This window comes from Streptomyces lienomycini (assembly GCF_027947595.1).
Classification (GTDB): Bacteria; Actinomycetota; Actinomycetes; order Streptomycetales; family Streptomycetaceae; genus Streptomyces; species Streptomyces lienomycini.
The window spans coordinates 3,527,990-3,643,332 of record NZ_CP116257.1 but is presented as its reverse complement, the minus strand read 5'-3'; the positions used below and the strand labels follow the sequence as shown (position 1 = coordinate 3,643,332).

Annotated in this window: 91 protein-coding genes and 2 pseudogenes (2 of these 93 running past the window's edge); 45 read left to right on the top strand and 48 right to left on the bottom strand. The window is 73.1% G+C overall.

Annotation, left to right across the window (positions count from 1 at the left end):
* Nucleotides 1-885: the 5' portion of a ferritin-like domain-containing protein gene (locus BJ961_RS16480; RefSeq protein ID WP_271413587.1), read on the bottom strand. 189 nt of this gene lie to the left of the window's left edge; 885 of the gene's 1,074 nt are visible here — the first part of the coding sequence; it begins with the start codon at nt 883-885; its stop codon lies off the left edge, out of view.
* Nucleotides 886-1,079: 194 nt separating this feature from the next.
* Nucleotides 1,080-1,901 carry an inositol monophosphatase family protein gene (locus BJ961_RS16475; protein WP_271413586.1) on the bottom strand — a complete coding sequence of 274 codons (822 nt, stop codon included), beginning with the start codon at nt 1,899-1,901 and terminating at the stop codon, nt 1,080-1,082.
* Between the two features lie 97 nt (nt 1,902-1,998).
* Here BJ961_RS16475 and BJ961_RS16470 point away from each other — a divergent pair, with 97 nt between their 5' ends.
* A complete protein-coding gene (locus tag BJ961_RS16470) occupies nt 1,999-2,496 on the top strand; it encodes a MarR family winged helix-turn-helix transcriptional regulator (RefSeq protein ID WP_271413585.1) in 498 nt (165 codons plus the stop codon).
* Between the two features lie 8 nt (nt 2,497-2,504).
* On the opposite strand, the gene BJ961_RS16465 is transcribed toward BJ961_RS16470, so the two are convergent.
* On the bottom strand, nt 2,505-3,260 hold the full coding sequence (locus tag BJ961_RS16465; RefSeq protein WP_271413584.1) for an SDR family NAD(P)-dependent oxidoreductase: 756 nt from the start codon (nt 3,258-3,260) through the stop codon (nt 2,505-2,507).
* A 370-nt stretch (nt 3,261-3,630) separates the two neighbouring features.
* On the opposite strand from BJ961_RS16465, the gene BJ961_RS16460 reads away from it, so the two are divergent.
* Nucleotides 3,631-4,149, top strand: coding sequence for a lytic polysaccharide monooxygenase auxiliary activity family 9 protein (locus tag BJ961_RS16460; RefSeq protein ID WP_271413583.1), 519 nt, complete (start codon nt 3,631-3,633; stop codon nt 4,147-4,149).
* A 115-nt stretch (nt 4,150-4,264) separates the two neighbouring features.
* Complete coding sequence (locus tag BJ961_RS16455; protein WP_271413582.1) at nt 4,265-4,999, top strand: chitinase; 735 nt, start codon at nt 4,265-4,267, stop codon at nt 4,997-4,999.
* Between the two features lie 128 nt (nt 5,000-5,127).
* Here BJ961_RS16455 and BJ961_RS16450 read toward each other — a convergent pair whose 3' ends face one another.
* The gene (locus BJ961_RS16450; RefSeq protein WP_271413581.1) at nt 5,128-6,312 is read right to left on the bottom strand and encodes an FAD-dependent oxidoreductase; all 1,185 of its coding nucleotides are present in this window, start codon (nt 6,310-6,312) and stop codon (nt 5,128-5,130) included.
* Nucleotides 6,313-6,478: 166 nt separating this feature from the next.
* Here BJ961_RS16450 and BJ961_RS16445 point away from each other — a divergent pair, with 166 nt between their 5' ends.
* Nucleotides 6,479-7,096, top strand: a complete 618-nt coding sequence (locus BJ961_RS16445; RefSeq protein WP_271413580.1) for a TetR/AcrR family transcriptional regulator — start codon at nt 6,479-6,481, stop codon at nt 7,094-7,096.
* Nucleotides 7,097-7,388: 292 nt separating this feature from the next.
* Here BJ961_RS16445 and BJ961_RS16435 read toward each other — a convergent pair whose 3' ends face one another.
* Entirely contained in the window at nt 7,389-8,108 is a 720-nt protein-coding gene (locus BJ961_RS16435) for a DinB family protein (protein ID WP_271413579.1), read from the bottom strand.
* Nucleotides 8,109-8,225: 117 nt separating this feature from the next.
* On the bottom strand, nt 8,226-8,438 hold the full coding sequence (locus tag BJ961_RS16430; protein ID WP_271413578.1) for an MbtH family protein: 213 nt from the start codon (nt 8,436-8,438) through the stop codon (nt 8,226-8,228).
* Between the two features lie 88 nt (nt 8,439-8,526).
* On the opposite strand from BJ961_RS16430, the gene BJ961_RS16425 reads away from it, so the two are divergent.
* Nucleotides 8,527-9,618, top strand: a complete 1,092-nt coding sequence (locus BJ961_RS16425; RefSeq protein ID WP_271413577.1) for an alpha/beta hydrolase-fold protein — start codon at nt 8,527-8,529, stop codon at nt 9,616-9,618.
* 62 nt (nt 9,619-9,680) lie between these two features.
* Here BJ961_RS16425 and BJ961_RS16420 read toward each other — a convergent pair whose 3' ends face one another.
* The 8 genes from BJ961_RS16420 to BJ961_RS16385 form a co-directional block, all read right to left on the bottom strand.
* Nucleotides 9,681-11,381, bottom strand: coding sequence for an ABC transporter ATP-binding protein (locus BJ961_RS16420; RefSeq protein ID WP_271413576.1), 1,701 nt, complete (start codon nt 11,379-11,381; stop codon nt 9,681-9,683).
* Nucleotides 11,368-22,302 carry a non-ribosomal peptide synthetase gene (locus BJ961_RS16415; protein WP_271413575.1) on the bottom strand — a complete coding sequence of 3,645 codons (10,935 nt, stop codon included), beginning with the start codon at nt 22,300-22,302 and terminating at the stop codon, nt 11,368-11,370. The genes BJ961_RS16420 and BJ961_RS16415 overlap by 14 nt, the downstream gene beginning before the upstream one ends.
* 61 nt (nt 22,303-22,363) lie before the next feature.
* Nucleotides 22,364-24,160 (bottom strand): ABC transporter ATP-binding protein, encoded by a 1,797-nt coding sequence (locus tag BJ961_RS16410; RefSeq protein WP_271413574.1) that lies wholly within the window; start codon nt 24,158-24,160, stop codon nt 22,364-22,366.
* Complete coding sequence (locus tag BJ961_RS16405) at nt 24,157-25,215, bottom strand: iron-siderophore ABC transporter substrate-binding protein (protein WP_271413573.1); 1,059 nt, start codon at nt 25,213-25,215, stop codon at nt 24,157-24,159. Before BJ961_RS16405 ends, BJ961_RS16410 begins: the two co-directional genes overlap by 4 nt.
* Before the next feature lie 87 nt (nt 25,216-25,302).
* On the bottom strand, nt 25,303-26,166 hold the full coding sequence (locus BJ961_RS16400; protein ID WP_271413572.1) for an ABC transporter ATP-binding protein: 864 nt from the start codon (nt 26,164-26,166) through the stop codon (nt 25,303-25,305).
* A gap of 38 nt (nt 26,167-26,204) precedes the next feature.
* Nucleotides 26,205-27,296: a FecCD family ABC transporter permease gene (locus BJ961_RS16395; RefSeq protein WP_271417064.1), complete on the bottom strand. Its 1,092-nt coding sequence runs from the start codon at nt 27,294-27,296 to the stop codon at nt 26,205-26,207.
* 32 nt (nt 27,297-27,328) lie between these two features.
* Nucleotides 27,329-28,393 (bottom strand): FecCD family ABC transporter permease, encoded by a 1,065-nt coding sequence (locus BJ961_RS16390; RefSeq protein ID WP_271413571.1) that lies wholly within the window; start codon nt 28,391-28,393, stop codon nt 27,329-27,331.
* An 11-nt stretch (nt 28,394-28,404) separates the two neighbouring features.
* The gene (locus tag BJ961_RS16385) at nt 28,405-29,760 is read right to left on the bottom strand and encodes a lysine N(6)-hydroxylase/L-ornithine N(5)-oxygenase family protein (protein ID WP_271413570.1); all 1,356 of its coding nucleotides are present in this window, start codon (nt 29,758-29,760) and stop codon (nt 28,405-28,407) included.
* Nucleotides 29,761-29,935: 175 nt separating this feature from the next.
* Between BJ961_RS16385 and BJ961_RS16380 the strand changes: the two genes are divergently transcribed.
* Nucleotides 29,936-30,883: a methionyl-tRNA formyltransferase gene (locus BJ961_RS16380; protein ID WP_271413569.1), complete on the top strand. Its 948-nt coding sequence runs from the start codon at nt 29,936-29,938 to the stop codon at nt 30,881-30,883.
* A gap of 103 nt (nt 30,884-30,986) precedes the next feature.
* Here BJ961_RS16380 and BJ961_RS16375 read toward each other — a convergent pair whose 3' ends face one another.
* Both BJ961_RS16375 and BJ961_RS16370 read right to left on the bottom strand, forming a co-directional pair.
* Nucleotides 30,987-31,229, bottom strand: coding sequence for a DUF5302 domain-containing protein (locus BJ961_RS16375; RefSeq protein ID WP_271413568.1), 243 nt, complete (start codon nt 31,227-31,229; stop codon nt 30,987-30,989).
* Nucleotides 31,230-31,268: 39 nt separating this feature from the next.
* Nucleotides 31,269-33,134 (bottom strand): CocE/NonD family hydrolase, encoded by a 1,866-nt coding sequence (locus BJ961_RS16370; protein WP_271413567.1) that lies wholly within the window; start codon nt 33,132-33,134, stop codon nt 31,269-31,271.
* Nucleotides 33,135-33,408: 274 nt separating this feature from the next.
* Here BJ961_RS16370 and BJ961_RS16365 point away from each other — a divergent pair, with 274 nt between their 5' ends.
* From BJ961_RS16365 to BJ961_RS16325, 9 genes and pseudogenes are all read left to right on the top strand, one after another.
* Entirely contained in the window at nt 33,409-33,843 is a 435-nt protein-coding gene (locus BJ961_RS16365) for a PGPGW domain-containing protein (protein WP_328661579.1), read from the top strand.
* Nucleotides 33,844-34,024: 181 nt separating this feature from the next.
* Nucleotides 34,025-34,984, top strand: coding sequence for an alpha/beta hydrolase family protein (locus tag BJ961_RS16360; RefSeq protein WP_271413565.1), 960 nt, complete (start codon nt 34,025-34,027; stop codon nt 34,982-34,984).
* Between the two features lie 131 nt (nt 34,985-35,115).
* Nucleotides 35,116-36,435, top strand: a complete 1,320-nt coding sequence (locus BJ961_RS16355) for a DEAD/DEAH box helicase (RefSeq protein ID WP_271413564.1) — start codon at nt 35,116-35,118, stop codon at nt 36,433-36,435.
* Nucleotides 36,436-36,618: 183 nt separating this feature from the next.
* Nucleotides 36,619-39,636, top strand: a complete 3,018-nt coding sequence (locus BJ961_RS16350; protein WP_271413563.1) for a family 16 glycoside hydrolase — start codon at nt 36,619-36,621, stop codon at nt 39,634-39,636.
* A 101-nt stretch (nt 39,637-39,737) separates the two neighbouring features.
* Entirely contained in the window at nt 39,738-40,568 is an 831-nt protein-coding gene (nadE, locus tag BJ961_RS16345; RefSeq protein ID WP_271413562.1) for an ammonia-dependent NAD(+) synthetase, read from the top strand.
* 222 nt (nt 40,569-40,790) lie between these two features.
* Nucleotides 40,791-41,636: an MIP/aquaporin family protein gene (locus BJ961_RS16340; RefSeq protein WP_271413561.1), complete on the top strand. Its 846-nt coding sequence runs from the start codon at nt 40,791-40,793 to the stop codon at nt 41,634-41,636.
* Between the two features lie 25 nt (nt 41,637-41,661).
* Entirely contained in the window at nt 41,662-43,185 is a 1,524-nt protein-coding gene (gene glpK / locus BJ961_RS16335; RefSeq protein WP_271413560.1) for a glycerol kinase GlpK, read from the top strand.
* A 45-nt stretch (nt 43,186-43,230) separates the two neighbouring features.
* Nucleotides 43,231-43,353, top strand: a pseudogene (locus BJ961_RS16330) (maleylpyruvate isomerase N-terminal domain-containing protein); the annotation flags it as partial.
* A 317-nt stretch (nt 43,354-43,670) separates the two neighbouring features.
* The gene (locus BJ961_RS16325; RefSeq protein ID WP_271413559.1) at nt 43,671-44,129 is read left to right on the top strand and encodes a Crp/Fnr family transcriptional regulator; all 459 of its coding nucleotides are present in this window, start codon (nt 43,671-43,673) and stop codon (nt 44,127-44,129) included.
* Between the two features lie 49 nt (nt 44,130-44,178).
* Here the strand turns inward: BJ961_RS16325 and BJ961_RS16320 are convergent, their stop codons facing one another.
* Nucleotides 44,179-45,906 carry a GAF domain-containing sensor histidine kinase gene (locus BJ961_RS16320; RefSeq protein WP_271413558.1) on the bottom strand — a complete coding sequence of 576 codons (1,728 nt, stop codon included), beginning with the start codon at nt 45,904-45,906 and terminating at the stop codon, nt 44,179-44,181.
* 110 nt (nt 45,907-46,016) lie between these two features.
* Entirely contained in the window at nt 46,017-46,709 is a 693-nt protein-coding gene (locus tag BJ961_RS16315) for a response regulator (protein WP_271413557.1), read from the bottom strand.
* Between the two features lie 243 nt (nt 46,710-46,952).
* Here BJ961_RS16315 and BJ961_RS16310 point away from each other — a divergent pair, with 243 nt between their 5' ends.
* Both BJ961_RS16310 and BJ961_RS16305 read left to right on the top strand, forming a co-directional pair.
* Nucleotides 46,953-47,417, top strand: a complete 465-nt coding sequence (locus tag BJ961_RS16310; protein ID WP_271413556.1) for a pyridoxamine 5'-phosphate oxidase family protein — start codon at nt 46,953-46,955, stop codon at nt 47,415-47,417.
* A gap of 235 nt (nt 47,418-47,652) precedes the next feature.
* Entirely contained in the window at nt 47,653-48,900 is a 1,248-nt protein-coding gene (locus BJ961_RS16305) for a globin domain-containing protein (protein ID WP_271413555.1), read from the top strand.
* 25 nt (nt 48,901-48,925) lie between these two features.
* On the opposite strand, the gene BJ961_RS16300 is transcribed toward BJ961_RS16305, so the two are convergent.
* The 6 genes from BJ961_RS16300 to BJ961_RS16275 all read right to left on the bottom strand — a co-directional run bounded on the left by BJ961_RS16300 (nt 48,926) and on the right by BJ961_RS16275 (nt 56,398).
* The gene (locus BJ961_RS16300) at nt 48,926-49,399 is read right to left on the bottom strand and encodes a hemerythrin domain-containing protein (protein ID WP_271413554.1); all 474 of its coding nucleotides are present in this window, start codon (nt 49,397-49,399) and stop codon (nt 48,926-48,928) included.
* Between the two features lie 63 nt (nt 49,400-49,462).
* Entirely contained in the window at nt 49,463-50,719 is a 1,257-nt protein-coding gene (locus tag BJ961_RS16295) for an MFS transporter (protein ID WP_271413553.1), read from the bottom strand.
* 99 nt (nt 50,720-50,818) lie between these two features.
* Complete coding sequence (locus tag BJ961_RS16290) at nt 50,819-51,865, bottom strand: Acg family FMN-binding oxidoreductase (protein ID WP_271413552.1); 1,047 nt, start codon at nt 51,863-51,865, stop codon at nt 50,819-50,821.
* Nucleotides 51,866-52,003: 138 nt separating this feature from the next.
* Nucleotides 52,004-52,450, bottom strand: coding sequence for a hypothetical protein (locus tag BJ961_RS16285; RefSeq protein WP_271413551.1), 447 nt, complete (start codon nt 52,448-52,450; stop codon nt 52,004-52,006).
* The gene (locus BJ961_RS16280) at nt 52,450-55,053 is read right to left on the bottom strand and encodes a multicopper oxidase domain-containing protein (RefSeq protein ID WP_271413550.1); all 2,604 of its coding nucleotides are present in this window, start codon (nt 55,051-55,053) and stop codon (nt 52,450-52,452) included. Before BJ961_RS16280 ends, BJ961_RS16285 begins: the two co-directional genes overlap by 1 nt.
* 103 nt (nt 55,054-55,156) lie before the next feature.
* Nucleotides 55,157-56,398 carry a TIGR04053 family radical SAM/SPASM domain-containing protein gene (locus BJ961_RS16275; protein ID WP_271413549.1) on the bottom strand — a complete coding sequence of 414 codons (1,242 nt, stop codon included), beginning with the start codon at nt 56,396-56,398 and terminating at the stop codon, nt 55,157-55,159.
* Between the two features lie 383 nt (nt 56,399-56,781).
* Here BJ961_RS16275 and BJ961_RS16270 point away from each other — a divergent pair, with 383 nt between their 5' ends.
* The 4 genes from BJ961_RS16270 to narI are packed head-to-tail and all read left to right on the top strand — an operon-like array spanning nt 56,782 to nt 63,593.
* Nucleotides 56,782-60,480 (top strand): nitrate reductase subunit alpha, encoded by a 3,699-nt coding sequence (locus BJ961_RS16270; RefSeq protein ID WP_271413548.1) that lies wholly within the window; start codon nt 56,782-56,784, stop codon nt 60,478-60,480.
* A 1-nt stretch (nt 60,481) separates the two neighbouring features.
* Complete coding sequence (gene narH / locus BJ961_RS16265) at nt 60,482-62,005, top strand: nitrate reductase subunit beta (RefSeq protein WP_271413547.1); 1,524 nt, start codon at nt 60,482-60,484, stop codon at nt 62,003-62,005.
* Nucleotides 62,002-62,814, top strand: a complete 813-nt coding sequence (gene narJ / locus BJ961_RS16260; protein WP_271413546.1) for a nitrate reductase molybdenum cofactor assembly chaperone — start codon at nt 62,002-62,004, stop codon at nt 62,812-62,814. The genes narH and narJ overlap by 4 nt, the downstream gene beginning before the upstream one ends.
* On the top strand, nt 62,811-63,593 hold the full coding sequence (gene narI / locus BJ961_RS16255) for a respiratory nitrate reductase subunit gamma (protein WP_271413545.1): 783 nt from the start codon (nt 62,811-62,813) through the stop codon (nt 63,591-63,593). The genes narJ and narI overlap by 4 nt, the downstream gene beginning before the upstream one ends.
* Here the strand turns inward: narI and BJ961_RS16250 are convergent, their stop codons facing one another.
* Nucleotides 63,594-64,331: an SDR family oxidoreductase gene (locus BJ961_RS16250; protein WP_271413544.1), complete on the bottom strand. Its 738-nt coding sequence runs from the start codon at nt 64,329-64,331 to the stop codon at nt 63,594-63,596. It lies immediately after the preceding gene.
* A 135-nt stretch (nt 64,332-64,466) separates the two neighbouring features.
* Between BJ961_RS16250 and BJ961_RS16245 the strand changes: the two genes are divergently transcribed.
* Together BJ961_RS16245 and BJ961_RS16240 are read left to right on the top strand one after the other, a co-directional pair.
* Entirely contained in the window at nt 64,467-65,051 is a 585-nt protein-coding gene (locus BJ961_RS16245) for a TetR/AcrR family transcriptional regulator (protein WP_271413543.1), read from the top strand.
* A 30-nt stretch (nt 65,052-65,081) separates the two neighbouring features.
* Nucleotides 65,082-65,663, top strand: coding sequence for a TetR/AcrR family transcriptional regulator (locus tag BJ961_RS16240; protein ID WP_271413542.1), 582 nt, complete (start codon nt 65,082-65,084; stop codon nt 65,661-65,663).
* On the opposite strand, the gene BJ961_RS16235 is transcribed toward BJ961_RS16240, so the two are convergent.
* A complete protein-coding gene (locus BJ961_RS16235) occupies nt 65,660-66,505 on the bottom strand; it encodes a helix-turn-helix transcriptional regulator (RefSeq protein WP_271413541.1) in 846 nt (281 codons plus the stop codon). The genes BJ961_RS16240 and BJ961_RS16235 overlap by 4 nt on opposite strands.
* Before the next feature lie 146 nt (nt 66,506-66,651).
* On the opposite strand from BJ961_RS16235, the gene BJ961_RS16230 reads away from it, so the two are divergent.
* The 3 genes from BJ961_RS16230 (at nt 66,652) to BJ961_RS16220 (ending at nt 69,196) form a co-directional block, all read left to right on the top strand.
* Nucleotides 66,652-67,386, top strand: a complete 735-nt coding sequence (locus tag BJ961_RS16230) for an SDR family oxidoreductase (protein WP_271413540.1) — start codon at nt 66,652-66,654, stop codon at nt 67,384-67,386.
* Between the two features lie 121 nt (nt 67,387-67,507).
* Nucleotides 67,508-68,323 (top strand): SAM-dependent methyltransferase, encoded by an 816-nt coding sequence (locus BJ961_RS16225; RefSeq protein ID WP_271413539.1) that lies wholly within the window; start codon nt 67,508-67,510, stop codon nt 68,321-68,323.
* 39 nt (nt 68,324-68,362) lie between these two features.
* The gene (locus tag BJ961_RS16220; protein ID WP_271413538.1) at nt 68,363-69,196 is read left to right on the top strand and encodes an alpha/beta fold hydrolase; all 834 of its coding nucleotides are present in this window, start codon (nt 68,363-68,365) and stop codon (nt 69,194-69,196) included.
* Nucleotides 69,197-69,296: 100 nt separating this feature from the next.
* On the opposite strand, the gene BJ961_RS16215 is transcribed toward BJ961_RS16220, so the two are convergent.
* Nucleotides 69,297-69,500, bottom strand: coding sequence for a cold-shock protein (locus BJ961_RS16215; protein ID WP_003978336.1), 204 nt, complete (start codon nt 69,498-69,500; stop codon nt 69,297-69,299).
* Between the two features lie 330 nt (nt 69,501-69,830).
* Here BJ961_RS16215 and BJ961_RS16210 point away from each other — a divergent pair, with 330 nt between their 5' ends.
* On the top strand, nt 69,831-70,595 hold the full coding sequence (locus BJ961_RS16210) for a hypothetical protein (RefSeq protein WP_271413537.1): 765 nt from the start codon (nt 69,831-69,833) through the stop codon (nt 70,593-70,595).
* A gap of 115 nt (nt 70,596-70,710) precedes the next feature.
* Here BJ961_RS16210 and BJ961_RS16205 read toward each other — a convergent pair whose 3' ends face one another.
* The gene (locus BJ961_RS16205; RefSeq protein WP_271413536.1) at nt 70,711-72,132 is read right to left on the bottom strand and encodes a Gfo/Idh/MocA family protein; all 1,422 of its coding nucleotides are present in this window, start codon (nt 72,130-72,132) and stop codon (nt 70,711-70,713) included.
* Nucleotides 72,133-72,367: 235 nt separating this feature from the next.
* On the opposite strand from BJ961_RS16205, the gene BJ961_RS16200 reads away from it, so the two are divergent.
* The gene (locus tag BJ961_RS16200) at nt 72,368-72,490 is read left to right on the top strand and encodes a hypothetical protein (protein ID WP_271417280.1); all 123 of its coding nucleotides are present in this window, start codon (nt 72,368-72,370) and stop codon (nt 72,488-72,490) included.
* A 211-nt stretch (nt 72,491-72,701) separates the two neighbouring features.
* Here the strand turns inward: BJ961_RS16200 and BJ961_RS16195 are convergent, their stop codons facing one another.
* Nucleotides 72,702-72,923, bottom strand: a complete 222-nt coding sequence (locus BJ961_RS16195) for a hypothetical protein (protein WP_271413535.1) — start codon at nt 72,921-72,923, stop codon at nt 72,702-72,704.
* Nucleotides 72,924-73,295: 372 nt separating this feature from the next.
* Between BJ961_RS16195 and BJ961_RS16190 the strand changes: the two genes are divergently transcribed.
* From BJ961_RS16190 to BJ961_RS16155, 8 genes are all read left to right on the top strand, one after another.
* Nucleotides 73,296-74,123, top strand: coding sequence for an endo alpha-1,4 polygalactosaminidase (locus BJ961_RS16190; RefSeq protein ID WP_271413534.1), 828 nt, complete (start codon nt 73,296-73,298; stop codon nt 74,121-74,123).
* Between the two features lie 37 nt (nt 74,124-74,160).
* Nucleotides 74,161-75,489: an ABC transporter substrate-binding protein gene (locus BJ961_RS16185; protein ID WP_271413533.1), complete on the top strand. Its 1,329-nt coding sequence runs from the start codon at nt 74,161-74,163 to the stop codon at nt 75,487-75,489.
* Between the two features lie 14 nt (nt 75,490-75,503).
* Nucleotides 75,504-76,454, top strand: a complete 951-nt coding sequence (locus tag BJ961_RS16180; RefSeq protein WP_271413532.1) for a carbohydrate ABC transporter permease — start codon at nt 75,504-75,506, stop codon at nt 76,452-76,454.
* Nucleotides 76,451-77,341, top strand: a complete 891-nt coding sequence (locus BJ961_RS16175; RefSeq protein WP_271413531.1) for a carbohydrate ABC transporter permease — start codon at nt 76,451-76,453, stop codon at nt 77,339-77,341. The genes BJ961_RS16180 and BJ961_RS16175 overlap by 4 nt, the downstream gene beginning before the upstream one ends.
* 55 nt (nt 77,342-77,396) lie before the next feature.
* A complete protein-coding gene (locus BJ961_RS16170) occupies nt 77,397-78,353 on the top strand; it encodes a carbohydrate kinase family protein (protein WP_271413530.1) in 957 nt (318 codons plus the stop codon).
* A complete protein-coding gene (gene melA / locus BJ961_RS16165; protein WP_271413529.1) occupies nt 78,350-79,675 on the top strand; it encodes an alpha-glucosidase/alpha-galactosidase in 1,326 nt (441 codons plus the stop codon). Before BJ961_RS16170 ends, melA begins: the two co-directional genes overlap by 4 nt.
* Before the next feature lie 435 nt (nt 79,676-80,110).
* Complete coding sequence (locus tag BJ961_RS16160) at nt 80,111-81,253, top strand: M23 family metallopeptidase (protein ID WP_271413528.1); 1,143 nt, start codon at nt 80,111-80,113, stop codon at nt 81,251-81,253.
* Nucleotides 81,254-81,319: 66 nt separating this feature from the next.
* Nucleotides 81,320-82,846, top strand: coding sequence for a CYTH and CHAD domain-containing protein (locus BJ961_RS16155; protein WP_271413527.1), 1,527 nt, complete (start codon nt 81,320-81,322; stop codon nt 82,844-82,846).
* Nucleotides 82,847-82,924: 78 nt separating this feature from the next.
* Here BJ961_RS16155 and BJ961_RS16150 read toward each other — a convergent pair whose 3' ends face one another.
* A complete protein-coding gene (locus BJ961_RS16150; RefSeq protein ID WP_271413526.1) occupies nt 82,925-83,287 on the bottom strand; it encodes a hypothetical protein in 363 nt (120 codons plus the stop codon).
* A gap of 210 nt (nt 83,288-83,497) precedes the next feature.
* On the opposite strand from BJ961_RS16150, the gene BJ961_RS16145 reads away from it, so the two are divergent.
* Nucleotides 83,498-86,044 carry a discoidin domain-containing protein gene (locus BJ961_RS16145; RefSeq protein WP_271413525.1) on the top strand — a complete coding sequence of 849 codons (2,547 nt, stop codon included), beginning with the start codon at nt 83,498-83,500 and terminating at the stop codon, nt 86,042-86,044.
* A 62-nt stretch (nt 86,045-86,106) separates the two neighbouring features.
* Here the strand turns inward: BJ961_RS16145 and BJ961_RS16140 are convergent, their stop codons facing one another.
* The 4 genes from BJ961_RS16140 to BJ961_RS16125 form a co-directional block, all read right to left on the bottom strand.
* On the bottom strand, nt 86,107-89,481 hold the full coding sequence (locus tag BJ961_RS16140; protein WP_271417063.1) for a pyruvate carboxylase: 3,375 nt from the start codon (nt 89,479-89,481) through the stop codon (nt 86,107-86,109).
* A gap of 129 nt (nt 89,482-89,610) precedes the next feature.
* Nucleotides 89,611-90,612, bottom strand: coding sequence for an ACP S-malonyltransferase (locus BJ961_RS16135; protein ID WP_271413524.1), 1,002 nt, complete (start codon nt 90,610-90,612; stop codon nt 89,611-89,613).
* Entirely contained in the window at nt 90,609-91,925 is a 1,317-nt protein-coding gene (locus BJ961_RS16130; RefSeq protein ID WP_271413523.1) for a beta-ketoacyl-[acyl-carrier-protein] synthase family protein, read from the bottom strand. The genes BJ961_RS16135 and BJ961_RS16130 overlap by 4 nt, the downstream gene beginning before the upstream one ends.
* Complete coding sequence (locus BJ961_RS16125; protein ID WP_271413522.1) at nt 91,922-92,200, bottom strand: acyl carrier protein; 279 nt, start codon at nt 92,198-92,200, stop codon at nt 91,922-91,924. The genes BJ961_RS16130 and BJ961_RS16125 overlap by 4 nt, the downstream gene beginning before the upstream one ends.
* A gap of 477 nt (nt 92,201-92,677) precedes the next feature.
* On the opposite strand from BJ961_RS16125, the gene BJ961_RS16120 reads away from it, so the two are divergent.
* Complete coding sequence (locus BJ961_RS16120) at nt 92,678-93,565, top strand: CAP domain-containing protein (protein ID WP_271413521.1); 888 nt, start codon at nt 92,678-92,680, stop codon at nt 93,563-93,565.
* Between the two features lie 6 nt (nt 93,566-93,571).
* Here BJ961_RS16120 and BJ961_RS16115 read toward each other — a convergent pair whose 3' ends face one another.
* From BJ961_RS16115 to BJ961_RS16105, 3 genes are read right to left on the bottom strand one after another with little or no spacing between them, the layout of a single operon-like run.
* Nucleotides 93,572-94,912, bottom strand: a complete 1,341-nt coding sequence (locus tag BJ961_RS16115; RefSeq protein ID WP_271413520.1) for a sensor histidine kinase — start codon at nt 94,910-94,912, stop codon at nt 93,572-93,574.
* Nucleotides 94,909-95,598, bottom strand: a complete 690-nt coding sequence (locus tag BJ961_RS16110) for a response regulator transcription factor (protein ID WP_271413519.1) — start codon at nt 95,596-95,598, stop codon at nt 94,909-94,911. The genes BJ961_RS16115 and BJ961_RS16110 overlap by 4 nt, the downstream gene beginning before the upstream one ends.
* A gap of 53 nt (nt 95,599-95,651) precedes the next feature.
* Nucleotides 95,652-95,996, bottom strand: coding sequence for a hypothetical protein (locus tag BJ961_RS16105; RefSeq protein ID WP_271413518.1), 345 nt, complete (start codon nt 95,994-95,996; stop codon nt 95,652-95,654).
* On the opposite strand from BJ961_RS16105, the gene BJ961_RS16100 reads away from it, so the two are divergent.
* Nucleotides 95,989-96,210: a hypothetical protein gene (locus tag BJ961_RS16100; protein ID WP_271413517.1), complete on the top strand. Its 222-nt coding sequence runs from the start codon at nt 95,989-95,991 to the stop codon at nt 96,208-96,210. The genes BJ961_RS16105 and BJ961_RS16100 overlap by 8 nt on opposite strands.
* Before the next feature lie 82 nt (nt 96,211-96,292).
* Here the strand turns inward: BJ961_RS16100 and BJ961_RS16095 are convergent, their stop codons facing one another.
* From BJ961_RS16095 to BJ961_RS16085, 3 genes are all read right to left on the bottom strand, one after another.
* On the bottom strand, nt 96,293-98,005 hold the full coding sequence (locus BJ961_RS16095) for a cellulase family glycosylhydrolase (RefSeq protein ID WP_271413516.1): 1,713 nt from the start codon (nt 98,003-98,005) through the stop codon (nt 96,293-96,295).
* A 196-nt stretch (nt 98,006-98,201) separates the two neighbouring features.
* Nucleotides 98,202-99,803 (bottom strand): sulfite oxidase, encoded by a 1,602-nt coding sequence (locus tag BJ961_RS16090; protein ID WP_271413515.1) that lies wholly within the window; start codon nt 99,801-99,803, stop codon nt 98,202-98,204.
* Entirely contained in the window at nt 99,796-101,424 is a 1,629-nt protein-coding gene (locus BJ961_RS16085) for an alpha/beta hydrolase (RefSeq protein ID WP_271413514.1), read from the bottom strand. Before BJ961_RS16085 ends, BJ961_RS16090 begins: the two co-directional genes overlap by 8 nt.
* 82 nt (nt 101,425-101,506) lie before the next feature.
* Here BJ961_RS16085 and BJ961_RS16080 point away from each other — a divergent pair.
* Nucleotides 101,507-102,525, top strand: a pseudogene (locus BJ961_RS16080) (helix-turn-helix domain-containing protein).
* Here BJ961_RS16080 and BJ961_RS16075 read toward each other — a convergent pair.
* From BJ961_RS16075 to BJ961_RS16060, 4 genes are all read right to left on the bottom strand, one after another.
* A complete protein-coding gene (locus tag BJ961_RS16075) occupies nt 102,468-102,734 on the bottom strand; it encodes a hypothetical protein (RefSeq protein ID WP_271413513.1) in 267 nt (88 codons plus the stop codon). The pseudogene BJ961_RS16080 and the gene BJ961_RS16075 overlap by 58 nt on opposite strands.
* A complete protein-coding gene (locus BJ961_RS16070) occupies nt 102,727-103,806 on the bottom strand; it encodes an aminoglycoside phosphotransferase family protein (RefSeq protein WP_271413512.1) in 1,080 nt (359 codons plus the stop codon). Before BJ961_RS16070 ends, BJ961_RS16075 begins: the two co-directional genes overlap by 8 nt.
* A 107-nt stretch (nt 103,807-103,913) precedes the next feature.
* Nucleotides 103,914-106,136 carry a catalase/peroxidase HPI gene (katG, locus tag BJ961_RS16065; RefSeq protein WP_271413511.1) on the bottom strand — a complete coding sequence of 741 codons (2,223 nt, stop codon included), beginning with the start codon at nt 106,134-106,136 and terminating at the stop codon, nt 103,914-103,916.
* 24 nt (nt 106,137-106,160) lie between these two features.
* Complete coding sequence (locus BJ961_RS16060; RefSeq protein WP_271413510.1) at nt 106,161-106,616, bottom strand: Fur family transcriptional regulator; 456 nt, start codon at nt 106,614-106,616, stop codon at nt 106,161-106,163.
* A 133-nt stretch (nt 106,617-106,749) separates the two neighbouring features.
* Here BJ961_RS16060 and BJ961_RS16055 point away from each other — a divergent pair, with 133 nt between their 5' ends.
* Nucleotides 106,750-107,850, top strand: a complete 1,101-nt coding sequence (locus tag BJ961_RS16055) for a DUF475 domain-containing protein (protein ID WP_271413509.1) — start codon at nt 106,750-106,752, stop codon at nt 107,848-107,850.
* Between the two features lie 40 nt (nt 107,851-107,890).
* Here BJ961_RS16055 and BJ961_RS16050 read toward each other — a convergent pair whose 3' ends face one another.
* The 4 genes from BJ961_RS16050 to BJ961_RS16035 form a co-directional block, all read right to left on the bottom strand.
* Entirely contained in the window at nt 107,891-109,324 is a 1,434-nt protein-coding gene (locus BJ961_RS16050) for a WGR domain-containing protein (protein ID WP_271413508.1), read from the bottom strand.
* A 126-nt stretch (nt 109,325-109,450) separates the two neighbouring features.
* Nucleotides 109,451-110,608 (bottom strand): oxygenase MpaB family protein, encoded by a 1,158-nt coding sequence (locus BJ961_RS16045; RefSeq protein ID WP_271417062.1) that lies wholly within the window; start codon nt 110,606-110,608, stop codon nt 109,451-109,453.
* A 26-nt stretch (nt 110,609-110,634) separates the two neighbouring features.
* A complete protein-coding gene (locus BJ961_RS16040; protein WP_271413507.1) occupies nt 110,635-111,693 on the bottom strand; it encodes a polyprenyl synthetase family protein in 1,059 nt (352 codons plus the stop codon).
* On the bottom strand, nt 111,686-111,970 hold the full coding sequence (locus tag BJ961_RS16035; protein ID WP_271413506.1) for a polyprenyl synthetase: 285 nt from the start codon (nt 111,968-111,970) through the stop codon (nt 111,686-111,688). The genes BJ961_RS16040 and BJ961_RS16035 overlap by 8 nt, the downstream gene beginning before the upstream one ends.
* Nucleotides 111,971-112,232: 262 nt before the next feature.
* Between BJ961_RS16035 and BJ961_RS16030 the strand changes: the two genes are divergently transcribed.
* From BJ961_RS16030 to BJ961_RS16015, 4 genes are all read left to right on the top strand, one after another.
* Nucleotides 112,233-112,535, top strand: a complete 303-nt coding sequence (locus BJ961_RS16030) for an urease subunit gamma (RefSeq protein ID WP_271413505.1) — start codon at nt 112,233-112,235, stop codon at nt 112,533-112,535.
* Between the two features lie 74 nt (nt 112,536-112,609).
* Nucleotides 112,610-112,954 carry an urease subunit beta gene (locus tag BJ961_RS16025; RefSeq protein ID WP_271417061.1) on the top strand — a complete coding sequence of 115 codons (345 nt, stop codon included), beginning with the start codon at nt 112,610-112,612 and terminating at the stop codon, nt 112,952-112,954.
* On the top strand, nt 112,947-114,656 hold the full coding sequence (locus tag BJ961_RS16020) for an urease subunit alpha (protein WP_271413504.1): 1,710 nt from the start codon (nt 112,947-112,949) through the stop codon (nt 114,654-114,656). The genes BJ961_RS16025 and BJ961_RS16020 overlap by 8 nt, the downstream gene beginning before the upstream one ends.
* A 62-nt stretch (nt 114,657-114,718) precedes the next feature.
* Nucleotides 114,719-115,343, top strand: the 5' portion of a protein-coding gene (locus BJ961_RS16015) for an urease accessory protein UreF (protein ID WP_271417060.1). Its footprint extends 92 nt past the window's final position; the window shows 625 of its 717 coding nt (coding positions 1-625); its start codon is at nt 114,719-114,721; its stop codon lies off the right edge, out of view.

Below are 115,343 nucleotides of genomic sequence, written 5' to 3'. Positions count from 1 at the left end.
CCGGTCGAGGAGGTCCTGGACCCGCTTCGGCGGATCGGGCCAGCCGCCGGCCGGGACCCGGGCCATGGGGCGTGCGTCGGGGAAGGGCACGGGGGCGCCGGTGAACCGCCAGCCGTCCTCCTCCTGGCGCAGTTGCCGGCCGTGGTAGATCTCCCCGAACGCGTAGTAGTGGGCCGGGTAGTCGTCGCCGAATGCGTCGTCGGGAGAACTGGTGGTGCCCTCGCCCTGTTCCTTGATGGTCTCGATCGCGCGTTCCACGCCGTCGAGGTCGGTCACGGGCTTCAGCACGTCGGAGCCGATGTGCTCGGACAGCTGCCCGCGGGCCGACAGTTCGGGAGCCGTGGACCTGAAGGCGGCCAGCAGATCGTCGTAGAAGCGGCCGATGCTGGGCGAGTTGCCGATGCCCCGGGCGAGGGGGGCCTCGGGGGCTTCGATCGCCATCATCACGTCGCGCACGAACGGCCGGTCGAGGCCGGAGAGGTAGACGTTCACCCCGTCGCGGACCCCGCCGGGCAACGGGCCGGGGTAGGCGAGGGCCGCGTCCGTGATCCGCGGCCGGCCGCCGACGGCGACCAGCAGGTTGCAGACGACGCCCATGTGGTACATCTCGTCGCCGATGATGCGCCGGATCAGCCGCGCGGCGTGGCCGGTGCGGTCCCCGACGGACCACCATCCGCACAGGTAGGGCGGGATCGTGGCGAGTTCGAGTGCCACGGCGACCTGCAGGGCCTCCCTCAGCCAGTCGGCACCGCGGCCGCCTTCGGGGACGGCGAGCAGCCGTGCCACGGACCGGCAGCCGGACACGGCGGCTTCCGGCCGCTCGGCCGCCCGGGCGGGGGCGGCGGCCGCGACGGGGGCGGCGGCCGTCAGGACGGCCGACGCCATGAAGGTCCTTCGCCCGAACGGGGCGCCCGTCCCCGACGGTTCCTCGCACACACCAGTCACCCGTACTCCTCCGCAAGCGACACCCGCCTCTGTCCGAGACGTCCGGATTCCTCCGACGGCTGGCGAAACTAGCAGCGCCGGCGGCGTTTCCCGGGCGGGCGGCTCCGCGTGGGGCGACCTCTACCCGGTCGGCCCTACCCGCGACCGTCCGGGGCCGCGCCGTGCCGCTCGCGGATCAGGGCGAGGAGCGTCGTGTGGGTCTCCGCGTCGGCCGCCGCCACCAGGCCGCGGCTCCCGGGGCCGACCGGGGTGCCGTCGGCCGCGGTGACGACGCACCCGGCGGCCCGGCACAGCGCGATGCCGGCCGCGGAGTGCACGCTCCCGGTCAGGTCGGCGCCGTCGGTCACGTAGGCGGCGCGCTTTCCGGCGGCGACCCAGGCCAGTGCCAGCGTCGTGGACACGACCCGCGGCCGGAACCGGCGTCCGAAGCCGGGGTGCGCGAGCAGGTCCACCGTGCGGAACGCGGGGGCGCTGGGGAACGGCGGATCGAGGTTCACGTCGACGAGCCCTGTGGCCGCGGTGGGGGTCAGCGGGGTGTCGTGGCCGTCGCGTCGGACCCGGGCGGTGTCGCCGTCGGTGAAGAAGACCTCGCCGCCGAAGGGGTCGGCCACCGCCGCGGGGCCGTCGCGCAACGCCACGTTGACGGCCACCAGCATGGTGCCGGCGGCGTAGTTGAGGGTGCCGCACAAGGGGTCCACCAGCCACTGCCGGGCCGCGCGGGCCTCCCCCCGCTGTCCGCCCTCCTCGCCGAGGACCGAGTCCCCGGGCCGGGCGGCGCGGATGACGTCGACGATCGCCTCCTCGGCGGCCACGTCGGCGTCGGTGGCGAAGTCGCCGTCGCCCTTGTCGAACCGGGCCAGCCGCCGTCCGTACCTGGCCCGCACGGCCTCCGCGCCGGCCTGTGCGGCGGCCGTCGCCACCGCGGTGTCGTCGGGGTTCGCAGACAAGTCGATCACGATGTGCAGGGTAGCGGCCGACAGGCGCCGCGCACCGACGTGATGTGTACCATACACATGGCACAAACGGGCAAGGGCGGCGGAACGGGACCGGGACATGAGCGAGCAGGAGCGCCGGCTGAGCGATCTGGAACGGGAACTCACCCTGCTCTCCCGGCATTTCGTCGCCTCGCGGGGTCCGCGCATCGGCCAGAGCCTGGAGCGCTCGGCGTACGTGCTGCTGACCCGGCTGGAGACCGGCGAGCCGCTCACGCTCAAGGAACTGGCGCACACCTTCCAGGTGGACGTCTCCACCATCAACCGCCAGGTCAGTGCCATGCTCCGCAACGGCCTGGTGGAGCGCATCGCGGACCCCGACGGCGGGATGGCGCGCAAGTTCCGGCCCACCTCGCTCGGCCTGGAGCGGCTGGAGGCGGACCGGGCCATCAGCCGCGCGGGGACCGCGCGGCTCGTCGAGGCGTCCGGGTGGGCGGGTCCGCGGACCCAGCAGTTCCTGGATCTGCTGATCGAACTGAACCAGGGCATCGAGCACCTGGAGGGACTCGCGTGGTCCCGCGAGGGCGGGGCCACGCCTCCCCCCGGCGCCGGCGACTGAGCGGCGGTTCAGCGCAGTTTGATCGCGCCGCCGTCGGCCATGACGGTCTGTCCGGTCATGTACTGGGCGTCGTCGCTCGCGAGGAAGGCGACGATCGGGGCGACATCGCGGTCCGGGTCGCCGAAGCGGCCCAGCGGCACCTTGGCCGCGGACTGCGCGTACTGCTCGGGCCGGGCCTCGGCCCACTGGGCCACGCCCGCCGTGAGCGCCATCGGGCACACCACGTTGACGCGGATGTTGTGCGGCGCCCACTCGTTCGCCACGACACGGCTCAGGCCGCGGATGGCCTCCTTCGTCGCCGCGTACGAGGCCTGGTTGGGCTGGCCGTCGAGCCCGGCACCGGAACCGAAGTTGACGACCGAGGCGTTGCCGGTCCTCTTCAGTTCCGGCAGCGCCGCGAGCATGAAGTTGCGCGTGGCGTACAGGCTGGTGTTCATGGCGAGGTCCCAGTCGTCGTCCGTCTGCTCCTCGAACGGCTTCTGACGCGACACGCTCGCGTTGTTCACCAGCACGTCGAGCTTCCCGAAGTGCTCGACGGCCGTCGTGACGGCGAGGTCGGCCACGGCCCGGTCGGAGACGTCGCCGTGCCGGAAGACCACCGACTCGCCCAGTTCACGGGCGAGGGCCTCGCCCGCCTCCTGCTGCAGGTCGACGACGACGACCCGGGCGCCGCGCGCGACGAACAGCCTGGTGATGGCCCCGCCGATGCCGGAGGCACCCCCGGTGACAATGGCCGACTTCCCCTGCAGGCCGAGTGAACTCATGGGCCGTCTCCTCTCGTGAGCGCCCGGGACACGGACCGCTCCGGTCCTCCGAGCCGTTCTGGCGCCGTGGTGACCACGCCATATGCACTATGCACTATATATGCATAGTACACATCTCCGGCGCGGGGGCGTCCAGCCCACACTCTTGACACGGTCACGTCGACCGCTTGTATGGTCTAGTCCAACAGAACTCGCCGCTCCGTTTGCGGAGTTGAGCCTTGCCGGGGTCCCACTCCCCTGCGAGGACGGCGAGTGCGCGTCACCTTCGCGCCTCCTGGCCCCACCCACGAGAGGCCGTACTCGGCGTGCCCGGTCACCCCCACATCTGACCGCGCGCGCCCCGGAACGGCCGGATGTGAAGGAGTTCCCCATGCACGCACGTCGGAAGACCGCTGCCCTGATCGGCGCGGTGCTCGCCCCCGTGGTCGCCGTGAGCCTTCCCGCCTCCTCGGCGAGCGCACACGGCTACATCTCCGACCCGCCCAGCCGCCAGGCCCAGTGCGCCGCGGGCACGGTGTCCTGCGGCGACATCACGTACGAGCCCCAGAGCGTCGAAGGCCCCAAGGGACTGACCAGTTGCAGCGGTGGCAACAGCCGCTTCGCCGAACTGGACGACGACAGCAGGGGCTGGACCGTCACCCCGGTGTCGAAGAACACGACGTTCTCGTGGCAGCTCACCGCGCAGCACGCCACCAGCACCTGGGAGTACTACGTCGGCGGTCAGCGGATCGCGCTGTTCGACGACGGCGGCGCGAAGCCGGGCGCGGTGGTGAACCACCAGGTCGACTTCGGCGGACTCACCGGGCAGCAGAAGGTCCTCGCCGTGTGGAACGTCGCCGACACGGACAACGCGTTCTACGCCTGTATCGACGTCAACGTCGGGGGCTGACGGCCCGGTCGGAGCGCAAGGGGTCGGTCGCGGGCCCGTCCGGGTGCCGCGGCCGCTCCTCTTCCGCTCCTTCCCTCTCCGCGCCCGTCCCTCCCACCGAGCAGGAGTCGATACCGTGCAGCACCGCAAACTCGCACTGCTGGCCGCCACCGGCGCGGCCGCCGTCCTGTGCACTCTGACCACGGCGCCGTCGGCCGTCGCCCAGAAACCCGGCACCCGTACCGTCGCCGCCGAGTTCGTCGTCGGCGAGGGCCAGTTCGACCAGATGTTCCCGAACAGGAACTCCTTCTACACCTACAGCGGTCTCACCGCGGCGCTCAGCGCCTACCCCGGCTTCTCCAACACCGGCAGCGACACGGTGAAGAAGCAGGAGGCCGCCGCCTTCCTGGCCAACGTCAGCCACGAGACCGGCGGTCTGGTCCACGTGGTCGAGCAGAACACCGCCAACTACCCGCACTACTGCGACGCCACCCAGCCGTACGGCTGTCCGGCCGGCAACGACAAGTACTACGGGCGCGGGCCGGTCCAGCTCAGCTGGAACTTCAACTACAAGGCGGCCGGAGACGCGCTCGGCATCGACCTGCTGGGCAACCCCGACCTGGTCCAGAACGACTCGGCCGTCGCCTGGAAGACGGGTCTGTGGTACTGGAACACCCAGAACGGGCCGGGCACCATGACCCCGCACGACGCCATGGTCAACGGCGCCGGATTCGGTGAGACCATCCGCGCCATCAACGGCAGCCTGGAGTGCGACGGGGGCAATCCCGCGCAGGTCCAGAGCCGGATCGACAGCTACGAGCGCTTCGCCGAGGTCCTGGGCGTCGAGCCCGGCGACAACCTGAGCTGCTAGCGCCCCGGCTCACACCACGGCCCCACCGCGGGCCCCCTCGTGCTCACCGGTTCCGCCGGTCGCGAGGGGGCCCGCGGCCGGTTCGGCGGCCGGATCACGAACGGTACGAGCGCGGCCACGGCACGAACCTACTGGCCGGGTATGCCCTGCTCCCCGTGCCCGGGGCCCCGCCCCGGCTCACCGAACCGCGCGAGTTCGCCGGCGTCCGGCTCCTCCAGCAGGAACCCGGCGCCGCCGTCGAGCATCTCGGCGTAGCGCGCCGAGCGCGGCAGCATCGTCTCCTCGTAGGTGCGCAGGGCGTCGTCGACGGTGGCGGAGCCGGCGAGGGCGAGCGCGAGTTCCGCGGCGTCGAGCATGGCGAGGTTGACGCCGACGCCGAGCGGGGGCATGAGATGTGCGGCGTCTCCCAGGAGGGTCACGCCGGGCGTGTGCTGCCAGGTGTGCGGCGCGGGCAGGGCGTAGAGGGGGCGGTCGACGTAGGGACCGTCGTTCTCGGTGATCATCCGGAGTGTCCGCGGTGACCAGGCCGCGTACTCGCCGAGGAGACGTGCGCGGATGCCGGCGGTGTCCTCCGGGCGAAGACCGCTCGCCGTCATCCAGTCGAGCGGGACCCGCCGCATGATGTAGACGCGCAGGTGACCGCCGCTGTTGCGCTGCGCGAAGAGACCCCGTTCGCCGTCGGCCACGTGGGCGCTGCCCCGGCCCACCAGTGCGGAGAGTTCCGGGTGTGCCGACTCCATGTCGTCGAACCACGCCTCGAGGAAGCCGACCCCGGTGTACCGCGGCACGGCGTCGGACACCGCCGGGCGGACGCGGGAGAAGGCGCCGTCCGCTCCGATCACCAGGTCCGTCTCCACGGTGCTCCCGTCGGCGAACGTCAGTGTCCGGGGTCCGTCGGCCGGCCCGCTCACCGACTCCAGGGTGTGCCCCCAGCGGACCGTCCCGGGGTCGAGCGAGCGCAGCAGGAGCTCCCGGAGCTGACCGCGGTCGATCTCGGGGCGGGCCGTCTCGCCCTCGCCCGGCAGCCGGTGGGCGAGGACGCGGCCCGCGGGGTCGATGCGGCGTTCCTCCTGGCTCTCGCACCTGGCCAGCTCGAAGAACTCCTCCAGCAGGCCCGCTTCGCCCAGCGCGAGCTGACCGTCCTCCTCGTGCAGGTCGAGCGAGCCGCCCTGATCGCGTGCGTCCGCGTCCGGGTCGCGGTCGTACACCGTCGCCGCGATGCCGTGCCGGTGCAGGACTCGCGCACAGGTGAGTCCTCCGGGGCCCGCGCCGATGATGCTGATCCGGGCGCCCGAGGGCGTGGGTGGGTTCACGGTGGCTTCCTTCCGTCGATGGGATCCCCCGCAGGACCCACCAAAGCAGAAGTGAGTGAGAAACTGCAACTGTTCCAGTTTCTGACTGACTCAGTCTTATGCGTGGCTCAGGTTTCTGCACGTTTACAGTTTCTGTGTCGTTCCAGCCGTGCGTTAGGGTGAGGCCATGCCCGACTCCCCCAGCCCCGGCCGCCGCGAGCGCAAGAAGGCGGCGACCAGGCAGGCCATCGCCGATGCCGCCCTGGAGCTCTTCCTCGAGCACGGATTCGACCGGGTCAGCGTCCGTGACGTCGCGGACAGGGCCGATGTGTCGACGACGACCCTCTTCGCGCACTTTCCGAGCAAGGAGGCGCTGGTCTTCGACCGTGAGGACGACGTCGACGCCGCACTGACCGCCGCCGTCCGGGAACGGCCCGAGGGGCTCGGTGTGGTCGAGGCGCTCCGGGCGCACGCCCTGGAGTCCTGGGTGCCGATCGCCACCGATCCGCGCCGGGAGCGATTCACCGCTCTGGTCAACGACACGCCGGCGCTCCGCGAGTACGGGGAGCGGATGTGGATGCGACACGCCGGCACCCTGAGCGCGGTCGTCGCGGCGGAGCTGGGTCGTGAGCCGGACGACCCGGCGTGCGCGGCGCTGGCGCGGTTCGCGCTGGAGGTACCCGCCCTCACCACGGGGCGGCACGATCCGCGGGCGACCGTGGAGACGGTGTTCGACCTGCTCCTGGACGGCTGGCGGGCCCAGGAGGGCGCTTCGGACACGGCGGCGGACGGTTCTCGCGGCTGAGGCCCGCGGCGGCCGCTCCACCGGGGCAGCCGCCCGGCGTCGCCAGGTGACGGTTCCGCACGTCACCCGACAGGTACAGGCGCCGGAGAAGCGCGGTCTCGTACGGCGAGTCGCCGACGCCCACGACCGCCGCGCGAGCGTCATCGCGCCGACCGAAGCGGGCAGGCCGACTGTCCGCGGCCGGACCGCGACGGCCTCACCCGCCTCCTCACCCGGCTCGCCGAAGACGTCATGGCGCGGCCGGGCCCGGTTCGACACCGAGGCACGAGAGGCGGGCGCGGGTCCGGCGGGCCTACCCGGCGGTGCCGGGGCGGGCCCGCCACAGGTCGCGCAGGAGCGCGATCTCGGCCATGTGGTGGATGAACTCGAGGTTGTCCCCGGCCACGACGCCGACGTAGGGGTCGTCGGGATCGGAGCCGTACGGGTACTGGGAGAAGCCGACGGTGTCGAGCTGCTCCTCGGTGACGGTGGCGACGTCCTCGCGCCAGCGGTCGATCAGCGCCCAGAACCGTTCGAGCGCCAGGGCGGCGGACGGAGTGAAGTCGACCAGTTCCCTCGGGTCGCGCCGCCGTTCACCGAAGGTCCACTCCCACTGGCCCGCGAAGCACGAGTGCAGGTGCGCCAGCCGCCAGGCGATGGTGGTGACCGGTGTCGCGTCGGGCTCCGGCGGACCGGTGTGGGCGAGGACCTCTTCGACCCGCTCGACGCCCACACTCCAGTCGTCGGCGATCTTGGCGACCGGCATTCCGCTCGCGGCCTGCCGGGCGACCTCCGCGTACTCGCTCGCCGGGATGTCCGGGGCGCCCTTGTCGATCACCCACTCGCCCGGCCCGTACGCCCTGGGCGTCACCGCTTCGCCCCGGCGCCGGATCGACCAGCACCCGGCCACCGGCTCCCACAGGAACTCCTCGTCACCCAGCCCCGCCAGGCGCACCTGGGCCATCTCCCTGGCCTGGTCGAACTGGTCCAGCAGCAGGCCCAACCGGTCGGTCCGCACGCCCTCGATCTCCATGCCCCGCTCCTTTCGCGGTGCGCCCGCAGCGCAGGGCACTCCGGCGCAGGCTAACGACTCGAGTCCCGCGAGCGCGACCGATTTCCCGCCCGTACGGCGGGCGTCGGGGTCCGGGGGTCAGGCGTCCGCGGATCCGGCCGGCGAACGCGGGCGCAGGTCGGTCCAGTTGGCCTCGACGTACGCCAGGCAGGCGTCCCGGGTGTTCTCCTCGAAGACGGTCGTCCATCCTCCGGGGACCGCTGCGAAGGACGGCCAGAGCGAGTGCTGTCCCTCGTCGTTCACCAGGACGAGGAACCGACCGTCGGCGTCGTCGAAGGGGTTGGTGCTCATACCCGATACCTCCCGATGGATTAGGTTAGGCTCGCCTAATGTGCGATGAGCTTAGCCTTCCGGATTTCCGCTCCACAAGGAGCCGTTCATGAGGCGGGCGGGGGCGGACACGTTCGCCGCGTTCGGACTGACCGGAGAGCCCGGCACCGACGCCTTCTGGGCCGCCGCGACGTCGCCCGTGCCGCTGCCCGACGGCGACGGGTGGACGACCCTGTTCCTGCGGCGCGGAGCGCGTGCGGCGAACATCGTCTTCGAGAGCTGGTCGGCACCGGTGCCGATGCGGCGGTGGGGCGACACGGACTGCTGGTACGCCGAGGTGAGCATGCCGGCACGCCTGCGGGTGACGTACCGGTTCCTCGTGGGCGACACGGCGTACGCCGACCCCCTCAACCCCGTCGGCGCGGGCGGCGACCTGTCCATCGCCGCCACCCCGGACGCCCCCGCCCAGCCGCACTGGCCCCCGGTCGACGCCGCCGACGTCCTGCCCCTGCCCCGTACCCGGCTGCGCTGGACGAGCGAGCGGCTCGGCGGGCGGCGCACCGTGCGGGTCCATCCGGTGGGCGGGGGCGGGCCGGTGGTCCTGCTGCTCGACGGGGACGACTGGCTGTACCTGCATCCGGCGACGGCCGCCTTCGACTCCGCCTTCGCGAGCGGCGAGGCGCCCGCGGTCACTCTCGTGTTCCTCCCCACCAGGGACCGGGAGGCGGAGTTCACGTGCCGGCCCGCGCTGTGGGAGGCGGTGCGCGACGAGTTGCTGCCGCTGGTGGCCCGGAGCGGGGTACGCGCCGAACCGGACCGGCTGGTGGTCGCGGGACAGAGCCTCGGCGGTCTGAGCGCGCTGTACGCGGCGCTGGAGTTCCCCGAGTGGGTGTCGCGCGTCGCCTGCCAGTCGGCCTCACTGTGGTGGACGCCCGACGCCGCGGACCCCGCGGACCCGCTGGGTGGCCCGGTCGGCGGTGCCCTCGCGGCACGCCTGCGCGCGCGTCCGGATCTGTCCGGCCTGCGGATCGCGTTCGACGTGGGGGAACACGAGACCCGGATGCTCCCCCACTGCGCCCTGGTGGAGACCCTGGTCGAACAGGCCGGTGCGACCGTGCGGGTCTCCAGGTCCGCGTCGGACCACGACCGGGCGGGGTGGCGGCAGGCACTGCTCCGGGACGTGGCCTGGGCCCTCGCATAGGCCCCGCCCCGCCACGCCCCGAGCGGTCCGCCCGGTGACCCTGATCGCACCCGGTCACCGGGTCACCGGGTCACCGCCAGGCAGTACTCCGCGTCGGTGGCGAGGAGGTTGCGGTGCGTGTCCTCGGCGGTGACGACTCCTTCGTCCAGGACGAGGACACGGTCGGCGGCGTCCAGGAGCGCGGGGCTGCTGGTGATCACCAGGGTGGTGCGGCCCCGGCGCAGCTCGGCGACGCCCCGTGCGATGAGCTGCTCGGTGACGGCGTCGACGGCGGTCGTCGGGTCGCGCAGCACGAGGACGTCGGTGTCGGCGGCCAGGGCGCGGGCCAGGGACAGCCGTTGGCGCTGGCCCCCGGAGAGGTTGGCGCCGCGGTCGCGGACGGCGTAGTCGAGTCCTTCCCGGTGCAGGGCGACGACGTCGGTCAGCATCGACGCCTCGACCGCTTCGGGGACGCTGCCGCTGGTGCCGGACGGGTCGATGTTGGAACGGAGGGTGCCCGCGAAGATCTCGCCGTCGTACGGGTTGACCAGCAGGTGCGCGCGGACGCCCTCGACCGCCAGGTCCGCGAGGTCCCGTCCGCCGACCCGCACCGTCCCCTCGTACGCGTCGGGCGGGACGGTCAGGGCGAGGATCGCCGCGAGGTCGGCCGCCGCACGCGGCTGGTAGGCGGCGACGGCCACGAACTCGCCCGCGGCCACCCGGAACCGCACCTTGCGCAGTTCCCCGTGGCGGACGCAGTCGACCTCCAGGTCGGCGCCGTCGGACGGCCGCTCCCGTCCCGGTGTCGTCACCGGCGGCGCGGTCAGGAGCAGGGCCATCCGCTCGGCCGAGGCCCGCGCGATCATCACGTACTTCGGCATCTCCGAGAACAGCTTCAGCGGTTCCATGATGAACTGCGCGAGGCCCACGGCCATGACCAGCTCGCCGATGGTGATCCGGCCCCGGAAGGCCAGCCAGCCCGCCGTGAGGGTCACCGCGGCGGCGAGCACCGCGTTGAGGGCCAGCGCCGTGCCCGCGTAGACGCCGTTGACCCGGGCGACGGTGACGGACTGGCGCCTGGCGTCCGTGCTGACCTCGCGGTAGGAGCGGAACGCCGCGTGGTTGCCGCCGAAGCCGTGCAGCGGGCGCAGGCCGATGATGAGGTCGGCGACCTTGGCGCCCGCCCGCGCCACCCGGGCCTGCTGCTCGCGGGTGCTGGAGCCGATGCGCCTGGACATCACGCTCAGCACGGACAGGATCGCGACGGTTCCCACGATGACCAGCAGCCCGAGCCTGATGTCGGCCAGGCCCAGCGCGACCGCCGCGATCACCACCGCCACCAGCGAGCTGATCAGCAGCGGCACCACCTCGATGATGTCGGCGGTCTGGTCGGCGTCCTCGGTGGCGATGGTCAGCACCTCGCCGGACTTCAGGTCGACGTCCGAGGCCACCGGCCGCAGTGCGCGGTCGGCGACCCGGACCCGCCAGCGGTGCGCCTCGGTCGTGTTGGCCTTCTGCAGGATCCGCATCCCGAACCGCCAGGACAGCGACACGGTCGTGATGATCACGGCCAGCGCCGCGAGGGAGAGGCCGAGCGCGTCGAGGCTCCGGTGGCGCATGGTGTGTTCGACGATCAGGCCGAGCGCGATGGGGAAGGCGGTCTCACCGGCCTGGTAGAGGCCCATGAGGACGGTCCCCCAGGCCATCGCGCCGACGTTGCGCCGAAGGGCGGTGCGGAGGATGTCGGACCCCGCGCGGGGCCGCTGGGTGTCAGGATTCGTCATCGAGGTGGCGGGCAATCGCTTCCGGGGTTCGCAGGGTGAACAGATCACGGATGGTGATCACAGGACCGTACTCGCGGCGGAGCAGGCCGGTCAGCCGCACCGCCAGCATGGAGTGTCCGCCGAGGGCCACGAAGTCGCTCACCGCGCTCACCTCGTCGTCGTCCAGGTCCAGTGCCTCGGCGAAGAGTTCGCACACCGTCGTCTCGGTCTCCGTCTGCGGTCCGCGCTCCCCCGCCGTGGTCAGCGCGCCCAGCGGCTTGGCCTCCGGGAGGGCCTTGGTGTCGGCCTTCCCGTTCACGGTCAGCGGGATGCGGTCGACCCGGGCGTAGTGGGTCGGGCGCAGGAAGTCCGGCAGCCCGGCGCCCGCTTCGGCGGCGACGGCGGCCAGGTCGGCGCCGTCCAGCACCAGGTAGGCGGCCAGCCGGTGGGCACCGTCGACCTGCGGGTCGGGCTGGGCGACGGCGGCGGCGAGGCGCACCGCCGGGTGCGCGGCGAAAGCGGCCTCGACCTCGCCGAGTTCGACCCGGTGGCCGCGGATCTTGACCTGCTGGTCGGTGCGGCCCAGATACATCAGGTTCCCGTCGGGCCGCCGCACCACCAGGTCCCCGGTGCGGTACATGCGCTCGCCGGGTGCGCCGAACGGGCAGGCGACGAAGCGGTGCGCGGTCTGGGCGGGTTGCCCGAGGTAGCCGCGAGCGATGCCGATCCCCGCGACGTACAGCTCGCCGGGGACGCCGTCGGGCAGCGGCCGCAGCCACGGGTCCAGCACGTACACGTCCGTGTTGTCGATCGCGACCCCCACCGCCGGGTCGGGGCACTCGAAGGTGCCGACGCCGAGGGTGTTGATGGTGTACTCGGTGGGTCCGTACAGGTTGTAGCCGACGGTGCCCTCGGTCTCGGCGAGCCGCCGCCACAGGGCCGGGGTGACGGCCTCGCCGCCGAGCAGCACCAGTGCGGGGCGGCGGGCCGGGTCGTCGAGCAGCCCCTCGGCGACCAGTTGCTGGGCGTAGGTCGGGGTGACGTTGACGACGTCGATCCCGTGCTCCAGGCAGTAGTCCACCAACCGGGGGGCGTCGCGGCGCAGTTCCTCGTCGCAGACGTGCACCTCGTGGCCGTCGGCGAGCCACAGCAGTTCCTCCCACGACATGTCGAACGCGAACGACACGGTGTGGGCGACGCGGAAGGTGCGGTGGCCGTGCTCCGCCAGGACCGGTTCGAAGATCCGGCGCTGGTGGTTGACCAGCATGTTGGTGAGTCCGGCGTACTCGGTCACGACGCCCTTGGGACGCCCGGTCGAGCCGGAGGTGTAGATGGTGTACGCGGGGTGCCGCAGCCGGTTCGGGTCGTCCGGAGCGAACGTCGCGAACGGCTCGGCCTCGGGCAGCGGCCGGTCCAGCTCGATCAGGTCGGCGCCGGCGGGCAGCCGGTGCGCCACCGTGCTCACCGTGAGCACGGCCTCCGGGCGGGCGTCCGCGACGATCGTCGCGATCCGCTCGTCCGGGTGGTCCAGCTCCAGCGGCACGTACGCGGCACCGGTGCGCAGTACGGCGAAGAGGGCGGTGATCGAGTCGAGGGAGCGCGGGATCGCGAGTCCCACCGTCGTCTCCGGGCCGATGCCGCGCCGGACGAGTACTCCCGCCACCGCCCGGCTGCGGTCGCGCAGTTCGGCGAAGGTCAGGGTCGAGCCGTGGGCGACGAGGGCCGTGCGGCCCGGCTCGCGGTCCGCCGCCCGGTCGAAGCGGTCGACGACGGTGTCCGTGCCGATGTCGGTGCGCGGGGTCGTCCCGGGTGCGGGCTCCAGGCCCGGGAGGGATCCGATCGGCCCGGTGGCTCCGGTGCGCGCGGCCAGGTCGTCGAGTACCCGTACGTAGTCGTCGAGGAGGCGCCGGGCCGCGGGGGTGTCGTGGTCCCGGTACTCCAGTTTGACGGTGAGCCGGTCGCCGGGGGTGACGACCCAGGTGAAGGGGTAGTGGGTGGAGTCGTCGGCCCGCACCGAAGTGATGCCGTGCCGGGCGTTCATCTCGGCGAAGGCGTCCAGGTCCAGGAAGTTCTGCAGGACGAACAGGTTGTCGAACAGGGTGTCGTGGCCGCCGGCCCGCTGGATCTCGCCGAGCCCGAGGTGCTCGTGCTCCATGGCCTCGACCCGGTCCGCCTGTACGGCCGTCAGGTAGCCGCGGACGCTGTCGTGCGGCCGTGCCCGCGTCCACAGGGGCACGGTGTTGAGCAGTACGCCGACGATGCCGGCCAGTCCCTCGCCCTCCCGGCCGGAGACGGTGACTCCGAACACGGCGTCGGCGCGTCCGGTGCGGGCACCGAGGAGGAGGCCGAACGCGCCGGTCAGCACGGTGTTCAGGGTGACGCCGTGCGCTTTGGCCGCGTCCCTGAGCGCGTTGGACCGTTCGGAGGTCAGCGTGTGCACGAGTGCGCTCGGCAGGTCGTCGGGCAGGGCGGGCGCCGGTCCGGCCAGCAGGGTCGGGCCGGGCAGGCCGGCCAGGTGCCGCACCCAGAAGCGTTCCGACGCGGCGGTGTCCCTGGCGGCGAGGGACCTGGCGTGGTCCTCGAAGCCCGGCGTGGCGGGCACCGGGTGGAGGGGCGCTCCCTCGCGGGCGGTCCGGTAGGCGTCGAACAGGTCGCGCAGCACGATCTCCCGCGACCAGCCGTCCCACAGCAGCAGGTGGTAGCTCAGCAGGAGTCCGTCGAGGTCGCCGGGCCGTCGCACCACGGTCAGCCGGATCAGCGGCGGCTCACCGGGGTCGAATCCCCGCTCCCGGTCGCGCAGCCGCAGCGCGTCGACCTCCGTGTCCGTCGCCGCCTCGACCGTGCGGACGTCGACGCGCCGGCCCGGGGCGAGGACCTGGACGGGGTTTCCCTCGTCGTCGGTGGCGAAGCCCGCTCCCACCACCGGGTGCCGTGCGATCACGTAAGCCATCGCTTCGGCCAGCGCGTCGGTGTCCAGGCGCTGTTCGAAGGTGAAGTAGCTCTGGGCCACGTAGTGCCCGGCCGGGCCCGTCAGTTGGGCCTGGAAGAACAGGCCCCGCTGGAGGGGGGTGACGGGTGCCGTGCGCTCGGCCGTCGCGGCGGCCCGCACGATCTGTTCGAGGGCGCGGTGCCAGTGCCCGGTGATCTCGTCGGGGATCCCCTCGGTGAGGGTGAAGGCCGCGTGCAGGCTGCCGGTGGCCGCGTCGGTCCACGCGTTGACCTCGACGGCGTACGGGCCGCCCGGGTCGCCGCCGGTGAGGCGCGGTGCCTCGGACTCGGCGCCCCGGCCCAGGTAGTTGAACAGCACCTGCGGGTGGGCGGCGTCGAGCAGCGGGGCGGTCTGCGGGTTGAGGTACCTGAGCCCGCCGTAGGCGATGTGCGCGCGCTCGTCCGGCTGGCGTTCGGCGACCTCGCGGGCCGCGGCGACGGGGTCGGTGTGCGGGGTGAGCCGGACGGGCGCGACGGAGGTGAACCAGCCGACCGTACGGGTGTAGTCGTGGTGGTCGAGGGCCGGGACCCTGCCGTGCCGTTCCAGGTCGATCGCCAGGTCGGTGGCCGTCGGCTGGACGCGGGTCAGCGCGACGCGCAGTGCGCCGCACAGCAGCTCGGTGAGGCCCAGGCCCAGTGCGGCGGGCGCGGTGCGGGTCAGCAGGTCGCTCACCTCGGGGGCGAGTACGACCGTCGTGTCGCGCGGGTTCCCGGCGGTGGGCAGCGGTGCGGGGGCGCCGAGCGTGGTGATCCAGTGGGCCAGGTCGTCGGTCGCGTGGGTGGACCGGCGGGTGAGTGCCTCCGCGTACTCGGCGTAGGACGTGGTCGGCGGTGCCACCGCCGCACCGCGCATCGCGCCGGCCAGGTCGTCCAGCAGGATCAGCCAGGACACGGCGTCGACGGCGAGGTGGTGGGCGGTGACGACGAGGGTCCGGCTCGTCTCCAGCCAGGTGAAGGCGATGACGTCGCCGGTCTCGGGATCGAGCCGGTCGGCCGCCGCGTCGGCCGCGCCCGCGGCGTCGGTTCCGGCCCGGCGGGCGACCGTCACCTCGCGGACCGCTTCGGTGCGCAGCGACCACGTCCCGTGGTCGACGCGCAGCCGCAGCCGCAGCGCCGGATGTGCGGCGACGACGGCGCGCGCGGCGCGCTCCGCGTCGGCGAATCCCGTGCCCTCGGGTGCCGCCAGCGTCCTGGCCTGGGCGAACCGGGCGAGGGATGCGCCCAGTCTCCGCTGCCGCAGGATGATCGGGGTGGGCGGCAGCGGGCCGTCGTCGTGGCGGGCGGGTGCGGGCGGCGCCTCGGGCCCCGCCGTGCGCGTCGGCAGGTGTTCGGCGAGCGCGCGGGGTGTCCGGAGCAGGAACACGTCGCGGGGCGTGATCGGCAGGCCGAGCGCCCTGGCCCGGTTGATCACGGTGATGGCGACGATGCTGTCGCCTCCGGCGCCGAAGAAGTCGGTGTCGGCGTCCGGCCGCGCACCGGGCAGGGCCTCGGCGAAGATGCCGACGAGTGCGGCGAGTACGGAGTCGTTCAGGCCGTCCGCCGTGTCCCGCGCGGGTGTCGACGCCGCGCGCGCGGTCAGCGCCGCGCGGTCCAGTTTGCCGTTGACCGTCAGCGGCAGGGCGTCCACGGGCACCACCCGGCCGGGCACCATGTGGGCGGGCAGCTTCGCCGACAGGAGGGCGGTGAGGTCCGCGGGCGCCCGGCCCACGACGTGCGCGATCAGGTGGTCCTCGCTGTCCGCCACGGTGACGGCGACGTCGGACACGCCGTCGACGGCGCGGATCGCGGACTCCACCTCGCCCAACTCGACGCGGAATCCCTTGAGCTGCACCTGGTCGTCGGCGCGGCCGGTGAACTCCAGCTCGCCGCCGAGGGTGCGGCGGGCGAGGTCGCCGGTGTGGTACATGCGGGAGCCGTCCGCCCGGAACGGGTCCGCCACGAACCGGCCCGCGGTGAGTCCCGGCCTGCCCAGGTAGCCGAGCGACACCTGGTCGCCGGCGACGTAGATGGCGCCGACCCGGCCCGGCGGCACCGGACGGAGCCGGTCGTCGAGCAGGTGGGTGACGAGGCCGGGGAGCGGACCGCCGATCGGGCTGGCGGTGGCGGCGCCGGGTGTGAAGTCGGCGCCGGTCAGTACCCGGTGGGTGACGTGGACGGTGGTCTCGGTGATGCCGTACATGTTGACCAGCTCGGGCGAGTCGGTGCCGTGCCGCCCGACCCAGTCGTGCAGCCGCCCGAGGTCGAGCGCCTCGCCGCCGAAGACGACGCGGCGCAGTGCGGGCAGCGGCCGGCCCGCGTGCCGGTCGGCCTCGGCGAACCGGTAGAAGGCCGACGGGGTCTGGTTGAGCACGGTCACCCCGCGCTCCCGAACCAGGCGGTGGAAGTCGACCGGGGAACGGGTCAGCGCGTACTCCGGCACCAGCAGCTCGCCGCCGTGCGCGAGCGCGCCCCACAGTTCCCAGACGGCGAAGTCGAAGGAGTAGGAGTGGAACTGGACCCACACGTCGTCCGGTCCGAAGGCCATGGCCGGCCGGGTACGGGCGAGGAGCGTCACCACGCTGGAGTGCGGGACGACGACGCCCTTGGGCCGGCCGGTCGATCCGGAGGTGTAGATGACGTACGCGGGGTCGTGCCGTTCGGGGCCGGTCGCGGGCTCCGCCGCGCTGGGGGGCGGCTCGTCGCCCGGGACGAGTACGCGGGCCACCACGCCGGCCCGGTCGAGCAGCCGCGTGAACCGGTCGCGCTGCTCCGGTCCCACGAGGACGACCTGCGGCGCGGAGTCGGCGAGGACGTACTCCAGGCGCTCGTCCGGGTACGCCAGGTCCAGCGGTACGTAGGCCCCGCCCGCCGCGACGACGGCGACCAGGGCGACGACCTGCTCGACGGAGCGCGGCACCGCCACGGCGACGCGCCTGCCGGGTCCGACACCGGCCGCGCGCAGGACGGCGGCCAACTCGTTCTTCGCCAGGTCCAGTTCGCGGTAGGTCAGCGAGCGGGTGCTCCCGTCGAGGGCGCACTGGGTGACGGCGGTGGCGCCGGGGTGGCGGTGTGCCGCGGTGTCGAACAGTTCGCCCAGGGTCGCCGGGCCGATCGGCTCGATCTCCCCGGCCGCCTCGGACGCCAGGTCGCCGACCGGGGTGTCCGGGCGGGTGAGCAGGCCGGTGAGGTTCCGGGTGAACATGCCGAGGATCTCCCGGGCGCCGGTCTCCCGGAGCAGCTCGGTGTCGTGGATGAGGTTGAAGCGCGGGCGGCCGTCGGGTGTGCGTTCCACCACCAGGGTCAGCGGGTAGTGCGGGGCGCCCTCGTTGGCGATGCCGGTGATGACGAGGGTGTCGCCGGGTCGCCGCAGGTCGTCCGTGTCGGTCGCCACGTCGAACACCACCAGGGTGTCGAAGAGGGCGCCGGCGCCGGCCCGGCGGGCGATCCCGGCGAGCGAGAGGTGCTGGTGCGGCAGTACCGCGCTCTGGTGTGCCCGCAGGGAGGCGAGCAGCTCGCCCCCGGTCGTGGTGGCGGCCCACCGGGCACGCAGGGGAACGGTGTTGATGAACAGGCCCACCATGTCCTCGATGCCGGGCACGTCGACGTCGCGTCCGGACACCGTGGAACCGAACACGACGTCGTCGCGGTGCAGCAGGCCGCCCAGGGTGAGGGCCCAGGCGCTGTGGACGGCCACGCTCAGCGGTACGCCGGCCGACCGGGCGGCGGCGTCGACGTCGGTCCCGGGCGTCACGGCGGTGTCCGCGAACCGGTCGGAGGGGGTGTGCCCCTCGGCGACCAGGGTGGGGCCGGGCAGTCCGGCCAACTGCTCCCGCCACACCCGCTCGCCCTCCTCGTCGTCGCGGCCGGCGAGCCGGCGGGCGTGGTCGGGGAACCCGCCGAGGGCGTGGCCGGACCCGGGCGCGTGGTACTCGGCCAGCAGGGTCCGCAGCATGGGCGGCACCGACCAGCCGTCGGCGATGATGTGGTGCACCGTCTGCACCAGGACGTGCCGGCCGGCTCCGGTGCGGATGAGGGTGTACCGGGTCAGCGGGCCGACGGACAGGTCGAATCCGGTGCGGCGGTCGTGCTCGGCGTGGGCGCGGATCTCGTCGTCGGTGATGCCGGGGCGGTCCAGTGTGGTGAAGGGCGCCTCGACCCCGCTCTCCAGTACGCAGACCACACGGCCGTCGGCCAGGGCCACGAAGCGTGCGGCCAGGTTCGGGTGGAGGGTGAGCAGGCGGGTGGCCGCCGTCGCGAGCCGGTCGGGGTCCACCTCGCCCTCCAGTGTCAGCAGTTGCTGCTCGACGTAGCTGCCGGTGGCGGCGTCGTCGTAGACCGAGTGGAAGTACAGGCCCTCCTGCAGCGGGGTCAGCGGAAGGATGTCCCGCAGCGCCGGGCCGTCGAGGGCGTCGACGTCCGCCTGGGTGAGCCGCAGCGGGCGGAAGTCGCTGGGCGAGTGGCCGCCCTGTTCGAGCGCGGCGAGGCCGGTGAGGGCTTCGCGGTAGTAGGTGCCGAGGGTCGTGATGTCCTCGTCGGTGAACATGCCGTCGGGCCAGGAGATGACGGTGGCCAGCTCGTATGCGCCGGTGGGGCCGGGTTCGGCGATCGCGTTGAACTCCAGGGCGCGGGGCAGGCGCATGCGCGGGTCGCGCCTCTCACCCAACTGGCCTGTCGTCCGTGCGAGTTGCCAGTCCTCCGGCGAGCCCGCGGCGAAGCGGCCCAGGTAGTTGAAGAGCACCTGGGGTGCGGGGGTGTCGAAGGCCGTGTGGGCCAGATGGCGCAGGGCGCCGTAGGAGACGCCGTTGTGCGGTACGCGTGCGAGGTCTTCCTTGACCGCCTTGAGGGCGGCGGCGAGGTAGTCGGGTGCGGTGGGGTCGGGGGCCGGACCGGGGTCGACGGTGGCCGGGAAGAGGGTGGTGAACCAGCCGACGGTCCGGGCGAGTTCGGGCTCGAACCCGGCGGACGGCGCGACGAAGCCGGGCTCGCGTCCGTGGCCCTCGAGTTCGAGGTGGGCGAAGGTCTGGTCCTGGCCGAGGGCGCGGCGCCATCGGGCGAGGGTGACGGCGAGGGCCGTCACGAGTACGTCGTTGACTCCCGCGTGGAACCTGGCGGGTGTTTCGCCGAGCAGTGCGGCCGTGGTCCGGGCGTCGACCGCGACGGTCCGTGTCCGCTCGTGGGCGACGGTGTCGGCCTCGGAGGGGGCGCGTCTGCCCAGCGGCTGGTCCGGGCCCGGCAGCGGGCGCCGGAAACAGGTGCTGTCCGCGTCGAACGCCGCGCGTTCGAGGAGCTGGGTCCAGCGTCTGAACGACGTGCCGACGACGGGGAGTTCGACCGGTGCGCCCGAGGTTAACAGCCGCCATGCCGTGGCCAGGTCCTCCGTCAGCACCCGCCAGGACACGCCGTCGATCACCACGTGGTGGACGACGACGACCAGTTGCCGTGCCGCGCGGCGCCAGACGGCGCGCAGCATGGCCCCGCCGGCCGGGTCGAGTCCCGCGGTGGCGAGGGCGACGCACGCGTCGATCGGCCGGTCGTCCTCCTGCCAGAGTGCCGCGGCCGACGTCGCGGCCGGGTCCGCCTCCGGAATGTCGAAGCTCCATCGCTCGCCGCGTACCAGCCTGGCCCGCAGCATGGCGTGCCGGCGGACGACGGCGGCGAGGACGGCGTCGAGTGCGTCGGCCGTCAGGCCGGCGGGGGTGCGCAGCACGACCGACTGGACGAAGCCGTCGATCGCGTCCGTGGTCTCGCCGAGCCACTGCACGACGGGCGACCCCACGACGGTGCCGGTCGGGACGTCGCGGTGGTCCGCGGTCGCGGTGTCCTCGTGGCTCGCCACCGCGGCCAGCGCGCCCAGCGTGCTGTGGGTGAAGATCTGCCGTGCCGTGACGTGGAGCCCGGCGTCGCGCAGCGCGCTCAGCAGGGAGATCGCCAGGATGCTGTCCCCGCCGAGCCGGAAGAAGTCCTGGTCGACGCCGACCCGGTCCCGTTGGAGGAGCGTCGCGACGGCCGTGCACACGGCGCGCTCGTCGTCGGTGGTGGGCGGGGTGACCTGGGCCGTGCCGAGATCGGGCTCGGGCAGCGCGTTCCGGTCGAGCTTGCCGTTCGCGGTGAGCGGGAACCGGGTCATGACGACGACGTGCGTGGGCACCATGTACGCGACCATGTGCTCGTCGGCCCAGGTCCTGACCGCGTCCGCGCGCAGGTCCTGGTGCCCGGCGGCCGGGATCACGTATCCGACGAGGTAGGTGCCGCCCGCCGCGTTCTTCCTGGCGACGACGCAGGTGTGGCGGACGCCGGGGTGCTCCGCGAGACCGGCCTCGACGTCCTCGATCTCCAGGCGCATGCCGCGGATCTTGATCTGGTTGTCCGCGCGGCCGAGGAAGTCGAGCGTGCCGTCGGGGGCGAAGCGTGCGAGGTCGCCGGTCCGGTACAGGCGGGAGCCGTCGTCGGCGAAGGGGTTGGCCACGAACCGGGAGGCGGTCAGGCCCGGGGCGTTCACGTACCCCCGGCCCAGCAGCAGTCCGCCCGCGTACAGTTCGCCGCCGACGCCGACCGGGACGGGGCGCAGTTCGTCGTCCAGGACGTAGAGCCGGGTGTTGGGGTTGGCCCGGCCGATCGACGTCGACAGGCGCTCCGCCGCTCCCCGGTAGACGACGTGCGAGACACCGATCGTCGTCTCGGCGGGACCGTAGCCGTGGTACAGGGGGATGTCGAGCCGGGTGCGGAAGCGCTCGTACAGCTCCGGCGTGAGCACCTCGCCGCCGCACCAGACGTGCCGGAGGCTGTCGAGGCGTCCGGAGTCGCCCGCCATCTCCAGCAGCACGTCCAGCATGGAGGAGACCAGGTACGTGAAGGTGACGCGCTGTTCGGCGATCACGCCCAGCAGGTGGTGCGGGTCGCGTTCGCCGCCGGGCCGCAGGATCACGAGCCGGCCGCCGCTGACGAGGGGCAGGAAGATCTCGTTGATGGAGATGTCGAAGGACAGGGGCGCCTTGAACAGGGACGCGTCGTCGTGGCCGAAGCCCAGGATCTCGTGGATCTGCCACAGCAGGCGTTCGCTGATCGCCTCGTGCCGGATCATGGCGCCCTTGGGCCGCCCGGTCGACCCGGAGGTGAAGATCACGTAGGCCAGGGCGTCGCCGGGGGCGGTGACGCCGGTGCCCTCGGTGGGGTGGGTGCCCAGCCGCCAGTCGCCGAGGTCCACGGCCACGGCTTCCGGTTCGTCCGGGGCGGGCTCGCCCGAGTGGTTGAGCTGGACGACGATCCCGGCGTCCTCGATGACGACGGCTCGGCGCTCGGCGGGCCAGTGCGGGTCGAGCGGGGCGAACGCGCCGCCCGCCTGGAGCACGCCGAGCAGCCCGATCACCATCTCCGCGGAGCGGTCCAGGGAGATGCCGACGACCTGTTCGGCGGTGAGCCCGCGTTCGATCAGGTGATGGGCCAGCTGGGCGGAGAGGTCCGCCGTCTGGCGGTAGGTCAGTGTCCGGTGCTCGTCGACGACGGCCACGGCGTCCGGCCGGGCGCGCACCTGAGCGCGGAACATCTCCACCAGGGTCGGGCGGACCCGGTCGGCGTCGGTGTCGTTCCACCCGGCGAGTTGCTCCAGCCGCTCGGCCGGGCCGGACGGGCCGACGGTGCCGAGCGGCCGGTCCGGGAAGCGGGCCAGGTCGTCGAGCGCGAGCTGCGCGTCCCTCGGTACGACGCCGGCCGGGACGGCGATGGTCCGGCCGTCCGCTCCGACGTCCCAACCGCCGGGTGCCGTGCCGCCGTTGCCTGCCCAGCCGAGGACATCGGTGAACAGGGTGCTCGGGGTGAGGTCGAGGCCGGCGGGTCCGTGGCCCGAGGCCCAGTAGGACAGTGCGATGGCGCACGCCTCGGCGATGGTCCGGTCGGGGAGGTCGCAGCCGGTCCGCCTGCGTATGTCGGTCGGGTGGCCGGGAGAAAGCCGTACGAGAGAAGCGGTCGGTTCCATCATCGAAGACTCAACGCCCCTTCCAAGGAATCAACGCAGGCTAACCTAACTTAGGCATACCTAACTACCCCGCCCGGCCGCCCTCGCGCCAGGCCCGCCACAGCCGGGCGTAGCGGCCGCCCAGAGCCACCAACTCGTCGTGCGTGCCCTCCTCGACGACTCGTCCGGCGTCCAGGACGGCGATCCGGTCCGCCGCCGTCGCCTGGGTCAGGCGGTGGGCCACGAACAGCGTGGTGCGGCCCGCGCAGGCGGCCAGCACGGCCCGCTCCAGCTCGGCGGCCCCCTCGCTGCCCGCCTCGGCGGTCGACTCGTCCAGCACCACCACCGGCGCCCGGCCGAGCACCAGCCGGGCCAGGGCGAGTTGGGCCACCTTGGTCACGTCGAGGCGCTCACCGCCCTCCCCGACCGGGGTGTCCAGTCCGTCGGGCAGGGCGTCGACCCACTGGCCGGCGCCCACGGTGCGCAGGGCGTCCAGGAGTTCGGCGTCGGTCGCCCCCGGCGCGGCCAGCCGGAGGTCGTCGGCGAGCGGCCCGGAGAACACGTGTGTCTCCTGGGTCAGCAGGCTCACCAGGGCCCGCGCCCCGGCCTCGTCCAGTCCGGCCAGGTCGGTCGGCCCGACGCACACCGTTCCCGAGTCGGGGGTACCGATGCCCGCGACCAGGGCGGCCAGGGTCGTCTTGCCCGCGCCCGTCGCTCCCACCAGGGCGAGCGAGCCGCCCGCCGGGATCGTCAGGTCCACGTCCCTGAGGACCGGCTCCTCGGCGCCCGGGTAGGTGAACGTCAGGCCCCGCACCCGTACCGGGTACGCCCCCGCCGCCGCCGACGCGACGGAGTCGTCGCCGACCAGCCGGGCCTCGGTGTCCTCGCCCAGCACGCCGACCAGGCGGGTGAGGCTCGCGCCCGACTTCTGCGCCTCGTCGAAGGTGAACATGATGGCGCCCAGCGGGGTGAAGAGCCGGTGGAAGAGCAGGGGCGCCGCCGACACCTCGCCCAGGGTGGCCGCGTCCGCCTCCAGCAGGGCGTACCCCACCAGGAGGATGAGGGACAGACCGATGAACTCGGCGCGGTTCTCCCTGCCGACGAACCGTCCGAAGAACCGGAACACCTCGATGCCGAGGTCGCGCACCCGCCACGACTCACGGGTGACCCGCTCGCGGAAGGCGTCCTCGAGGCGGTAGGCCCGGACCGTGTCGATGCCGTTCAGCCCGCTGATCAGGGCCTGCGCGCGGTCGGCCTGGGCCACCCGTTGCTTCCGGTACAGCGGCGCGGACCTCGGCAGGTACCAGCGCAGGGCCAGCGCGTACGCGGGCAGCGCCCCGGCGCCCGCCAGACCGAGCCGCCAGTCGAGGCCGAACATGCCGGCCGTGGCGATGGCGACGAGGACGCCCGCCGAGAACACCGTGGGCACGGCCGTGCGGATGCCCTTGGAGATCACGGCGACGTCGTCACCGACCCGGGACAGCACGTCCCCGCGGCCGACCTGCTCGACGCGTGCGCTGGGCATGCCCAGCACCGCGTGGACGGCGCCCTCCCGCAGCCGGGCGAGCAGGTCGGCGCCCAGCCGTCCGATCAGGTAGGTCGACACCGCGGTCGCCGCCGCGCCGAGCAGCGCGGCGGCGACCATCAGGGCCCCGATCGTGACCAGGATCGACTGCGACCGGCCTCCCGCCACCGCGTCGACCACCCGGCCCAGCAGCAGCACCGGCAGCACCTGGAGCGCCGCTCCGGCCACCGTGGTGAGCACCGTGGCCGCCGTCAGCCAGGGGACGTCGCGGCAGTGTTCCGCGACCCATCGGCCGGCCTCGCGGCCCGTCGCCGTACGCAGGGCGGCCGGGGCGGCGCGGGTGTCGGTGGCGCTCACCCCTGCCCGGCCGCCTTGACGAGTTCGTCGACGGCGTACGGCATGGACAGCAGGGTGCCCTGGGAGATGGCCGCGCCGACCGCCGGGCCCTCGCTGTCCAGCAGGTAGGACACCTTGCCGTTCTTGGCGGCGTCCAGGTTGGTGAACAGTGCGAACTTCTTCAGCGCCTCCTGGTCCGCCTTGTCGTTGATGACGAAGACGCGGTCCACGTCGACCAGGTCGACGCGCTCGGGCGAGAGCGTGGTGTAGAAGTCGCCGCCGGCGACCTTGTCGATCTCGGTCTGGTACGTGAAGCCGATGCCGGTCACGAGCCGTCCGCGCACGTCGGTGGAGGTGAAGGGGGCCACCGAGTCCTTGTACCAGGACAGGACGACCGCCCTCTGGTCCGCGAACTCGGGATGGGCCTGCTTGGCGGCGTCCAGCTTGCCCTGGATGCCGGCCACCATCTTCTTCCCGTCCTCGGCCCTGCCGAGCGCCTTGGCGATGTGCAGCGCGTTGTCCTGCCACGGAGCGCTGAAGGGCTCCTTCTCGCCCTTGGTGCGGCCCACCGTGGGCGCGATCCTGGAGAGCTTGTCGTAGGCGGCCCGGTCGATCTCGGAGTAGACCGCGATGATCAGGTCGGGGCGCAGCGCGGCGATCTTCTCGTAGTTGGGGCCCGTGTCCCCGTTCTTCATGATGACCTCGGGCTCGGTGTCACCCCACTTGTCCTTCACCCAGGGCCACTGGGTGTTGATGTCGGGGCTCTGTCCCGCCGGGTTCGGGTACTGGTCGACCATGCCGACGGGCTTGATGCCGAAGGCGAGGATCGTCTGGTCGTCGGTGTAGCCGACGGAGACGACCCGTTCGGGCGCCTTGTCGATCTCCGTCGTACCGAACGCGTGCTCCACGGTGACCGGGAAGGCTCCGGCAGCGGCCGGGGCGTCGCCGCCGGCCTTGTCCGCCGGTTCGTCCGAGTCGGAACCGCACCCCGCGAGGAGTCCGACGCCGAGCGCGGCCGCGGACAGGGCCGCCGCCAGTCGTCGCCAGGGCTTCATACGCGTCGTTCTGAGGAGCATCCGGAGATCCCTTTGCTGTCGCGCCGTCCACTGCGCCCCGTCTGAGGGCAGCAAACCTTATCGCGGCCGAGTGAGGTTAGCCTACCCTCACTGAGACAACTCCGGGACTGATCCGCCGAGTTCGCTGTGAGTGCGTCCGATCGGCACGATGAGCGGGCGGTCCCCCACCGGGTCGTCGATTACCTTGGCGCGCAGCCCGAAGGCCTCGTGCAGCAGGTCGGCGGTGATCACGTCGCGCGGGTGCCCCTGCGCCAGGATCACCCCCTCCCTCATGACGACGAGGTTGTCGCTGTAGCGCGTGGCCAGGTTGAGGTCGTGCAGCACCATGACCACGGTGCGCCCGGACTCGTGCAGGTCGTCGACCAGGTCGAGCACGTCGATCGCGTGGGCCAGGTCCAGGTAGGTGGTCGGCTCGTCCAGCAGGAGCAGGTCGGTGCCCTGCGCCAGGGCCATCGAGATCCACACGCGCTGGCGCTGTCCGCCGGACAGCGAGTCGACCGCACGGTCCGCGAGGTCCGCCACACCGGTCATGGCCAGTGCGTGCCGTACGACGTCGGCGTCGTCCGACGACCACTGCCGCAGCCAGCTCTGGTGCGGGTGGCGGCCCCTGGCGACCAGGTCGGACACCGTCAGCCCCTCCGGTGCCACCGGCGCCTGGGGCAGCAGGCCGAGCTTCTTCGCCACGTCCCGGGTCCGGAGCGCGGCGATGTCCTCGCCGTCCAGCACGACCGTGCCGCCGGTGGGCCTGAGCAGCCGGGACAGGGTGCGCAGCAGGGTCGACTTGCCGCAGCCGTTCGGTCCGATGACGGTGGTGATCACCCCGGGCGGGATCGTGACGTCGAGACCGTCGATGACGGACCGGGCTCCGTACCCGACGGTGATCCCCCGGGCCGCCAGCCGTGAGGCTCCGTCAACTCCCGTGCCGGTCGCGGTGATGGACTGAACGACCACGTGACCCCCTCGATTAGGCTCGCCTTACTTTGTACCAGCTATCTGCGGTTCGCCCGCACCAGCAGATAGACGAGGAAGGGGCCGCCGATCGCCGCGGTGACCACGCCGACCGGCAGCGAGACGGGCAGCGCGGTGCGCGCGACCAGGTCCGAGCCGGTCAGCAGCAGAGCCCCCACCAGGCCGGAGGCCACCAGTGGCGGCGTCGGGCACCTCGGCAGCCGCATCGCCACCTGCGGTGCCACCAGGGCGACGAACGGCACCGGGCCCGCCGCGCTCACCGCGACGCCGGCCAGCAGCACCGCGCACAGCAGCAGGACCGCGCGCACCGCCCCGTACCGGACACCGAGGCCGGCGGCGACCTCGTCGCCGAAGTGCAGCGGCTTGAACTGGAAGGCGACGCAGGCCACGACGACCAGCAGGACCAGCGTGCACCACAGGGCGACGTGGACCTCCTCCCACGACCGGTTGTCCAGCGAGCCGACCAGCCACGCCTGGGCCCGGGCCACGTCCCTGATGTCGGCGGTGACCAGCAGCCACGTCGTGGCCGCCTGCATCACGGCGTTCACCGAGATGCCGATGAGGATGAGCCGGAAGCCGTCGATCCCCCGGCGCCACGCCATGAAGTACACCAGCAGACCGGTGCCGAGGCCCCCGGCGAGCGCCGCCGCAGACAGGCCCACCGAGTCGACGACCGCCGTCGCGGCCCCGCCGGACACCGTCACCAGGAACACCGCGACCGCCCCGGCACCGCTGGTGATGCCGAGGACGTCCGGACTGGCCAGCGGATTGCGGGCGATGGACTGGGTGAGGGCGCCGGAGACCCCCAGCGCGACGCCCACGACCACCCCGGCGAGGGCGCGCGGCATCCGCAGATCCATGATCACGAACTGGTCGACCTGCTCGCCCCCGCCGAAGACGGTGGCGACGACCCGGGGCAGGGCGATGGGGAAGTCCCCGACCCCGATGGACAGACAGAAGACCAGGAAGGCCGCCGCGGCCAGCAGCAGCGTGACGCCCGCGATCCAGGGCCGCCACACGAACGACACGCCGCCGAACCGCACACCGGGCGCCACCGACGCCCGCACACCCGTTCTCCCGTCCGTTGCCGGTTCCGCCCCGTTGACCTGCATGTCCGTCCCGTCGCCCCTCATGTCCGCCCCGTTCACGCGTTCTTGAACTTGCCGCGCCACACCAGGACGGCGAAGAACGGTGCGCCCAGGAGCGAGACGACGACCCCCGCGTCCAACTCCCCCGGCCTCACGACCAGGCGCCCCACGATGTCGCAGACCAGCAGCACGACGGCCCCGAGCAGACCGGCGTACGGGACCAGCCAGCGGTAGTCCGGGCCGGTCAGGTACCGGGCCACGTGAGCCACCATGAGCCCGAGGAACGCGATGGGGCCGCAGGCCGCCGTCGCCGCCCCGGCCAGCAGGGTGATGGCGACGACGCCGACGGTTCGGGTCAGCGCGGTGTTCACCCCGAGCCCCCGCGCGACGTCGTCGCCCAGGTTGAGCAGGTTGACGGAGGGCAGCGTGGTCAGCGCCAGCAGCAGTCCGGCGGCGACGAAGGCGGACACGGGCCCGATGACGTCGAAGCCGACACCGGTCAGCGAGCCCGCGTTCCAGAACCGCAGGGCGTTCAGCGATGCCTTGTCCGTCAGCGCGACGGCCGTGGTCATCGCCGCGAGGAACACCGTGACGCCCTGACCGGCCAGCGCCAGCGTCAGCGGGTTGCCCGCGCCCCGGCCGATGCTGGAGAGTCCGAACACGACGACACCGGCGAGCGCCGCGCCCAGGAAGCCGAACCAGACGTACTGGAAGGGGCTGGTGAACCCGAAGGCGGCGATCCCCGACACCACGGCGAACGAGGCGCCGGAGTTCACCCCCAGCAGCCCCGTGTCGGCGATCGGATTGCGGGTGTACCCCTGGATCAGCGCCCCGCCGACGCCCAGGGCGACTCCGGCCACGACCGCGAGCACCGTGCGGGGCACCCGCACGGTCTGCACGATGAGGCGGATCTCGGTGAGCCGCTGGTCGGACTCGGGCGCGGCGAACAGCCCGTGCCAGACCTCGGCGGGGCTCAGCGCCCGCGCGCCGACGGCCAGCGACGCCGCCGCCGCGATCACGAGGAGCGCCGCGAGAATGCCCAGGCCGGCAACACGGCGCCTACGGGCATCCGTTGTGCCCCGTGGATCGGACGCGGGGCGCTCAACCGCAGTCGTGGTCATGGCGTCGTACACTAACGCGCGCTGCCGCCGGTTCCGTCGGCGACCGTACGGGCCTCGTCGGAAGCGGACTTGAGACCCCGGTCGAGGAGCGACTCCAGGATCTCGCCGACCCTGACGGCGGTGTTGGAGAGCAGCGAGGACGTGATGCCGTGCGTGTGCTCCGTGCCGCCCTGGAGGTAGATGCCGCAGCGCAGACCGGGGTCCGTCGCGATCCGGTAGTCGCGCTCGACGCGCACCCGGCCCTCGTCGTCGCGCAGGCAGCGGTCCGCGACCTCACCGAGCAGACCGAGGGGGTCGGCCTGCCCGTAGCCGGTCGCGAAGACCACGACGTCCGCGTCCAGGAGTGTCTCCTCGCCGGTGACCAGGGAGGTGACGGTGGCGCGTACCCGGTCCGGCGTCTCCTTGACGTCGGTGAGCCGGGACACGTTGAGGAAGCGCAGCCGCTCGGCGCCTAGGACCTTCTCCCGGTACATCTGGCGGTACAGGTCGTCGATCAGGTCGATGTCCACCACGGAGTAGTTGGTGTTGCCGTGGTAGTCCATCAGCCGGCGTTTGACGCTGCCTGGCGCGGTGAAGTACTCGTCGACGGCCGCCGGGTCGAAGATCCGGTTGGCGAAGGCGCTGTCGTCGGCCGGACTGTAGCCGTAGCGTGCGAAGACCGCGCAGACCTCGGCCCCGGGGAAGCGGCGATGCAGGTAGGCGACGTTCTCCGCGGCGCTCTGCCCGGCGCCGACGACGATGAACCGGGAGGGCGAGGTGCCCTCCAACGCGTCGACCCTGGCGAGCAGTTCGGAGTTGTGCCAGACCCGTTCGCCGCGTTCCACGCCCTCCGGCACCAGGGGACGCAGCCCGGTGCCGACGACGAGGTTGCGCGTGCGGTGGACCTCGAGCCCCTCCCCCGAGCGGACCGTCACCTCCAGGTGGTCCTCCGCTCCGTCACGCACCACGGGTGCGACGCCGACGACCTCGTGGCCGTAGGAGACCATGTCGTCGACCTTGGCGGCGGCCCACTCGAAGTAGTCGTGGAACTCCACCCGCAGCGGGAAGAGGTTCTTGTGGTTGATGAAGTCGATCAGCCGCCCCTTGCTCTGCAGGTAGCAGAGGAAGCTGTACTCACTGGCCGGATTGCGCAGTGTCACCAGGTCCTTGAGGAAGGACACCTGCATGGTCGCGTCGTCGATCAGCATGCCGCGGTGCCAGCCGAAGCGCGGTTGCTGCTCGAAGAAGCGGGCGTCGAGCGGTTCCCGCCCGCCGGGCCGTGCGTTGTGTTCGCGGATCGCGATCGCCATGGCGACATTGGACGGCCCGAAGCCGATGCCAATGAGGTCGTGGACCAGCGGTGCGTCAGCAGGAAGAACCTGTGACATGTCACTCCCATCGTGCGCCGGAAACTTAGGTGAGCCTAAGCTAATGAAATGCGACTGTCGATAGGGTGAACCGTGGGATGATTCCCGCCAACTTGACTGTCTTGCGCGGCTGTTGCGCACTAAGGTAAGCCTTGCTTAACTGCCTGGGTCATTCCCTGCCGCGAGGAGGAAGCCCATGCGGGTCGTCATGTTCGGTTACCAGACCTGGGGGCACCGCACCCTGCGAGCCCTCCTGGACTCCGAACACGACGTGGTCCTGGTGGTGACGCATCCCAGGAGCGAGCACGCCTACGAGAAGATCTGGAGCGACTCGGTCGCCGACCTCGCCGAGGAGCACGGCGTCCCGGTGCTGATCCGCAACCGCCCGGACGACGACGAACTGTTCGCGCGTCTGGAGGCCGCCGCCCCGGACATCATCGTGGCCAACAACTGGCGGACCTGGATTCCGCCGCGCATCTTCGGGCTGCCCCGTCACGGCACCCTCAACGTGCACGACTCGCTGCTGCCGAAGTACGCCGGGTTCTCCCCGCTGATCTGGGCGCTGATCAACGGCGAGACCGAAGTGGGCGTCACCGCGCACATGATGAACGACGAGCTGGACGCCGGTGACATCGTGCGTCAGGAGGCGGTGCCGGTCGGGCCGGCGGACACCGCCACGGACCTCTTCCACAAGACCGTCGACCTCATCGCACCCGTCACCATCGGCGCCCTCGGGCTGATCGCCGCCGGACAGACGGAGTTCACCCAGCAGGACCGCTCCCGGGCGAGCTTCTTCCACAAGCGGTCCGAGGAGGACATCCGCATCGACTGGAACTGGCCGGCCGAGGATCTGGAGCGCCTGGTGCGGGCCCAGTCCGAGCCGTACCCCAGCGCCTTCACGTTCCACCGGGGCAGGCGGCTCGAGATCCTCGCCGCCGTCGTCTCCGAGGGCCGCTACGGCGGTACGCCCGGACGGATCTTCTACCGCGAGGGCGAGGGCGTGGTGATCGTCGCCGGGGCCGGCGCACGGCGCGGCCGCGATCACGGCCTCGCCGTCACACGGGTACGGACCGAGGACGGACGGGAGTTGGCCGCGACGGACTACTTCACCTCCATGGGCGGCTATCTGACCGCCCGCCCCTGACCGCCGCTGATCGCTTCTGGTCGCCCCCGACCCGCCGACCGGGACGGGCGGGGCCCGGCCGTGCTGCCACGGCCGGGCCCCGCGTGGGACGTCGTGTGCGACCTCAGCCGCTCTTGCGCCGGAACGACCGCTGGCTGGCGGCCGGACCGTGGGTGCCTCGGATCTTCGCCACGTCGGCGCCCGCGGCGAGGGCCGCGGCCTCCGCCTGTTTGCCGCGCTTGCGCTCCAGCGCCTCGCGGAACTTGCCCTTCAGGTCGTACTGACCGTTCTCGTCGGGTGTCACGGCGGTGGTGTTCTCGTCCTTGGCCGGTTCCGAACCTGCCTGCGATGAAGACTCTTCAGTCATGGTGACCTCCTGGGGCTCGGACAACAGGAGCACAGCTTGTCACGACCGGCCACCCGGAACCACCGAGAACGTCCCGGGCCCGGCCGGCAGGCGCACCGTGTACTGGCGCAGGTACGTGTCCAGGTACGGCGACCGGTCGCCGGCGGTGGCGACGTCGTCGGCCGGGTCGTCCAGAGCGAGCCCGAGCCTGGCCCCCCTGACCTCGACGGTCTCGCCGGAGGGCGTGTCGCGCCAGGAGCCGGTCTGGATGGAGCCGATCTCCACGGCCAGGGCGTGTCCGGCGGCGAGGGTCCAGTCGGTCGCCTTCAGGTCGACGCCCATCCGGCCGGACTTCACCAGGGAGACCTGTTCGTCGAACATGACGGCGGTGCCGTCCGGGGCGACGTCGTACAGCTTGAGCATGACGTTGCCCTCGCCGCGGGCCGTCAGGGACAGCCGCGGGGTGCCGGTGACGCGGGTGGCCTTCTTCAGCGGCTTCGACCAGACGAAGAAGCTGGAGGCGACCTCGCCGGCTCGCTGACGCTTCGCCGCTTCCGCGGCCAGCCCGGCCGGGGCGGGCTGCTCGGTCGCGGGCGCGTTCTCCATGTCCCAGTTGCCGGTCGGCTGCGGCGTCGCCTTCGCCGCCGGGCCGCCGGACGCGGTCAGCCCGGCTCGGGCGGACGCTCCGCCGTCGTCCACGTAGGAGCCGCCGCCGAGCGGGAGGGTGACCGACCGTTCCGTGACGGGCCACGTGCGCTGGGCCCGCCAGGCACCGGTGGAGTCCTCGACGGCGTAGGCCGGGTAACGCACCGTCGGCCTGACGCCCTTCAGGTACTGGTCGTAGAAGGAGAGGGTCTCGTCGTACCAGCCCTCCCGGCCCATGGCCAGGCGTCCGTCGCCGACGCGGTCGCCGCCGCGCACGTGGTCCCACTGTCCGAGCCAGCCGCGCTCCGGGCCCCGGTGGTTGTCGAGGTACTCCTCCATCTCCTCGGGCTTGGTGTTGTTCTCGACGAAGCCCTGGGTGACGAAGAGCGGGGTGTCGCTGCCCCTGGCCATTCTCGCCAGGTCGCGGGAGGTCCAGTGCTCGTCCCGCTGGTCGGATATCCGGTAGCCGGCCGAGTTCTCCGTCAGGCACTCCGGGTGGCTCTCCTCGTACCGGGCGGCGGCCTGGTAGCGGGGATCGTCGTCCGCCATCGGGGGCATGGAGGCGATGGAGTTGTAGGCGCCCGCGGTACCGGTCACGTTGGGACGGGGCACGCCGTTGGAGTAGATGTACTGGTACATGTCCCACACCGGCTCCTGGGCGACGACGGCCCTGAGAGCCCGCTGGTCCAGGTTGTTGCCAATGAGGCCCGTGACGGCGTCGTACGACTTGCCGTACATGCCGACCGCGCCGGTGGACCACGGCTGCTTCGCGGCCCAGTCGATCGCGGCCTTCACGTCGGCCTGTTCGCCGGGTCCGCCCCAGTCCAGGCAGCCGGTGGAGCCGCCGAAGCCGCGCAGGTCCACCATGACGAAGGCGTAGCCCTGGTCGAACAGGTCGGTGCCCTCGATGAAGTCCTGGAAGCGGGCCGAGGGGCCGGTGCGGGTCCAGCCCTCGGGGCCGGTCTGGCCCGCGTGGGAGAAGTACGGGCCGACCGACAGGATGACCGGAACCTTCTCCTTGCGCTTCAGCCCCTCGGGCAGCAGGACGTCGGCGTGGAGCCGGGTGCCGGAGCGGTCGGAGGACGGGAAGTAGTGCTGGGTCCAGACCGACCCCTGGGGGACGCGGTCGTTCTCCTCGTGCGTGACGGGACCGGTCCCGGTGGCGGCCGGCCCCGCCTCCGCCCCCTCGGCCGCGACGGCCGGGCCGCCGAGACCGGCGGTCAGGGCGAGGGCGGCGACGAGCGCCGAAGCGGTCCGGACGACCGCGCGACGTGGTCTCACATGCTCCTCCTTGAACGGTGGGTGCAGGTGGTACGGGTGGTGCAGGTCTAGCAGCGAAGTCCACGCACGTCGATGGGGCGTCCGGGCAACTCCCCTCCCCACCGCGGGCATTGGCGGACAGGACGGGACGGACCGCCCCGCGCGCACCGTGCGGGACCGGGCCGGGGCCCGCTCGCCCGCCCTCCACCGGAATCGCCCGCCCGGTGATCCCTGCCTAAGGTGGGGCACACCTACCCGACAGGAGACCTTGCCGACCGCAGGAGAGTGGGGCGCCATGGCGCGGGGTGTCGAGTCCATCCGGCGCGTCGCCCTGGGCGTCGTGGGCGCCGTCCTGCTGGTGATCGGCGTCGCGCTGCTGGTGCTGCCCGGGCCGGGCCTGCTGCTCGTCTTCGCCGGGGTGGTGCTGCTGGCGCGCGCCGTCCCGGCGTTGGACCGGTTCGTCGCCCCCGTCCGCGTGCGGGCGATGCGGGCGGCCGAGGAGAGCGTCTCCTCCCGGTGGCGCATCGCGGGCTCGGTGCTGGTGGGGCTGTTCCTCTTCGCCGCCGGCCTGGCGTGGGGCCTGGTGTCCCTGCTGCCGTACTCCGGGTGGGCCGCCGGGGCGAGCCTGATCATCTCCTCCCTCGCGCTGTTCGCCCTGCTCGGGTGGAGTCACCGTCGCGTCCGGGCGACGCGGCGCGGCTCGCCGGAGGCCCCGGAGCGGACGCGTTGACCAAACGGGACAGCGTCCCGTATATTTAACCGGGACAGCGTCCCACTTTGTCGTGCTGACGCGCGCACCCTCAGAACGGCCTCGCCACGCCTGCGCCCGCACGAGCGACGCGGCGGCCGATCCAGCCCCAGAGCACCCGAGTCACCCGAGTCACCCGAGTCTTCGAACGGACATACACCTCATGAACGCACCCACTCCCGTACCCGACTTCGTCGTCCCGCCCGCGCCCGTCCTCTCCGTCGCCCCGGTCGTGCTGCCCGCGCCGGGACGGCCCGTGGAACTCCAGGTGCGGGTCTCCGCGCCCGTGACGGGCACCGACCTGCCGGTCATCCTGCTCTCGCACGGCCAGGGCTACTCGAACCACCTCTCCTCCCTGAACGGTTACGCCCCTCTCGCCGACTACTGGGCGGCACACGGCTTCGTCGTCGTCCAGCCGACCCACCTGAGTTCCAGGTCACTGGCGCTCGATCCCGCGACCCCGGGGGCGCCGCTGTTCTGGCGGTCGCGCGCCGAGGACATGACCCGCGTCCTCGACCGCTTCGACGCCCTGGAGCGGGCCGTCCCCCAACTCGCCGGCCGAGTGGACCGCAGCAGGGTCGCCGTCGCCGGGCACTCGATGGGCGGCCACACCGCGAGCCTGCTCCTGGGCGCCCGGCTCACCGATCCGGACGACGGCACGGAGGTGGACCTGACCGAGCCCCGCATCGGCGCGGGCGTCCTGCTCGCCGCGCCCGGCCGGGGTGGCGACGCCCTCAGCGCGTCCGCCGCCGAGAGCATGCCCTTCTTCCTGACCACGGACTTCTCCGCGATGAGGACGCCCGCGCTCGTCGTCGCCGGTGACAAGGACGACTCCGCCCACCTCACGGTGCGCGGACCCGGGTGGCACGCCGACCCGTACGCCCTCGCCCCCGGCCCCAAGGCCCTGCTCACCCTGTTCGGCGCGGAGCACGGGCTCGGCGGAGTCGCGGGGTACGACGTCGCGGAGACCACCGACGAGGACCCCGGCCGGGTGGCCGCGGTGCGGCGGCTCGCCTGGGCCTACCTGAGGTCCGAGCTGTACCCGGGGGACTCCGCGTGGCAGACGGCGCGGGACGCGCTGAACGCCGGACCGAACCCGGTCGGACGGATCGAGTCCAAGTAGACCCGGAACTGCGGGCCGCCGGACGCCTGGACGCCCGCTGGTAAAATGGGCCCACGCTTCGAAGCGCCCGGGTCCGTACCGAGGGGTACGGACCCGGACGCGTTCCGGGCGCCTGAACAGGAAGGTCCCCCATGAACGCGAAGCCGACCCCGTCCTTCGGCGACCTCGGGCTGCCGCCGGTGCTGGTGGAGACGATGACCGGCCTGGGGGTGACGGAACCCTTCCCCATCCAGGCGGCGACCCTGCCCGACGCCCTGGCCGGGCACGACATCCTCGGCCGCGCGCGGACCGGGTCCGGCAAGACGCTGGCCTTCGGGCTCGCCCTGCTCGCCAGGACCGCCGGCCGGCGCGCGGAGCCGAAGCGGCCACTGGCCCTCGTCCTGGTGTCGACCCGGGAACTCGCCCAGCAGGTGAGCGAGGCGCTGACGCCGTACGCGCGGGCGCTCGGCGTACGCCTGACGACGGTCGTCGGCGGACTGTCGATCAACCGGCAGACCCAGGCGCTGCGCGCCGGCGCCGACGTGGTCGTCGCGACGCCGGGACGCCTGGCCGATCTGGTGTCGCGCCGGGACTGCCACCTCGACCGGGTGCGGATCACCGTGCTGGACGAGGCGGACCAGATGTGCGACATGGGGTTCCTGCCGCAGGTCTCCGGCATCCTGGAGCAGGTGCCCTCGGACGGGCAGCGGCTCCTGTTCTCGGCCACGCTCGACCGCGACGTCGACCAGCTGGTGCGGGACCACCTCCACGACCCCGTACTCGCCTCGGTCGACCCGGCGTCGGCCGCGGTGACCACGATGGAACACCACGTCCTGACCATTCACCCCGCCGACAAGTACGCGACCGCGACCGAGATCGCCGCCCGGGACGGCCGGGTGCTGATGTTCCTGGACACCAAGGCGGGGGTCGACCGGTTCACCCGGCACCTGCGGGCCGCCGGCGTGCCCGCCGCCGCCCTGCACAGCGGGAAGTCGCAGCCGCAGCGCACCCACACCCTCGCCCGGTTCGTGGAGGGCGGGGTCACCGTGCTGGTGGCCACCAACGTCGCGGCGCGGGGCATCCACGTCGACGACCTCGACCTCGTCGTCAACGTCGATCCGCCGGCCGACGCCAAGGACTACCTGCACCGCGGCGGGCGTACGGCGCGCGCGGGCCGGGCGGGGAGCGTGGTCACCCTCGTCACACCCGCCCAGCGGCGCGAGGTGAACCGGATGATGTCCGAGGCCGGGATCCGGCCGACGGTGACCCCGGTGCGCTCGGGCGAGCAGCGGCTGACCACCCTCACCGGCGCCAGGCGCCCCCCGGAGGGACCGGGGAAGGAGAGCGGCAACGCCCCCTTCCGCGGGATGGGCACCCGGCCGGGCCGCGCCGCGAAGGGATCCCGCAAGGCCGTCGAGGCGCGCAAGGCGGCGGAAGCCCGCGCGGCGGCCCGGGTGCGCAGGGGGCGCTGACCCCCGAGGGCGTCTCCCGGTGCGCGGCCGGCGGTTCTGGGCACCAGGAACTTTGAACACAGCGATGACAAAGTATGGACATGCCAAGCGGAAGTCTCCTACCTTGGCGGCGGAACGTCCGTCATACCGCACGAGACCGGAGCGATATCCGGCACGGTCCGGTCCCCATCTTCCGGAGGACCAATGCGCCAACGGCTGTTATCGCGTGCTCGAAGACACCTCATCCTCCTGCTGGCGTCGGCCGTTTCGGCCGGTGGCGCCTGGGCCGCCCCGGCGGCCTCGGCCTCCTCGGCGGCCGCCGCCGACATCCCGCCGCAGGAACCCGGGGTCACGCTGCGCGTGTTCGACGTCCAGACGCCGCTGAACGAGCTGTGCACCCTCAAACCCGGCCAGACCCCCAACCACGACAAGCTGATGCCCACGGTCGACTGGTCCACCACCGAGGACTTCGGCGGCATCGCCGACAACTTCGTCTCCCAGGCATCCGGTTACCTCCAGGCCCCGCGCGACGGCACCTACGTGTTCCGGCTCGTCAGCGACGACGGCTCCCGGCTGGCCCTCGACGGCACCACCGTGATCGACCACGACGGACTGCACGGCGCGGAGCCCAAGGACGGCACCGTCGACCTCACCGCGGGAGCGCACCCGCTGCGCATCGAGCACTTCGACCGCGGCGGCGGTCAGCAGCTCCAGCTGTCCTGGATGCCGCCGGGCGAGAGCGAGTTCACCGTCGTACCCACCGAGGCGCTGAGCACCGACGCCGGGGTCGTCCGGGTGACGGCGCCGGGCCGCAAGGAGTGCGAGGCCGGGCGCGACACCCCGGGCGACGGTCTGCCCCTCACCTCCGTGCGCCCCGACCTCACCCTCACCGACCTGCGCCCCGACGGCTTCGAACCGCAGGTCACCGGCATGGACTGGCTGCCCGACGGACGGCTCGCGATCAGCACCTGGGGCGGCACCGACAACGTTGCCGGTGAGGTGTACCTCCTCGACAACGTCACCGGTGGGACCAGCCGCGACAAGGTCACCGTCGAGAAGGTGGCGAGCGGGCTGCGCGAGCCCATGGGCATCAAGTACGTGGACGGTTCGCTCTACGTCTCGCAGAAGCACGAGCTGACCCGGCTCGTCGACCGCGACGGCGACGACGTGACCGACGAGTACCGCACGGTCGCCACCTGGCCCTACGGCGGCAACTTCCACGAGTTCGCGTTCGGCCTGCTCTACCGCGACGGCTACTTCTACGTGAACCTCTCCGTCGCCATCGACCTCGGCGGCGCGACCACCACCCCCCAGCCCGCGCCGAACCGCGGGACGACGTACAAGGTCAGCAAGAGGACGGGGAAGATCAGCCCGATCGCGGGCGGGCTGCGCACGCCCAACGGCATCGGCTGGGGGCCGGGCGGCAGCCTGTTCGCCACCGACAACCAGGGCGGCTGGCTGCCCGCCTCGAAGCTCGTCCAGATCAAGCAGGACCGCTTCTTCAACCACCACACCGAGCCCGCGGGACCCTTCGAGGACTCCCCCGTCACCGAGCCGGTGCTGTGGCTGCCGCAGAACGAGATCGGCAACTCGCCCTCCACGCCGCTGTACCTGACCAAGGGCAGGTTCGCGGGCCAGATGCTGATCGGCGACGTCACCTACGGCGGCCTGCAGCGCGCCTACCTGGAGAAGGTGAAGGGCCAGTACCAGGGCGCCGTCTTCCGCTACACGCAGGGCCTGGAAGCGGGCGTCAACCGTGTCTCCATGGGCCCCGACGGGGCGATCTACACCGGCGGCCTGGGCGCCGACGGCAACTGGGGGCAGGAGGGCAAGCTCAAGTTCGGTCTGCAGAAGCTGACCCCCAACGGCGGCAACACCTTCGACATCCAGAAGATGCGGGCCGTGCCGGGCGGTTTCGACCTGACGTACACCCAGCCGGTCTCCGCCGAGACGGCCGCCGGCCTCGCGGCCGGCTACGAGGCCGAGCAGTGGCGCTACACGCCGACCTCCGACTACGGCGGCCCGAAGATCGCCGAGGAGGAGCTGGCCGTACGGTCGGCGACGCTCTCGGACGACGGCCGCACCGTCCGGCTGCGGCTGGACGGCCTCCGGCCCGACCGTGTCGTGCACCTGCGCTCCCCGCGGCCGTTCACCTCGGCCTCGGGTGAGACGCTGTGGAGCACCGAGGCCTGGTACACGCTGAACGAGATGCCCGGCAAGCAGCCGCCGGCGGCCACCCTGTACGAGGCGGAGGAGGCACGCCTCACCGGCAGGGCGGGCATCAACACCGACCACGTCGGCTACTCCGGCAGCGGGTTCGTCGACCGCTACGCCACCGAGGGCAGGGCCACGACCACGTTCGACGTGACCGTCCGCAAGCCGGGCACCTACGACGTGGGCCTGCGCTACTCCAACGGCCCGGACCCCTTCCAGGGCAGCAAGTCGCTCTCGCTGTACGCCAACGGGAAGAAGGTGCGCCAGACGCGGCTTCCCTCCACCGGGGACTGGGACACCTGGACCACCCGCACCGAGAGCGTGCGGCTGCGCGCCGGCCACAACACGCTCTCCTACCGGTACGACCCCGGCGACACCGGCCACGTCAACCTCGACCTGATCACCGTGCACCCGCACGGCGCGCGGGTCGCCCTGTTCGACGGCACCGCCGCCTCGCAGGAGCAGTGGCAGCACACGGACGGGCGGCAGGTGGCCTGGCCGCTGGCCGAGGAGAGGTCGATGGAGGTGTGCTGCGGCGACATCCGCACCAAGGACGCCTACCAGGACTTCAAGCTGCACGTGGAGTTCCGGGTGCCGCTGCTGGCGGACGACGTGACCGGCCAGGACCGCGGCAACAGCGGCATCTACCTCCAGGACCGCTACGAGCTGCAGATCCTCGACTCCTTCGGCGACACCACCCCGGACACCAACGAGGCGGGGGCGATCTATCTGAAGAAGGCACCCGACACCAACGCGGCGACGGCACCGGAGACCTGGCAGACGTACGACATCGTCTTCCACGCCGCGCGCTTCGACGACAGCGGCGCCAAGACCGCCGACGCGCGGGTGACGGTGGTGTGGAACGGCGAGACGGTCCACGACGACGTCGTCCTCGACGGCCCGACCGCGGCGGGGCGGGCCGAGACGCCGGCCGCCGGGGCGATCCGGCTGCAGGACCACGGCAACAAGGTCCGCTTCCGCAACATCCGGGTCGAACCGCTGACCTGACCCGCAGCCGTGCGGGGCGGACCTGACGGCCGCCCCGCACCTTGCGCTCCACTGGGTAGGGTGAAACGAGACATGCCCTGCCAGTCGAACAAGGAGCGGAATTGAGCGAGCCGGCGTCCATCGCCCTGCAGAAGGAGATCGCCCGGGAACTGGAGGTCGCCGAGACCTTCGACGCCGAACGGGAGATCGAGCGCCGGGTGGCCTTCCTCGCCGAGCGGCTGACCTCGACGGGTCTGCGCGCCCTGGTGCTCGGTATCAGCGGCGGGGTCGACTCGACCACCGCGGGCAGGCTGTGCCAGCTCGCCGTGGAGCGGGCCCGCGCCACAGGTCACGAGGCGCGCTTCTACGCGATGCGGCTGCCGCACGGGGTCCAGGCCGACGAGCACGACGCCCAGCAGGCGCTCTCCTTCATCGACCCCGACCAGGTGCTGACCGTCGACATCAAGCCCGCGAGCGACGCGGCGCTCGAGGCCCTGCTCGCCGCCGACGTGGCCTTCCGCGACGCCCACCACCAGGACTTCGTGTACGGCAACATCAAGGCCCGGCAGCGCATGATCGCGCAGTACGCCGTGGCCGGTGCGCACAACGGGCTGGTCGTGGGCACCGACCACGCGGCCGAGGCGGTCTCCGGGTTCTTCACCAAGTTCGGCGACGGCGCCGCCGACGTCGTACCGCTGACGGGCCTCACCAAGCGCCGGGTGCGCGCCGTCGCGGACGCGCTGGGTGCCCCCGCCGAGCTGGTGCGGAAGGTCCCGACGGCCGACCTGGAGACCCTCGACCCGGGCAAGGCCGACGAGGACGCCCTGGGAGTGACGTACGAGGAGATCGACGACTTCCTGGAGGGCGGGCCGGTGAACGAGCGGGCCTTCGAGACGATCGTCACCCGCTACCGGCGGACCGACCACAAGCGCCGGATGCCGATCGCTCCCTGACCGCCGGGTCCGCCCCCGCCCGGCGAGCGCCGATCACTCCGACGGAGCACCGCGGGTGGTGAGGCCGGTCCCCTGCGCCCGCTCCGCCCCGGGGCGGGGCGGCGCGGGCGACCCTTCACCACGGATGTCCCTTAAGTGCGGTTCGCCGGAAGTCACCTTAATCTGTCCGAGGAGATGCTCGAACAGTCGACGGCCGGTCAAGCCGGCGGAAGGTGAGCTTCCATGGCTGAGCGGCTCAAAAGATCCGGTCTGCTCGGCGAACTGTCCGCCGAGTTCGCCGGCACGCTGATCCTCATCCTCTTCGGCTGCGGCGTGGTGGCCCAGGTCATCGCGGGCGGCGCCCTCACGGACCCGCCGGGCGGCCTCGGGGACCACGACAGCATCGCCTGGGCGTGGGGCCTCGGTGTCACCCTGGGCGTCTATGTGGCGGCGCGGCTGAGCGGCGCGCACATCAATCCCGCGGTGACCCTCGCGCTGGCCGTGTTCAAGGGGTTCTCGTGGCGCAAGGTGATCCCCTACACGCTGGCCCAGACGGCGGGCGCGTTCGTGGCGGCCCTCCTGGTCCGCTGGAACTACACGGAAGCGCTGGCGAAGGCCGACCCCGGCCACACCCTCAAGACGCAGTTCGTGTTCTCCACGCTCCCCGCCAACGGCAACACCGGGCTGCCGGTCCACGAGTGGGGCGCCTTCCGCGACCAGGTCATCGGAACCGCCATCCTGCTGCTTCTGATCATGGCGCTCACGGACCTGCTCAACGACCCGCCGAAGGCCAACCTCGCCCCGTTCGTCATCGGTCTGGTCGTCGTCGCGATCGGTATGGCCTTCGGCACCAACGCGGGCTACGCCATCAACCCGGCCCGTGACTTCGGCCCCCGGCTGGCCAGCTTCATCACCGGGTACGACGACGCGTGGCGGGACCAGTACGGCAACTTCTACTTCTGGGTGCCGATCGTCGGCCCGCTGGTCGGCGGTGTGCTCGGCGCGGGACTGTACAAGGTGTTCATCGGCCGGTTCCTGCCGGCCGCTGAGCCCGAACCGCCGGGGCGCGTCCCGGCACCGGAAGAATGACACCGGCCGGAGAGGCGGAGCAACCATGGCGGACTTCATCGGCGCGGTCGACCAGGGAACCACCAGCACCCGATTCATGATCTTCGACCACGGCGGCAACGAGGTCGCGAAGCACCAGTTGGAGCACGAGCAGATCCTCCCCCGCTCCGGATGGGTGGAGCACGACCCGGTGGAGATCTGGGAACGCACCAACTCGGTGATGCAGAACGGCCTGCGCAACGGCGGTCTGTCGGGCACGGACCTGGCGGCCATCGGCATCACCAACCAGCGGGAGACCACGGTGGTCTGGGACCCGCGCACCGGGCGTCCCTACTACAACGCCATCGTGTGGCAGGACACCCGCACCGACGCCATCGCGGCGCACCTGGAGCGCTCGGGCCGGGGCGACGTCATCCGCCGCAAGGCCGGGCTGCCGCCCGCGACGTACTTCTCGGGCGGGAAGATCCAGTGGATCCTGGAGAACGTCGACGGCGTCCGCGAGGCGGCGGAGCGGGGGCACGCGGTGTTCGGCAACACCGACACCTGGGTCCTGTGGAACCTGACCGGCGGTCCCGACGGCGGCATCCACGCCACCGACGTGACCAACGCGAGCCGCACCATGCTGATGAACCTGGAGACGCTCGACTGGGACGACGAACTCCTGGGCTTCTTCGGCATCCCCCGCGGCATGCTGCCCACCATCAACCCCTCCTCGCACCGGGAGGCGTACGGCACGACCCGCACCTCCCGGCCGCTGCGCGCCGCCGTTCCCATCACCGGGGTGCTGGGCGACCAGCACGCGGCGACCGTCGGCCAGGTCTGCTTCTCGCCCGGCGAGGCCAAGAACACCTACGGCACCGGCAACTTCCTGCTCCTCAACACCGGTACGGAACTGGTCCGTTCGCAGCACGGTCTGCTGACCACCGTGGCCTACCAGTTCGGCGACAGCCCGCCGGTCTACGCGCTGGAGGGATCCATCGCGGTGACCGGGTCGGCCGTGCAGTGGCTGCGCGACCAGATGAAGATCATCAAGACCGCGGCGGAGAGCGAGGAACTCGCCCGTACCGTCGACGACAACGGAGGCATGTACTTCGTCCCCGCCTTCTCCGGCCTGTTCGCCCCGTACTGGCGCTCCGACGCCCGGGGCGCGATCGTGGGCCTCGCCAGGTACAACGACAACGCGCACCTGGCCCGGGCGACGCTGGAAGCCATCTGCTACCAGAGCCGCGACGTGGTCGAGGCCATGGAGCAGGACTCCTCGGTCCACCTCGACGTACTGAGGGTGGACGGCGGTGTGACCGCCAACGACCTGTGCATGCAGATCCAGGCGGACGTCCTCGGTGTCCCCGTCAGCCGCCCCGTCGTCGCGGAGACCACCGCCCTCGGCGCGGCCTACGCGGCGGGGCTGGCCACGGGCTTCTGGCGGGACACCGACGAACTGCGCACCCACTGGAGTGAGTCCAGGCGCTGGGAGCCCCAGTGGTCCGAGGACCGGCGGGCGCAGGGTTACGCGGGCTGGAAGATGGCCGTTCAGCGGACGCTCGACTGGGTCAAGGTCCCCGAGAGCTGACCCCGGCGGGTCGCCGGCCGCCGGCTGAAGATCGTCGCGGCGACGTTTCCCGCGTCGTTCACCGACCGGGACGCGCTGCTGGTCGGCACGGGGCGGCGGGCACCGACCGCGGCTCAGGCGGCGGCGCTGGGCGGGCCGGCGGCGCGGCTCCCCTTCCCGGTCGGCTGACCGGCGCGTCCGCCGGGGCGGCGGTCGTGCCCGGCCCCGGGCGCGGCGACGGCGGCCTGGGCCGAACGGCCCCCGGGCGGGTCCGGTCGGCCCCTGGTGCGATGCGCCGGCCGGCGGGACGCTGGTGGTGACCACAGACAGCGTGCTCCCGAAGGGAACGACGAGACGGGCCCCGCGGCCGGGCGAGCGGCGTTCTCGTGCCGCCCTCGCACCCCCTCCCCTCCTCGCGCCGTCCTCTCGGGCCACCGGACCGACCGCGGCGCCGAGCGGCTCCTTCGCCGTCCGTCCGCGGCGAGCGCGCGAAAGGAGCCGGAGCGATGACCTCAGCCACCACCCTGTCCGCCGCTCTCCCCGTCGACCACCGCGAGCGACTGATGCGGATCGCCCGGGAGGTCTCCGTCGCGGAGGGCACCCGACTGTTCGAGGAGGGACGGCGGGCCGACCGGTTCTGGATCGTCCGGACCGGCACGGTCAGTCTCGACCTGCGCGTCCCCGGCCGCCGGGCCGCCGTCATCGAAACGCTGGGCCACGGCGAACTCGTCGGCTGGTCCTGGCACTACCCGCCCTGCCTGTGGCAGTTGGGCGCCGAGGCCACGACCCCGGTACGGGCCTGGGAGTTCGACGCGGACGCCATGCGGGAGATGTGCGCCCGCGACCCGGAGTTCGGCCGGGCGGTCGCCGTCTGGGTCGGCCGGGTGGTCGCCCACCGGCTGCAGGCGGCCCGGGTCCGGCTGCTCGACCTGTACGCGCCGTACGGCAGCGGCGGCCTGCTCTGACCGGGGGCCCGCGCCGACCCGGGGCCCGCTCCGAGCGGCGCCTTCGCGATCAGCCCTCGTCCGGCACCGGTGCCCACCACTCCAGGGTGGTGCCTCCGTCCGCCGGGCCGGTGAGCCGCAGCTCGCCGCCCAGCTGCGCGGCCCGTTCCGCCATGTTGCGCAGCCCGCTGCGGCGGCCCCCGGACGGGACGCCCACGCCGTTGTCGGTGACGGTCAGCCGTACCTCGTGGCCGTCGGTCTCCAGGGCCACCGCCACCCGGTCGGCGCGTGCGTGCCGGGCGACGTTGGTCAGTGCCTCGGACAGCACCGCGACGACGTGCTCGGCGACCCGACCGGGGACCTCCGTGTCCAGCAGGCCCTCCATCCGCAGGCTCGGTGCGAAGCCCAGCACCGGGGCCGCCTCGCCCACGACCCGCACCGTACGGCCCCGCAGTCCCCCGCCGGCGGTGCCGCCGCGCGCGCGGAGACCGAAGATCGTCGACCTGATGATCTTGATGGTCTCGTCCAGGTCGTCCACCGCCCGCAGTACCCGCTCCGACGCGGAGCCGTTCTCGATCAGGCGACCCGCGCTCTGGAGCGTCATCCCGGTGGCGAACAGCCGCTGGATCGCCAGATCGTGCAGGTCCCGGGCGATCCGGTCCCGGTCCTGGAGCACGGCGATCTGCTCGGCGTCCCGGCGTCGCTCCGCCAGCTCCATCGCGAGGGCGGCCTGCGCGGCGAACCCCTGCAGCGGCTCGGTCTCCTTCGCGGAGAACACCGCCCGGCCCGCCTGCCGCACCAGCAGCACCACACCGCGTACGCCCTCGCCCGCGGCGCCGAAGGGCACGGCCACCGCGGGTCCGAGCCCGGTGAACCGGGGGGCCGCGGCGGACACCCGCGCGTCCTGCGTGATGTCCGGGCTGCGCACGGGCTCGGCGGTGGAGAACGCCAGGCCGGTGAGGCTGTCGTCGATGGGCAGCACCAGGCCGCGGTGGTCCTCGGCGCCCTGTCCAGTGGCCAGCTCCACCACCAGGGAGTCCGTGTCCGGCATGGGCATGGTGAGCACGGCCAGGGCCGCGCCGGTGATCTCCCGGGCGCGCTCCGCGATCAGGCCGAGTGCCGCGCCGCGCTCGCTGCCTGACATCAGGCTGTGGGTGATCTCCGCGTTCGCCTGCAGCCAGCGCTCGCGCAGCCGCGACTGCTCGTACAGCCGGGCGTTGTCGATCGCGACGCCGGCCGCGACGGCCAGTGTCGACAGGACCGACTCGTCCTCCTCGTCGAACTGCGCCCCGCCCCGCTTCTCGGTCAGGTACAGGTTGCCGAAGACCTGGTCGCGGACCCGGATGGGGACACCGAGGAACGTGTTCATCGGCGGGTGGTGCGGCGGGAAGCCGTACGACGCCGCGTGCTCGGAGAGGTCGGGCAGCCGCAGGGGCTCGGGGTGGCGGATCAGCTCGCCCAGGATGCCGTGGCCCTCGGGGTAGGCGCCGATGCGGGCGATCTGCTCCTCGCCGACCCCGACGGTGTGGAACGCCGAGAGCCGTTTGCCGTCCGGTCCGATCACGCCGAGAGCGGCGTACCGGGCGTCGACGAGGGCCGCCGCCGCCTCCACGATGCTGTGCAGCACATGCTCGAGGTCCAGCTCCCGGCCCACCGAGAGCACCGCCTCGAGCAGGCTGTGGACCCGGTCGCGGGTGCCGCGGGCGGCGTCGAGCCGGGCCTGGAGTTCCTCCAGCAGCTCGTCCAGCCGCAGCTGCGGCAGGCGTACCCGGGCTTCCGCCTGGTCAGGGCTCTCCACGGGTGATCCTCCAGGTCCCTGGGACGCGCCGGCAGCCGGCCGCCCCGGTCACCCACCAACGGTAGCGGTCCCCGCTCGGACGGGGCTCGGGAGGGGTTCGGGCGGCCGGCTCAGTGCCGGTCCTGCCGCAGCCGGTCCTGCGCCTGGGTGGCGATGACGGCGGCCTGGATGCGGCGCTCGACGCCGAGTTTGGCCAGCAGCCGGGAGATGTGGTTCTTCACCGTCTTCTCGGCGAGGTAGAGCCGCTGTCCGATCTGCCGGTTGGTCAGGCCCTCGCCGATGAGGGCGAGGATCTCCCGTTCGCGGTCGGTGAGGCCCGGCAGGGCGTCCGGCACCTCCTCCCGCGTCTGTTCGCCGCGCAGCCGCGCCATCAGCTTGGTCGCCGCGCTCGGGTCGAGCAGCGACTGCCCGGCGGAGACCGTGCGCACCGCGTTGACGAGGTCCGAGCCCTGGATCTGCTTGAGCACGTACCCGGCCGCGCCCGCCATGATCGAGTCCAGCAGGGCCTCCTCGTCGTCGAACGAGGTCAGCATCAGGCAGGCCAGCTCCGGCATGCGGGACCGCAGCTCGCGGCAGACGCCCACGCCGTCGCCGTCGGGCAGCCGTACGTCGAGCACCGCCACGTGGGGGCGCAGGGCGGGCACCCGGACCAGGGCCTGCTCGACCGTGCCCGCCTCGCCGACCACCGTGATGCCGGGCTCGTCGTCGAGCAGGTCGCGCACGCCGCGCCGTACGACCTCGTGGTCGTCCAGCAGGAAGACCCGGATCGGGTCCCCGGGGCCGGGCTGCTCGGTGTCCGCCATGCCAGTACTCCTCGTCTGCGCTCTCGTGGCGAGCCGCTGCCCCCGCGGGGACGACGGCTCCTCCTGCGGAGATCCTCCAGTGCCCGGGGCCGAAGGGCCAGGGCCGGTCGGCCCAGTCTTCCGCGGGCGGCCGGAGCCGAGCCGGGCGGACGCGTTCTGGGGGCCGAACGGCCCTAGCACACGGCTCGTCGGCGGGGCTCCAATGAAGCGACCGAAATCTGTGGACTCCGACGAAAGCATGCCATGACCTCCGAGTACGTCCCCTCGCCTCCGGTGGCCCCTCGCCGCAGCACCGAGCTGGGCGGCGAGGAGGCCCTCGCGCTGCTGGGCAGTGTCTCCCTGGGGCGGGTCGTCTTCACCAGGCAGGCGCTGCCGACGATCCGGCCGGTCAACCACGTCCTGGACGACGGGGACATCATCATCCGCACCCACGAGGGCGCGGCCCTGACCTCCCGTACGCAGAAGGCCGGCGATCCGGGTGTGGTGGTCGCCTACGAGGCCGACTCGATCGACCCGGACACACACCTGGGGTGGAGCGTCGTGGTGACGGGCTACGCCCAACCGGTGACCGATCCCGCGCAACTGGCCCGATACCGGGCGCTGTTGCGTCCCTGGGTCGACCGGTCCATGGACTACGCGATCCGGATCGTTCCCGACCTGATCACCGGCGTCCGGCTCACCGAGGCTCGGCGCTCCACCGTCGTGTGAGACGTCTTCGCGTCGCGGGGGCAGGGCCGGGGGGAGTCCTCTCCCGGGGACCTTGAGCCCCGGCCCGCAAGGCCCTGATGGGGACCAACGGCCCTGTTCGCCCGTCCGTTGGTCCCCGGTGGGGCGCCGAGGGCGCGACGGGGCCGAAACGCGGGCCGCCCCCTGGTACACAGGGACTCACCGCCGCATCCAGTGCCGCGGTCACCAACTCCCCCATCCCCTTACGGGAGGTCCCATGCTGTCCGCAGAGTCCGCGTCCGTGGTCCGGGCCACGCTGCCCGCCGTGACCGGAGCGCTCGACGAGATCGCCTCGCGCTTCTACGGCACGATGTTCCACGACCGGCCGGAACTGCTCGACGGGCTGTTCAACCGGGGCAACCAGGCGAGCGGCGCCCAGCGCAGGGCGCTGGCCGGTTCGATCGCCGCGTTCGCCGGCGCGCTGCTCGACCACCCGGACACCCGTCCGGACACCCTGCTGGAGCGCATCGCGCACAAGCACGTCTCCGTCGGCATCACCGACGACCAGTACACGATCGTCCACAAGTACCTCTTCGCGGCGATAGCCGACGTCCTGGGCGACGCGGTCACCGCGGAGGTGGCGGCCGCCTGGGACGAGGTGTACTGGCTGATGGCGGGTGCGCTGATCGGCATGGAGGCACGCCTCTACCACGAGGCGGGACTGCGGCCCGGCCACGTCTGGCGCCCGTGGACGGTGGTCGAGCGCCGCACGGAGACCCCGGACGTGGTGTCCTTCGTGTTGCGTCCGTCCGACGGCGGGCCGGCGCCGCGGGCCCGGGCCGGGCAGTACGTGAGTGTGCGGGTGGCGATGTCCGACGGCGTGCGGCAGTTGCGCCAGTACAGCCTGTCCGCGGACCCCGGCGGCGACCTGCGCCGGATCACCGTCAAACGGGTCGCCGGCGCGGACGGGTCGCCGGACGGCGAGGTCTCCAACCTGCTGTTCGGCGACGTGTGCCGCGGTGACGAACTGACCCTGTCGACGCCGGCCGGCGACATCGTCCTGGACGACGCGGAGGCGGCCGCTCCGCTCGTGCTGGTCTCGGCGGGCATCGGCTGTACTCCCCTCACCGGAATGCTGGCCCACCTCGCCGCGCTGGAGTCCACCCGTCCGGTGCTGGTGCTGCACGCCGACCGGTCTCCGGCCGAGCACGCCCTGCGTGCCGAGACGCGTCAGCTGGTCGATCGGCTGCCGGACGCCCGTGCCGTGTTCTGGTACGAGCGCCCGGGCCCGCAGGAGCCGGAGGCGCGCAGCGGCCTGATGGACCTGTCCGGCGTCGAACTGCCCGCGGGGGCAGCGGTGTTCATGTGCGGGTCGCTGCCGTTCATGCGGGATGTGCGCGCCCGGCTGATCGCCGCGGGTGTCCCGGCCCGCCGCATCCGCTACGAGGTGTTCGGCCCCGACCTGTGGCTGGCGGACAAGACGGACCGGGCAGGCCGGGAAGACACGGCGGACTCGGCTGCCTGACGGGGAGGCGGTGCCCTGCCCCCGGTCACGCGGCCGACGGGGGCAGGGCGCTGCCCGTCCGCGCCCGTACGGCCTCGACGGCCTCCCACTGCTCGGTGGTCAGGGTCGCCAGGGCGGCCGGGAACACGCCGTCCTGTTCCCTGAGGATGTGGTCGCGCAGTTGGGCGAGGACGTCCAGCAGCCGGTCCGGCCAGGCCGGGTCGGTCGGCACTCCGTGGGCCGCCTCGGCCAGTACCGCCTCGATCCGGCGGTGTTCGGCCTCCAGGGCGGCGATCTGGTCGGGGAACTCGTCGGCCATCGCGGGGAACAGGCCGTGCTCCTCCACCTGGGTGTGGGGCGCCAGGACGGCGGCGATGCGTCGGGCGAGACCGGCGGCGGCGACGGTGTCGCCCTGGTCGCGGGCCGTCCTGACCCGGCTGATGAGGGCCACCACCGCCTCGTGTTCGCGGGTGAGTTCGTCGATCGACGTCAGCGACTGGCAGCCGCAGTACTCGCACATGAGGGTCTCCGGAGGAGGTCGGGGGCGGGACGGGTGCCGGGCCCGGTGAAGGGCCCGGGCGCCTCAGTCGGCGGGCGCGGCCGTGGGCTCGTCCGTGACGGTCCGGCGCAGGCTGGTGGCGGTGTAGGCCAGCGCCGCCGCCGCGACCGCGCCGAGGAGGACCAGGCCGAGCGCGTACGAGCCGTACGTCCCGTAGAGGGAACCCATCACCAGGGGTGGCACGAATCCGCCGAGGCCGCCGGCGGCGCCCACCACGCCGGTGACCGACCCGAGTCTGTTCGCGGGGGCGAGCAGGGCCACCAGGGCGAACACCGCGCCGCTGCCCGCGCCGAGTGCCCCGGCCAGCGACAGGAACGCGGCGGTGCCGACCGGTGTCAGGGCCGGTGCCGAGGACTGGACGAGCGCCGCCGCCAGCACCACCACGAGCGTGCCGGTGACCACCCGGACCGGTCCGACGCGGTCGGACAGCCAGCCGCCGACGGGGCGCATCGCGACCGCGAGCAGGACGAACCCCGCCATGCGGTTCGCGGCGTCGGCCTGGGTGAGCCCGTAGCCGGTCTTGAGGTAGGTGGGCAGGTAGACGGAGAAGGCGACGTAGCCGCCGAAGGCCACCGCGTACAGCGCGGACGCCTGCCAGGTCGTGCCGAGGCGCAGGGTCGCGCCCAGCCTGCGGGCGAGCGGCTCGGTGGGCACGGCGTGCCCGGGGGCGTCCCTGAGCAGGAGTGCCGCCAGGACCGCGTAGGCCGCCAGGACCGCCGCCGTGATGAGGAACGGGGTGGCCATGCCGTGCGCGTCCACGAGCCTCACCGTGGTCAGGGCGCTGATCGCCGTACCGCCCATGCCCATGCCGAAGACGCCGATGGCCAGGCCGCGGCGCTCGGGCGGGAACCAGGCGTTGACGAGGGGCACGCCGACCGCGAACGACGTGCCGCCGACGCCGAGGAGGAACCCGCCCGCCAGCAGCGCGGTCAGCGAGGAGTGCCCGGCCAGGCCGAGGTAGAGCACCGGCACGACGGTGGCCGCCGACACGAGCGGGAACATGACCCGCCCGCCGAAGCGGTCCGTGAGCGCGCCGACCGGGATCCGGCCGAGGGAGCCGACCACCACGGGCACCGCCACCAGCAGCGACTGCTCGAACGAGGTCAGTCCCAGACTGTCCTTGAAGCGGGGGCCGAGCGGGCTCAGCAGCGCCCACGCCCAGAAGTTCACGGCGAAGCCGGCCGTGGCCAGAGCCAGCATCAGCCAGGCCCGGCCGGGCACGGACGCGCCCGCGGGGGCCGGCGGTGGAGTGTCCCGCTGCTCGCTCAACTGGTGGACCATGGTGTCCGTCCTCTTCCGTCACGGTGATCGGTCATGTGACCGGCGCGTCTCGACGCGGGCGTCCGCGGGCCCTGTCGGCCGTGCGCCGGACTCTCTTGATCACTTTCGCGTCGGCCGGCGTCCCGGCGGGATGGGCCGGGGGTCCCGGGCACCGGCCGGAGGGTCCCCGGGAAGAGGGCCGGGGGTCCCGGCGGCGCGCGGGGTGCGGCCGCCCTCCGGCCCGTAGCCGAACCGGATCAGCAGGTGCGGGCAGTGGCGCCGCCGGGGGCCGCTCATCGCCGCCCGCAGATCGGGCCACTCCATCGCCTGGTGCAGCATCGAGGTGCGCACCCCGTGCGCGGTCGCGGTGAGCAGCACGCGTTGCAGGGCCTGACCGGCGCGCAGCCAGTCCTGCCGCCGGTCGTGAGAGGTCCACAACAGGCCCACCTGGACGTGGCGTTCGAACCGCAGGGTCGGCCGGCCCAGCGTGGGCAGTGGGGCGGCGAAGTCCCGCATCGGTACGTGCCCGGAGCTGTCCCGGGGGCCCAGGGCGGTCGCGGGGATGCCGAAGGGGGTGCCGGTTCCGGGTGCGGTGAGCCAGGCACGGGTCTCCGCGGTGCGCTCGGCGCTGGCGGCGTTGCGGGCCTCGGCGGCCGCGGTCAGCCGCAGCAGCCGGCGGCCGGCGACGATGTCGGGGACTTCCAGGTAGGCCCCCTCGGCGCGGGCCGCGCCGGTCATGTCCGCCACGACGGGATCGGGCACCGGGCGGCCGGTGAAGGGCATCCGGCTGGTGTGGCGGCGCTCGACGGCTTCGTACAGGTCGGCGAGGGGCCGCGGCTCGCCGGTCCGCGGCGGCCCGGACAGCCGTACGGTGGCCAGCAGGCTCGGGTCGCCGGCGGGCGGGAGCAGTTCGACGACCGGGGTCCAGCCCAGGTGGTCGGCGGCCACCCGGAGGTTGAGGACGGCCGCGCCCACCGACAGGTGCTGTGCGCGCCGTTCGGGGTCGGCTGCCGTCAGCCACCGTGCGTGGTCGGCGCGTACCTCGACGGTCCGGCTGTCCGCCCGCAGGCCGAACCGCCAGGGCTGGGTGTTGTGCACGGACGGCGCCGCCACGGCCGCGGCGAGCAGCGTCTGGACGGCGGTGGCGTCGACTTCCCGGGTCTGCATGGCGGCTCCTTCGCGAAAGCTCTGCCTGTTCGCCTCAAGCCTGCGTCGTCGTCCTGTCCGGGGGGAGGGTTGAACGGCCCCTCGGTGGCGGGCCGGGTGGCCCCGCACCGGGGCCGCGCGGCGCGTTCCGGTGCCGGCTCAGGTCGCGGGCAGGGCGGTGGCCAGCAGGACGACTCCGAGCGAGGCGACGAGGGAGACCACGGCCAACGCGCGGGCCAGTGCGGCGCGGCCCTTGGCGTGGGCGACGCCGTGCCCGGCCGCGGCCAGCATCACCAGGGCGAACAGGCACAGTTTGGCCGCCAGGACACGCCCGTAGCCGGGCTCCGCGAGGGAGGCCCAGGTGACTCCCTTGTGCCAGGCGATGGCCCAGCCGGTGCCCACCTGGGCGGGCAGGAACATCGCCCCGGTGAGCAGTCCGAAGCGGCGGCCGACCTGTGCGCCGAAGCGGTCCTTGGCCTCCGGTGCGAGCAGGTGGCGGGCCAGCGGCAGGACGACGAGCGTCAGGGCCAGCTGGCCGCCGACCCACAGGGCGGCTCCGGCGACGTGCACGAACCGCACCACGGACCACCAGCCGACGAGGTCCACTACTCGCTCACCTCGATCGTGCCCAGGGCTCCGGCCTCGGCGTGCCGCATGTCGTGGTCGAGGAAGGAGTAGTGCCCCGCCTCGGGGAACACGGTCTCGACGTAACCGCCCTGCGCCGGGGCCAGGTCGAGCACCTGGGCGCCGCCCGGGTCGCCGGGCTTCAGCAACCGGACGCCCTCCTTGTACACGGTGTCGAAGACGGTGCCGACGATGTGGAAGGCGACTGTGTCGCCGGGCCCGGCGGCGATCACCCAGAACCGGGCCCGGTCGCCGGCCCGGACGCGCAGGGGCCGCTCGGTGTACTGGCCGGCGATGCCGTTGAACACCCAGGCGTCCGGTTCGTGCCGGCGCAGCTTGGCTACCTGTGCCGCGCTGCCGGGCGTGCCGAGGTACAGCTCGGAGGAGACCAGGACGTACTCGTGGTCGACCCGCGCCAGGCCGGGCGGGTCCACGACGACCGCGCCGTACATGCCGTTGGCCATGTGCTGGAGCATCGGCGCGGTGCTGCAGTGGTAGAGCCAGGCCCCGGCCCGCTCGGCACGGAAGCGGTACCGCAGGCGTTCGCCGGGTTCGAGGGTGCGCATGGCTCGGTCGGGCGCGAGGGAGCCGGCGTGGAAGTCGATGCCGTGGCCCATGGTGTCGTCGTTGACGAGGGTGATGTCGAAGACGTCGCCGACCCTGCCGCGCAGGGTGGGGCCGGGCGCGCTGCCGCCGAAGGTCCACATCTCCTGGGTGACACCGGGCGCCACCTCCACCCGGGTGCGCCCCGCGCGCAGTTCGGCCCGGTGGACCGTGCCGCCGGGGGCCGGGGCCAGGTCGGCGGTGCGGGGACGCCAGTCCGCGGAGAATCCGGCGGACAGGTCGAGGCCGCCCGCCGAGCCCGCGATGTGGCCGTCGTGCGCGTCGGCCTCCACGGTGGTCTCGTCGCCGTGTTCCGCGCCGGTGCGCTCGCCGACGTCGATGTCCAGGGTCATTCCGGCGGCCCTGTGCCCCGGCAGGGTGCAGTAGGCCGTGCGGTCCTCGCTGATCCTGCCGACGTCGAGGGTGTGGCTCTGCCCGGTGCCGAGCATGGGCGTGGCCGGGCCGCCGTCCACCTTCAGGTCGTGGCGCCGGCTGTCGGTGTTGGTCACCTCCAGCCGCAGGGCGGTGCCCGCGGCGACCTCGATCCGGGCGGGGCTGACGTTCATGTCCTCCAGGGTCACTGCGACGGTGCGGGTGACGGCGGTGCCCGCCGGGCCGTCCCCGGCGGCGGTGTCCTGCGGGCCCGGTCCTCCCCCGCTGTTGGCCGCGAGGACGCCCAGCAGCACGAGGGCCGTCCCCGCCGCGGTGCCCCACAGAACAGGCCGGCGCGCGGCCGCCCGTTCCCGGTGTTCCGTGTCCCGGGCCCGGTGTTCGGCGCGGCCCGCGTGGACGAGTACCGGTACGAGGACGGCGAGGAAGGCGATGCCCGCGGCGGCGACCGCGATCGCGCCCGCCAGGCGCAGCGGGGCGGGCAGCGGGAGGGCCCACACCGCCACTCCCGAGTTGAGCAGCACCGGCCGCCACAGCCGGCCCGACTCCAACCGGGCGCGCAGTGTGCCGCGTTCGGCGGGCCCGGTGGCCAGCACGACCGGCAGCAGGTACGTCAGCGCACCGATGAGGACCTGGGCCACGAACCCGACGAGCAGCACCGGCGTCAGGGCCGCCACGTCGTCCCTCACCTCGTCGAGCGGCCGTACGGCGAGCAGGACGAGGTCGGCCGCGACGGCGGCGCAGAGCCAGCCCAGGGCGGCGGCGAGCATCCACGCGGCCGCCGACGAGACCGGTGGCCGGGCCCGTACCGTCCGGGCGAACAGCGCGACGGCGACGGCCACCCCGGCGCCGTACACGGCGACGCCGGCGACGGCGGCCGGCCGCAGGCCCGCCACCAGTGCCGCGACCGCGACGAGCAGGCCCGACCCGGTCAGCGCCAGCACCCTGCGGGCCGCGCGGGTGGTGTGCTCGGGCATGCGTACGCCGAGCACGGTGGGCCAGAGCATGAACAGCGTGCCCAGCACGGGCAGTGCGATCCAGCCGAGCAGGGTGACGTGCACGTGGGCCAGCCGCAGCCCGGTGTACCACTGGGGTCCCGCCGCGCCGTCGACGAGCAGCAGGCCCAGTACCGCGCCCGCGGTCAGTGCCGGGGCGGCCGCGCGGTAGAAGCCGACGACAGGGGCGAGCCGTCCGCCGAGGGCGCCCCGTCCCAGCGCGACCAGGGTGACCAGGTGCGCTCCGATCGCCGTGACGAGCAGTACGCACGCGGCGCCGGTCAGCAGGGGCCGGTCCGCCCACACCCCGGTCAGGATCCCGGCGGCGGCGATGTTGACACCGGCCAGGCGTACGGCGCTGCCCCGCCCTCCGGGGGGACGGGCGTGCAGCAGGGCGACGGCGAAGTGCTCGCTCCAGACGACGATCGCGGTGGTGGCGGCGCCCAGCAGGAGGAGGTGGACGGCCAGCCAGCGCGCCACCGGCAGGTCGTGCTGGACGGCGGCGGCCACCACGGCCAGGAGCAGCCAGGCCGCGACCAGGGCGTGGGCGGCCAGGCGGCGGCCGCGCGGCCGGGACGCCCGGAACCTGCCGGACATCCGGACGGGAGCGGGGACGGGGGTGGGGGCGCGGAGGGGCGCGGGCGTGGGCACAGGCGCGGGCGCCGGGGCGGGCTCGGGTAGGGGCTCGGGCACGGGCTCGTCAGGAGTGTGCGGCACGGTGCTCCTCGCGGCGCGCGGCGTCTGCGGCTCCCGCTCCGGCCAGCAGTTCGGCGAGTTCCCGCTGGTGGGGAAAGGACCCGGGGACGTAGCCGCACCACGGCTCCTCGGCGTACGGGTCGCCGGTCGCGCCGTAGGCACGGGAGCGGGAGCCGCCGCAGACCCGGCGGAACTCGCACCGCCCGCAGCGACCGCCCAGCCGGTCGGGGTCGCGCAGCCCGGTGAAGAGTGCGGAGGTGCGGTAGATCTCGGTCAGCGGTGTCCGGCGGACGTTCCCGGCGCCCAGCGGCAGGAATCCGCTGGGGTGGACGGTGCCGGTGTGGGAGACGAAGACGAATCCCCGGCCGGCGTTGACGTCCAGCGGGGGGCGGCGCACGCGGCGATCGCCGTCGGCCAGACCCAGCTCCGCCGCGCGTTCGCTCAACTCCCGGTACAGCGGCCCGAGTCCGAGCGCGGTCGCGGGGTCTTCGCCGGTGCGTGCGAGGATCCGCCGTTGCAGGGCGACCCGGCGGAAGTGGTGGGCCTCCGTGGTCTTGGCGGGCACGGTGCGGCCCATGTCGTACACGAAGTTGAGTACGTCCTCGGTCTCGCCGGGGGTGAGCGGGCCGAGGTCGCGTCCGCGGCCGGTGGGGACGAGGAAGAAGGCGCTCCACAGCATCGCCCCGTGGTCGGCGACCCGGCGGACGATGTCCGGCAGGTCGTGCAGGTTGTGCCGGGCGACGGTGGTGTTGATCTGGACCTTCATGCCGAGGGCCCGCGCCGTGTCCCAGGCGTCGAGCGTCCAGTCGTACACGCCGGGGACGCCGCGGAAGGCGTCGTGCAGGGCGGGGGTGGACCCGTCCAGGCTGAGCGACAGGCCCACCGCGCCCGCGGCGTGCAGGGCCCGCAGCCGTTCGCCGGTGAGGGTGGGGGTGCCGGACGGCGACACGGCGACGCGGACTCCGGCCTCCCCGCCGTATGCGACGAGGTCCGTCAGGTCGGGCCGCTGGAAGGGGTCCCCGCCGGTGATGACGAACAGGGGCGCGGGCTGCCCGAACCCGGCGACCTGACGCAGCAGTTCCCGCGCGGCGGTCGTGTCCAGCTCCCCGGGGTCGCGGTCGGGCACGGCCTCGGCACGGCAGTGGCGGCAGGCCAGCGGGCAGGCCCGGGTGGACTCCCAGATGACGATGAACGGCCGCTGAGCCGCATCGTGCCGTTGGTGGCGGATCGCACGGGCGGTGCTCATCGCGCGCCTCTCCTGGTCGGGTGCTTGGTCGCGGGTGCTCGGTCGGGTGCTCGGTCGGTGCTCCCGTCGTGGGGGTCGCGTCCGGCCGTGGTGGACGGCCGGACGCGTGACCGTACGGGCGGGTGCCCCGACGTGCCCCTCGCCGCGGGCCGGGGACGGGGGATTCAGCGGCCTGCGGCGGTGGGTCGCGTCGGACCGATGGGCGCCGCTCGTTCGATCACCGCCAGCATGCACCCCGGGGCGTGCCCGGCTCGGCGCCGACCGACCCTGATCGCAGGGCCGTTGGTCCCTGTGCGGGGCGCGGGAAGGGGGCCGGTCGCCCGGCGGGCGGGGGCCGCGCGACCCCGGGTGTGCCGGGCCGGCGCGGCCTAGCGTTTCGAGTCATGGAGAACGATCGCGAGGGGCGGCGCCGGCAGTCGGGCGCCGCGGAGAACTGGCCGCTGGCCGCCCGCAGGCTGCTGACCCGCCGGGAGGTGTCGGCCGACGGCCGCGCCGTGTTCGGCGAGGGCGACGGGCGCTGGGAGGGCTTCTACCGCGACCGCTGGTCGCACGACAAGGTGGTGCGCTCCACGCACGGCGTCAACTGCACCGGGTCCTGCTCGTGGATGGTGTATGTCAAGGACGGCATCATCACCTGGGAGCACCAGGCCACGGACTACCCCTCGATCGGCGCCGACTGCCCCGAGTACGAGCCGCGCGGCTGTCCGCGCGGGGCGTCGTTCTCCTGGTACACCTACTCGCCGAGCCGGGTCCGTTACCCGTATGTCCGGGGCGTGCTGCTGAAGCTGTGGCGCGAGGCGCGGCGGCGCCTGGGCGACCCGGTGGCGGCCTGGGCGGAGATCACCGGCGACCCGGCGAAGGCCCGGGCGTACAAGCGGGCCCGCGGCAAGGGCGGTCTGGTGCGCGCGGACTGGGACGAGGTGAACGAGCTGATCGCCGCCGCCCATGTGCACACCGTCAAGGCGTACGGCCCGGACCGGGTGGCGGGCTTCTCGCCCATCCCGGCGATGTCGATGGCGTCGTACGCGGCCGGCTCGCGCTTCATGTCGCTGATCGGGGGCACGCTGCTGTCGTTCTACGACTGGTACGCGGACCTTCCGCCCGCCTCCCCGCAGGTCTTCGGCGACCAGACGGACGTGCCGGAGGCGGCGGACTGGTGGAACGCGGGCTATCTGGTGATGTGGGGCTCCAACATCCCCGTGACCCGCACCCCGGACGCGCACTTCCTCACCGAGACCCGCTACAACGGCACCAAGGTCGTCGCGGTCTCGCCGGACTACGCGGACAACGTGAAGTTCGCCGACGAGTGGCTGTCCCCCCATCCGGGCACCGACGGGGCGCTGGCGATGGCCATGGGGCACGTGATCCTGCGCGAGTTCCTCGTCGACCGCGAGGTGCCGTACTTCTGGGACTACCTGAGCACGTACACGGACGCACCGTTCCTGGTGACCCTGCGCGAGAGCGGTCACGGGCTCGTCCCGGACGGCTTCCTCACCGCGGCCGATCTCGGCGGCGAGGAGGAGCACGCGCGGTCCAAGACGGTGCTGCTGGACGGGGCCACCGGCGAGACGGTGGTCCCCGGTGGCTCGCTCGGCTTCCGGTGGGGGGAGGCCGGGCGGGGCCGCTGGAACCTCGACCTGGAGGGCGTCGAGCCCGAGTTGAGCCTCCTGGAGACGGCCGAGAACATGGTGGAGGTGGCGCTGCCCCGCTTCGACGAAGGCGCCACCGAGGGCGGTTCGGTCATGGTGCGCGGGGTGCCCGTGCGGCGGATCGGCGGCCGTACGGTCACCACGGTCTTCGACCTGATGCTGGCCCAGTACGGGGTGGCCCGGCCCGGTCTGCCGGGCAGCTGGCCCGCCTCGTACGACGACGCGGACCAGCCGTACACGCCGGCCTGGCAGGAGACGATGACCTCGGTGCCGGCCGCCCAGGCGGCGCGGATCGCCCGGGAGTTCGCCCGCAACGCCGAGCGGACCAACGGACGTTCGATGATCGCGATGGGCGCGGGCACCAACCACTGGTTCCACTCCGACACCATCTACCGGGCGTTTCTGGCGCTGACCACCATGACCGGCTGCCAGGGTGTGAACGGCGGCGGCTGGGCCCACTACGTCGGGCAGGAGAAGGTCCGCCCGCTGACCGGCTTCCAGCATCTGGCGTTCGCCTTCGACTGGCAGCGGCCGACGCGGCACATGGCGGGCACCTCGTACTGGTACCTCAACACCGACCAGTGGCGCTACGAGGCGTTCGGACCCGACGAGTTGGCCTCTCCGCTCGGTGCGGGCCGGTTCAGGGGCAAGGCGTTCGCGGACTGCCTGGCGCAGGCCGTCCGGCTGGGCTGGACGCCGGGGCACCCGGGCTTCGACCGCAATCCGCTGGACCTGGCCGACGAGGCGGCCGCCGCGGACCGCCCGGTGGCCGAGTACGTGGTGGACGAGCTGAAGGCCGGACGGCTGCGGTTCGCTGTCGAGGACCCGGACGACCCGGCCAACTTCCCGCGGGTGCTGACCGTGTGGCGGGCCAACCTGCTGGGTTCGTCGGGCAAGGGCAACGAGTACTTCCTGCGGCACCTGCTGGGCACCGACGCGGCCGTCCGCTCGGCCGAGACCCCGCCCCGGCAGCGGCCCGAGGAGGTGGTGTGGCACGAGGAGGCACCGGAGGGAAAGCTCGACCTGCTGGTCACCATGGACTTCCGGATGACCTCGACGGGGCTGCTGTCCGACGTGGTCCTGCCGGCGGCGACCTGGTACGAGAAGGACGACCTGTCCAGTACGGACATGCACCCCTTCGTGCACGCCTTCACCCCGGCCATCGCCCCGCCCTGGCAGTCGCGCACCGACTACGACACGTTCCTGGGGATCGCCGACCGGTTCAGCGAGCTGGCGGCGGAGCACCTGGGCACCCGCACCGACGTGCTCGCGGTGCCCTTGCAGCACGACACTCCGGACGAACTCGCGCAGCCGGGCGGCGTGGTGCGGGACTGGAGGGCCGGCGAGTGCGAGCCGGTGCCGGGGCGGACGATGCCGAGACTGGTCGTCGTCGAGCGGGACTACGCGGCCGTGGCACAGAAGATCCGCGCCGTCGGCCCGCTCCTGGACACCCTCGGCACGACGACGAAGGGCGTCACCGTCCACCCCGACCGGGAGGTCGAGGAGTTGCGGCACCGCTGCGGCACCGTGCGCGAAGGCGTCGGCGCCGGCCGCCCGTCGCTGGCCACGGCCTCCGACATGTGCGAGGCGATCCTCGCGCTGTCCGGTACCACCAACGGGCGCCTGGCGACCGAGGGCTTCCGGGAGCTGGAGCGGCAGACCGGCAGCGGGGGCCTGGTGGAGCTGTCCGCCGAGCGCGAGGCCGAGCGGATCACCTTCGCCGACACCCGCGCCCAGCCCCGGTCGGTGATCACGTCGTACGAGTGGTCGGGCTCGGAGACCGGCGGGCGCCGTTACTCCCCGTTCGTCATCAACGTCGAGCACAAGAAGCCCTGGCACACCCTCACCGGTCGCCAGCACTTCTTCGTCGAGCACGACTGGGTGGCCGAACTGGGTGAGCAACTTCCCGTGTACCGGCCGCCGTTGAACGCGATCCGGCACTACGGCGACGAGCATCTCCACGAGAGCGGCCGGGCCGAGGTCACGGTCCGCTACCTGACCCCGCACTCGAAGTGGTCCATCCACTCGAACTACCAGGACAACAAGTACATGCTGGACCTGTCCCGGGGCGGTCCGGCGATCTGGATGTCCACCGCGGACGCCGACAAGATCGGCGTCCGGGACAACGAGTGGATCGAGGCCTACAACCGCAACGGTGTGGTGGCGGCCCGTGCCGTGGTCACCCACCGGATGCCGGAGGGCACGGTGTACATGTACCACGCCCAGGACCGGACCGTGAACGTGCCGAAGACCGAGGTCGGCGGCGCGCGCGGCGGCATGCACAACTCGCTGACCCGGCTGCTGGTCAAACCGACCCATCTCGCGGGCGGCCACGCGCAGCTCACCTACGCCTTCAACTACTACGGACCGACCGGCAACCAGCGCGACGAGGTCACCGTCATCCGCCGCCGCGACCAGCGAGTGGAGTACTGACATGCGTGTCCTGGCTCAGATGGCCATGGTGATGAACCTCGACAAGTGCATCGGGTGCCACACCTGTTCGGTGACCTGCAAGCAGACGTGGACCAACCGGACCGGCGTCGAGTACGCCTGGTTCAACAACGTGGAGACCAAACCGGGCATCGGCTACCCGCGCCACTACGAGGACCAGGAGAAGTGGAAGGGCGGCTGGACCCTGGACCGCAGGGGCCGGCTGGTGCTGCGCTCGGGCGGCCGGGTCAGGCGGCTGCTGTCGCTGTTCTCCAACCCGGACCTGCCGGTCATCGAGGACTACTACGAGCCGGTGACCTACGACTACGACAACCTGGTGAGCGCCCCCGCCGGACCGGACCTGCCGGTGGCCCGGCCGCGCTCGGTGCTGACCGGGCGGCCCGCCGACATCACCTGGGGCGCCAACTGGGAGGACGGTCTGGGCGGTGCGCCCGAACACGCGGGCGGGGATCCGAATCTGAGCGGCGAGTGGGCGGAGAAGGTGAGGTTCGAGTTCGAGCAGACCTTCCTGTTCCATCTTCCCCGGCTGTGCGAGCACTGCCTCAACCCGGCCTGTGTGTCGGCCTGCCCGTCCGGTGCGATGTACAAGCGGGTCGAGGACGGCATCGTCCTGGTCGACCAGGACCGCTGCCGCGGCTGGCGGATGTGCGTGACGGCCTGCCCGTACAAGAAGGTGTACGTCAACCACGCCACCGGCAAGGCGGAGAAGTGCACGTTCTGCTTCCCGCGCATCGAGGCGGGGCAGCCGACGGTCTGCTCGGAGACGTGCGTCGGCCGGCTGCGCTACCTGGGCCTGCTGCTGTACGACGCCGACCGGGTGGGCGAGGCGGCGGCGACCCCGGACGAACGGGATCTGCTGGACGCCCAGCGCGGCGTCTTCCTGGACCCGCGCGATCCCGACGTGGTCGCGGCGGCGCGGGAGTCGGGCATCCCGGAGGACTGGCTGGAGGCGGCCCGCCGGTCGCCGGTGTACGACCTGGTCGCGCGGTACAGGGTGGCGCTGCCCCTGCATCCGGAGTACCGCACCCTGCCGATGGTCTGGTACGTGCCGCCGCTCTCCCCCGTCCTGGACGCCGTCACCGTGGCCGGCGGCGACCAGGACGACCCGGACCACGTGTTCGCCGCCGTCACCCGGCTGCGCATCCCGCTGGAGTACCTGGCGAGTCTGTTCACCGCCGGGGACACGGACGTGGTCGGCGGGGTGCTGATGAAACTGACCGCGCTGCGCTCGTACATGCGTGCCGTGACGCTCGGCGAGGAGGGCGACGAGGCGGCCCTGCGCGCGGTCGGGCTGTCCGCCGTCGAGGCCCGGGACCTGCACCGGCTGCTGGCGGTGGCGAAGTACGCCGACCGCTACGTCGTGCCGGCCGCGCACAGGGAGGACGCGGTGGCGCTGACCGCCGTGGAGAGCCGCTGCCCCGTGGAGTCCGCCGGGCAGACGCCCGGCGGCAAGGTCGCCCTCGGCCTGCCCACCCTGCGCCGTACGTCGTCGGAAGGTCCCGCATGAGCCCGCTGCCCGCCACCCTGCCCGCCATCGTCCGCACCCGCGTCCGCGCGGCCGTCCGGCGCCAACCGCCGATGTCCCCCCAGGAGGCGGAGGAACGTGCGCTGCTGCTGCGCCTGCTGTCGCTGCTGTCGCAGTACCCGGACGAGGAACTGTGCGCGCATCGGCCGCGGCTGGCGTCCGCCGTCGCGGCTCTGCCGGGGTCACCGGCCGCGCGTGAACTGAGCGCGTTCATGGACTGGTTCGCCGCCCGGGACCCCGACGCGCTCGCCCGCCACTACGTCGAGACGTTCGACCTGCGCCGCAGGAGCGGCCTGTACCTCACGTACTACCTGCACGGCGACACCCGGCGCCGGGGCATGGCCCTGCTCACCCTGGCCCGGCGCTACCGGGCCGCCGGGTGGGACACCGACGGCGGGGAGCTGCCCGACCACCTGCCGGTCGTGCTGGAGTTCGCGGCACTGGCGGGCCCCGGGGCGGGCGAGGCGCCGCTGCGTCTGCACCGGCGCGGGCTGGAGCTGATCCGGCACGCGCTGGCGGAGTGCGGCTCGCCGTACCGGCATGTGCTGTCGGCGCTGCTCGGTCTGCTGCCCCCGGCGACCGAGGCGGACCGGGCGGCCGTGGCGAGGCTCGCCGCGGAGGGGCCGCCCGACGAGGAGGTCGGGCTCGACCCCTACGGTGCCGGCCCCGGGCACGGGCCGTACGGGGAGGGCGAGTTCGCCCCGCCGTCCGCGTTCGTCCCACCGATGGCCGCCCCGCCGACCCGGGCCCCGCGCACGGCGGCCGGCCCCCGCACGGAAGGCCACTCATGAACACCGCGTCCGCTCCCCTCGCCGCCGCGTCGGCGAACGGCGCCGATCTGCTGCTGTGGGTCGCCGTCCCCTATGTCTGCCTCGCCGTGTTCCTGGCCGGACACGTGTGGCGCTACCGGCAGGACCAGTTCGGCTGGACGTCGCGCACCAGCCAGCTGCTGGAACACCGGTGGCTGCGCTGGGGCAGCCCCCTGTTCCACCTGGGCGCGTTCATGGTGATCGCCGGGCATGTGGTGGGGCTGGCCGTGCCCGCCTCGTGGACCGAGGCCCTGGGCGTCGACGAGCACATGTACCACACGGGTGCGGTGTGGGCGGGTTCGGTGGCGGGCGTGGCCATGGTCGCGGGGCTGGGCATGCTGTGCGCCCGGCGGCTGCTGACCCGGCGGATCCGGCTGGGCACCGACCGCAGCGACAAGGTGCTGTTCCCGTTGCTGTCCCTGACCGTGCTGGTGGGCATCACCGCCACCGCCGCGCACAACGTGTTCGGCGACGGGTACGACTACCGGGGCACGGTGTCGGTCTGGTTCCGCGGCCTGTTCACGCTCCGGCCCCGACCGGAGGCGATCGCCGACGCACCGCTGCTCTTCCAGTTGCACGCGCTGAGCGCCTGTCTGCTCTTCGCCGCCTGGCCGTTCACCCGGCTGGTGCACGTCTGGAGCGCACCGGTCGGCTACCTGGTCCGGCCCTACCTGGTCTACCGGCGGCGCGGCACCCCGGCACCGGCCTCCCCCGACCGGCCGAGGACGAGGACGAGGGCCGGGACCAGGACCAGGGTCTAGCTAGTCCTGCGCGGTGGGGCGGACCACGATGTCGCCCACGTCGACGCCGTCGGGCTGCTCGACGGCGAAGGCGACCGCGCGGGCCACGGCTCGCGGCGGGATCGCGATCCGGTCCCTGGTCTCCAGGGTCCGGGCCCTGGCCCCGGGGTCCGGGATGCCGTCCGCGAAGTCCGTGCGGACGAACCCGGGCGAGACCACGGTGACGCGCAGGCTGTCGCCGGCCTCCTGGCGCAGGCCCTCCGACACGGTGCGCACCGCGTTCTTCGTGCCGGCGTAGACCGACATGAGCGGGCTGATGCGCAGTCCGGCGGTGGACACGATGTTGACGAAGTGGCCCGAGCCCTGTTCCCGGAAGACGGGCAGGGCCTCGGCGATGCCGTAGAGGACGCCCTTCAGGTTGACGTCGATCATCCGCTCCCAGTCCGCGACGCGGAGTTCGTCCAGGGGCGAGATCAGGCCGACGCCGGCGTTGCTCACGAGGACGTCGAGCCTGCCGAAGCGTTCGCGTGCCAGGGCGACGAGCCCGGCGACGTCCTCGCGGCGTGTCACATCCGTGCGGACCCAGGCCGCCTCCCCTCCGTTCTTCTCGATGCGCAGGGCCAGGTCCTCGAGACGCTCCGGACGGCGCGCACCGAGCACGACCTTGGCTCCGCGCTCGGCGAGCAGGAGGGCGCTCGCCTCGCCGATGCCGCCGCCTGCGCCCGTGATCGCCACGACCTTGCCTTCGATTCCCGACATGCTGGGGTTCCTTCCGAACGGGGACGGGGACAGAGCTGTGTCATGCCCTAGAGTGAAAGTGGGGGCGCCGCCACTTCGATCCACAGTAAGCGGGGGCGCCTCCACTTAGCAACCTGCGACGAGGAGCCGCCGCCCATGTCCGATGCCACGAAACGCCCGCTGCGGGCCGATGCGCAGCGCAACCGGGACAAGATCCTGGCCGCCGCCGTGCGGGTGTTCAGCGAGGAGGGGCTGGACGCGCACCTGGAGCGCGTCGCCAAGGAGGCGGGCGTCGGCAGCGGCACTCTCTACCGGAACTTCCCCACCCGAGAGGCCCTGATCGAGGCGGCGTACCGCAACGAGGTGGCGCGGCTGTGCGACTCCGTGCCCGTCCTGCTGGCGGAACTGCCCCCGGCCGAGGCCCTGCGCGCGTGGACCCGCCGCTTCATCGACTACGCCACCGCGAAGTTCGGCATGGCGGACGCCCTGCGGGCCGTCGTCGCCTCGGGCGGCGATCCGTACGGCGACAGCCACGAACTGATCCAGGCCGCCCTGACGGCCCTCATGGACGCCGGCGCGGACGCCGGGGAGATCCGGTCCGACATCGGGCCCACCGACATGTTCGCCGCCCTCGCGGGCATCGCCCTCACCTCGGCCCGTCCCGACCAGCGCGAGCAGGCCGAACGCCTCCTCGACCTCGTCCTGGTCGGGCTGCGCCCCGGGGCGCCGCGCCCGGCATGACAGTGCCTGCCCTCACGTAGACTCCGCGGCATGGGTCGATGGGAGCCGAACGCGCGAGGCCGCCTGGAGCGGGCGGCGCTGGAGCTGTACGTGGAGCGCGGCTACGAGCAGACCCCGGTGGCCGAGATCACCAGGCGTGCGGGGCTGACGGAGCGGACGTTCTTCCGGCACTTCGCCGACAAGCGGGAGGTTCTCTTCGCCGGCTCCGGCGGGCTGGAGGAGCTGTGCGTGGGTGCCGTCGCGGCGGCGCCCCCGGCCGCGACGCCGATGGAGGCGGTGGCCGCCGCGCTCGACGCCGCGGCGGGTGTCTTCGAGGAGCGCGGCGACCTGGTCCTGCAGCGGCAGGGCGTCATCGACGCCAACGCCGAACTGCGGGAACGGGAACTGATCAAGCTCGCGTCCCTCGCGGGCGCGCTCGCCGACGCCCTGGACCGTCGGGGCGTGGACGCGATGACGGCGCAGCTGACCGCCGAGACCGCGATCGCCGTGCTCAAGGTGGCCTTCCGGCGCTGGATCGACGGGGGCCGGGAGAAGCCGCTGCGGTCCCTGCTCGCCGAGTGCTTCGACGTGCTCCGCTCGCTGTCGGCGCGGGGTGCGGCGGGCACCCCCTAACCGCGCGGCCCGGCGGTGCCGCGCCGGGTGGCGTGCAGGGAGCCGAGGAGGTCCAGGGCCTGGGCGCTCGGACTGCCCGGTTCGGCGTGGTAGATGACGAGCTGCTGGCCGGGGGCGTCGCGCACGTCGAACGCCTGGTAGGTGAGGGCGAGGGCGCCGACCTCCGGGTGCTGCAGGTTCTTGGCGTCCCGGGCCTTGCCCCGTACGCCGTGGGCCGCCCACAGGCGGTCGAATTCCGCGCTGTGCGCGGTGAGTTGGGCGACCAGCCGACGCAGCTCCGGGCTGTCCGGGTCGTGGCCGGCGCCCTCGCGCAGGTTGGCCACGGCGGCCTGGGCCGCTCTGTCCCAGTCCGCGTAGAAGTGCCGGCCCGCGGGGTCGAGGAAGATCATGCGGGCCAGGTTGTCCGCCGGGTCGAACGGGGCGAAGAGGGCCTCGGCCAGGGCGTTGGCGGCGAGGACGTCCAGGGCGCGGCCCAGGACGAACGCCGGGGTGTGCGGGTACCCGTCCATCAGCCGGCGCAGCTCCGGACTCACCCCTGCCGCCGTGTGCACGGAGCGTTCCCCGCCGGGTGCGGCGCCGGCCAGCCGGAACAGGTGGGTCCGCGCGTCGCCGTCCAGGCGCAGGGCGCGGGAGAGGGCGTCCAGCACCTGGGGTGAGGGGTTGCGTTCGCGGCCCTGCTCCAGGCGGGTGTAGTAGTCGGCGTTCACCCCGGCGAGGACGGCGACCTCCTCGCGGCGCAGTCCGGCGACCCTGCGCGTCCCGTGGCTGACCATGCCGACGTCCCGCGGCAGGAGGCCGGCCCGGCGGGCGCGAAGGAAGGCGCCCAGGTGGTTCTCGTCCATGCCGTACAGGCTAGGCGGCCGCCGGGCCGCGCTGCCTGGGTGTGCCGCACCCGGGCAGGGACCGTCCTGGTTCGGGTACGCCGACCCGCACAGACTCGGTGGCGCAGTCAGTCGCGGAGACATCCGCCCCACGAGAGGACATCGTCATGACGCGGACCGGCAAGGTCGTCCTGGTGACCGGCGCGAGCAGCGGGATCGGTGAGGCGACGGCCCTGCGCCTGGCGGCCGACGGCCACCGGGTGCTCCTGGGCGCGCGCCGCACCGAGCGGCTGGAGAAGCTGGCCGGGCGGATCACCGCCGGCGGGGGCACCGTCGGCTTCCGGCGGCTCGACGTCACCGACGCCGCCGACGTACGGGACTTCGTGTCGGCGGCGGTCGAGCGCTGGGGAAGGGTGGACGTGATGGTCAACAACGCGGGCGTGATGCCGCTCTCGCCGCTGTCGGAGTTGAGGGTGGACGAGTGGGACCGGATGCTCGACGTGAACGTCCGCGGGGTGCTGTACGGCATCGCGGCCGCTCTGCCGGTCATGCGGGAACAGGGCGGCGGGCATGTCGTGAACATCGCTTCGGTCGGCGCGTACGAGGTGGTACCGACCGCCGCGGTGTACTGCGCCACCAAGTTCGCCGTGCGCGCCCTGTCGGAAGGGCTGCGCCAGGAGTCGGCCGGGGACGTCCGGGTCACTGTGGTGTCCCCGGGCGTCACCGAGTCGGAGCTGGCCGACTCCATCTCCGACCCGCGAGCGCGTGAGGACATGAGGACGTACCGCTCGGTGGCCGTCCCGGCCTCCGCGATCGCCGACGCCATCGCCTTCGCCGTCTCCCGGCCCGCCGAGGTGGACGTGAACGAGATCGTGGTGCGCCCGGCCGCCGGCGCGCAGTAGGCGTCCGGGCGGTTGTCCGGGAGGTCTGCGGTCCGTCGGGCAACCGGTGTACGCGTGGGGGGCGTTGCGACGTAGGTTGTGGTCAAGCACCCATGCCTCGGCTGAAAGACGGACCGCACCCATGAGCGACCCCTCGGCGACCCCGGGCCCCGCCGCGCAGCAGAAGATCGACACCTCGGTGCCGCACTCGGCCCGGATCTGGAACTACTGGCTGGGAGGGAAGGACAACTACCCGGTCGACGAGGAGGCCGGCGACGCGTACACCGCCGTCTTCCCCGGCATCGTCACCATCGCCCGCAGCAGCCGCGCCTTCCTGCGCCGCAACATCACCCATCTGGTCGCCGAGGCGGGCATCCGGCAGTTCCTCGACATCGGGACGGGCCTGCCGACCGCCGACAACACCCATGAGGTCGCGCAGCGGATCGCGCCCGAGGCGCGGATCGTGTACGTGGACAACGACCCGATGGTCCTCGCCCACGCCCGCGCGCTGCTCTGCTCCACCCCCGAGGGGGCGACCGCCTACATCGACTCCGACGTACTCGACCCCGACGCCGTCCTCGCGGCCGCCGCCGAGACGCTGGACTTCGACCGGCCGGTCGCCCTGGTTCTCAGCAACATCCTGGGCCACATCGCCGACTACGACCAGGCGCGTTCCGTCGTCACCCGGTTGCTGGCCGCTCTGCCGTCGGGCAGCTACCTCTCCGTCAACGACGGTTCCCGCGGGACCGATCCGGGCTTCGAGCGGGCCCAGGACGCCTACAACGAGAGCGGTGCGGCTCCGTACGTCCTGCGCACCGTCGACCGGATCACGTCGTTCTTCGACGGCCTGGAGCTGGTGGAGCCGGGCGTCGTCCCGGTGAACCGGTGGCGTCCGGAGCCCGGCTCGCCCGCGCCCGAACCGATCGGTGAGCACGGCGGGCTCGCCCGCAAGCCGTGACGCGACGCCCCTACCGATCCGACCGGAAGGAATCACCGTATGTCCGAGTGGCCGTTGACCGAGTCGTTCCCGAGCAGTTCGGGCACGGTGCGCTGGAACCGGCTGGGTCCGGCGGACGGGCGCCCGCTGGTCCTGCTGCACGGCACGCCGTTCTCGTCGTACGTGTGGCGTGCGGTGGCCCGTTCGCTGGCGCGCGACCACCGGGTGTTCGTCTGGGACATGCCCGGCTACGGGCGGTCGGAGAAGTACGCGGGGCAGGATGTGTCCCTGGCCGCGCAGGGCCGGGTCTTCCACGAGTTGCTGGGCCATTGGGGTCTGGCGGAGCCGCTCGTCGTCGCCCACGACTTCGGCGGCGCGGTCGCCCTGCGCGCCCATCTCCTGCACGGCGCGGGTTACCGGGCGCTCGCCCTGGTCGATCCGGTGGCGCTGGCCCCCTGGGGGTCGCCGTTCTTCCGGCTGGTGCGCGATCACGCCGAGGTCTTCGAGAAGCTGCCGCCGGCGCTCCACCGGGCGCTCGTGGGCGAGTACATCGCTTCCACCGGTGGGCCGGGACTGCGCCCGACGGTTGTGGACCGGCTGGTCGAGCCCTGGCTCGGAGAGTCGGGACAGCCCGCCTTCTACCGGCAGATCGCCCAGGCGGACCAGCGGTACACGGACGAGATCCAGGACCGGTACTCCGGCATCAGTGTCCCGACGCTGATCTGCTGGGGCGAGGACGACGCCTGGATTCCCGTGGCGAAGGGACGCGAACTCGCGGGTCTGGTCCCCGGTGCCCGCTGGGAGCCGATCGCCCATGCCGGTCATCTGGTCCAGGAGGACGCGCCCGCCGAGTTGACGGCCGCACTGCTCGACTTCCTTGGCCGGGTCTCCTGAGGACCGCGCACCGCAAGGCCGCCACGCGGGCGGCACGCCACGGGGCAGGTGCCCGGGAAACGAGTTCCCCGGGCACCTGCCCCGTTCGGCGGTCTCCCGGTCAGGCGGGGGTGATGTTCTCCGCCTGCGGGCCCTTCTGGCCCTGGGTGATGTCGAAGGTGACGGCCTGGCCTTCCTGGAGCTCGCGGTAGCCCTGGGCGTTGATGTTGGAGTAGTGCGCGAAGACGTCGGGGCCGCCGCCGTCCTGCGCGATGAAGCCGAAGCCCTTTTCAGAGTTGAACCACTTGACAGTTCCGCTGGCCATGCCTTTTGCCTTTCAGCCGTTATCGGATTCGCACCGCGCGAACCCGGAGGTGGTCGTCCTGGTCCTCCGGCATTGCACAGCAAACCGCCCGCACTCCAAGGCGGGCGGTCTGGGCGAACCACGACATCTGCTGCTGACGCTACACGGCATGTCCGAGCCTCACCAGTGAGTAAGGGGTGTGAGCAGGAACCATGTTGCCGACCGGGGCCCTCGCCGACCGCCGTGCGGGTGCCCTCTGCGCCATCCGGGGGAGAGGGCGAGGCGGCCGCACACCCCGGTTCCGTATGTGGTCTAGCTATGAGTAGTCCACACACGGAGTCGGAGATCGATATGACCGTCAGGAAAGCGCTGGCCCTGGTGATCGGCGCTGTCATGTGCACCGGCGTGCTGGGAACCGGCTGCGCCCGGGAGCACGCGGGCGCCTCCTCGCAGGCCGCACAGGCGCCCGGCAGTTCCGCGGCGCGGTCCGCGTCGCCGCGCCCCGCTCCCCCGCGTTCCTTTCCCGACCCGCTTCCCGGGATCGGGCCGGCCATGCGGGCGCGTCTCCCGGCCGGCACCCGGCAGGCCCTGGTGGTCACCGGCGAGACCGAGAGTTCGTCGCAGGCGCGGGTGGTGCTGTACGAGCGGTATCCGGCCGAGGGCTGGCGGGCGGTGGGCGGGCCCTGGCCCGCCCACAACGGCCTGCGCGGCTGGACCGACGACCATGAGGCGGGCGACCTGCACACGCCCGTCGGCGTCTTCGGCCTCAGCGACGCGGGGGGCCGGCTGCCGGACCCGGGCACCCTGCTCCCGTACGACCAGGATCCGGGATTCGCCGTGTCGGGCACCGGGTATCTGGGCGAGCCGCTGGAGGGGTCGTTCGACTACGTGGTCGCCATCGACTACAACCGGGTGCCCGGTACGACACCGCTCGACCGGACCAGGCCGCTCGGTGAGGACAAGGGCGGCGGGGTCTGGATCCATGTGGACCACGACGGTCCGACCAACGCCTGCGTGTCCCTGAGCGAGGAGCACATGCGCGCGTTGCTGACCGCCCTGGACCCGGACAAGGAGCCGGTCGTCGTCATGGGGCCGGAAGAGGCCCTGGCGCGTTAGAGCGCCCGGGGCGGGCGCCCGGGCCTCTTCCGGGCGGGCATCGCCGGCGGCGCGGGGGCCGGGCGGCTCGCACGAGCCCGGCCCCCGTGGCGCCGTGGCGCCCTGGCGTCCGTGTTCAGCCCAGCGGCGGCATGTCGGTGGGCGCCGAGTCGAGGCCGGGCCTGCGCTCGCGCCAGGCGCCGCGGGTGAAGTCGGGGATCTCGACGGGGCGGCCGCCGCGGGCCAGGGACGTGACGCTGAGGGGGACGGCCGAGCACCAGGCGGCCGAGTCGTAGACGTCGATGTCCGGCACGAGGCCCGCCCGCATCGACTGGACGGTGCGCCACTGCAGGACGTAGTCCATGCCGCCGTGGCCGCCGTTGTTCGCGGCGTCGTCGCCCACCTTCCGCCACAGCCAGTGGTCGTACTCCTTGCGGTAGCCCTCGAAGTCGCGCCAGGTGTGGCCGCTGTGGTCCGGCTCCACGTAGACGCGGGCGCCCGTCGGTGCCGGACCGGCGTAGTCCTCGACGATGCCGCGGCTGCCGGCGAGGGTGTTGATGCGGCTGTAGGGCCGGGGCGAACTGACGTCGTGCTCCGCGCGGATCGTCCGTCCCCTGGCCGTTTCGATCATGCAGGTGACCAGGTCGCCGTTGACGTAGGTCTCCTTCCAGGACGGATGGTCCCGGGGGACGAAGCGGGCGCGGTAGTCGGCCAGTCCCTTCGGGGCGGTGGCGGTGGCGCTCAGGGTCGTCATGCGGTCGCCGCGGTTGACGTCCATGGCGGCCGCGATCGGGGCGAGCCCGTGCATGGGGTAGAAGGACGCGGTGCTGCGGGTGTGCCAGAGCCGGCGCCAGGAGTCGGTGTAGTAGGTGTCGGAGAACAGGAGTTCGCGCAGGTCGTGGAGGTAGCCGCCGTGGCCGTTGGTGATCTCTCCGAACAGGCCGTCGTGCGCCGCGTTCAGCATGGCCAGTTCGTTGCGGCCGTAGCTGCAGTTCTCGGACAGGAGCAGGTGCCTGCGGGTGCGCTCGGAGGTGTCGACGAGGTCCCACAGTTGGCGCAGTTCGGTCGCGACGGGGAGTTCGACGACGGCGTGCCTGCCGCTGAGCAGGGCGGCCCGGCCGTGCTCGTAGTGGAACTCCCAGGGGGTGGCGACGTAGACGAGGTCGATGTCGTCGCGTCGCAGCATGCGGGCGTAGGAGTCGGCGGAGCCGCCGTACTCGGCGGGGCGCGGGTTGCCCTTGCTCTCCAGGCGGTCGGCGGCGCTCCTGGCCCGGTCGGCGCGGATGTCGCAGACGGCGGTCACGGTGCAGCCGGGCACGGCGGCCCAGCCGGTGATCATGCCGCCGCCCCGGTTGCCGAGGCCGATGACGCCGACGCGGACGGTTCCGTGGACGTCGAAGGGGACGCCGATCATCGACTTCTGGCCGGGCTTGCGGCGGGGCGCCCGCCCGGCCGCCGACGCGGACGGTGCGGCGGCGCCCATCCCGGTCGCGAGCGCGCCGGTGGCGGCGGCCGAGCCCAGGAGCAGACGGCGTGAGACAGCGGGGGGTTCGGACATGACGGCAACACTCCTCGTGGGCTTCGGGCAGCACGGTCGGGGCACGGTCGGGCGTTGTCGAGCACTGTCGGGGCATGACTCTGCGGGGTCAGCCGTGACATGTCAATACGTGCTCGATGCGAAGCACTTCCGAGCACTTCCGCGCACCCGCAAGGGTGGAAGGTGCCGAAGATCCCGAAGGTGCCGCCGTATTCCGCCCCGCACCACCCCGCACGTCGAGAGGGTGACCGGATCCTTGGTGGTGAAGCCCCCGGGCAGCCCGACGGCGACGGCCGACCGCCACCTGGGGACCGGCTTCACCTCGGCGCCCGGCGCGGACACCGGCGACCCGCAACCGCGCTTCCACCCGAGCGACTGACAGACGCTGCGGCAGAGCGACGACTACCCGCTGGTGGCGGCGATCGACGACAGCGCCATCACCTACACCGCGGACGGGCGGCCGTTCGGCACGCATGGCGCGCGGTACCTGCCCGAACGGCCGGGGTCGCGGCCGGGGTCGCCGGGTACCGCGCCGCCTGGTAACGGGTTCGTGGACGAGGTGTCCGGCCCGTGATGCCCGGCGGGGACGGTCAGAACAGCCGCTCCTGACCGGGCGCGGGCCGTCCTCGCCGGTTGCGCGGCCGGGCACTGGGCTCCGGCGCCGTCTCGCCGAACAGCGGGGCGGTGCCGTACTCGTCGGGCTCGGCGGGGACGGTGGCGGGTCCGGTGCCCACGTTGAGGACCAGCGGGGCGTCCCGGTCGAAGTCGCCCGGCGTCATCGCCACCCACTCACGGTCCTGCCGCTCTCCCACGCACCGACACCTCTCTCGCGCCGCCCGCCGCGACCACGCGACGCTACCAGCCCGGTGGAAGCTCGGTGATCACGGCTCCCACCCGGCCCGTATCCATCTTTCCCGGGCGTCCTGGGGCCGACGCATCATGATTGATTCTGCATCGAATAGGCCACCTTCGATCAAGTTCGTGCACCAGCTCTCTCGTTTCGAACTCTTGACAGGGGACGGACCCGGTCGATTTACTCCCGATCAACGCCGATGCCCGTGATCGGCGGCAGAGGTACGCCCAGCCGGTAGCTGGCTTCGCGCCAGGAGCCCGGACTGAGTCGCCAGGACCCGCCACGCGCGTCCGAGGCGGGGACGTGCCCACCACCCTCCGGAGCTCGAACCATGAGCCGTGTCCAGGGGTACACCCCCAAGAAGCCGGTGCTGGCCGGCGTATGCGCCACCGCGGTCCTCGTCACCGCCGCCGCGCTCGTCCCGGGCAGCACCCCGGCCGAGGCGGCCACCTACACCCCGCCTCCCGCGCACGCGGGCTTCGACTACCAGATCGGCGGCGCCTACACCCCGCCGGCCGGTGTGCAGGTGGTCAGCCGCGACCACTCGGCCTCCCCCGCGCAGGGCCTGTACAACATCTGCTACGTCAACGCCTACCAGGCGCAGCCCGGCGCCGAGGGCGACTGGGACGACGACCTGCTGCTGCGCGACGCGAACGGCGACGTCGTCTACGACACCGACTGGGGCGAGGCCTTCCTCGACATCCGCACCGCCGACAAGCGCGAGCGGATCGCCGAGAAGGTCGGCACGTGGATCGACGGCTGTGCGGACAAGGGCTTCCAGGCCGTCGAACCGGACAACTACGACAGCTACACCCGCGCGGGCGACCTGCTGGACTCCGCCGACGCCCAGGGGCTGATCAGGCTGCTGGCGGAGCGCGCGCACTCCGACGGCCTGGCCATCGGGCAGAAGAACACCGTCGAACTGGCCCCGAACCGCGAGGAGAACGGGCTGGACTTCGCGGTCGCCGAGGAGTGCGGCGAGTGGGACGAGTGCGGCGACTACACGGCCGAGTTCGGCGACCGCGTGATCGTCGTCGAGTACACCGCCAAGGGCCTGTCGAAGGCGTGCGCGGGATTCGGCGACGAGCTGAGCATCGTCCGGCGCGACCTGGACGTGTCGCCGAAGGGCAGCAGCGGCTACGTACGTGAGACCTGCTGATCCCGCCCGACGGCAAGTGAAGTCCTTGGAGGTGGAGATGGTTGCGGTCCGACGTGCCGCGCGTCCCTCGCGCAGGGGTGTGCTGCGGGCCGGCGGGGGTGCCGCCCTCGCCGCGGTCGCGGGCACCGCGGTGTCCGGCTGCGGGGCCGGTACGGACGACGGCGTCGCGGCCGACGGCACGGTCACCGTCGAGATGTGGCACGGCCAGGCGGACACGGCGAAGAAGGTCCTGGAGGGGCTCGTCGCCGACTTCGAGCGGGCCCACCCGAAGATCAGGGTGAAGCTGGGCGGCGGGGTGCTGTCGGACGTGATGCTGCAGAAGGTGACCGCCGCCCTCGCCGCCGGCTCCTACCCCGACATCGCCTACATCTTCGGGTCGGACCTGGCCCGGGTCGCCCGCAGTCCGCAGGTCGTGGACCTCACCGACATGGTCGGCTCGGGACCCGTTCCGTGGAAGAACTACTGGGCGGCCTCCAGGGACGCCGTCACGCTCAACGGCAGGGTCAGGGCCGCCCCGGCGGTGCTCGACTCGCTCGCCGTGGTCTGCAACAGGAAGCTGTTCCGCGAGGCCGGGCTGGCGCTGCCGGAGGCCGGCTGGACCTGGGAGGACTTCGTCTCCTCGGCGCGCACGCTCACCGAGTCGGGCCGGGGCCGGTTCGGCACCGGCTGGCCGGGCACGGGCGACGAGGACACCGTGTGGCGGCTGTGGCCGCTGATCTGGGACCTGGGCGGCGACGTCGTCGACGACAGCGGCAAGGGCATCGGCTTCGCCGACACCGGCGCCCGGGCGCTGGAGGTGGTGTCCGACCTGGCCCGCGACGAGAGCGTGTACGTCGATCCCAAGCCCGGCAGCGAGCAGATGTACCAGGTGTTCCAGTCCGGCCGCATGGGCATGGTGGTCACCGGGCCGTGGCAGCTGCCCGACATCGAGACCGCCGGAATCGACTACCACGTCGCTCCCCTGCCCTCCTTCAGCGGCCGCCCGGTCACCATCTCGGGGCCGGACACCTGGACGGTGTTCGACAACGGCGAGGCCCGGTCCGAGGCCGCCCGCACCTTCCTGACCTGGCTGGCCCGGCCGGAGCAGGACGTGCGCTGGGACATCGAGGCCGGCAGCCTCCCGCTCAGCCGCCGCACCGAGGGCCTGCCCCAGTGGCAGGACAAGGTCGCCCGCACGGAGGGCCTGGCCGTGTTCACCACCGCGCTGGAGACGGCGCGTGTGCGCCCCGTCCACCCGGCGTACCCGGAGGTCTCGCAGGCGCTCGGGCAGGCGATCGTCGCCGTGCTCCTGGGGCGCAGCACGCCCGAGAAGGCGCTGCGTGCCTGCGCCGACGAAGCCAACGCCGCCCTGCTCATTCCGCGTTGAGGAGCCACACCGCCATGCCGCGCCTCCCCCGCCCCATCACCGTCGACGGCCCGCCGCCCGACCCGCGCGCCCTGCGCCGCAAGCGCCGGCGCGAGACCGGCACGGCCTGGGCGTTCGTCTCACCGGCGGTCCTGATCGTCCTCGGGCTGAGCATCGTCCCGGTGATCTGGTCGCTGCTGCTGTCCTTCCAGGCCAGTGACCTGGTGACGCCCAGCCGCTGGGTCGGCCTGGACAACTACCGTGCCCTCGCCCAGGACCCGAACTTCAGCCAGGCGGTCCGCAACACCCTGCTCTACACGGTGCTGTACGTGCCGCTGAGCCTGCTGTTCGGCCTGGCCCTCGCCCTGGTGCTGAACCGGCGCATCCGCCTGGTCGGCCTCTACCGCACCCTGATCTTCGTGCCGTTCGTGCTGTCGGCGACCGCGCAGGGCGTGCTGTTCTCCTTCATCCTGGACCCGGAGTTCGGCGCCGCCAACTCGGTGCTGCACCGCCTGGGCGTCTCGTCGCAGGGCTTCCTGTCCGATCCGTCCCAGGCGCTCCTCGTGCTGGTGGCGATCACCCTGTGGAGCGGCACCGGGTTCTGCGTCGTCGTCTACCTCGCCGCTCTCCAGGACGTGCCGCAGTCCCTGATCGAGGCGGCCCGCCTCGACGGCGCCGGGCGCAGGCACCTGCTGCGCCACGTCACCCTGCCCACGCTCACGCCGGTCACGGTCTTCCTGGTGCTGTGGCAGGCCATCCAGTCCCTGCAGGTCTTCGACCTCGTGTACGTCACCACCAAGGGCGGTCCGCTCGGCTCCACCACGGTGATCGTCTACTTCATCTGGGAGCAGGCGTTCAAGAACGCCACCGCCGGATACGGGGCCTCGGCCGCGTACGTCCTGGCCGTCGCCCTCGGTGTGGTCGCCGGGGCCGTCCGCATCGTCCGGCGTCGGGGACGCCACCGTCTCGAAGGGGCCCGATCATGACGGCGACCACCACCCGACCGGGTACGGCGAGCGCTTCGGCCTCGGAGCCGGCCGCCGTCGAACGGCGCCGCCCGCGGCTCCCGTTCAGCCCCTGGCACCTGCTGCTCGCGCCGCTCGCCCTCGTGTTCGCCGTACCGCTTGTCTGGCTGCTGCTCAGCTCGGTGATGAGCAACGCGGAGATCAACCGGTTCCCGCCGGCCCTGTGGCCGTCCGGCATCGACCTGGGCGGCTACCGGTACGTGCTGGGCAACGCGATGTTCCCCCGCTGGTTCGTCAACTCGCTGATCGTCTCCGCCGTCACGGTCGCCGCGAACCTCGTCTTCGGCTCGCTGGCCGGGTACGCCTTCGCCAGGATGCGCTTCGCTGGCTCCCGGGTGCTGATGGGGCTGATGCTGGCCACCATGGCCGTGCCGTTCCAGCTGACGATGATCCCGACGTTCCTGGTGATGAAGAAGCTCGGCCTCATCGACACCCTGGGCGCGCTGATCGTGCCCTCGCTGGTGACGCCGTTCGCGGTGTTCCTGCTGCGGCAGTTCTTCCTCTCGCTGCCCAGGGAGCTGGAGGAGGCCGCCTGGATCGACGGCTGTTCCCGGCTGCGGGTGCTGTGGCGCATCGTGCTGCCGCTGTCCCGCCCGGCGCTGAGCACGGTGGCCGTCCTGACCTTCCTGACCACGTGGAACGACCTGACCTGGCCGCTGATCGCCATCAACCACGACACGCAGTACACGCTGCAGTTGGGCCTGACCACCTTCCAGGGGCAGCACCACACGCAGTGGGCCGCCGTGATGGCCGGCAACGTCATCACCGTGCTTCCGGTGCTGCTCGCCTTCCTCGGCGCGCAGAAGACCTTCATCCAGTCGATCACCTCCAGCGGACTCAAGGGCTGACGCCCGCGGCTGACGCCGGCCTTCGCCTCCTCCGCTGTCACCTCAGGGAAGACCCATGTCGCACAGTTTCGACCTGCTCGTCGTCGGGGACGCCAATCCCGACGTCGTCCTCGGACCGCTCGACGCGCCGCTCGCCTTCGGCCAGCGCGAACAGCTCGTGTCCGACGGTGCCCTCACCCTCGGCGGCTCCGCGGCCATCATGGCGTGCGGCGCGGCCCGCCTCGGCCTGCGGGTCGCCTTCGCCGGCCGCGTCGGCGACGACGACGCCGGCCGCTACATCCGCGCCGCCCTCGACTCCCGCGGCGTGGACACCCGCGCCCTGCACACCGATCCGGGGCTGCCCACGCCCCTCACCGTCGTCCTGACCCAGGGGGAGGACCGCGCCATCGTCACGGCGCCTGGCACGCTGCCGGCCACCACGGCGGCGGACGTCCCGGCCGAGCTGCTGAGCGGCGTCCGGCACGTGCACGCCGCGTCGTACTTCCTGCTGCCCGCACTCGCCGCCTCGCTGCCCGAGCTGCTGCGCACCGCCCGTTCCCACGGCGCGACGACGTCCCTGGACACCAACGACGACCCGTCCGGCCGCTGGGACCCGGCGGGCCTGGACGCCGTGCTCCCGCACACCGACTACCTGCTGCCCAACGCGGCCGAGGCCCGGCGGCTCGCCGGACTCGACACCCCGGACCTCGGGAAGTCGGCCGCCGCGCTCGCCGACCGGGGGCCGACGGTCGTCGTCAAGAACGGCGCCGAGGGCGCCCTGTGCCACGACGGGCGCACCCTGCTCAGCACGCCCGGCATCCCGGCCCGGTCCGTCGACACGGTGGGGGCCGGTGACAGTTTCGACGCCGGTTTCGTCGCCGCGCTCCTCGCCGGGCTCGCCCTTCCCGAGGCCCTCGAACTCGCCGCCGTCTGCGGCGCGCTGTCCACCCGCGCGCACGGCGGCACCACCGCCCAGCCCACCTGGGACGAAGCGTTCGCCCAGGTCACCCGCAACGGAAAGAACCCCGCATGAGCACCGCCCACCCGACCGCGCCCAAGATCACCTTCGTCGGAGCAGGCAGCGTCGTCTTCACCCAGGGCCTGCTCGCCGACCTCTTCGCGTTCGACGAGCTGAAGTCCGCGCACATCGCGCTGCACGACATCGACGCCGAGCGGCTGGCCACCGCGCGGGCCGCCGCCGAGTACATCGCCGCCGAACGCGGCGCCCGACCGCGCGTCACCGCGCACGCCGACCGCCGCGAGGCCCTGGCCGGCGCGGACTTCGTCATCAACATCGTGCAGGTCGGCATGGGCGAGGCGACCCGTACCGACTTCGACGTGCCCGCCCGGTACGGGCTGCGCCAGACCATCGGCGACACCCTCGGCGTCGGCGGCATCTTCCGCGCGCTGCGCACCTTCCCGCTGCTCGAAGCGCTCGGGCGGGACATCGCGGAGGTCTGCCCGGACGCCTGGTTGCTCAACTACACCAACCCGATGGCGATGAACGTCCAGTACCTCGCGGAGGCGACCGGTCTGACGCGGGTGGTGGGACTGTGCCACTCCGTCTACTGGACGATCCAGGACCTGTGCGAGCTGCTGAAGGTCCCCTACGAGGAGGTCACCTACCAGGCGGCCGGTGTCAACCACCAGGCGTGGGTACTGCGCCTGGAGCACGGGGGCGAGGACCTCCACCCCCGCCTCGACGCCCTGATCGCCGAGGACCCGCAACTGCGCCGCCGGGTCCGCATGGACATGTACCGGCGCCTGGGCCACTACCCGACGGAGACCAGCGAGCACTCCTCCGAGTACGTCCCCTGGTACCTGCACCACGACAGCGAGATCGACCGGCTGCGGCTTCCGGTCGGCGCCTACCTGGGCATCGTGGACGAGAACGTGGCCGAGTACGAGCGGACCCGCGACGCGCTGGCCTGCGGGGCACCGCTCACCGTCGAGGGCACCATGGAGTACGCGCCGCAGATCATCCACAGCATCGTGACCGGCACGCCCCGCACGGTCTACGGCAACGTGCCCAACCACGGTCTGATCGAGAACCTTCCCGACCGGGGCACCGTCGAAGTGCCGTGCCTGGTCGACGCGTCGGGCGTCCAGCCCACCCGTGTCGGCGCGCTGCCCCCGCAGTTGGCGGCCCTCAACCGGGCCTACCTGAGCACCACCGACCTGGTGGTGCGGGCGGCCACTCAGGACGAACCGCGGCACGTCAGGCACGCCGCGATGGCCGACCCGGCGACGGCGGCGACGCTCAGGGTCGAAGAGATCTGGCAGCTGTGCGACGACATGGTCCGCGCCCACGGGGACCTGCTGCAACCGGCGCTGCGCACCGAACTCGCTCTCTGAGCCGGGCACCCGGCCGCGCTGGTGCGGCCCCGCGTACGGGGGAGAACGCGGGGCCGCACCAGCAAGCTATCGGAGTAACCGGCCGCCTGCCAGACCCGGCGCGCGCCGACCGGCGCGAACCTTTCACCCACGCCCCGCCGGGGGACATCCGGCCCCCGAGTCTCGCCCGGTGCCGTCGCCCGGTCGGCGGACGGGAGCATTCCCGGGAGTGGGGGGCGCCGGGACGGCGCGCGCCCCGGGGGACGGGCCGTGCGGGGCGTGTACCGAGGCCCATGGGCTGCCGGCCCGCGGTCCGTCCCGCCCCGGCCCGCGGTCCGTCCCGCGCCGCCCGCCGTGCCCGTTCGGGCAGCTCCTTCTGCCTCCACGGCTCCTGACACCGGCGCGGGGGCGGCGATAGCGTCTCCGCGTGAGCATCACGTCCCGGCGAGCGGCCAGGTGAACGACGAGCGGCTGGCGCAGGCGGCCGACGACACGGACGAAACACGGCCGGAACCAAACCCCCTGGAACAACCGGAACAACCGGCGCCACAGGAGCGGCCCCCCGGGCGAAAGCGCCGCGGGCCGGGCCCCTTCACCCTGCTGGTGCTGCCGGCCCTGGTGACCGTCACCGGCGTGGCCGCCTTCCTCGCGCTGGGCGGTCTGCCGAACCCGTGGCCCGACGATCCCGACGCGAAGCCGTCCACGGCCGTGGACATCGACCCCTCCTACGTCCCGTGGCTGCGCAAGGCGGCGTCGGCCTGCACCGTCCTGGAACCGTCCGTACTGGCCGCGCAGATCGACCAGCTGTCCGGCTGGAGCGACGACTCGGACGAACTGTCGGGCCAGAAGGGGATCGCCGCCTTCACGGACAGCGAGTGGCGGACCTGGGGCAAGGACGACGACGGCAACGGCGGTTCCTCGCCCCGCGACCCGGCGGACGCCATCATGGCGCTGGGCCGGCGGGACTGCTCCCTGGCCGGGAAGGTGACCGAGCTGCGCACCGAGGGCAGGGTCAACGGCGACCTCGTGGAGCTGACCCTCGCCGCCTACGCCGCGGGACCGGACGCGGTGACGGAGGCGGGGCGGGTGCCCACGGAGGCCAAGGCGTACCTCGACGAGGTCCAGGCCCTGATCCCCCGCTACGAGGCACTGGACCGGGACGACTCCGGCGCGGGCGGGTCGGCGGGCGCCCTCCTGACCGCGCCGGTGACGCCGCTCACCATCACCTCGCCCTACGGATCGCGGGAGCACCCGCTGACCGGGGTGACCAAGCTGCACACCGGTGTGGACTTCGCCGCGCCGCAGGGCGCACAGGTCGTGGCCGCACGCAAGGGCCGTGTCGTGTTCGCCGCGCTGACCAGCGCTTACGGCAACCGCATCGTGATCGACCACGGGACGATCCAGGGCAAGCGGCTGGAGACGACCTACAGCCACCTGTCGTCCCTGGGGGTGGCCGTGGGACAGACCGTGGAGGCCGGCGCCCCGATCGGACACGTCGGCTCCACCGGCCTGTCCACCGGTCCGCATCTGCACTTCGAAGTGATCCTGGACGGGTACTACAACGACCCGCGGCCCTGGCTGGTCCCGAACGGCGGATAGCCGCCGCGCGGCGGACGGCCGGGCGCGAGGGGGTTTGATCCGGCGGATCGGGTCGAAGGACTCAACATGACCCAGTCGAAGCGCGAGACAGAGCGAAAGTACGAACCGCCGTCCGGCGGCGTCGCCGGGCTGCCCGACCTCACCGGTGCCGGGCCCGTCGCCTCGGTCGCCGCGGCCGGGCCCGAGGAGCTGGACGCGGTGTACCACGACACCGTGGATCTGCGGCTCGCCGGGAGCTCGGCCACGCTGCGCCGCCGTACGGGCGGCCCGGACGCGGGCTGGCACCTGAAGCTGCCGCTCGGCGGGGACACCCGGGAGGAGGTGTGGGCGCCGCTGTCGGACGACGTGCCGCAGGCGTTGCGCGAGCTGGTCCTGTCCCGCACGCGGGGCGCGGAGCTGCGTCCGGTCGTACGGATCCGGTCCACCCGGACGGTACGGCGGCTGTGCGACGCCGAGGGCGGTGTGCTGGCCGAGCTGAGCCTCGACGAGGTGCGTGCGCAGTCCCTGGCGCCCGGCGGCGGCCGTGCCGAGTGGGGTGAGCTGGAGGTGGAACTCGCCGACGGTGCCGACGCCGGAGTGCTGGACGCCGTCGAGAAGAGGCTCCGCAAGAAGGGCGTCGTCCGCGCCGACAGCCCGTCCAAGCTCGCGCGGGCGCTGCGGGAAACAAAATCGGCGGTGGCACGGGGGCGCCCGTCGGGGGTGGTCGCCGGGTCTCCGGGTGCGTTCGTGCTCGCGTACGTGCGTGAGCAGGTCGGCGACCTGGTGGCGCTGGATCCCGCGGTCCGCCGTGACCTGCCCGACGCCGTGCACCGGATGCGCGTCGCGTGCCGACGGCTGCGCGGCTGTCTGCGCTCGTACCGGTCGGTCCTCGACCGGCGGGTCACCGATCCCCTGCGTGCGGAGCTGAAGTGGCTGGCGGGCGAGTTGGGGGCGGCCCGTGACCAGGAGGTGCTGAGCGAGCGGATCGATGCGGCGCTGGCGGAGCTGCCGGACGAGCTCGTCCTCGGTCCCGTCGCCGCGCGGCTGCGGATCTGGGACGTGTCGCGGGGCGAGGACGGGCGTTCCCGGACGCGGCAGGCCCTGGACTCGCCCCGCTGGCTGCGCCTCCTGGACGCGCTGGACGCGCTGGTCCGGCAGCCGCCCCTGCGCGCCGGGGCCGGTCGGAAGCCGACTCGGACGATGGGCCGGGCGGTGCTCAAGGAGTACGGCCGTCTCGCCGGGCGCATGGACCACGCGCTCGCGCTTCCGGCAGGCCGGGAGCGCGAGGCGGGGCTGCACGAGGCGCGCAAGGCGGCCAAGAAGCTGCGCTACGCGGCCGAGGTCGCGCGTCCGGCGCTGGGCAAGCCCGTCGCCCGGCTCGGCAAACGCGCCAAGGGGGTGCAGCGGCTGCTCGGCGAGCACCAGGACGCCGTGGTCGCCCAGGGCACCCTGCGGGAGCTGGCGGTGGCCGCCCACGGGGCGGGCGAGCCGGCGTTCACCTGGGGGCTGCTGCACGGCCTGGAGCGGGCGGTCGCCGGCAGGCGGCGGGAGGCGCTGCCCGAGGTGTGGCGGGCGGCGTCGGATCCCGCGCTGCGGGCGCCCCTCGCGCACTGAAGGACGGCGCGCGGGACAGGCCGCTCCGGCCTCGCGTGCCCCCGGCCCCGGCTCAGCCCGCCCGCGCCCGGTCCCGGATCACGCCGCGCGTGCCCGGTCCGGCAGCGCGCGCAGGGGTGCCGCCGGAGTGCGGGCGGCGCTGACCCGGTAGGTGATGCGGTTCGGGTCGGCGAGCGGCTCGCCGAGGGTTATGCGCCCCGCGGCGTGCAACGCGTCGCACTCACCGGTCGGCAGCGCGACATAGCAGCCTCCGCGGCCGGTGGCGGAGTCCAGGGGGCGCCAGTAGCTGTATCTGCGCCGCCCGTCCGCCCGCACGGTGACGAAGACGGGTGTGCGCGCGTCGGCGACGATGCGCAGGACTTCGGCCTCGGCGGCCCCGAGCTGTGCGTGGCGCCGGGTCCCACGGGGGCGGGCGGTGAGCGGGCGGGCGGTGAGCGGCATCGGCTGTGGCCTTTCCAGGTCAGTGACTCGAGAACGCCTACCCGGTCCGGCCGGAGTTGATCTCGATGGACCGCATTCTTCAGTACGGCACTGACAAGTCGTGCCCGAAGTCTTGCCGGATTCATGCCTCACCACTTAAATCACACCTTGAACTAAGCCGCTGTGTCCGGCGGTTGCCCGGTCCTGTCCGCTACCGCAGAAAGCCCACGCATGAGACTGAGATCCTTGGGTGTCGCGCTCGTCGCCACGGCGGCACTCGTCACCCTCCCCGCCCCGATGACGGCCACCGCGGCCGACACCCCCCTCTCCCAGGGCCGGACGGCCACGTCGTCGTCGGCCGAGAACGCCGGAACCCCGTCCGGCAACGCCGTCGACGGCGACACGAACACCCGGTGGTCGTCCGCCGCGAGCGACGACCAGTGGCTCCAGGTCGACCTCGGCGCCACCGCCACCGTCACCCGGGTCGTGCTCGACTGGGAGGCGGCCTACGGCAAGGACTACAAGATCCAGCTCTCCCCGGACGGGAGCACCTGGAGCGACGCGAAGACCGTCACCGGCGGCGACGGCGGCACCGACTCGCTCGACGTCTCGGGCCAGGGCCGCTACGTCCGGATGCAGGGCGTCCACCGGGCCACCCCGTGGGGCTACTCCCTCTGGGAGTTCCAGGTCTTCGGCACCGCCGGCGGCGCCACGCCGGGCGGCTCCTGCGACACCGCCGACGCCGCGCAGGGCAGGCCCGCTTCGGCCTCCTCCGTCGAGAACGCCGGTACACCGGCCGCCGCGGCCTTCGACGGCGACCCCGGCACCCGCTGGTCCAGCCAGGCCGCCGACCCGCAGTGGGTGCGGGTCGACCTGGGCTCCGTGAAGGACCTGTGCGAGGTGGACCTGAACTGGGAGGCCGCCTACGCCAAGGACTTCCGGATCGAGGCGTCCTTTGACGGGCAGAACTGGCAGACGCTGAAGAGCGTCACGGGCGCCACCGGGGGCAAGTCCTCCTACGACGTCAGCGGTTCCGGCCGCTACGTCCGCGTCCACGGCACGGCCCGTGCCACCGGCTACGGCTACTCGCTGTGGGAGGTCGCCGTGCACACCGGCACCACCGGCACTCCCCCGGTGGAAGGCGGCGGCGACCTGGGGCCGAACGTCATCGTCGTGGACCCCTCCACGCCGAACCTCCAGCAGAGGTTCGACCAGGTCTTCGCCCAGCAGGAGTCCAACCAGTTCGGCAGCGGGCGCTACCAGTTCCTGCTGAAGCCGGGCACCTACAACGGGATCAACGCCCAACTGGGCTTCTACACCTCGATCTCCGGTCTCGGCCTCAACCCGGACGACACGCAGATCAACGGTGACATCACCGTGGACGCGGGCTGGTTCAACGGCAACGCGACACAGAACTTCTGGCGTTCGGCCGAGAACCTCGCCATCACGCCGTCCAACGGCACCGACCGCTGGGCCGTCGCCCAGGCCGCCCCGTTCCGGCGCATACACGTCAAGGGCGGTCTCAACCTCGCGCCCAACGGCTACGGCTGGGCCTCCGGCGGCTACATCGCCGACTCGAAGATCGACGGGACCGTCGGCCCCTACTCCCAGCAGCAGTGGTACACCCGGGACAGCTCGGTCGGCGGCTGGACCAACGGCGTCTGGAACATGACGTTCACCGGCGTCGAAGGCGCCCCCGCGAGCAACTTCGAGACCGGCCCGTACACGACGCTCGACACCACGCCGATCTCGCGCGAGAAGCCCTTCCTCTACCTGGACGGCGACGAGTACAAGGTGCGCGTGCCCGCCAAGCGCACCAACGCGCGCGGCGTCTCCTGGCCGGCGAACGCCGGGGGCACCTCGCTGCCGCTCAGCCAGTTCTACGTCGTCAAGCCCGGCGCGACCGCGGCGACCATCAACGCCGCCCTCGACCAGGGGCTCAACCTGCTGTTCACGCCGGGTGTCCACCACATCGACCAGACCATCGAGGTCGACCGGGCGAACACCGTGGTGCTGGGGCTCGGTCTGGCCACGATCGTCCCGGACGGCGGCGTGGACGCCATGCACGTGGCCGACGTCGACGGCGTGCGGCTCGCGGGCTTCCTCATCGACGCCGGTCCGGTGAACTCCGACACGCTGCTGCGCATCGGCACCCCGGGCGGGAACGCCGACCACTCCGCCAACCCGACGACCATGCAGGACGTGTTCATCCGCGTCGGCGGCGCGGGACCGGGCAAGGCGACCGACTCCGTCGTGGTCGAGAGCGACGACGTCGTCATCGACCACACCTGGATCTGGCGGGCCGACCACGGCGAGGGCGTCGGCTGGGAGACCAACCGCGCCGACTACGGCCTCCGGGTCAACGGCGACGACGTCCTCGCGACGGGACTGTTCGTCGAGCACTTCAACAAGTACGACGTCTACTGGAACGGTGAGCGCGGCCGGACCGTCTTCTTCCAGAACGAGAAGGCCTACGACGCCCCGAACGAGGCCGCCATCACCCACGACGGCATCGTCGGCTACGCGGCCTACAAGGTCGCCGACTCGGTGAACGTGCACGACGCGGTGGCGCTGGGCAGTTACTGCAACTTCACGGCCGACCCGGGCATCGTCCAGCAGCACGGGTTCCAGGTGCCGGTCAAGCCGGGGGTCAGGATGCGCAACCTCCAGGTGATCTCGCTGGGCGGCATGGGCCAGTACCGCCATGTCGTCAACGACACCGGCGCCGGAACGTCGGGGACGGACACCGTGCCGTCCAAGGTCGTGCAGTTCCCGTGAGCGACGACGCGCCCCGCAGCGCTGCGGGGCGCGTCACCCGCGGGGTCCGGAAACCCCGGTGATCAGGCGAGTTGGACGAGGAGGTCGCCGCCCTCGACCTGCTGGATGCGGTTGATGGCGAGCCTGGTCACCGTGCCGGACGTGGTCGCGGTGATGGAGGCCTCCATCTTCATCGCCTCGATGGTGGCCACGGTGGCCCCGGCCTCCACCGCGTCGCCCTCGGCGACGGCGAGGGTCACCACCCCGGCGAAGGGCGCGGCGACATGGCCGGGGTTCGCCCGGTCGGCCTTCTCCGTCGCGGGCACGTCGGAGGCCGCCGACCGGTCGCGAACCTGGATCGGGCGGATCTGGCCGTTCAGGGAGGACATCACGGTCCGCATGCCCCGCTCGTCGGCGTCGCCGACCGCCTGCAGTTCGATCAGCAGCCGGACGCCCGGGTCGAGGTCGACCGTGTACTCCTTGCCCGGGCGCAGCCCGTAGAAGAAGTCCTTGCTGTCCAGGACGCTGGTGTCGCCGAACGAGGCGCGGTGGGTGCCGAACTCCCGGGCCGGGCCCGGGAACAGCAGCCGGTTGAGTGTCGCCCGGCGGTCCTTCTCCAGTCCGGTGCGGTCCTCGGCCGCCAGTTCCGCGACGGGCCTCGCCTCGGCGCGGCCCCGCAGCGCCTTGGTGCGGAACGGCTCGGGCCAGCCGCCGGGCGGGGTGCCCAGTTCACCGCGGAGGAAGCCGACGACGGAGTCCGGGATGTCGAACCGGTCGGGGTCCTGCTCGAAGTCGGCCGGGGAGACACCGGCGCCCACCAGGTGCAGGGCCAGGTCGCCGACCACCTTGGACGACGGGGTGACCTTCACCAGGCGGCCCAGCATCCGGTCGGCGGCGGCGTACATCGCCTCGATGTCCTCGAAGCGGTCGCCGAGGCCGAGCGCGATGGCCTGGGTGCGCAGGTTGGAGAGCTGGCCGCCGGGGATCTCGTGGTGGTAGACGCGGCCGGTCGGGGAGGCGAGGCCCGCTTCGAAGGGGGCGTAGACCTTGCGGACGCTCTCCCAGTACGGCTCCAGGTCGCCGACCGCCTGGAGGTCGAGGCCGGTGGGGCGCTCGGTGTGGTCGGTGGCGGCCACGATGGCCGACAGCGACGGCTGCGAGGTCGTCCCGGCCATGGACGCCACGGCTCCGTCGACGGCGTCGGCGCCGGCCTGGATCGCGGCCAGGTAGGTGGCGAGCTGGCCGCCGGTGGTGTCGTGGGTGTGCAGGTGCACGGGCAGGTCGAACTCCCGGCGCAGCGCGGAGACCAGGGTCGCGGCGGCCGGGGCGCGCAGCAGACCCGCCATGTCCTTGACCGCCAGCACATGGGCGCCGGCGTTCACGATCTGCTCGGCGAGCCGCAGGTAGTAGTCGAGGGTGTAGAGCCGCTCGGAGGGGTCGGACAGGTCGGCGGTGTAGCAGAGCGCGACCTCGGCGACGGCGGTGCCGGTCTGCCGGACGGCCTCGATGGCGGGCCGCATCTGCTCGACGTCGTTGAGGGCGTCGAAGATGCGGAAGATGTCGATGCCGGTGGCGGCGGCCTCCTGCACGAAGGCGTCGGTCACCTCGGTCGGGTACGGGGTGTACCCCACGGTGTTGCGGCCCCGCAGGAGCATTTGGAGGCAGAGGTTGGGCACCGCCTCGCGCAGGGCGGCCAGCCGCTCCCACGGGTCCTCGGCGAGGAAGCGCAGGGCGACGTCGTAGGTGGCACCGCCCCAGCACTCCAGGGACAGCAGCCCGGGCAGGGTGTGGGCGACGACGGGCGCCACGGCGAGCATGTCCTTGGTGCGTACCCGGGTGGCGAGCAGCGACTGGTGGGCGTCGCGGAAGGTGGTGTCGGTGACACCGATGGTGGACGACTCGCGCAGCCGGCGGGCGAAGCCCTCCGGGCCCAGTTCGGCGAGCAACTGCCGGGACCCGGCCGGGGGTTCACCGGCGGGCACCGCCGGCAGCTTGGTCAGCGGGTCGATCAGCTCGGGGCGTTCGCCGTGCGGCTTGTTCACCGTGACGTCGGCGAGGTAGGTGAGCAGTTTGGTGCCGCGGTCGGCGGAGTGCCGGGCGGTGAGCAGATGGGGGCGCTGCTCGATGAACGAGGTGGTGACCCGGCCCGCCTGGAAGTCGGGGTCGTCCAGGACCGCCTGGAGGAACGGGATGTTGGTGGCGACGCCGCGGATGCGGAACTCGGCGACCGCGCGCCGGGCCCGGTTCACCGCGGTGGTGAAGTCCCGTCCCCGGCAGGAGAGCTTGACCAGCATCGAGTCGAAGTGGGCGCTGATCTCCGTACCGGCGTGGGTGGTGCCGCCGTCGAGGCGGATGCCGGAGCCGCCCGGTGAGCGGTACGCGCTGATCCGGCCGGTGTCCGGGCGGAAGCCGTTGGCCGGGTCCTCGGTGGTGATGCGGCACTGGAGTGCGGCGCCGCGCAGGGTGATGTTCTCCTGGGCGAGTCCGAGGTCGGCCAGCGTTTCCCCGGCGGCGATGCGCAGCTGGGACTGGACGAGGTCGACGTCGGTGACCTCCTCGGTGACGGTGTGCTCGACCTGGATGCGCGGGTTCATCTCGATGAAGACGTGGTTGCCGTCCCGGTCGACGAGGAACTCCACGGTTCCGGCGTTGCGGTAGCCGATCTGCCGGGCGAAGTTCACGGCGTCGGCGCAGATCCGCTCCCGCAGGGCCGGGTCGAGGTTCGGCGCGGGTGCCAGCTCGATCACCTTCTGGTGGCGGCGCTGCACCGAGCAGTCCCGTTCGAAGAGGTGGATGACGTTGCCCTCGCCGTCGGCGAGGATCTGCACCTCGATGTGGCAGGGTTCGACGACCGCCTTCTCCAGGAAGACGGTGGAGTCGCCGAAGGCGGAGGCGGCCTCGCGGGAGGCGGCCTCGATGGCCTCGCGCAACTGGGCGGGTTCCTCGACCCGGCGCATGCCGCGCCCGCCGCCGCCCGCGACCGCCTTGACGAACACGGGGAAGCCGACGTCGTCGGCGGCGCGCACGAGTTCGTCCACGTCGGTGGAGGGCGCGGAGGAGCCGAGCACGGGGACACCGGCCTCGCGGGCGGCGGCCACCGCGCGGGCCTTGTTGCCGGTCAGTTCCAGGATCTGCGTGCCGGGTCCGACGAAGGTGATCCCGGCCTCTTCGCAGGCCCGGGCGAGTTCGGGGTTCTCGGACAGGAATCCGTATCCCGGGTAGACGGCGTCGGCCCCCGCTCGGCGGGCGGCGCGGACGATCTCCTCCACGGAGAGGTACGCGCGCACCGGATGCCCCTGCTCCCCGATCTCGTAGGCCTCGTCGGCCTTCAGCCGGTGCAGCGAGTTGCGGTCCTCGTGCGGGAAGACGGCGACGGTGCGCGCGCCGAGCTCGTAGCCCGCCCGAAACGCACGGATCGCGATCTCACCGCGGTTGGCGACCAGCACCTTGCGGAACATTCTTGATCCCTTCAGCCTGCCGGGTGACGAGACCATGGTGTCGGCGCCGCCCTCGGTACGCCATGTGAGCCGGACCACTCCCGGCACTGTCAAGTACCCGGGCCGCGCCGGTCGGGTGAGGGGCCCGCCTCACCGCGGGGCGGCGGTGAGGCGGTGGCGGACGCGGTCGACGCCGACCGGGGTGCGGAAGGGGGCGGCGGTGGTGCAGCCGGGCAGGCCGGTCCTGGCCAGGGTGCTCAGCAGCGCTCTGGGTCCGCTGTCGAGGTAGGTGGTGAATCCGGCCCGGCGCATCGCGTGCAGGGTTCGCTGGAAGGCCAGGGGTTCGGTGAGGTGGGCGGCTGCCGCGGTGCGCAGTTGGGCCGGGGTGCGCGCGGGGCCCGCCGCACTGGCCGTGTGGACGGTGAGCGTGGGCGGGGCTACGTGCTGTGCGCGCAGGAGGCGTCTGAAGGCCCGGTGGACGTCGGTGAGCAGGGGGTGGTGGTAGGCGGTGCGGCTGGTCAGCGGGGTGGCGCGGCGGCCGAGCGCCCGCACCGAGCGCCGGACGGCGGCCAACTGGTCGTCGGGTCCGGCCAGGACCGTCTGCTGGGGGGCGTTGCGGGCGGCGATCCGTACCTGGGGCAGTTCCTCGGCACGCAGGAGATCGGCCGCCAGTTCGGGGCTCAGGTCGGTGGCCAGCAGGCCCGCCGCGGGGAGCGCGGCGTCGCGCAGCAGCCCGTCGCGCACGTGCAGCAGCCGCACCCCCTGCTCCAGGGTGATCGCTCCGGCCACGGTGAGCGCCGCGAGGTCGCCCACACTGTGGCCGAGGACCGCGTGGACGGACGGGGCCGCGAGGTCGAGCAGGAGAGTGGCGCAGGCGACCACCGCGGCGTAGGTGGCCAGGTCGAAGGCCAGGGGGTCGGTGCGGACGAGTCGTTCGGGGTCGGGTGCCGCGGCGTCGGTGAGGAGGTGGCCGACGGGAGGCCCGGTGCCGCCGAGTGCGCCACTGCGGGCGTCGACCGTCCGCAGCACCCGTGCGACGGACGGGACGTCGCTCAGGTGACGCAGGGCGCCGGGGAGGTAGGCCCCCTGGCCGGGGCACATCAGCACGGTGCGCGGTGTGCCGCCGGTGGGGGCCGTCGGATCGTTCCTCATGAGGCGTCGGCGAAGGCGAGGGCGACGTTGTGCCCGCCGAAGCCCATGCTCGTGGTGACGGCCGCGAGGGGGCCGGAGGGCAGGGCCGCGGGAGTGCGCCCGACGACGTTCAGGCGGATCTCGGGGTCCACGCGTTCGAGCGAGCAGGCGGGCGGTGCGCATCTCTCCCGCAGGGCGAGGACGGTGAGTACGGCCTCGATGGCTCCGGCGGCACCGAGGGTGTGCCCGAAGGCGCCCTTGGTGGCGCTGACGGCCACGTCGTCGATGCCCTTGGCGAAGACGCGGTGCAGCGCCTGCGCCTCGCCCAGGTCGCCCAGCGGTGTGGAGGTGGCGTGGGCGTTGATGTGCTGGATCCGCTCCGGCAGCAGGGCGGCGTCGCGCAGGGCGGCGTCGACGGCGGCCGCGCAGCCCGTTCCGCCGGGCGCGGGCTGGGCCACGTGGTGGCTGTCGTTGGTGATGCCGGCGCCGGTCAGCCGCCCGTGGACGCGGGCGCCGCGGGCGGCGGCGTGCCGGGCGCTCTCCAGGACGAGCATGCCGGCGCCCTCCCCCATCACGAAGCCGTCCCGGTCGGCGTCGAAGGGGCGGGACGCCCCCTTGGGGTCGTCGTGGCGCCGGGAGAGGGCCCGCAGCCGCGCGAACCCGGCCAGGGCCAGGGGATGCAGCGCGGCCTCGGTGCCGCCCGCGACCACGATGTCGGCGCGGCCGTCCCGGATCATGCCGAGGGCCTGCGCGAGGGCCTCGGCTCCGGAGGCGCAGGCACTGACCGGGGCGTGGACCCCGGCCTTGGCGCCCACCATCAGACCCACTTCGGCGGCCGGGTGGTTGGGCAGCATGACCGGGATGGTGCGCGGGCTCACCCGGCCCGCGCCCTGGGTCCGCAGGCGGGTGTTCTGCTCCAGGATGCTGGTGAGCCCGCCGAGCCCCACCCCGACGACCACGGCCACCCGCGAGCCGCCCGCGGCCACCGACGACGCGTCGGGGAAACCCGCGTCGTGGACGGCCTCCCGGGCGGCGACGAGCGCGAACTGCGCCGAGCGGTCGCAGTGCGCCGCCTTGGCGGACGGCAGGACCGTCCTGGGGTCGACCGCGGCCGGGGCCGCGAGATACACCTGCTCGGGCCCCTCCGGCTCTCCGAAGTCGACGCGCTCGACGCCGCACACGCCGCCCAGCAGGGCCCGCCAGGTGGAGGGGACGTCGCCGCCCAGCGCGGTCGTCAGTCCGAGCCCGGTGACGACGGCGCTGCGTGCGCCGGGGGCCCCGTCCCCGGGGGCGCGGTCCCCGGGGGCCGGGTCGGCCGCGTGCCGTGGGCTCACGCGGTGCCGCCCGCGGGGGCGGCGACCGCTTCGGCGAGGTGCGCGGCGATCTGCCGCACCGTCGTGAGGCTCTCCGCCTGTTCCTGGGGCACCTCGATCTGCCAGCGGTCCTCGATGGCGGCGACCAGCTCCAGCCTGGCCAGCGAGTCGACGCCCAGGTCGTCCTGGAGGGAGGCGTCCGGATCGATCTCCTCCACGGACAGGTCCTCGACCGTGGCGGCCAGCAGGTCCCGCAGTTCGTCGAGCAGCTGTCGTTCGTCAGCGGTGGACGGCATGTCCGGTTCCTCCTTCGTCGGTGCACGGCGCGCGCCCGGGGGCGGTGGGGCGGGAGGACCCGGTCTCCTCGGGCGCGCGCCGGCGGTGTCCGGCGACCTGCCGGTTGCACGCCGACAGACTGTCCGGCCCTCCGGCGGGGTAAGCGCCGGGCCCGGGGTGACGGCGGAGCGTCGGGGGCACGTCAGGGGATCCTGCGGACCCCCGTGTCCGCCTTTCACTGTGAAGCGCCCCGCCGCGGACCGAGGGTGGCGGGCGGCGGGAGCGTAGGGGGAGGGGCGACGAGGCGGTGGTGTCGCACTTCCTCAACGGACTTTGGCGGCATCTTTAAGGCTTTCTGAAGATGACCTTCGAACGGCCGTTTCCCCTCCGGACGCGTCCTAGGCTCTCGAACACCCCCCACGGTCCCGGTGGGCGCGGTCGCGTCCACCGGGTACGGGGTTCCGCCGGCCCGACCGACAAACCGAGGTGTTCCGCGTATGGGTTCCCGCCGAGCCGCTCGCCCGTCCCGCTCCCATGCCCGCCCCCGCGGCGGGCTCCGGACCCGCGGTACCGCGCTGGCACTCGGCGCCGTCACCCTCACGGCGGGTGTCGGGATCACTCTGGCCGTCACCGACGGGGACGACGGCGGGGCCTCGGACCGGGTCACCGCGAACGCCGCCGACGAGGCCCCGAACGCCGAGGCGGCGGCGGGCGGGGCGTCGCCGCTCGCGTCCGTGTCGGCGAGCCCGAGCGCCACGGCGAGCGGCTCCCCGAGCGGGAGCGCCGAGCCGAAGGAGACGGCGAGGAAGACGGCGAGCCCGTCGACCAGCGCCGCCAAGGCCCCCGCGCCGTCCTCCAAGGCGCCGGTCAAGGCCGCGACGAAGAGCGGCGCAGACGGATCCGGCGGTGGCAGCGGCTCGGGGTCGGGATCGGGCAGCGGATCAGGAGCGGGGTCCGGCTCCGGTTCGGGATCAGGCTCGGGATCGGGTCCCGGTGCCACGGGTGGGACCGAGGCGCGGGTCCTCGCGCTGGTGAACGAGGAGCGGGCCGCGGCGGGCTGCTCGCCGGTCACCGCGAACGACAGGCTGACCCGGGCCGCGGACGACTACAGCGACGTCATGGCGAGCAGCGGTGTGATGTCCCACACCGGCCCCGACGGCTCCACCATGGCGAGCCGGGTCGAGGCCGCCGGCTACCGGTGGTCCGCGCTGGGCGAGAACATAGCCCAGGGGCAGGCGGACGCCGCCTCGGTGATGGACGCCTGGATGAACAGCTCCGGCCACCGCGCGAACATACTCAACTGCTCCTTCAGGGAGCTGGGCGTCGGCGTCCACTTCGGCGACGGCGGTCCCTGGTGGACCCAGGACTTCGGCACCGGCCGCTGACGCCGGTCACCGCTCTCCGCCCCCACTCGCGCCCCCAGCGGCGTCCGCGCCGGTCAGCACGAACGACACACGCACCCGGGCGCCCCCGAGCGGCGCGCGGGTGATCGTCAGTTCGCCGTCCGCCGTGCGGGCCGCCCGGGCCACGATGTCCAGGCCGAGCCCGGTGGAGCCGCCGACGCTGACGCCCCGGGTGAGGGCCGCCCCGGGGTCCGCGACGCCCGGTCCGGCGTCGTCGACCGTGAGGTACACGTGCCGGTCCTGCCGTTCCACGCGTACGACGAAACGGGTGCCCTGCGGGGTGTGCCGGAAGACGTTGCCGATGAGGGCGTCGACGACGGCCGCGAGGTCGTCCTCGGGGAAGGCCACGGGCGTGGGCCGCGGGGTGAGGGAGCGCTCGAACGGCCGTTCCTGCTGGGTGGCGAGGACCGACCAGAAGTCCAGGCGCATGGCGACCACCTCGGCCACGTCGCACGGTTTCGCCGTGCCCGCCCCGGCCCCGGCGAGCTGTGCCGACGCCAGGGGTGTGCGCGCCGCCGCGATGATCGAGTCGAGTTCGCTCTCGAGCTGGCCGGCCGCTTCCGTGACCCGCCGGGCGCTCGGCGTCGCGCCCATCCGGTCGGCCTCCAGGTAGAGGGCGGTCAGCGGGGTGCGCAGCCGGTGGGAGAGGTCCGCGACCAGTTCGCGTTCGACGGCGAGCAGGTCGACGACCCGGTCGGCCATGGTGTTGAACGCCGCCCCGGCCTCCTGCAGCTCGGGCGGGCCGTCCGGTTCCACCCGTACGCCGAGGTCGCCGGAGCCGAGGGCGAGCGAGGCGCGTTTCAGGCTCCGGGAGGAGCGGACCACACGGGCGCCGAGCCGGTCGGCGACCAGCACCGAACCACCCACCAGTCCGACGGCGAGCAGCGCCATCACGCCCCACGAGGCCGCGACGCCCCGGGTGAGGTCCGCGGCGGGCACGTAGGCCTCGACGACCGCGACCCGCTCGCCCCGCAGGACGACGGGCTGGAGGTACGCCCAGCCGTCCGGGGTGTCCACGGCGAGGGTCTCGCGTCCCCGTACGGCCCGGTCGAGGGCCTCCTCGGGCGCGTGCGGGGTGCCGACGAAGCCTCCGTCGGGCAGCCGCACGACCAACTGGTCCGCGGAGCCGAGTTCCGCGACCGCCTGCTGCACGTCGGCCCGCCGGGTGGTGAGGGCGAGCACCGGTGAGAGGGCGGAGGCGCGCTGCTCGGCGGCGGTGGTGACCCGGTCCCGGGCCTGTTCGCGGACGAGGAGGGCGAGCGGGATGAGGAACGACAGCGCCACCATCGAGGTGACGGCCAGGGCGATCCCGGCGAGGGCTCGTCTCACGGCGCGCTGACCAGCTTGATGCCGATGCCGCGCACGGTGTGGAGGTAGCGGGGCTTTCGCGCCTTCTCGCCCATTTTGCGGCGGAGCGCGGAGAGGTGGACGTCCACCGTCTGGTCCTCCACGTACGGCTGCTGCCACACCTCGGCGAGTATCCGCTGTCGCGAGATGACCTGGTCGGCGTTGGCGGCCAGGTAGGCGAGCAGGTCGAACTCACGTCGCGTGAGGGGCAGTTCCCGGTCGGCGAGGTGGGCGGTGCGCGCGGTGGGGTCGATGCGCAGGTCGGCGACCCGCAGGACGGGGCGCCGGGCGGCCACGAGGTCGGCGGGCGCCGAGCGGCGCAGCACGGCGGCGAGCCGGGCCGCGAGCTGGCCGCCGGAGAACGGCTTGACCATGTAGTCGTCGGCGCCGGCGTTCAGCAGCCGGATGATCTCGGTCTCGTCGTCCCGGGCGGTGGCGACCAGCACCGGGACGCGGGATATGCCGCGGATCATCCGGAGCACGTCGAGGCCGTCGAGGTCGGGCAGCCCGAGGTCGAGCACGACGATGTCCGGCGGGCTCTGGGTGATGTCGCGCAGCGCCTCGAAACCCTGGTGCGCGGTCTTGACCGCGTAGCCGTGCCCGGTCAGGACCTCGATCAGCGCGGCCCGGATCACGGGGTCGTCCTCGACGACAAGTACGGAGGCCATGGGCAGGCACGTTAGCCGGTCCGTCACTATGGTGTCGTGTCCCGCCTCCTGCGCTACCTGATCATCTGGCTGTCCTGCACGGCGGCCAGTGTCACGGCCGTCATCATCACGATCCACTTCGTGGTGGGGTCGACCCGGCCGACCGCGCCGGTCGCGCAGACGGCGCCGAAGGAGCCGCCGCCCTCTCCCCGGCCGACCGTCTCCAAGACCGTGACGGCCACTCCCAGCCCGTCACCCACCAGCCGCCCGCCCAGCGCCGCGCCGTCCCGCACCCGCGAGGAGCCGCCCGCGCCGACGCCGACTCCCACGCCGACGCCGAGCCCGCACACCACTGCCCCGCGGCCTCCGGCGGGCGGGGGCGCCCCGGGCTGCGAGGAGGGCGGGGCGGGCGTGTACACGGTGCCGTCCGAGGGCGGCAAGGCGACCGTGCGGTTCGGTGACGGTGCCGTGTGCCTGATCTCGGCGGTGCCGAACCAGGGCTTCACGGCGAGTACGGAGCAGAGCGCGCCGCAGACGCTGAAGGTGACGTTCTCGGCGGGCCGTCACCGTTCGGAGATCACCGCGACGACGCAGCCGCAGAGCCGGGCCGACGTCCGCGAGGTGTCGTGGTGACGTCGCTCACCCCTGCTCCGCCGCATGTCACCGGCCGGCCGGAGCGGCGGCCGCCCGCCACCGCACCGGCCGGGGCCCGGGGTCAGGCCGTGGCGCAGGAGGCCCCGTCGAGGCTGAACGCGGTCGGGGCGGTGTTGGTGGCGCCCTTCCGGGCGGTGAAGCCCAGGGTGACCGTGCCGCCGGCCGGGATGGTGGCGGTGTAGGAGGCCGGGGTGACGCGCACCGCTCCCGCGTTCTGGGCGGCGGTTCCTCCCCACATGTGGGTGATGCTCTGGCCGTCCGCGAAGGCGAAGGCGAGCGTCCACGGGGTGATGGCGGTGTTCCCGGTGTTGCGGACGGCGATCTCGCCCTGGAAGCCGCCGGGCCACTCCCCCACGACGCGGTAGCCGACGGAGCAGGAACCGACCGGGGTGCCGCCGCCCTCGTCGGTGGTGACCACCACGGTGGCGGACCGGGCCGACCGGTTGCCGGCCGCGTCGCGGGCGCGGACGGCGAAGGTGTAGGCGGTGTCCGCGGTGAGGCCGGTCACGGTGGCGGTGGTGGTCGTCGGGGCGGCGACCACGCTCTCCGCACCGTCGACGACGCGGACGACGTCGTAGCCGGTGACCGCGGTGTCGTCGGTGGCGGCGGACCAGCCGAGCGTGACGGAGGTGTCCGTGACCGCGGTGGCGGCCGGGGCGCCGGGAGCCGTCGGGGCCTGGGTGTCCGGGGCGCCGCCGCCGTACACGGTGGCTTCCTTCGAGGTCTGGGCGATGCCGTCGGCGCCGTGGAAGACCCGGTCGCCCCAGTCGCTGAGCCGGTTCGGGTCGAAGTCGATCGCCAGGTCGAGGACCGGGTCGGTGTTGCCGCTCCACGACCAGGCCAGGTAGCCGAGGCCGAGCTGCTCGGCGGTGGCCATCATGGTGTCCTCGTCCGGGTCGCCGTACTGGTCGGCGGGTCCGCCGAACTCGCCGATGAGGATGGGAAGTTCCGCGTCGACGAACGCGTTCAGGTAGTCGGTGATCTCCTGGGCGGTGTCGAAGACGCTGTACATGTGGATGGAGAAGATCAGGTTGCCGGTGGGGTCGGCGTCGTAGACGGTTCGCGCGTTGGCGCGCATGACGCCCTGCCAGTCCTGGCCCCAGTTGGGCGCGTCCACCATGATCGTGTGCCGGAGTCCGGCGGCGCGCAGCTTCTCGACGGCCGCGACGGTGGGCTCGGTCCAGCCGGCCGGGTCGGTGTTGCCCCAGGGCTCGTTGCCGATGTTGACGACGACGTAGTCCTCCTGGCCGGCCAGCACGTCCTTGAGGCCGATCCAGTAGTCGGCGGCGTGGTCGAGGGTGCCGGCCGCCGCGTCCTCGCCGTAGCCGGTGGTGTCGTGGACCTCCAGGACGCAGATCAGCCGGTTGGCCTTGCACTGCCCGATGACGGCGGCGACGTCCTCGGGGCTGTTCTCGCTCCAGCGGTACCCGTCGGAGAGGACCACCCGGACGCTGTTGGCGCCCAGCGCCTTGACGTCCGCCAGCGACCGGGTCTCGCCGGGGTACCAGGTGTGGGCGTGGTTGACCCCGCGCATGACGAAGTCGTTGCCGTTGCCCTCCAGCAGCCTGCCCCCGCTGATGTGCAGCCCGGCCGCGTCGGCCGCCCGCGCCCCGGCCGGCCGGGCGTCGGCGGTCCGGGCTCCGGGCGGCTGGGCCACGGCCCCACCGGGGAAGAGGGCCCCGACGACCACCAGCCCGATCAGCGCGGCCAGACCCGTCAGCAGACGGGCGAGGAGTGGTTTCGGTGCGGATGTGTCGCGTCTTGCTGTGCGCACGGCGACTCCAGGACTGAGTAGGGCGGACACGATGGGCGATGAGGGTGTGGGAGCGCTCCCATGAACTCATCACGCCGCGTACACGTCAAGACGCCGCACAGAAAACGCTTGCCCGGTTGCGGGCTGCCGCGGCCGGGGCTGAGCCGGCCGCAGCACCACTGGAGGCCCGTGCGCAACGCGTCACTCGCCCACCGGGTCAGGCGTCGACCGTCACCACCACCGAGTGCCATCCGCTCGCACCGTCGGGCACCGTGCGGGTGCGCTTCTCGGTCTGCACCTCGCCGGTCCGGTCGGTGGCCCGCACGGTGAGGGTGTGGCCGCCCTTGGTGGCCTGCCAGGCGTACGACCACTGGCGCCAGGTGTCGCGCGAGTCCTCGGCGGCCAGGGTGGCCTCCTGCCAGGGGCCGTCGTCGACGCGGATCTCGACCTTGTCGATGCCGCGGTGCTGGGCCCAGGCGACTCCGGCGACCATCACCGTGCCCGCCTTCGGCCGGGCGAAGGGCTTCGGGGTGTCGATCCGGGACTGGGTCTTGATCGGCGCCTCGGGGGCCCAGTCGCGCTTGACCCAGTACGAGTCGTAGGCGTCGAACGTGGTCAGCTCGATGTCCTCGATCCACTTGCAGGCCGAGACGTAGCCGTAGAGGCCGGGCACGAGCATGCGGACGGGGAATCCGTGCTCGAACGGCAGGGGCTCGCCGTTCATGCCGACGGCGAGCAGGGCGTCGCGGCCGTCCATGACGTCCTCGACGGGACTGCCGATGGTCATGCCGTCCACGGAGCGGGCCACCAGCTGGTCCGCCGGGCCGCCCTTCGACGGCGGACGGACGCCGCACTCCGCCAGCAGGTCGGCGAGCCGGACGCCGATCCAGCGGGCGTTGCCCACGTACGGGCCGCCCACCTCGTTGGACACGCAGGTGAGGGTGATGTCCCGCTCGATCAGCCGCCGTCGCAGGAGGTCGTCGAAGGTCAGCGTCTTCTCCCTGCTGACCCCGTCGCCGTGGATGCGCAGCCGCCAGGCGGTGGCGTCCACCTTGGGGACCACCAGGGCGGTGTCGACCCGGTAGAAGTCGCCGTTGGGCGTGACGAAGGGGCTGACCCCCTCCACCCCGACCTGTGCCCGCCGGGGCACCGCGGGGGCCGGTGAGCCGGGCGCCGGGAGGGCGACGTTCTTGCGGGAGGCGACCGCGTCCCGGCCGCCGGCCCCGCTCAGGGCCCGGCCCAGGACGCCGGCGCCCGCGGAGGCGGCGGCCGCGGCGGTCGCCGCGACGACGAAACGGCGGCGGTCCCAGCCCTCGCCCCGCTCTCCCGGCTCCGCCCGGCGCGGCGGCGGGAGGAGCCCGACGAGGACGTACAGGAGGACGGCGCCCGCGACCGCCCCCAGGACGGAGGGGAAGGCGTCCGTGACACCGGTGGAGTCGGGCCTGCCGAGCGCCGCCGTCGCGCCGACGACGCCGAAGACCAGGACCCCGGCGGCACCACTGCGCCGGTGGCGGGCGGCGAGCGCTCCGAGGGCCAGGGCCAGCAGCGTCAGGACCGCGAGGATGCCGAGTTGGAGCACCAGCTTGTCGTTGGTGCCGAAGGTGCGGATCGCCCAGTCCTTCAGGGCGATCGGCGTGCGGTCGATGGCGGCCCCGCCCACCGCGACGACCGGGCCCGCCTCCGGGCGTACGGCCGCCGCCACCAGTTCGGCGACGGCCAGCGCGGCGCCGCCCGCCAGGAGCCCGCTCAGCGCGCCCAGCCCGGAGCGGGTCCATGTCGGGGCCGACGGTTTCCGTGGGGTCTTGTCCTCGTCACTCACGCCGGTAATCCGGGGCCGCGGGGCGCGCGGATTGGTGCGCGCCGCCGACGAGGCCCAGCACCGAGCGCATCGCGTGCCGCACCGCCTCGCGGGACTCGTCGGTCGGGTCGACCGTCTCGAAGGAGTGGTGGCCGTGCGGCACGTCGATCACCTCCACGTCGGCCCCGTGCTTCTCGGCCGCGGCCAGGAACTCCTCGACGGTGGCCGCGATCTCGGGCATCTCCCGTCCCACGCGGGTGAGGACGACGGGCGGCGAGCCCGCACCGGCCACCGCGCGCACCGGCTGGAACCGGCTGTCCGGCAGGCCCCAGTTGGGCAGGGGCGCGAGGACCGGGTAGGTCGCCGCCAGGCAGCGCAGCCAGGCGGGGGGCGTGTCCAGCCAGTCGGCGGCGATCAGGCCGCCGCCGGAGAAGAACCACAGCGCGATCCGGTCCGCGTCCACCCGGGGGTCGGACCGGACCAGTTCCACGGCGGCGGCGACGTCGTCGGCCGCGCGCCCGTAGTCGGCCAGGTCGTGCAGACGGTGGTCCAGGACCGCGCCCACCGCTCCCTTATCGGCCGCGTACCGGGCGTACCCCGTCAGGACCGGCCAGTCCCGCGGGGTGGGGCGGGCGTCGGCGGGGACCGGACCGCCGTGCACGAAGACCACCGCCGGGCGCGGCTCCTCGGCGTCGGGCAGGTGGAGGTCGACGTTCCCGTGCCGCTCCCTGGGGACTTCGGGCACCTGAAGCGGGAACGGACGCAGGTGCGGGGGCGTCGCGCCCTTCCCGGCCGGCTCCAGCCGGTGCCCCTCACCGGCCGCGGCCCGCAGCAGTACGTCCGTGAGTTCGTCGGGGCGGGACAGCATCGGCCAGTGTCCGGTGGGCAGTTCGAAGAAGGTCACCCGGGGGTCCAGCAGGGCCTGCAGCGCGGGGTCGCCGAAGCCGACCAGCATCTGGACCATCTCGATGCTCGAACCGTTCCCGGTGCACAGCACGCCGGTGGTGGGGACCCGGGCCACCGCGCCGGTGAGCCGCAGCGGCTGGAGCAGGGTGCCCGGCGGCTGCGGGGCGGCGAGGGCGGTGAGCCGGTCCAGGGCCGGGCCGGGAACGCCCGCGGTGCTGCCCCAGCGCGGCCACTCGTCACGGGCCGGGGGCGGGACCGCGCCGTCGTCCGCCTCGTCCGGGTGCCCGCCGGCCGCGGCCCGGGCGGCGCAGCGCTCTCGCACGGACGGGTCGGGGACGGCGGCCAGGGCCGGGACGCCGTCCCGGGGCAGGCCCGAGTCGAGGTGGACGATCCTGCCGACCCGCCCCGCGCGCCGGTCGGCGGCGCCGACCGCCGGGTGGATGCCGTAGTCGTGGCCGACCAGCACCGTCTCCCGGCCGGGCACCGGGTCGATCGAGTCGATCACCGCCAGGACGTCCGCGATGTGTGTCTCCAGGTCGACGGCGGCCGCCCGCGTCCCGCGCGCGGCCCCGTGCGGAGTCCCGTTCTGGATCCCGTTCGGGGTCCCGTGCGGGCCTTCGAGTCCCGTGAGGGCGACGGTGTGTGCCTCGGCGCCGGCGGCGGTCAGGCGCGCGGCCGTCTCCTGCCACACGTGGCTGCCGGTGAACATTCCCGACACCAGGATGAACACGGTCATGGTCTCTCCTCCGTCCGCGGCCCGGCCGGTCGCCGGCCCGCTGTCGCCGGTACGGTAGGAACTCCCCCTGAGGGAGGTTCAAGTGTCCACGTCGTACGACGGTCTGTGCGGCATCGGGGAACTCGCCGAGCGGGCGGGTGTCACCGTCAAGACCGTCCGCTTCTACTCCGACCGCGGCCTGCTGCCGGAGGTGTCCCGCAGCGCCGGCGGGCACCGGAGGTACGGTCCCGGGGCGCTCGACCGGCTGCGGCTGATCCGTTCCCTGCGTGCCCTGGACGTGTCCGTGCCCGAGGTGCGGCGGATCCTCGCGGAGGAGGACGCGGACGGGCCCGCCGGCGGGGCGAGCGGCGTGCTGGAGTCGGCGGTGGCGGGCCGGCTGCGCGAAGTCGGCTCCGAGCTGAGGGCGTTGCGCTGGCGGGAGGCCGCGCTGCGGCTGGTGCAGGAGTGTCCGCCGGGACAGCGGGCGGACCGGCTGCGGCTCGTCGGTGCCGTGCGGCTGCCGCCCAGTACGGCCCCGCTGGTCCGGTTCTGGCGGGGCTGGCTGCCGGCCCGGATGCCGGCCGGGGCCGCCGCGGCGTTCCTGGACGTGGCGGTGCCGCAACCGCCCGACGATCCCGCCCCTCGCAGGTCCTCGCCTTCGCCCGGCTCAACGCCCTCACGCTCGCCCCCTGCCCCGGCACGGCGCGGCCGCAGCCCGAGGCGCACCGGGCCGCCGGCGCCCGGGGTGCCGCCGTGCTGTACGCCGGGCTGGCGGAGGCGTACGAGCTGGCCGGGGCGCAGCTGCGCCGGGGCCGGGAGCCGCACCCGGGTGAGGCCCTGGAGGGGTTCGTGACCGCGTACACGAGCGCGTACGGGGTCCGGGACACCCCGGGCTTCCGGCACCGGTTGGCCGGGCAACTGGCCGCCGACCCTCGGCTGGACGGCTACTGGGAGCTGGTGGCCGAGGTGACCACCCCGCCGGGCGGGCGCCCCGAGCCCACCCCGGGGTCCGCGCACGCCTGGCTGCTGACGGCGCTGTCCGCCGAGACGGGGGCGGTGCCGGATCAGGGCATGTCGCCCCGCCAGTCGAAGCGGCGGGCGTCGCCCGGCCTCGGGGCGTAGGAGGCGCGGCCGCCCGGGCCGTAGCGGCCTATCTCCGTCGCCAGGGACACTCCCCGGTCGCTCTCCTGTTCCGTGAGGTCCGTGACGTCCAGGAGCAGGCCGTCCAGTGGGCCGCCCACCAGGTGCGCGTAGACGCGCCCGGCACGCGGCCCGGGGTTGTCGTGGTCCGCGCCGTAGACCCTGCCCCGCATGAACTCCACCTCATCCATGCCCCGTAGCCTCGCATCCGCCACTGACAACGGCGGCCCGCGCGGCGGGGGACGGATCTCCGGCTCGTCGCCAGAGGGGTGGGTCGTCCAGCAGTTCGAGCAGGCAGCGGGCGCCCGCCGCGGCCGTCTCGGCGGCGGCCCGGCCCGACGCGGTGGGGAAGAGCCGGCCGTAGGCGCTCGCCCTGCTCAGGGCGCCGAGCCGCCAGGCCAGGCTCACCGCGCGACGCAGTTCCGCGGCCGTCCGGCCGGTGCCCGTCCATGGTTCCAGGTAGGCGTCGCGCAGGCGTGGCAGTACCTCCGGCCCGTGGTGCTCGCGGGCCCGGCGGGCGGGGACGGTGAGGCTGGAGAAGGGGTGGGCCACGACGGCGTCGCCCCAGTCGAAGAACGTGAACCTGCCGGGCGCCGGGCGGAACAGCTGGCCGTCGTGCAGGTCGGCGTGGTCGAGGGAGTCGGGGACGCCGAGCGCGTCGAGTTCCGCGCACCAGTCGACGAGGCGGGGGCGCAGCCGGCGCAGCCTCGCGCGGTCCCGGGGCGGCAGCGGGGTGTCGTCGAGCCGGTCGAACACGGCGGGCAGCGCGGTGGCGGGCGCGGCGGGCACCCCGAGCCGCCGGAGGTCCCGCACGCGGGGGGCCAGGGCGTACTGCACGGCCGCGTACTGGCGCAGGAGTTCTTCCCACTCGCCGGGACCGACCGGCTCGCGGGCGAGTACGTCGCGCAGGAGCGGTCCCCCGTCGGGCAGCAGCGACCAGCCTCGGCGGGTGTCCACCGCCAGCGGCTCCAGTACGTGCCCGGGGACCCAGCGGGCCAGCGCCTCGGTCAGCGCGCCCTCGAAGGCGCCGGCCGGTGGACTCGCCTTGAACCAGACCGGGTCGCCTCCCTCGACGGACAGCCGCAGCAGGACGGACCACGGTCGCAGCCGCACCCGCCACTCCCCCGTCGGACGCAGGTGACGGGCGGCCAGCCCGGCCTTCGCCCAGCCGAGTGCCTCCGCCCGCCAGGCCCGCTCCTCCCAGGGGGTGACGGCGTCCTGGTACAGCCCCCGGTCCACGGCTGTCGGCGCGTCACTGTGCATCACGCCATCCCAGCACCGTGCGCCATCGGCGGCCACCGGTTTCCGACCGGCCCGCGCCGGCCGTACGGGCCGGCCGGTGCGCGACCGGCCGGCCCGGAGCGGCTCGGTCAGGCCAGGTCGAAGCGGTCGAGGTTCATGACCTTGACCCAGGCGGCGACGAAGTCGTGCACGAACTTCTCCTTGGCGTCGTCGCTCGCGTAGACCTCGGCGAGCGCCCGCAGCTCGGCGTTCGAGCCGAAGACCAGGTCGGCGCGGCTGCCGGCCCACCTGACCTCGCCCGTGGCCGCGTCACGGCCCTCGAAGGTGGTCTGGTCCTCGGACGTCGCCTTCCACGTGGTGCCCAGGTCGAGCAGGTTGACGAAGAAGTCGTTGGTGAGCGAGCCGGGGGTGGTGGTGAGGACGCCGAGCTGGGACTGCCGGTGGTTGGCGCCCAGGACGCGCAGGCCACCGACCAGGACGGTCATCTCGGGGGCGGTCAGGGTGAGCAGGTTCGCCCGGTCGAGCAGCAGGAACTCGGCCGGCAGGCGGTTGCCCTTGCCGTGGTGGTTGCGGAACCCGTCGGCCGTCGGCTCGAGCGCCTCGAAGGACTCGGCGTCGGTGTGCTCCTGCGTCGCGTCGACGCGACCGGCGGCGAAGGGGACCTCCACCTGGTAGCCGGCTTCCTTGGCGGCCTTCTCGACGGCGGCGGAACCGCCCAGGACGATCAGGTCGGCCAGGGAGACCTTCCGGGTGCCGGACCCGGAGTTGAACTCCCGCTGGACGCCCTCCAGGACGCGCAGGACCTGGGCCAGCTCGTCGGGCTCGTTGACCTCCCAGCCGCGCTGCGGCTCCAGGCGGATGCGGGCGCCGTCGGCGCCGCCGCGCTTGTCGCTGCCGCGGAAGGTGGACGCCGAGGCCCAGGCGGTGGACACGAGCTGCGAGACGGAGAGGCCGGACTCCAGGAGCTTGGTCTTGAGGGTCGCGACGTCCTCGGCGTCGACGGCCTCGCCCTCGGGCTCGGGCAGCGGGTCCTGCCAGAGCAGGGTCTCCTCGGGGACCTCCGGGCCGAGGTAGAGGGACTTGGGGCCCATGTCACGGTGGGTCAGCTTGAACCAGGCGCGGGCGAAGGCGTCGGCGAACTCCTCCGGGTTCTCGTAGAACCGGCGGGAGATCGGCCCGTAGACCGGGTCGAGGCGCAGCGACAGGTCGGTGGTGAGCATCCGCGGACGGTGCTTCTTCGACGGGTCGTGCGCGTCGGGGATGATCTCCGGGGCGTCCTTGGCCACCCACTGGTTGGCGCCGGCCGGGCTCTGTTCCAGCTCGTACTCGAACTCGAAGAGGTTCTTGAAGAACCCGTTGCCCCACCGGGTGGGCGTGCTGGTCCAGGTGACCTCCAGACCGGAGGTGATGGCGTCGCCGCCCCGGCCCGTGCCGTGGGTGCTCTTCCAGCCCAGGCCCATCTGCTCCATGGCGGCGGCCTCGGGGTCGTCGCCGACGGCGTCGGCCGGTCCCGCGCCGTGGGTCTTGCCGAAGGTGTGACCACCGGCGATGAGCGCGACGGTCTCCTCGTCGTTCATCGCCATGCGGCGGAACGTCTCGCGGATGTCGCGGGCGGCGGCGATCGGGTCCGGGTTGCCGTTCGGGCCCTCCGGGTTGACGTAGATCAGGCCCATCTGGACGGCGCCGAGCGGGTTCTCCAGCTCGCGGTCGCCGGTGTAGCGCCGGTCGTCGAGCCAGGTGGTCTCGGGGCCCCAGTAGACGTCCTCCTCGGCCTCCCAGACGTCGGCGCGGCCACCGGCGAAGCCGAAGGTCTCGAAGCCCATCGTCTCCAGGGCGACGTTGCCGGTGAGGACGAGCAGGTCGGCCCAGGAGAGGTTCTGGCCGTACTTCTTCTTGACCGGCCACAGCAGGCGGCGGGCCTTGTCGAGGTTGCCGTTGTCCGGCCAGCTGTTGAGCGGGGCGAAGCGCTGCTGGCCGGCTCCGGCGCCGCCGCGGCCGTCGCTGATGCGGTAGGTGCCGGCGCTGTGCCAGGCCATCCGGATCATCAGCGGTCCGTAGTTGCCGAAGTCGGCGGGCCACCAGTCCTGCGAGGTGGTCAGCACCTCGGCGATGTCCCGCTTCACGGCGGGCAGGTCGAGGGCGGCGAAGGCCTCGGCGTAGTCGAACTCCTCACCCAGCGGGTTGGCGACGGCCGGGTTCGCGGCGAGGATCTTCAGGTTGAGCCGCTCCGGCCACCACTGGCGGTTTCCGCCGCCCTGCGTGGGGTGCGGGGCGCGTCCGTGGGCCACCGGGCAGCCGCCCGCCTCCTCGGTCTTGGCGTCGGTCACGATGGCGTCGTGGTTCTCGGACATGGGAATCCTTCCGAACGGGGCGGATCATGGTGCTGGGGAACTGCCGGGGGTGGAGCAGTCGGGGCACAGGCCCCGGTAGATGACCTCGGCCTCGTCTATCACGAAGCCGTGGTCGTCGGAGGCGGTCAGGCAGGGCGCGTCGCCGACGGAGCAGTCGACGTCGGCGAGTGCGCCGCAGGAGCGGCACAGGACGTGGTGGTGGTTGTCACCGACCCGCCCCTCGAACCGTGCGGGGCTGCCGGGCGGTTCGATACGGCGCACCAGGCGTGCCGCGGTGAGGGCGTGCAGGGCGTCGTACACGGCCTGGAGGGAGACGTGCCCGACGCGTCGGCGCACTCCGGCCGTGAGGGCCTCGGCGTCGAGGTGGTCTCCCTCCCGTACGGTCTCGAGCAGTGCCACGCGGGCGGCGGTCACCCGCAGTCCCGCCCGGCGCAGCTCGCCGGCGGTGGCCGGATTCCGGGAGTGCCGGGATGCCGTCATGGCGGCGAACCTACTCCCCGGGACACGAACGACTCAAGGAAACGAGCAACTCCAGCGTGGTAGACAACGTGCGTGGTGGGCACTGGCATGGGATGCCGCCCCCTTACAGCGCGACGACAGGAATGAGTGGCCGGTGCTTCTGAAGACGTTCCGCTGGGCTTTCGCCGTGACCGCCCTCGGGCTGGCCGCGGGCGTGCTCTACGACGGCTGGGCCGCTCTGGGCATCGTGGCGATCCTCACCGTCCTGGAGATCTCGCTGTCCTTCGACAACGCGGTGATCAACGCCGGGATCCTGAAGAAGATGAACGCCTTCTGGCAGAAGATCTTCCTCACCGTCGGCATCGTGATCGCGGTGTTCGGCATGCGGCTGGTCTTCCCGGTGGTGATCGTGGCGATCAGTGCCCGGCTCAGTCCGTGGAACGCGGTGCATCTCGCGCTCACCGACAAGGACCGCTATCAGGAACTGGTGACGGACGCCCACCCGTCGATCGCCGCCTTCGGTGGGATGTTCCTGCTGATGATCTTCCTGGACTTCGTCTTCGAGGACCGGGAGATCAAGTGGCTGGGGTGGCTGGAGCGTCCGCTGGCGAAGCTCGGCAGCGTGGACATGCTGTCGGTCTGCATCGCCCTGATCGTGCTGCTCGTCTCGTCGATGACGTTCGGCGCCCACGCCCACCAGCACGGCGGCACGCACGCGGACAAGGCGGAGACGGTCCTGCTGGCGGGCGTCGCCGGTCTGATCACCTATCTGGTCGTGGGCGGTCTCTCCGGTTTCTTCGAGCAGAGGCTCCAGGACGAGGAGGAGCGGGAGCACGAGGCTCAGGAGGCGGCGCAGCGCGCGGGGAGGCGGGACTCCCCGGTCGTGCTGGCGGGCAAGGCCGCGTTCTTCATGTTCCTCTACCTGGAGGTCCTGGACGCGTCGTTCTCCTTCGACGGTGTCATCGGCGCGTTCGCCATCACCAACGACATCGTCCTGATGGCCCTCGGTCTCGGGATCGGCGCGATGTACGTCCGTTCCCTGACCGTGTACCTCGTGCGCCAGGGCACCCTCGACGACTACGTCTACCTGGAGCACGGCGCCCACTACGCCATCGGCGCCCTGTCGGTCATCCTGCTGGTCACCATCCGGTACGAGATCAACGAGATCATCACCGGTCTGGTCGGCGTGGTCCTGATCGGCGCCTCCTTCTGGTCCTCCGTGCGCCGCAACCGGGCGCTGCGCACCGCCTCCTGAGTCGCGGTCTCCCCCGCCCGACGCCGACGCCGCTCCCCCGTCACCGGAGGCGCCTGATGTCGCCGCGCACCCGGTAGAAGCCGCCCGACGCGGCGTGCAGCGCGTCGACCACGTAGCGGGCGCCCGGTTCCCGGATCGCCCTCGGGAACTGGACGTTCCACGAGTGGTCGTACCCCTGCGACACCACGTGGATCCGGGTGCGGCCGTGCTCCTGGACGCACTCGACGACGACGGAGCCCGCGGGCGCGGCGGTCACGGTCGTCACGGAGGCGACCGCGGTGGCGGGCGCGTACGTCGGGAGGGTGGCGGCGAGCTTGACGTCGCGGGCGACGGGCACCGAGCCCTGCTGCGCGGCCGTGACCGCCGTCTCGCTCGCGTCCACGCACACCAGGGAGCCGTCGGTGGTGACGAGGAAGAGCCGGTCGTCGCGGTACTGCATGGACAGTGCGGAGCCGCCGCCCGTGCCGAGCTTCCACAGCCGGGTGCCGTCCCGGTCGAAGCAGTACACCGAGGAGGCGGAGTCCCCGGCGAAGACGAACCGGCCGCCGGGTGAGGTGGCGCACGAGTACACCGGACTGTCGCAGTGGTACGTCGCCTCGACGGCGCCGGTGGCCTTGGACAGCCGCTGGACCGTGTGACGCGCGGTTCCGGCGTACACGGCGTCGTCCTCCTGCCAGCCGAAGAGCACGGCGCCCTGGGTGGGCGTGTGCCACAACTCGGCGCCGCCGTCCGGGGCATGGGCCGTCACACCGCGGGTGTGCCCGTGGTAGACGGCGCGGTCGTCGGCGCGCACCATCCAGGCGTGTTCGCCGCGCCCGCCGCGCGCCCACTGGTGCTCGTCCTCGTGGTCGATGACGGTGAGGCGTCCGGCGCGGTCCGCGACGTTCAGCACGCCCTCGTGGATGTCGAGCCAGAAGATGTCCACGTCGGACGCGATGTCGTAGGCGGCGAACGGCAGTTTGGACGACAGGTCGTACACCCGGCCGTCGTCGCAGCCGGCGTAGATCCAGAAGTCGTCGGCGACCAGGCACTTGACGCCGTCCGGCAGCTGGTAGCGGGCGAGGACCTCGCCGCCGTGGGCGAGGGTGTAGACGTCACCCGCCTGGTTGCCCACCCAGCAGCGGTCCTCGTCGATGTGGATGCCGAACGCCGCGGAGCCGGTGCGGAACCGCCACAGGACGGGGGCGACCGCGCGGGCCGTGGAGGGCGCGGAGGCCACCTGCCGCCGGGTGACCGCGCGGGGCGCGCGCTGTCCCTGGACGGCGGGTGCGTAGCCCTTGCGGATCTTCTCGCCTATCTTCTTGGCCGCCGCGGCCTCGGCCTTCTGGAGGGTGGGGAAGGTCGACGTCTGGGTCTGCCCGGCGGCGCCGATCCGGCCGTAGCGCACCGTCACGACCTGTCCCTGGACGGTGACTTCGTAGAACTTGTGCGCGCTCCCGTCGTCCTGCGACAGCTCCAGGTACGTCCTCGACATGGCAGACCTCTCCCCGGTCGGGTCCCGCGGCGTGTTCCGCGGGTTCCACTGAAAGAACCGTAGAAGGTGCCACTGACAATCGGGCGTGGTGAGCGGCGGGGCCGTCCGGTCGGGACGTGCGGTGGTTCAGGAGACGGTCGCGGGCGGCGGGGTCCAGCGGCGGGTGCGGGCGGCGCCGGAGACGCCGTACTCCTTCCTCAGTTGCTCGGGGATGGCGTAGTGCATGACGCGTCCGCGGGTGAGGGAGGACAGTTCGAGGGCCGTGGTGAGGTGGCCGAGCCGGTCCAGGGCCCACGCGCCCAGCGGTGAGCGGTCCTCGATGGTCTCCAGGACGCCGAGGAGGTGCGGGGCGGCCTTGACCAGGGTGTCCCAGCCGCTGCGGGGTACGTCCAGCCAGTCGGCGCACGTGTCGCCGACGAGGTGGCGGATCAGCGCGGAGACGACCGGGTCGAAGAGGGTGCCGGGGACGACTTCCTCGTACAGGTCGATCAGCTGCCTCGTCAGGTGGGCGCCCTCCTCGGAGGGGCCCATGTGACGCAGCATGTACAGGTCGAGGAACCGGCGTGCCTCGTCGAGCGTGGCGGGGACGGCCGTCTGGTCGACGCCGAGCATGGCACCGACCACGCGCCAGGCGTAGTAGTAGGCGTCCGCGCCCTCCGCGGACATGTGGATGCCGAGTCGGTGCAGGCTGTCCAGGACGAGCAGGGAGAAGAACATCTGCCCGCCGATCATGTCCTCCTGGCAGATCGGCACGCCGAGGGCCTCGGTGTCCCAGCGGTCCTCCCGCTTCAGGTGGTGGCGGATGGCGGCGTGCAGCAGGCGCACCTTCTGGGCGGCCGGGATGAAGCGCCCGCCGGCCTCGAAGGCGTCGGGGCGCATGAGGTAGACGGTGAACTGACCGGTCTCCGCCATCCGTTTGGAGGGGTAGTTCAGCCCGTGGGTGGCCGACAGGAGCCGGGCCACGTGCGGGACGACGTAGCAGGCGGGCATGGACGCGAACGACAGCGCGGTGGAGATGTGCACGTTGTTGTCGATGAAGAACAGGCGGGCCCTCTCCATCTCGTCCCAGTCCACCCAGCCCGGCGGGGTGCCGGTGACCCGCAGGTACTCCCGGGCGACGCCGGGGAGACCGTCCGGGAGTCGCTGCCCCGCGGTGGAGACGTGGCGCATCAGGGAGTTGAAGGTGCCGACCTCACCGCGCTCGAACAGGGTGGCGACGACCGCGTCGGCCAGTTCGTCACCGCTGCGGCGCAGGGCGTCCATCGACTTGTCGGTGTGGTTCATCGCGGTCTCCTCGTCAGTGGACACGGTCAGTGGATGCGGTCGGTGGCCTGCTGGGCGAGTTCGCGCAGCGCCCGGCGCGCGTGCGGTGGCGTCCCGGGGGCGTCCAGGGCGCGGGTGGCCCGCTCCACGCGGTCGGCGATCATCTGCTCGACCCGTTGCGGTGCCTTCAGCTCACGCATGAGGCGGCGCACGTCGTGCAGGTGGGTCGTGTCCAGGTCACCACGGCCCAGCAGGCGCCGCAGCCACTCCCGTTGGGACGCGTCGGCGGCCTTCCAGGTCTCGGCGAGCAGTGCGGTGGGCCGGTGGGCGCGCAGGTCGTCCAGGCCCGCCTTCCCGGTGCGTTCCTGCTCCCCGAACAGGCCGAGCAGGTCGTCGCGGAGTTGGAAGGCCTCGCCGAGCGGCAGTCCGTAGGCCCGGTAGGTGTCCCGCAGTGCGGGGGCGGCGCCGGCCAGCAGGCCGCCGATGAGCAGGGGGTGCTCGACGGTGTACTTGGCGGTCTTGTAGCGGACGACCTTCAGGGAGGTGTCGGTGTCCGGAGGTCCACCGGTGTGCAGGATCTCCAGGCACTCGCCGGCGATGAGTTCACGGGCGAGGGCCGCCCACAGGTCGCGGGCGCGGGCGAGGTAGGCGGCGGGCAGGCCGCTGGTGGTGAACAGGCGGCCCGCGAGGACCATGAGGTGGTCGCCCACCAGCATGGCCAGGGACCGCGCCGCCGTCGCGGCGTCGGGGCGGCCGTCCCGGGCGAGTACGGCTTCCAGGGCGACGTGGGCGGTGGGCAGGCCGTGGCGCAGGCGGCTGTCGTCGATGAGGTCGTCGTGGACGATCGCGGCGGCGTGCACCAGTTCCATGGAGGCCGCCGCCCGTACGAGCGCGTCGCTCTCGGGTTGCCCTGCCGCCCGCCACCCCCAGTAGCAGAAGGCCGCACGCAGCCGTTTGCCGTGTCCGGCGGCCGTCCGCAGTTGGCCGGCCAGGGGCGCGAGGGCTTCGTCGACCGCCGACAGGTGTCCGGCCTCCTCGTCGAGGAAGCTCCGCAGGACGCGGTCGACGCGGGCCTTGAGGTCGGCCTGGTCCCAGCGGTCAGACATCGCCGTCGTCGGCTGCGCGGCGTGCCTTCACGTGCTGCGCGAGGACCTCCAGGTGGGCCGGAGGCACGTGCGCGTACCGGTCCAGGGCCAGCCTGCCCCGGGCCTGGAGATCCTGTTCCGCCTCCCGCACCAGGTCGGTGGTGTCCGAGCGGCCGAGGAGCCCCCGCAGCCCGCCCGCCGCCGAGCCGATCGCGCTCACCGCCAGGTCGGCCAGTCCGGCGACCAGCAGCACGGCCCGGTCGTCCTCTCCCGGCCCCCGGTGTGTCGAGTCCGTCATGCTTCTCCCCAGGAATTCACGTGGCCACGAACGCGCCTGGTCGACGGCGCGTCCGGTCAGAGCATGACCGGACGCGGGCGGCAGAAGATCCCGAATGCCCCTTTGAGTGATGTGGGGAACAGGTGTCGGGCGGTCCGCACGCCGCGGAGTCCCCCAGTGGCGCAACATCACCCCTCCCTCCGTCGGCCTCCGTGCCAGGCTGGCTCCCGGTACACGCAACCGCCGGTCCGTGCCGACCGGCGCGGACAGAGCGGAGACGGTGATGCTGCTCAGTCTTCAGGAGCGGGAGCGACTGATGATCTACACGGCGGCCAGACTCGCCGAGGAACGCCGGGAGCGGGGTCTCAAGCTCAACCTCCCGGAGGCCACGGCGATCATCTCCTCCTTCCTTCTCGAAGGGGCCCGCGACGGACGGACCAAGGCGGACCTCCAGGACGCGGGCCGGAACGTGCTGCGCCGGGACGAGGTGATGGACGGGGTGGCCGACATGCTCGCCCAGGTCCAGGTCGAGGCGACCTTCCTGGACGGCACGAAGCTGATCGCGGTGCAGGGGCCGATCCAGTGAGCGAGCGGCAGCGGCGTCCGGGCAGCGGCAAGTCCCTCGTTCCGGGGTCGGGCAAGGGGGAGTCGACCGGGTTGGTGCAGCCCGGCGCGGAGTCGGCCGACGAGCCCGGGGCGCCGGGCCAGATCATCTACGGTCCCGGGCCGGTGACCATCAACGCGGGCCGTCCGGTGATCAGTGTCTCGGTCCTCAACACGGCGGACCGCCCGGTCAGCGTCGGTTCGCACTACCACTTCGCCGAGGTCAACCCGGCGCTGAGCTTCGACCGTGACCGTGCCTGGGGGCACCGGCTGAACATCCTGGCCGGTGGGATGCGGCGCTTCGACCCGGGCGCCACCGTCGAGGTCGAGCTCGTTCCACTCGGTGGCCGGCGCATCGTGCGCGGGCTGCGCGGCGCGTGCGGAGGAGCCCTCGATGGCTGAGATCGACCGGCGCGACTACGTCGCCTCGCTCGGGCCCACCAAGGGCGACCGGATCCGGCTCGCCGACACCGACATCCTCATCGAGGTCGAGGAGGACCGGTGTGTCGGCGGCGACGAGACCGTCTTCGGCGGCGGCAAGTCCGGACGCGAGTCGCAGGGGCAGTCGCACGCCACCCGGGCCGAGGGAACCCCGGACCTGGTGATCGGCGGCGTCGTGGTGCTCGACCACTGGGGTGTGGTGAAGACCGACGTGGGGATCCGCGACGGGCGGATCGTCGCGCTCGGCAAGTGCGGCAACCCCGACATCATGGACGGGGTCCATCCGGACCTGGTCATCGGGCCCTGCACCGAGATGGTCAACGGCAGCGGGCTGATCCTGACGGCCGGCACGGTGGACACCCATGTCCACTTCGTGTCTCCCGACATGTCGATCGTCGCCCTGGAGGCCGGCACCACGACCCTGGTGGGTGGTGGCACGGGGCCGACCGACGGGTCGAAGGCGGCCCTGGCCACGCCGGGCGGCTGGTGGATGGAACGGATGCTGGAGGGGTTCGATCCGTGGCCGGTCAACGTGCTCTTCCTGGGCCGGGGCAGCACGGTCAACGAGGAGTCCCTGTGGGAGCAACTGCGCTCGGGCATGGGCGGCTTCAAGGTCCATGAGGACTGGGGCGCCACTCCGGCCGTCATCGACACCACGCTGCGCGTCGCCGACGCGGCCGGGGTCCAGGTCGCGATCCACAGCGACACCCTCAACGAGGCCGGGTTCGTCGAGGACATGCTGCGCGCGGTCGACGGCCGCACGTTTCACGCCTTCCACACCGAGGGCGCCGGCGGCGGCCACGCGCCGGACATCATCCGGATCGCGGGCGAGTCCTGCGTCCTGCCGTCCTCGACCACGCCGACCCGGCCCTTCACCGTCAACACGGCCGACGAACAGCTCGACATCTGCCTGATCGCCCATCACCTGAACCCGAACATCCCGGCCGAACTCGCCTTCGCCGAGAGCCGGGTGCGGGCGTCCACGATGGCGGCGGAGGACATCCTCCAGGACATGGGCGCCATCTCGGCGATGACCTCCGACGCCCAGGCGATGGGCCGGCTCGGCGAGGTGGTGCGGCGGACCTGGCAGACCGCCCACGTGATGAAGAGGCTGCGCGGTCCCCTCCCCGGTGACGGCCGGGCGGACAACCACCGCGCCCGCCGCTACGTCGCCAAGTACACGATCGTCCCCGCGACGATCCACGGTCTCGAACGCGAGGTCGGTTCCGTCGAGCCGGGCAAGCTCGCCGACCTCGTCCTGTGGGAGCCCGCACTGTTCGGGGTGCGGCCGACGGCGGTCTACAAGTCGGGCATGGCGGCGATGGCACTGCTCGGCGACCCCAACGCCGCCGTGCCCACTCCGCAGCCGGTGCTGCCGAGGCTGGGCTACAACGTCCACACCAGGGCCGCCGGAGCGACGAGCGTGGCGTTCGTGGCGCCGGCCGCGATCGAGGACGGCCTGGCGGACCGGCTCGGGCTCGACCGCAGACTCGTCCCGGTGGAGAACACCCGCCGCCGGACCAAGGCCGACCTGCCGCAGAACGACGCGCTGCCGGACATCGAGGTCGACCCGGACACGTTCACCGTACGCATCGACGGGGAGGTGGTCGACCACGAGCCGGCGACCGAACTGCCGATGAACCACCGTTACTTCCTGTTTTGACCGGGCCCGTCGACCCAGCTGCCGGGACCGTCGACCCAGCTGCCGGGACCGCCGCCCTGCTGATGCTGGCGGACGGGCGCTTCCCCGCGGGCGGTCACGCCCACTCCGGCGGACTGGAGGCGGCGGTCGTGGCGGGGCGCGTGTCGGATCCCGGCACGCTGGAGGCGTTCCTGCGCGGCCGGGTCGCCACCAGCGGGGCCACCGCGGCCGCCTTCGCCGCCGCGGCCTGCGCGGCGTTCGGCGGGCTGCCGGAAGCCGAGACGGGGTCCTTCGGCGGGCTGCCGGAAGCGGAGACCGGGGTGGTCGGGGAGGGCCGGCTCGGCGCGCTCGACACCGAGTTCGAGGCGCGCACCCCGGCTCCGGCGTTGCGTGCCACCTCCCGCAAGCTCGGCCGGCAACTGCTGCGCACGGCCCGGGCGATCGGCCCCCATCCCGGGCTGGACGCGCTCGCCGCCGCGCTGCCGGGCGGCCCGCACCAGCCCGTCGCCCTGGGCGCGGCGGCCGGGGCGCTGAGGCTCGGCCCCTACGCGGCGGCGGCGGCCGCGCTGCACGACGCCGCGACCGGCCCGGCCACGGCGGCGGTGCGGCTGCTGGGGCTCGACCCCTTCGCCGTGCACGCCGTCCTCGCCCGGTTGGCGTCCGACCTCGACCGACTGGCCGCCGCGGCCACCGGCCACGCCGACGCGC

What these genes read in the sequence shown, in the direction of transcription:
- BJ961_RS16470 (WP_271413585.1), top strand. Translation starts at nt 1,999, where the DNA reads ATGAGCGAGCAGGAGCGCCGGCTGAGCGATCTGGAACGGGAACTCACC.
- BJ961_RS16465 (WP_271413584.1), bottom strand. Translation starts at nt 3,260, where the DNA reads ATGAGTTCACTCGGCCTGCAGGGGAAGTCGGCCATTGTCACCGGGGGT.
- BJ961_RS16460 (WP_271413583.1), top strand. Translation starts at nt 3,631, where the DNA reads ATGCACGCACGTCGGAAGACCGCTGCCCTGATCGGCGCGGTGCTCGCC.
- BJ961_RS16445 (WP_271413580.1), top strand. Translation starts at nt 6,479, where the DNA reads ATGCCCGACTCCCCCAGCCCCGGCCGCCGCGAGCGCAAGAAGGCGGCG.
- BJ961_RS16435 (WP_271413579.1), bottom strand. Translation starts at nt 8,108, where the DNA reads ATGGAGATCGAGGGCGTGCGGACCGACCGGTTGGGCCTGCTGCTGGAC.
- BJ961_RS16430 (WP_271413578.1), bottom strand. Translation starts at nt 8,438, where the DNA reads ATGAGCACCAACCCCTTCGACGACGCCGACGGTCGGTTCCTCGTCCTG.
- BJ961_RS16425 (WP_271413577.1), top strand. Translation starts at nt 8,527, where the DNA reads ATGAGGCGGGCGGGGGCGGACACGTTCGCCGCGTTCGGACTGACCGGA.
- BJ961_RS16420 (WP_271413576.1), bottom strand. Translation starts at nt 11,381, where the DNA reads ATGACGAATCCTGACACCCAGCGGCCCCGCGCGGGGTCCGACATCCTC.
- BJ961_RS16415 (WP_271413575.1), bottom strand. Translation starts at nt 22,302, where the DNA reads ATGATGGAACCGACCGCTTCTCTCGTACGGCTTTCTCCCGGCCACCCG.
- BJ961_RS16405 (WP_271413573.1), bottom strand. Translation starts at nt 25,215, where the DNA reads ATGCTCCTCAGAACGACGCGTATGAAGCCCTGGCGACGACTGGCGGCG.
- BJ961_RS16395 (WP_271417064.1), bottom strand. Translation starts at nt 27,296, where the DNA reads ATGCAGGTCAACGGGGCGGAACCGGCAACGGACGGGAGAACGGGTGTG.
- BJ961_RS16390 (WP_271413571.1), bottom strand. Translation starts at nt 28,393, where the DNA reads ATGACCACGACTGCGGTTGAGCGCCCCGCGTCCGATCCACGGGGCACA.
- BJ961_RS16385 (WP_271413570.1), bottom strand. Translation starts at nt 29,760, where the DNA reads ATGTCACAGGTTCTTCCTGCTGACGCACCGCTGGTCCACGACCTCATT.
- BJ961_RS16380 (WP_271413569.1), top strand. Translation starts at nt 29,936, where the DNA reads ATGCGGGTCGTCATGTTCGGTTACCAGACCTGGGGGCACCGCACCCTG.
- BJ961_RS16375 (WP_271413568.1), bottom strand. Translation starts at nt 31,229, where the DNA reads ATGACTGAAGAGTCTTCATCGCAGGCAGGTTCGGAACCGGCCAAGGAC.
- BJ961_RS16365 (WP_328661579.1), top strand. Translation starts at nt 33,409, where the DNA reads ATGGCGCGGGGTGTCGAGTCCATCCGGCGCGTCGCCCTGGGCGTCGTG.
- BJ961_RS16360 (WP_271413565.1), top strand. Translation starts at nt 34,025, where the DNA reads ATGAACGCACCCACTCCCGTACCCGACTTCGTCGTCCCGCCCGCGCCC.
- BJ961_RS16355 (WP_271413564.1), top strand. Translation starts at nt 35,116, where the DNA reads ATGAACGCGAAGCCGACCCCGTCCTTCGGCGACCTCGGGCTGCCGCCG.
- BJ961_RS16350 (WP_271413563.1), top strand. Translation starts at nt 36,619, where the DNA reads ATGCGCCAACGGCTGTTATCGCGTGCTCGAAGACACCTCATCCTCCTG.
- BJ961_RS16340 (WP_271413561.1), top strand. Translation starts at nt 40,791, where the DNA reads ATGGCTGAGCGGCTCAAAAGATCCGGTCTGCTCGGCGAACTGTCCGCC.
- glpK (WP_271413560.1), top strand. Translation starts at nt 41,662, where the DNA reads ATGGCGGACTTCATCGGCGCGGTCGACCAGGGAACCACCAGCACCCGA.
- BJ961_RS16325 (WP_271413559.1), top strand. Translation starts at nt 43,671, where the DNA reads ATGACCTCAGCCACCACCCTGTCCGCCGCTCTCCCCGTCGACCACCGC.
- BJ961_RS16315 (WP_271413557.1), bottom strand. Translation starts at nt 46,709, where the DNA reads ATGGCGGACACCGAGCAGCCCGGCCCCGGGGACCCGATCCGGGTCTTC.
- BJ961_RS16310 (WP_271413556.1), top strand. Translation starts at nt 46,953, where the DNA reads ATGACCTCCGAGTACGTCCCCTCGCCTCCGGTGGCCCCTCGCCGCAGC.
- BJ961_RS16305 (WP_271413555.1), top strand. Translation starts at nt 47,653, where the DNA reads ATGCTGTCCGCAGAGTCCGCGTCCGTGGTCCGGGCCACGCTGCCCGCC.
- BJ961_RS16300 (WP_271413554.1), bottom strand. Translation starts at nt 49,399, where the DNA reads ATGTGCGAGTACTGCGGCTGCCAGTCGCTGACGTCGATCGACGAACTC.
- BJ961_RS16295 (WP_271413553.1), bottom strand. Translation starts at nt 50,719, where the DNA reads ATGGTCCACCAGTTGAGCGAGCAGCGGGACACTCCACCGCCGGCCCCC.
- BJ961_RS16290 (WP_271413552.1), bottom strand. Translation starts at nt 51,865, where the DNA reads ATGCAGACCCGGGAAGTCGACGCCACCGCCGTCCAGACGCTGCTCGCC.
- BJ961_RS16280 (WP_271413550.1), bottom strand. Translation starts at nt 55,053, where the DNA reads ATGTCCGGCAGGTTCCGGGCGTCCCGGCCGCGCGGCCGCCGCCTGGCC.
- BJ961_RS16275 (WP_271413549.1), bottom strand. Translation starts at nt 56,398, where the DNA reads ATGAGCACCGCCCGTGCGATCCGCCACCAACGGCACGATGCGGCTCAG.
- BJ961_RS16270 (WP_271413548.1), top strand. Translation starts at nt 56,782, where the DNA reads ATGGAGAACGATCGCGAGGGGCGGCGCCGGCAGTCGGGCGCCGCGGAG.
- narH (WP_271413547.1), top strand. Translation starts at nt 60,482, where the DNA reads ATGCGTGTCCTGGCTCAGATGGCCATGGTGATGAACCTCGACAAGTGC.
- narJ (WP_271413546.1), top strand. Translation starts at nt 62,002, where the DNA reads ATGAGCCCGCTGCCCGCCACCCTGCCCGCCATCGTCCGCACCCGCGTC.
- narI (WP_271413545.1), top strand. Translation starts at nt 62,811, where the DNA reads ATGAACACCGCGTCCGCTCCCCTCGCCGCCGCGTCGGCGAACGGCGCC.
- BJ961_RS16250 (WP_271413544.1), bottom strand. Translation starts at nt 64,331, where the DNA reads ATGTCGGGAATCGAAGGCAAGGTCGTGGCGATCACGGGCGCAGGCGGC.
- BJ961_RS16245 (WP_271413543.1), top strand. Translation starts at nt 64,467, where the DNA reads ATGTCCGATGCCACGAAACGCCCGCTGCGGGCCGATGCGCAGCGCAAC.
- BJ961_RS16240 (WP_271413542.1), top strand. Translation starts at nt 65,082, where the DNA reads ATGGGTCGATGGGAGCCGAACGCGCGAGGCCGCCTGGAGCGGGCGGCG.
- BJ961_RS16235 (WP_271413541.1), bottom strand. Translation starts at nt 66,505, where the DNA reads ATGGACGAGAACCACCTGGGCGCCTTCCTTCGCGCCCGCCGGGCCGGC.
- BJ961_RS16230 (WP_271413540.1), top strand. Translation starts at nt 66,652, where the DNA reads ATGACGCGGACCGGCAAGGTCGTCCTGGTGACCGGCGCGAGCAGCGGG.
- BJ961_RS16225 (WP_271413539.1), top strand. Translation starts at nt 67,508, where the DNA reads ATGAGCGACCCCTCGGCGACCCCGGGCCCCGCCGCGCAGCAGAAGATC.
- BJ961_RS16220 (WP_271413538.1), top strand. Translation starts at nt 68,363, where the DNA reads ATGTCCGAGTGGCCGTTGACCGAGTCGTTCCCGAGCAGTTCGGGCACG.
- BJ961_RS16215 (WP_003978336.1), bottom strand. Translation starts at nt 69,500, where the DNA reads ATGGCCAGCGGAACTGTCAAGTGGTTCAACTCTGAAAAGGGCTTCGGC.
- BJ961_RS16210 (WP_271413537.1), top strand. Translation starts at nt 69,831, where the DNA reads ATGACCGTCAGGAAAGCGCTGGCCCTGGTGATCGGCGCTGTCATGTGC.
- BJ961_RS16205 (WP_271413536.1), bottom strand. Translation starts at nt 72,132, where the DNA reads ATGTCCGAACCCCCCGCTGTCTCACGCCGTCTGCTCCTGGGCTCGGCC.
- BJ961_RS16190 (WP_271413534.1), top strand. Translation starts at nt 73,296, where the DNA reads ATGAGCCGTGTCCAGGGGTACACCCCCAAGAAGCCGGTGCTGGCCGGC.
- BJ961_RS16185 (WP_271413533.1), top strand. Translation starts at nt 74,161, where the DNA reads ATGGTTGCGGTCCGACGTGCCGCGCGTCCCTCGCGCAGGGGTGTGCTG.
- BJ961_RS16180 (WP_271413532.1), top strand. Translation starts at nt 75,504, where the DNA reads ATGCCGCGCCTCCCCCGCCCCATCACCGTCGACGGCCCGCCGCCCGAC.
- BJ961_RS16175 (WP_271413531.1), top strand. Translation starts at nt 76,451, where the DNA reads ATGACGGCGACCACCACCCGACCGGGTACGGCGAGCGCTTCGGCCTCG.
- BJ961_RS16170 (WP_271413530.1), top strand. Translation starts at nt 77,397, where the DNA reads ATGTCGCACAGTTTCGACCTGCTCGTCGTCGGGGACGCCAATCCCGAC.
- melA (WP_271413529.1), top strand. Translation starts at nt 78,350, where the DNA reads ATGAGCACCGCCCACCCGACCGCGCCCAAGATCACCTTCGTCGGAGCA.
- BJ961_RS16155 (WP_271413527.1), top strand. Translation starts at nt 81,320, where the DNA reads ATGACCCAGTCGAAGCGCGAGACAGAGCGAAAGTACGAACCGCCGTCC.
- BJ961_RS16150 (WP_271413526.1), bottom strand. Translation starts at nt 83,287, where the DNA reads ATGCCGCTCACCGCCCGCCCGCTCACCGCCCGCCCCCGTGGGACCCGG.
- BJ961_RS16145 (WP_271413525.1), top strand. Translation starts at nt 83,498, where the DNA reads ATGAGACTGAGATCCTTGGGTGTCGCGCTCGTCGCCACGGCGGCACTC.
- BJ961_RS16140 (WP_271417063.1), bottom strand. Translation starts at nt 89,481, where the DNA reads ATGTTCCGCAAGGTGCTGGTCGCCAACCGCGGTGAGATCGCGATCCGT.
- BJ961_RS16135 (WP_271413524.1), bottom strand. Translation starts at nt 90,612, where the DNA reads ATGAGGAACGATCCGACGGCCCCCACCGGCGGCACACCGCGCACCGTG.
- BJ961_RS16125 (WP_271413522.1), bottom strand. Translation starts at nt 92,200, where the DNA reads ATGCCGTCCACCGCTGACGAACGACAGCTGCTCGACGAACTGCGGGAC.
- BJ961_RS16120 (WP_271413521.1), top strand. Translation starts at nt 92,678, where the DNA reads ATGGGTTCCCGCCGAGCCGCTCGCCCGTCCCGCTCCCATGCCCGCCCC.
- BJ961_RS16110 (WP_271413519.1), bottom strand. Translation starts at nt 95,598, where the DNA reads ATGGCCTCCGTACTTGTCGTCGAGGACGACCCCGTGATCCGGGCCGCG.
- BJ961_RS16085 (WP_271413514.1), bottom strand. Translation starts at nt 101,424, where the DNA reads ATGACCGTGTTCATCCTGGTGTCGGGAATGTTCACCGGCAGCCACGTG.
- BJ961_RS16075 (WP_271413513.1), bottom strand. Translation starts at nt 102,734, where the DNA reads ATGGATGAGGTGGAGTTCATGCGGGGCAGGGTCTACGGCGCGGACCAC.
- BJ961_RS16070 (WP_271413512.1), bottom strand. Translation starts at nt 103,806, where the DNA reads ATGCACAGTGACGCGCCGACAGCCGTGGACCGGGGGCTGTACCAGGAC.
- katG (WP_271413511.1), bottom strand. Translation starts at nt 106,136, where the DNA reads ATGTCCGAGAACCACGACGCCATCGTGACCGACGCCAAGACCGAGGAG.
- BJ961_RS16060 (WP_271413510.1), bottom strand. Translation starts at nt 106,616, where the DNA reads ATGACGGCATCCCGGCACTCCCGGAATCCGGCCACCGCCGGCGAGCTG.
- BJ961_RS16050 (WP_271413508.1), bottom strand. Translation starts at nt 109,324, where the DNA reads ATGTCGAGGACGTACCTGGAGCTGTCGCAGGACGACGGGAGCGCGCAC.
- BJ961_RS16045 (WP_271417062.1), bottom strand. Translation starts at nt 110,608, where the DNA reads ATGAACCACACCGACAAGTCGATGGACGCCCTGCGCCGCAGCGGTGAC.
- BJ961_RS16040 (WP_271413507.1), bottom strand. Translation starts at nt 111,693, where the DNA reads ATGTCTGACCGCTGGGACCAGGCCGACCTCAAGGCCCGCGTCGACCGC.
- BJ961_RS16035 (WP_271413506.1), bottom strand. Translation starts at nt 111,970, where the DNA reads ATGACGGACTCGACACACCGGGGGCCGGGAGAGGACGACCGGGCCGTG.
- BJ961_RS16030 (WP_271413505.1), top strand. Translation starts at nt 112,233, where the DNA reads ATGCTGCTCAGTCTTCAGGAGCGGGAGCGACTGATGATCTACACGGCG.
- BJ961_RS16020 (WP_271413504.1), top strand. Translation starts at nt 112,947, where the DNA reads ATGGCTGAGATCGACCGGCGCGACTACGTCGCCTCGCTCGGGCCCACC.